Raw genomic sequence first — 94727 nt, forward strand, 5'->3', positions numbered from 1 at the left:
CCTTTAAGGGGCGCGGGGAACTGCGCAATCTTTTGGGGGTTCGGGGGCGAAGCCCCTGAGACAGGGACGGGAATGGGTAGGGGCGGCGGGGGCGAAGAAAGGGTTGGGTCAGCCGAAGAAGACTCCTACCTCCTCGTAGAGGCGGGGGTCCACCGTCTTGAGGCGGGCCGTGGCCTCGGCGATGGGGACGCGGACGATGTCGGTGCCCTGGAGGGCGACCATCTTGCCGAAGTCACCGTCGCGGACGGCATCGATGGCATGCAGACCGAACCGCGTGGCCAGCCAACGGTCGAAGGCGCTGGGGGTCCCGCCACGCTGGACGTGACCGAGAACCGTCGTGCGGGCCTCCTTGCCCGTCCGGCGCTCGATCTCCTTGGACAGCCACTCCCCCACCCCGGAGAGGCGGACGTGACCGAAGGAGTCCAGCGACCCGTCCTTGAGGACCATGTCGCCGTCCTTCGGCATCGCCCCCTCCGCGACGACCACGATCGGCGCGTACGAGGCCTTGAAGCGCGAGGTCACCCACGCACAGACCTGGTCGACGTCGAACCGCTGCTCGGGGATGAGAATGACGTTCGCGCCGCCCGCGAGGCCGGAGTGGAGCGCGATCCAGCCCGCGTGCCGCCCCATGACCTCGCAGACGAGCACCCGCATGTGCGACTCGGCGGTGGTGTGCAGCCGGTCGATCGCCTCGGTCGCGATACCGACGGCGGTGTCGAAGCCGAAGGTGTAGTCCGTGGCCGACAGGTCGTTGTCGATGGTCTTCGGGACGCCGACCACCGGGACGCCGTACTCGTCGGTGAGACGGGCGGCGACGCCCAGCGTGTCCTCGCCGCCGATCGCGATGAGCGCGTCGACCTCCAGCTTGGCGAGGTTCTCCTTGATCCGGCGGATGCCGTTCTCGACCTTGAGGGGGTTGGTGCGCGAGGAGCCGATGATCGTGCCGCCACGGGGCAGGATGCCGCGCACGGCGGGGATGTCGAGCCGGACGGCGTCGCCCTCCAGGGGCCCTCGCCAGCCGTCCCGGAAGCCGGTGAAGTCGTAGCCGTACTCCTGCACGCCCTTGCGGACGATGCCCCGGATGACGGCGTTGAGCCCGGGGCAGTCGCCGCCTCCGGTCAGTACTCCGACCCGCATGGAAAAGTCCCTTCGCCGCGGTTGGCTGATGGGACTCACGCTAATAGTGATCCAGGTCACTTCAGCAGAGGGCGGAAGGTCAATTCCGGTGAATTGTGCGGGGGTTGATCATGCGTCTTCACTCTTTGGTGGGACGCGGACGGTTTACGCGTCGTCGAGGCCCCGCTCTATGGCATAGCGCACCAGCTCCACACGGTTGTGCAGCTGGAGCTTGCCCAGGGTGTTCTGCACATGGTTCTGGACCGTGCGGTGGGAGATCACCAGCCGCTCGGCGATCTGCTTGTAGCTCAGGCCCTTGGCGACCAGCCGGAGCACCTCGGTCTCACGGTCGGTGAGCTGCGGGGCCTTGGGCTCGTCGCCACCCGTGGCGGGCCCGGGGTCGGAGGCGAGCCTGCGGTACTCGCCGAGGACCAGGCCCGCGAGCCCGGGGGTGAAGACGGGGTCACCGACGGCCGTGCGGCGCACCGCGTCGATCAGCTCGTCCGTGGACGCCGACTTGAGCAGATAGCCGGTGGCCCCCGACTTGACCGCCTCCAGGACGTCCGCGTGCTCGCCGCTCGCGGAGAGGACCAGGACACGCAGGGCGGGATTGGCTCCGACCAGCTCCTTGCAGACCTGCACACCGGGCTTGGCCGGCAGGTTCAGGTCGAGGACGAGGACATCGGGGGCGGCGGCCTGCGCACGGCGCACCGCCTGCTCGCCGTCGCCCGCGGTGGCGACCACGTCGAACCCGGACTCGGCCAGGTCGCGCGCGACCGCGTCGCGCCACATGGGGTGGTCGTCCACCACCATGACCCTGATCGGGCCCTGTCCGTCAGTCATCGCCGCCCTGCCTTCGTCGCCATGGCCTCCGTGGTCCTCCTCGGCGGTTTCCCCGTCGTCTGCCCCGTCGCCCTTGTCATCGCTGTTCCGCCTTCCCCCGTGGACCCTTCGGGTCCTTCACATCCGTCACGTCCGTCTTCGGGACCTTCAGTTCGACCTCGGTGCCCTGGCCCGGCACCGAGATCAGCTCGGCCGTGCCGCCGATCTCGCGCAGCCGTCCGCGGATCGACAGGGCCACGCCGAGGCGGCCCTCCCCCTCGGCCTGGGCGAGCCGGCCCTCGGGGATGCCGGGACCGTCGTCGCGTACGGTCACGATCACCTCGTCCGGCTCGTCCTCGACCAGGATCCACGCGCGGGCGTCCGCGCCCACGTGCCGGTGGACGTTGTCCAGGGCGGCCCCGACGGCGGCGGCCAGCTCCTTCGCGGCGGCCGGGTCGAGCGGCACCGGGGTGCCCGGCGCGGAGAAGGTCACCTTCGCGGTGGCGTACGGGGCGAGCAGCGAGCGCAGGTCGCAGGGGCCGCCGTCGTCCGGGTCCGGCTCGTCCACCGCGCGCACCAGGGCGCCCTCGGCCTCGTCCTCGGACACGCGTGAGACCGGTACGAGCCCGCCCGAGACCAGTGTGCGCAGCGCGACCTCCTGTTCGCCCGCGAGGCGGCCCAGCTCCGCGGCCTCGCCGCCGAGCGTGGCACCGCGGCGCTGCACCATGGCCAGCACCTGGAGGACGCCGTCGTGGATGTCGCGGGCGAGCCGCTCCCGCTCGCGCGTCGCGGCCTCGATCTCCAGGGCGCGGGCAAGGGTGCGCTCGGAGGCACGGGCCACCTCGACGACGTATCCGATGGCGATAGAGGCGACCCAGACGAGCAGCACGTTGTGGAGGGTGTCCTGGCTGAGCGCGCCGCGCTGCACGACGTTGGCGACGCCGACGAGCGCCGACGCGAAGGCCGCCCAGCGCCAGCCGCCCTTGATCGCGAACGCCAGCACGGAACCCGCGGTCCATATCGACGGGAGGGTCGGGCCGCCGGCCACGATCCGGTCGTGGGCGTCCGCGACCGGTGTGAGAAGGATGCCGGTGAGGGCGATCGTCAGGTCGGCGGCGAGGAAGCGCTTGGTGCAGCTGGCCGCGTTGGCCACCCTGGGCAGGGTCGCGAAGGTCCACGCGATGAGCACCAGGTAGTAGCCGATGGCCACTTCTGGGCGGACGAAGCTGCCGTAGTGGGTGGCGAAGAGGCCGATCGCGTAGAACATCGTCAGGACCCGGTACCCGGTCAGCGCACGCCACAGGGGCTGCTCGACCGACATCCTCATGACTCTCTCGCGCTTGGCCATGTCCCCCACTACCCCATCCCCCGACGGTCGCGTCTAGGAGTCGGACCGTTCGTTCTCGTCCTTCTCGGCCTGCTTCTCCGCCTGCTTCTCCGCCTGTGCGGCTTCCTTCTGGGCTTGCTCGGCTTCCTTCTGGGCTTCCTTGTGCGCCTGTTTCTGCGCCTTCGCCTCGTCCGCGATCTGCCGTTTGGCGGCCGTCGCGTAGATGTCGACGTACTCCTGACCGGAGAGCTTCATGATCTCGTACATGACCTCGTCGGTCACGGCGCGCAGGACGAAGCGGTCGTGCTCCATGCCGTTGTACCGGCTGAAGTCCAGCGGCCTGCCGATGCGGATGCCCGGGCGCATCAGCTTGGGCATCACCTTCCCCGGCGGCTGGATCTTCTCGGTGTCGATCATGGCGACCGGGATGACGGGAGCGCCGGTGGCGAGTGCCACGCGCGCGAGGCCGCCGGGCTTGCCCCGGTAGAGGCGGCCGTCGGGCGACCGCGTGCCCTCGGGATAGATGCCGAACAGCTCGCCGCGCTCGATGACGTCCACGCCGCTCTTGATCGCCGCCTCGCCCGCGCCGCGCCCTCCGGAGCGGTCCACCGGCAGCTGACCGACGCCCTTGAAGAAGGCGGCCGTCATCCGGCCCTTGACGCCGGGGGTCGTGAAGTACTCGGCCTTCGCGATGAACGTCACCTTGCGGTCCAGGACCGCAGGCAGGAAGAACGAGTCCGAGAACGACAGGTGATTGCTCGCCAGGATGGCCGGGCCCTCGGCGGGAATGTTCTCGAGGCCTTCCACCCAGGGCCTGAAAGCGAGCTTCAGGGGCCCTCCGATGGAAAACTTCATTGCGCCGTAGATCAAGCGAGTGCCTCCTGTGTCTGTCGGTCAGACCTTAACCCGGAGCACTGTCAAAGAGCCCGACGGCCCTGGTCGGTGTCAGTGCGGTCGCGTACGGTGAAGTACGCCTCGAAGCTTCGGGGTGGTCGTCGCGTCGCCCCGGAATGAACAGGGAACCGTTCTCCCGAATGAACAGTTCTCGATGAACAGCCGTCCCTCTTCATGAGTCGTCCTTCTTCCCAGAGCGTCCTTCCTCCATCGTCCAAGAGCTTCCTTCCTCCATGAGTCGTCCCATGAGTCGTCCCTCTTCAATGAACAGGAGACCGAAGGTGCCGGTCCTTCCTGGAGCCGAGCCGTTCCGCCACGAGGGCGGAGAGGTCGGGGTCCTTCTCTGCCACGGGTTCACCGGTTCTCCGCAGTCGCTGCGCCCCTGGGCGGAGTATCTCGCCGAGCGCGGTCTGACCGTCGCGCTGCCGCTGCTGCCCGGGCACGGCACACGCTGGGAGGACATGCAGCTCACCGGCTGGCAGGACTGGTACGCGGAGGTGGACCGCGAGCTGCGCGCCCTGCGCGAGCGCTGCTCCCGGGTCTTCGTCTTCGGCCTCTCCATGGGCGGCGCGCTCACCCTGCGGCTCGCCGCCAGGCACGGCGACGAGATCAGCGGCATCGTGGTCGTCAACCCGGCGAACAAGGTGCACGGCCTGTCGGCGTACGCCCTTCCGGTACTGCGTCATCTCGTCCGTACGACGAAGGGGCTGACCAGCGACATCGCGAAGGAGGGCAGCTTCGAGGTCGGCTACGACCGGGTGCCCCTGCACGCGGCGCACTCGTTGCGGAACTTCTTCCGGCTGGTCGACGGCGAGCTCCCGCAGGTGACGCAGCCGATGCTGCTCCTGCACAGCCCGCAGGACCATGTCGTGCCGCCCGCCGACTCGGCCCGCATCCTCAGCCGGGTGTCGTCGACCGACGTCGCGGAGATACTCCTGGAACAGAGCTACCACGTCGCGACGTTGGACCACGACGCGGACCGGATCTTCGAGGAGAGCTTCGCCTTCGTCTCCCGGCTCGCACCCGGCGCCGGCAAGGAGACCGGCGCGGGCCAGGCGGGTCAGCAGGAAGGGACGGCCACTGGTGGCTGAGCACGACGCGGACCGCGAACCCGAGGAGAAGGACGCGCCGTCCGGTGAGGAACAGGGCCCGTCGTTCGACGAGGCCGCCGCGTGGGAGGCGATCGTCGCGGGGTACGGCGACGAACCGCCGGACCCGCCCGGCGCCAAGCCCTTCAAGTCGATCGAGGACCTGGCGCTCCTGGAGCCCGAGACGAACGACTCGGGCGACACCGACACGAAGAGCGCCAGAAGCACCAAGGCGTCCAAGGACACCAAGGACGCGACGGACACCACCGAGGCCACCGAGGCCACGGAGCCGACGGCGGAGGACGAGCCCTCCGCCGAGAAACCGCTCGGCAGCTCCGTCGCCTTCGCGCCCGGTGTCTCCGGCCCGCGTGACTACTCCATGCCCGAACCGGCCGAGGAGGACCTCGACGAGGACGACGAGGGCCACTTCGTGCCGCCCGAGCCGCCCCCGCTGCCCGCCGCGGACGCGACGGCCAAGTTCGCCTGGCTGGCCGTGATCGGCGGCCCGCTCCTGCTGCTCCTCGCCGTCCTGCTCGGCTGGACCATGACCTGGTGGCTCGCCACCATCGGCATCGGCGGTTTCCTCGGCGGCTTCGCCACGCTGGTGGGCCGCATGCGCGGCGACGACGAGGACGAGGACGACCCGGGGCGCGGCGCGGTCGTCTGACCCTGTCCCTGCCCGTATCGGTACATGCACGAGGGCCCGTCCGGAGACGCTCCGGGCGGGCCCTCGCCTATGGCCGGGGGCCTGTCTATGGCTCCAGGGCCCTGTCTATGGCCGGGGAGAGGCGGGCACCCGGAGGGCCGCCAGGACCGGCAGATGGTCCGTGGCGGCCCGCAGATCGGCCTCCGTCACGCCGGGGTGGCCGAGCGGTACCCCGCAGCCCAGTACCTCCACGCCCTCCGTGGCGAAGAGCGCGTCGATGCGCTGGTGGGGGTCGGTGGGCGTCGAGGTGTACTCCGCGCCCCACGGGGCCACCGCCCAGCCGTCCTGGAGCTCTGTGGCGAGGCGCTTGAAGGTGCGGCCGTTCGGTCGTTCGTTGAGGTCGCCGCCCGCGACGGCGTGCGGGGTGTCCAGGGCTGCGAGGCGGTCGAGGAGCATGCCGCCCTGCTCGTGGCGCTCGTCCTTCTGGAGGGAGAGGTGGCAGCTCAGTACGCCGAGACGGGCACCGCCGAAGCGGACGACCGCGGTGGCGAAGCCGCGTCTGTGCAGTCCCGGGGTGAGCGGGAGCAGTACGTCCTCGGTGTGCTCGACCGTCGCCCGCAGGGAGCAGAGGAGGGCGGGGCCCGATGCCGTACCGCCGCCGGAGAGGATCACCTGACCGGACGCGGCGGCCAGGCGGGCCAGTTTCTTGCGCCACCGGAAGAAGCGGGGGGCTTCCTGGACCAGGACGAGGTCCGGCTCGCAGGCGGTGATCACCCGGGCGAGTGCGGCGGTGTCGTCTCGCATGGAGCGGATGTTGTAGCTGAGGACCCGGATGACGGCCGAGCCGTCGGATTCCGTACGGGACGCTGGTAGCGGACTGGCGGAAGGGCTGGTCGGCATGGTGATCAAGATATAGGGCGGGGGGTGTCGGGTCGTGGTTTTACCGCGGGCCGGTGGGGGCTGGTCGCGCAGTTCCCCGCGCCCCTGGAGACGGGGCGGTAACCCTGGCTTTTAAGGGGCGCGGGGAACTGCGCGGCCAACCCCCACCGGCCCGCAGCCAACCCCACAACCCCACGCCCCCACAAACAGAACCGCCCGCCCCCCCCGGAGGGAAAGGCGGGCGGTCGAAGCGCCACTACATGATCGGATCGGGCTCCCGAGCCAGATCCGCCGCACCCACCAGCCCCGCCTCGTTGCCCAGTTGGGCGGCGATGACATCGGCGACCGGACGCCAGTTGCCACCCACGAGCCAGCGCTTGTACGACTTGCGGATGGGGTCGAGGACCAACTCGCCCTCGTCCGAGAGACCGCCGCCGACGATGAACGCGGAGGGGTCGAAGAGCGAGGCCAGATCGGCAAGACCGGCACCGGCCCAGCGGGCCAGCTCGCGGTACGAGTCCACGGCCACCGCGTCACCCTGGCGGGCGGCCATCGAGATGTGCTTGCCCTCGATGCCGTCGGGGGAGCCGTCGCCGAGCGACAGCAGGATCTCCGCGTTCTCGGGGGTCGCGTTGGCCCGCTGCTTCGCGTACCTGACGAGGGCCCGCCCGGACGCGTACTGCTCCCAGCAGCCCTGGGAGCCGCAGCCGCACAGCAGGCCGTCGGGGACCATCCGGATGTGGCCGAACTCGGCGGCCACGCCGAAGTGCCCGCGGCGCAGCTTGTTGCCGATGATGATGCCGCCGCCGAGGCCGGTGCCCAGCGTGATGCAGATGACGTTGCGGTGGCCTTTGCCCGCGCCGAACTTGTACTCGCCCCACGCCGCCGCGTTCGCGTCGTTCTCGACGACGACCGGCAGGCCCACGCGGGCCTCCACCTCGTCCTTCAGGGGCTCCTGCCGCCAGTCGATGTTCGGCGCGAAGTAGACCGTCGAGCGCTGGCGGTTGACGTATCCGGCGGCACCGATGCCCACGCCGACGATCTCGTGCCCCGCCCGGGCGCCCTCTACGGCCGCGGCGATCGCGTCCACGATGGCCTGCGGCGTCGTCGGAGTCGGCACCTTGAAGGTCGAGAGGATGTTGCCTTCCTCATCGACCACGCCGGCCGCGATCTTCGTGCCGCCGATATCGACGCCGATGGTGAGTCCCATGAATCCCTCAGTTTCGGTCGAGCCCCGCTACGGCCAACCGTACCCGAGCGGCTTCAGTCGAGGTCGATGTGTTCACCGGGACCGGTGCCCTCGTCACGGGGGCCCTGGGCGGTGTCACGGGTGGTCCAGCGCCGCTCCTGCGCCTCGACCGCGGAGCGGTAGGCGGCGAGCAGTTCGGAGCCGGCGGTGGCCAGGTGGTCGAAGACGTCGGGGTTGCGCTCGATGACGGGCTCGACGGCGGCCTTGGCCTGCTGCACGACCTGGTTGACCATCTGCTGGGCGGCGCCGCCCGCGACCGCGCCGAGCAGCGGCGACTGCAGCCCGGAGAGCTTGTCGGCGACGGCGTCGACGAGTTTGCGCAGTTCCTCGGCGGCCGAGCCGGGCGGCTGGCCGTACTGGGTGCGGCGGCGGGCCTTCTCCGCGGCGAGGTCCTCGGCGCACGCCTTCGCCCAGGCATCGGCGTCGGTCGCGCGCACCTCGTCGAACGCGTCCTTGGCGGTGTCGGCGTCGGACGTGGGGCGCTCATCGCTCATGGCGGACTCCAAGCGTGGGATCTGTATCTCTCGACGTTACCCGAACGGGGGTACACCGTTCATCGTGCGCGCGGCCACAGAACGGGACTCGGTCACCTTCCCCGGGGCCACAGGTCCGGGTCCGGTGCGAAGCGGACGGCCAGTTCGCCGTCGCGCAGGGAGGCGCCGTCCACGGTGCAGCGGCGCAGGGCGGACGGGAGGGGCACGATCCGGCGGAACTGCCCTGCCGTGACGACGAGTTCGTCACCACGGCGTACGAGGTCCAGCTCCTCCCGTATCGCACCGGGGAGGGGGATGTGCCAGACGAGCACGCCGTCCTCGGCGAGGCGGTCGGCGACGGGCCACTCGACCGGTCCCGGGGCCTCGCCCGGCGCGGGCACGGGCAGCGCGGCGAGGTCCTCGGTGCCGCGCGGGTCCCGGCCGAGGTGGGGGATCTCGCGTACGTCGAACGTCCGCCCCCACTCGTCACGCCACTCGTCGAGCACCTTGCGCTGCTGTACGGCGAGGGCGGCGAGCCAGGTGTCGGGGGACGCGTCGGGCAGGACGCGGTTCGCGACCAGGGCGTCGGTGCGCAGGCCGCGCAGGGCGAGGCCGGTGGCGGCGGCGCGCACGGCGTCGGTGCCGGCCGGGCCCGGTTCGGCGACCAGCCGTACGGTCGTGGCCGCGTCCTCGACGGCCAGCTGGACGGCGGCCAGCTCGACGTCCCAGCGGGCCGCCGTCTCGTACAGCCACTCCGAGGGCATCGGGACGCCGGCGAGACGGCCGAGTACGGGGCGCAGCGCGCGGGCGGCCTGGCGCTCCGCGGGGAGCAGGCGGCGGAGGTAGCGGCGCAGCTGTTCGGGGAGGGCGAGGAGGGCGAGCGCCTGGGGGGTGGGCGGGAGGTCGACGACCAGGAGGTCGTACGTGTCCGCCGTGGCCGCGTCGCGCAGGGCGCGGAGCAGGGCGAGTTCCTCGGCACCGGGGAGGGGGGTGAGTTCCTCGCCGTCCAGACGGGCTGCGCCCAGGAGGTCGAGGGCCGTGGTGGCGCGGTCCTGGAACGCGAGGAGGTCCGTGCGGAAGGCCTCGGTGGCGTCCGGACGCCACGTGGTGAGGTGGGGGGCGGCCTCGGTGGGGGTGGCGCCGGTGGGGGTGCCGAGGATGGCGCCGAGGGTGTCGGTGCGGTCGGCTGTGAGCACCAGGGTGCGGGTGCCCTGGCGGGCGGCCTCCAGGGCGGTGGCCGCGGCGACGGTGGTGCGGCCGGAGCCGCCGGGGCCGGTGATCAGGATGGTGCGCATGTAGGTCAACGCTACCGGTGCCTGACCGGCGGGCTGAGCAGAGAGGGCTCCGCCCCCACCGCCCCTACCCATTCCCGTCCCTTACCGGGGGCTCCGCCCCCAGACCCCCGGTATCGCGCTGAACACGCTCGTCCTCAAACGCCGGACGGTCTGGGTGGTGCGGGGCTGGCGGGGTGGGTGGGTTGACCGTGGGTGGGTGGGAAGTCGGCCTCAACGGCCTCGTCCTCAAACGCCGGACAGGCTGAAACACACCGGGCGGGCTGAAAGGCAGGGACGCAGCCCCGTCTTTCAGGGGCGCGGGGAACTGCGCGACCAGCCCCCACTCACCCGCACCCGACCAAACAACACCCGACGGAGTCCAGCGCGGAGCCTCGCGACTACTTCTCGCCCGACTCCACCCGCTTCTTCAAGCCCGCCAGCGCGCGGTCGATGATGACCTTTTCCGCCTTGCGCTTGATCATGCCGAGCATGGGGATCTTGACGTCGACGGTGAGCTGGTAGGTGACCTGGGTGGCACCGGTGCCCGCGGGCTTGAGGATGTAGGAGCCGTCGAGGGAGCGGAGCATCTGGGACTTGACCAGGGTCCAGGAGACCTCGTGGTCGCCGGTCCAGGTGTAGCCGAGGGTCTGGTCGTCCTTGATCGCGCCGGCGTCCATGACGAGGCGCACCTGCTCCGCGCGGCCCTTCTCGTCCGTGGCGAGCACCTCCGCCTCCTTCACCTCGCCGGTCCAGTCCGGATAGCGGGCGAAGTCGGCGATCACCGCCATGACATCGGCCGGTGCCGCCTCGATCGTGATGCTCGAGCTGGTGTGTTCCGCCATCGCCGTGGCTCCTCCAGATGCGGTCCGGACATAGGGGTGTTCGTCGGGGTACGAACGCTTCCTACCTGTGTATGCAGCGTGAAGGCTACCGCGCGGCGGACGGCCCGCCGCCCCCGGCCCTGCGCCCGCCGGTGGCCCTCACCACTCCAGCACCCACGGCTTCCCCGTTCCGGCGAAGTGACCCACGTTCACGCACTCCGTGGCGCCGACGCGCATCCGCCGGGCCAGTGGTTGGTGGACGTGGCCGAAGAGCGAGTAACGCGGCCGGGTGCGCCGGATCGCGTCGAGCAGTGCCCGGCTCCCCCGCTCGAAGCGCCGCGCCACCGTGTCGTAGACGAGCTCGGGCACCTCCGGCGGAATGTGCGTGCACAGGACGTCGACCTCTCCGACGGCCTCGATCTTCGCCGCGTACTCCTCGTCGCTGATCTCGTACGGCGTCCGCATGGGCGTACGCAGGCCCCCGCCGACGAAGCCGAAGACGCGGCCGCCGATCTCGACCCGCTCGCCGTCGAGCACGGTGGTGCCGGGCCCGGCGTACTCCGACCACAGGGACGGCACGTCGACGTTGCCGTAAGTGGCGTACGTCGGGGTGGGGAACGCCGCGAACAGTTCGGCGTACTGCTTGCGTACGGCCTTCTCGATGGCGGGTCCGCGGTCGACGCCCGCCCACAGCCGCGCACCGAAGGCCCGGGCCTCCTCGTAGTGGCGGGCGGTGCGCAGCTCGACGATGCGGTCCGTGTTCTCGGTGCCGAACAGGTCGGGGAAGATGCCGCGGGAGTGGTCGGCGTAGTCGATGAAGAGCACGAGGTCGCCGAGACAGATCAGGGCGTCCGCGCCGTCACCCGCCCCGACCAGGTCACGGACGTTTCCGTGCACGTCGCTCACCACGTGGACGCGTGTCTTTCGGGCCTCGCCGCCCGGGCCGCCGATGTCGTCGGCGTCGCCGCCTTGTGTGCCTGCCATGGCGATCAAGGGTAAGCCTGTGGAGCAAACGTGTGTAGACGCGGGCGGACCTGCGGTTACCTCCCGGTCAGTAACGTGGTGGACTACTCTGCGCGGAGAAACACTCAAGAGGAACACCAACGCGTGTGACGCGGGGAACATCTCACCCGACCCCCCTGTCCTAGAGGCAGTACCGGCGGGTAACGTCCGGGCAGTCCAGTCGTGCTCAGGGTTTCAACCACCTGAGTCCCAGAGCACACGCCCGAGCCTTGGACCGCTCCGTCGCATCACACGAAGTCGTGGCGTCGGCGCCCTATGAGGAGCAGCAGTCTTGCGCGAGTTCAGCCTTCCGGCTTTGTACGAGGTCCCCGCGGACGGCAATCTGACCGACATCGTCCGCAGAAACGCCGCGCAGCATCCGGACGTGGCGGTCATCGCCCGTAAGGTCGGCGGCACTTGGACGGATGTCTCGGCCACGACCTTCCTCGCCGAGGTGCAGGCCGCCGCCAAGGGCCTGATCGCCTCGGGCGTGGCGCCGGGCGACCGGGTCGGCCTCATGTCCCGTACGCGCTACGAGTGGACGCTCCTCGACTTCGCGATCTGGAGCGCGGGCGCGGTCACCGTGCCGGTGTACGAGACCAGCTCGGCGGAGCAGGTGCAGTGGATCCTCGGCGACTCGGGCGCGACGGCCGTCGTCGTGGAGCTGGACGCGCACGCGGCCGCCGTGGAGTCGGTGCGTGACGGGCTGCCCCACCTCAAGCACATCTGGCAGATCGAGGGCGGCGGTGTCGAGGAGCTGGGCCGGGCCGGCAAGGACGTCACGGACGCCGCCGTCGAGGAGCGCAGCTCGCTCGCCAAGGCCGACGACCCGGCGACCATCGTCTACACCAGCGGCACGACCGGGCGCCCCAAGGGCTGTGTGCTGACCCACCGCAGCTTCTTCGCCGAGTGCGGCAACATCGTGGAGCGGCTGCGCCCCCTGTTCCGTACGGGTGAGTGTTCGGTTCTGCTCTTCCTGCCGCTCGCGCACGTCTTCGGGCGGCTCGTGCAGGTAGCGCCGATGATGGCGCCGATCAAGCTGGGCATGGTCCCGGACATCAAGAACCTCACCGACGAACTGGCCTCGTTCCGGCCGACGTTGATCCTTGGTGTGCCGCGCGTCTTCGAGAAGGTCTACAACTCGGCGCGGGCCAAGGCGCAGGCCGACGGCAAGGGCAAGATCTTCGACAAGGCGGCGGACACGGCGATCGCGTACAGCCGCGCGCTGGACACCCCGTCGGGCCCGTCGATCGGCCTGCGGATCAAACACAAGACGTTCGACGCACTCGTCTACAGCAAGCTGCGCGCGGTGCTCGGCGGCAAGGGCGAGTACGCGATCTCCGGCGGCGCCCCGCTGGGCGAGCGGCTCGGCCACTTCTTCCGCGGTATCGGCTTCACGGTCCTGGAGGGCTACGGCCTCACCGAGTCCTGCGCGGCCACCGCCTTCAACCCGTGGGACCGGCAGAAGATCGGTACGGTCGGCCAGCCGCTGCCGGGCTCCGTGATCCGCATCGCGGACGACGGCGAGGTGCTGCTGCACGGCGAGCACCTGTTCAAGGGGTACTGGAACAACGAGGCCGCGACCGCCGAGGCGCTCGCCGACGGCTGGTTCCACACCGGTGACATCGGCACGCTCGACGAGGACGGCTATCTGCGGATCACCGGCCGCAAGAAGGAGATCATCGTCACCGCGGGCGGCAAGAACGTCGCCCCGGCCGTGATCGAGGACCGCATCCGCGCGCACGCGCTGGTCGCGGAGTGCATGGTCGTCGGCGACGGGCGTCCGTTCGTGGGCGCGCTGATCACCGTCGACGACGAGTTCCTGGGCCGCTGGGCCGACGAGCACGGCAAGCCGGCGGGTTCCACCGCGGCGTCGCTCGGACAGGATCCGGATTTGCTCGCGGCGATCCAGAGCGCGGTCGACGACGGCAACGCCGCGGTGTCGAAGGCGGAGTCTGTGCGGAAGTTCCGCGTTCTCGCCTCCCAGTTCACCGAGGACTCCGGCCATCTCACGCCGTCCCTCAAGCTCAAGCGCAATGTGGTGGCGAAGGACTACGCGGACGAGATCGAGGCCATCTATCGAGGCTGAGCCTCACTGGATCGTTCTTGTGGCGCGGGTCCGGTGGTTGTGATGGCTGCGGCCCGGTGGGGGCTGATCGCGCAGTTCCCCGCGCCCCTAAAGGGGCTGGGGCTGCACCTGCCGTCTTTTCAGGGGCGCGGGGAACTGCGCGATCAGCCACGACGCACCCGCACCCGCACCCGCCCGGCAACCCTCCCCGCCGAGCTCCAAGAAGCAGCCGTACAGAACCCCTACAGCAGCTCCTTCAGCCTCTCCGCCAGCAGATCCCAGCGCCACCTCTCCTCGACCCACTCCCGCCCCCGCTCCCCCATCCGGCACCGCAGCTCCGGATCGCCCAGCAGCGCGACGATGCGATCGGCCGCGTCCTCCGGGGAGCCGCCCCGGACGACCCAGCCGGTCTCGCCGTCGAGGACGGCATCAGGCGCCCCGCCGGAGTCGCCCGCGACCACGGGAAGCCCGGTCGCGGAGGCCTCCAGGTAGACGATGCCGAGCCCCTCGACGTCGAGGCCCCCGCGGCGGGTGCGGCACGGCATGGCGAAGACGTCACCGGCGCCGTAGTGGGCGGGGAGTTCGGACCAGGGGACGGCCCCGGTGAAGCGGACCGAGTCGGCGACACCGGTCTCGTGCGCGAGCCTGCGCAAGTCCTTCTCGTACGGCCCGCCGCCCACGATCAGCAGCACCGCCTCGGGCTCACGCGCCAGGATCCGCGGCATCGCGAGGATGAGCGTGTCCTGGCCCTTGCGCGGGACCAGCCGGGAGACGCAGACCACGACCGGGCGGTCGGTCAGGCCGAGCCGGGCCCGGACTGCGTCGCCGCCCGAACCGGGGTGGAAGGTCTTCTCGTCGACGCCCGGCGGCAGTTGGGCCATCCGCGCGGCCGCCTCGGGCGTCAGCGCGGCGGCGATCCGCGAGCGCGTGTACTCACCGAGATACGTGATCGTGTCCGTCGACTCGCCGATCCTGCGCAGCAGCCCGCGCGAGCCGGGCAGTTGCGCCCACCCCGCCTCATGACCGTGCGTCGTGGCCACGAGGCGCTCCGCGCCGGCCTTCCTCAGCGCGGGCGCCAGCAGCCCGAGCGGTGCCGCGGCACCGAACCACACCGACGTACAGCCGTGCTCGCGGAGCAGCCCCACGGCCCGCTGGGAGACCCTCGGAGTGGGCAGCAGCATGGTTGTTCGGTCGCGTACGATGGCGAAGGGCTGTTCGGTGTCGAAGGCGGCCGTCGCCTCGGCTCCCTCCCGGCCCCGCTTCCACGTGGAGGCGTAGACGACGAGCCGCTCGGGGTCCAGGCGCAGCGCCATGTTGTGCAGGAAGGCCTGGATGCCGCCCGGTCTCGGCGGAAAGTCGTTGGTCACGATCAGGGTCTTGTGCATCGCCGTCGACAGTACCGAAAGCACGGACGTACCGAACCCGCACCCGGCAGCTCCGCACGGCCGCGCTTCATGGCTCTCGCACAGGCGCGCGGGGAATCATGGCCGCACACAGGATCCGTACCGAAGAGGACAGGTGGGCATGACGGGAGCGAGGGGGGCGGGGTTCCCGTATCCGCTGGTGGGGACCTGGGGCCTGACCAGGCTGATGCTGCTGCTCTTCGTCTTCAAGGTGTGGATCTTCCCCGGCCCCGATGTCACCAGCGACGTCTCGGTGATCTACCAGGGCTGGTACGAGGTCCTGCGCACCGGCACGTTCCCGCTGGACGACGTGACCTGGCAGTACCCGCCGGCCGCGGCCCTCGCGATCCTCTCCCCCGCGCTGCTGCCGTTCCTGGAGTACACCTCGGCGTTCTTCGTCCTCGCCTTCCTCGCCGACCTGGTCGCCTTCGGCCTGCTCCTGTACGCGGGCCGGCGTCCGGGCAAGTCGCCGCGCGGCGCCTGGGCGTGGGTGGTGGGCGTGCCGCTGCTCGGGCCGACGGTGTATTCGCGGTACGACGTGATGGTGACGGCGGTCGTCGTGGCCGCGATCCTCGTGGGCGCCCGGCATCCGCGCGTGATGGGCGTGCTCGTCGCGTTCGGCGCGATGCTGAAGGTGTGGCCGGCGCTGCTGCTCGTGGGCACGCCGAAGCGGAAGGCGTGGGCCTCGGCGGCGGCGACGGCCGCGGGGCTGGCACTGCTGTTCGCGGTGTCGATGCCCGGCGCGTTCGCGTTCATGACCTTCCAGCGCGACCGCGGGACCGAGGTCGAGTCCCTGGGCTCCCTGGTCTTCCACATCGCCCGGCACCACGGCTGGGAGGGCCAGGTCCTGCTCAACTACGGCTCGGTGGAGTTCCTCGGGCCGTACGTGGACCTGGTGAGCACGGCGGCCCTGCTGCTGACGGGGCTCGCGTTCGGCTGGCTGCTGATGTGGCGGCTGCTGGCGACGCGCTTCCTGGCGCACACGCTCGCGGACGCCGCCTTCGTGGCGGTGCTCCTGTTCACGACGACCAGCCGGGTGATCAGCCCGCAGTACATGGTATGGCTGGTCGGTCTGGCCGCCGTGTGCCTGGTCTTCCGCGGCAGCCGGATGGGGCTGCCGGCCGGGATGGTCCTGACGGCGTGCTTCTTCACCGTCCTGGAGTTCCCCGTCTATTTCGCGAACGTCGTCGGCAGCGACGGCCTCGGCATCACGCTGCTCGTCATCCGCAACGGCCTGCTGGTCGCCGCGTCCGTAACCGCCGCCACCCTTCTCTGGCGCGACACGGTGTCGTACGCGACCCCGGCCGAGCTGCCCGCTCGGACGGCCCGCACGGAGGAGCCGCTGAACTCCTGAGCGGCTCTACTGGAGCGGCTCTGCTGGATGGCCGGTGCGGTGCGGTGCTTCGTGTGCGGGTCCGTCGTGGCTGGTCGCGCAGTTCCCCGCGCCCCTAAAAGCACGGGTGCACGCGAGCTTCTAAGGGGCGCGGGGCTGTGACATTTGCGGCTCCGCCGCGGGGCGCGACCAGCCCCCTACCCACCCGCAGCCGACACACATCACCCAAGCCGATCCCGCACATACGCCCGCCAAACCGCCGTGAACTCCTCCAGCGACGTGCCCAGGACCTCCTCCAGCCCCGCCTCCACGGCCCCGGCCCGTTTCTGCCGCTCGCCCACGGCCCGGTAGAACTCCCCCAGCCGCACCTCGCCCCACCGCTCGGCGATCAGTCGGCAGGCCAGCCACCCGCCCTCGTAGGCCCGCGCCAGCGCCCCCGCGTCGCCGCCGAAGCCGAAGTCCTCGTCGCCCGGGAGCGCGGCGGGCACCCGCCCCTCGGCCACCGCCCGCGCCAGCTCCGGCGCGGCCTGTTGCGCCGTGCGCCCGGTGCCGCGGTAGCCGACCCAGTCCGCGTACCCCTCGGAGAGCCACAGCGGGGTGGCCGCCGAGGTCGACGCGCGGGTCGCGACATGGGTCGTCTCGTGCGTGAGGACGACCTGCCGTCCGAAGGCGCCGAGCACCCCGTACGCGTCGGGGTTGACGATGATCCGGTCGGCGGGCGCCTTCGTGGATCCGCCCGCCTCGCCCGTGGTGACCGCGGCGATCCCCCGGTACCCGGACGCGGGCGCCCCGAGCAGCTCCGCCATCCCGTCCAGCGACTTCGGTACGAGGACGACGACCCGCCGCGACCAGTCCTCGCCCCACGCCTCCCGCACCGCGGGCACCGCACGGTCGGCCAGTTCCGCGTAGTGGCGCAGCGCGTCGCGCGGGCGGCCGACGCCCAGGACGAGGCTGTGCTCGCCGCGTACGGCCACGACGGCCCCCTGCTCCCACAGCTGCTGGCTGGAGTCCTTGGCGGGCCGGTCTTCGGTCACGTACCAGCGCCCGTCGGCCCGTGCCAGGCTCAGCGTGCGGGCGGTGACGATGGGGGCCTTGTCGTAGCCCTCTATGCGGTAGTGGAGCTCCGCGTCGGCCGTGGCGCGGTCGCCGGAGCGGTGCAGGCCGGTCACGCGGTACGTCCAGTCGGCCAGCGGGACCGCCCGCAGGTTCCTGAACTCGGTGCGCGCGGCGGCCCGTTCCCCGGCGGCGAGGGAGGCGGGTGCCTGCGTCGCCACGAACTCCCGCTCGCTGCCGTCGCGCACCGCGGCCGCCCGTGTGTCGAGCACGCGCTGGACGTCGCCGGACGCGCTGTCGGTCCCCGAGCCGCCACCGCAGCCGGCCGACGCGGTCAGAGCCGCCAGCAGCACTCCCACGACCCACCTCGGCGCACGCCCACGACCAGCCACGACCCTGATCGTACGGCGCCCGGCCGGTGGGGTCAGGGGCGCGTCACGGTGTTGACGGGCATCATGCCCACCGGGTCGTAGCGCACCGGGGCGCCCGGGTAGGGCGCGTGGATCACCTGGCCGTTGCCCACGTACATCCCGACATGGCTGGCGTCGCCCCGGTAGGTGACGATGTCACCGGGCTGCGCCTGGGAGAGCGACACCTGTCGTCCGGTGTGCGCCTGGGCCTGCGAGGTGCGCGGCAGCCCGACACCGGCCTGCGCGTACGACCACTGGGTGAGGCCCGAACAGTCGAACCCGGTGGGTCCGTTGGCGCCCCAGACGTACGGGCGGCCGACGGCCGAGCGGGCCGCGGCGACGGCGGCTGCCGCGCGGCCGGAGGACGGGACCGCGCCGGTGAGGTCGGGGACACGGCCGCCCGAGCGGGAGGCCCGGTCGTAGGCGGCACGGTCGGCGTCCGGCATGGCGTTGAGCAACTGCCGCGCCTTGGACAGCTTCTGCTCGACGGTGCGTTTGTGCCGGGCGACGGCCTTGCGGCTCTTGTCCAGTTCGGTGAGCTTGCGGGTCGCCTCCTCGCGCTCCTGGGAGAGATCACGCATGGCGCCCTGCAGTTCCTTGAGTTCCCCGGCCTGCCGGGAGCTGATCCGGTCGAGCACGGCGGCCTTGTCGAGGTACTCGTCGGGATCGTCGGAGAACATCAGCGCGAGTGAGGGATCGAGGCCGCCGGAGCGGTACTGCGCCCCGGCGAGCGAACCGAGCGCGTCCCGCATGGTGTTGATGCGGTCCTGCTGTCTGGCGATCCGGTCCTGCGCCCTGTCCACCTGGTCGCGCAGTGTGTCCGAGCGCTCGTCGGCCTTGTTGTACGACTCGGTGGCGTGCTCGGCCTCCTCGTACAGCCGGTCCACCTCTGCACGGGTGTCGTCCTGCGGCGCGGCGCCGGCCGGCAGGACGCCGAGGGCCGCGGCCGCGGCGGTCAGTACGCACAGGGTGGCGCCTCGGGCGCCCCGGTCGAAGCCGGACGGTACAAGGCGGCGATGGGACCCCACAGGAAGCCGCACTCCCTTCCGCTGACGTGCCCCCGGAGTTGGGGGAAACGCGGCAGACAGTAGCCGTGCGACTACGCGGTGGCCAAAGACCCATACGGGTACACAACGTGACGCCCCGCCTCAGACGCAGGTCATCAGCGGGGCGTGGGGTCAGCGCGAGTTACGGGAATTCGCCCGTTCGGGCGGCGTGGCGATCAACCTCCCGGCGGGCCCGGAGAGGCTCCGGGCCGGACGGGGAATCAGATCGCGGACGACCGGAGGAGGGAGCCGGGGATCAGACCCGGACGCCGAACTGGAAGGTGCCGATCGTGCTCATGGACTCGAGACGGACGACGGCACCCGGCTTCGGGGCGTGCACGATGACGCCGTTGCCCGCGTACAGACCGACGTGGCCGAGGCTGTTGAAGAAGACCAGGTCACCGGGCTTGAGCTGATCGCGGCCGATCTTCGTGCCGTCGTTCTGCTGCGTGTAGGTGGTCCGGGATATCGACACACCGGCCTGGCCGTACGCCCACTGCGTCAGACCGGAGCAGTCGTACGAGTTGGGGCCGCTGCCGCCGGAGACGTACGGCTTGCCCATCTGGGTCTTGGCGGCGGCGAGGGCGGCGGCACCGCGCTCGGAGGCGGGCACCTCGTTGCCGAGCTCGATGCGGTCCCCGGCGTCCCGGCTGGCACGCGTGTCCGCGGTCTTCAGGGCCGCCTGCTCCTGCGCGGTCAGGGTGTTGAGGAGCTTGCGCGCGTCGGCGAGCTTGGTCTGGACTTCCTTCTTCTTCTGAGCCAGCGTCTTGCGGGTCTCGGAGAGGTCCTTGAGCTTGCCGGCGGCTTCCTCACGCTGCTGGGCGAGGGTCCGCTGCTTCTCCTGGACCTTCTTCAGCGCCTCGACCTGCTGAGCGCTCAGCTGGTCGATCGTGGACGCCTTGTCGAGGTAGTCGTCCGGGTCGGAGGAGAGGAAGAGCTGGACGGAGGGGTCGATCGCGCCCGTGCGGTACTGGGAGCTGGCCATCAGACCGAGGCTGTCGCGCATGGTGTTGAGCTCGTCCTGGCCTCGCGCGACCTGGTCCTGGATGGTGTCGATCTCTTTTTCGAGCTTCTTCGCCTTCTCCTCGGCCCCGTTGGCCCTGTCCGTGGCCCGCGCCGAGTCTTCGTAGAGCGCGTCGACCTTGGTCTTGACCTCGTCCTTGTTCGGCTTCTCGCTGGGCGCGGCGTTGGCCGCCTGCGAGCTGAGGGCCACGGCTGCAGCGGCGGCGGTGGTGAGCACGGTCACACGGGTGCGGCTCGGCTGCTTCGGTCGACGGTGGGACGCCACGGAGGCGAGCTCCTTCATTACCTCAGCCGCCCACCGAGAACACCGGTTGGCGGTGCCCCTCCACCGTCACTCCCAATGAGTGATCACCCGAGTAGAGGTTCGACGCCCGACCCTAGTGATGTTCTTGTGATCAGTTCAAATCCTCCTCGGAAAAATCTCGGTCACCGACCGCATTCTTTGCACTCAACTCACATGCAGTAATGCTCGTTTGACGCTACGTTGCGTGAAGGTTTCGCCAATTCGGGCAAGATGCACATGTGTTGCACTTGGGGTGCCTGTTACGTAGGTGACGTACACCATCAGAAGGTCGGCCGAGCGAAATTCCCTTGCGGGACCGCTTGAAACCCGCTCGCTCAGCCGCGCGAGAAACGCTTCAGGAGGACCGCGGAGGCCACCGGGCGCGCCCCCGCCTTCGCCACCCCGTCGGCCACCTCGCGGTCGGTCGAGACGACGATGACGGGCCGCCCGGGCGGCTCGGCGCGCACCAGCTGACGGATCAACTCGTCGGCGGTGACGCCCGGTTTGGAGAAGAGCACCCGCACCCCGCGCGGCGGGGCGAGCAGCACCGGGGCGGCCAGCTCGGCCCCGTCGAAGACACAGGTGACCTCCGCGCCGGTCTGCGCGGCGAGCTGCGAGAGCTGCCCGAGGAGCCGCAGCCGCTGCTTTTCCAGGGGCATCTGCGGATAGCCGGTCTTGGTGACGTTGTAGCCGTCGACGACCAGATGCGCCTGCGGCAGCGCGAGCAACTGGTCGAGGATCGCGGGATCGTTCTCGGACAGCGCGCGGGCCGCGATGTCTTTTGGTGTCATCCGTCCCGGTTCGACCGCGTCCACGGTCTCGGCGGGCCGCACCGACACCGGCGGCAGGGCGAGTTCGCGCCGCAGCCCCTGTGCCGCGTCGAGCACGGTGTCCAGCAGCAGCCGTACGCGCATGTCCTCGACGCTGCGTCCCTCGCGGGCCGCGCGGCGGGTGGCCTCCAGGGTGGCCTCGACCTCGCTCAGCCGCGCCTTGAGCCGCCGGGCCTCGCTCTCGGCGGCGGACACCTGGGCCTGCCCCTCGCCGCGGACGGCCTCCATCTCGCCCCGCAGCTTGCGCAGGGCCGCCTCGCCGCGTTTGACGTCACTGAGGGCCCCGCGCAGCTTGCGGTGAAGCGATTCGGCTTCCTTCTTCGCCGACTCCAGCTCCGTCCGCAGCCGCTCCGTCTCGGTGCGGGTCTGGCCGCGCGCCTCGGCGAGCTCCTCGCGCAGCCGGTCGAGCTCGGCGCGGGTCTCCTCGTCGGCGCGCTCGGCGTCCGCCCGCAGGGCCTCCTCGCCCGCGGCGGTCACCAGCTTCACCCAGCCCGGGGGACGCAGCACATAGGCCGCGGCCGCCACATCCAGCGGGTCCGCGGCCGGGGGCGGCGAGCCGGAGTCGAGGGCGCCGGTCAGCTCCGACTGGGCCTCTCTGAGCTTCTCGGCGATGCGCTGTCTGAAAAGCGGGTCCGTCTCCAGGGCCGCCGCCATCGCATTGCCCGCGAACTTGGCACGTCGATTGGGGGCGAACCGGGCGTACTGTCGCAGCTGTACGGGCAGTTCGGCCACGGTCAGCCCGCCGAAACCGTCCGAGACGATCTGTACGACTCTGCGGCGCACGCCGTCGGGCAGCGGACGGTCGAGCACCTCGGCGGCGCCGTCGTCCGGCTCCCCGCCCGTGGTGGTCTCCACCATCCTTCACCCCATCGTCCGTGCGGGGCCCGCTCCTGTCAGGAGCCGGCGCCCGGCCTGTCCACCAGTTCCACCTGATCCACCGCATTGCACCAGCGACAGCGCACCGACTCGATGGTCTCACTGACCACGTCGCGCTCCTCGATCTTCGGTTCCCCGGCCAGGTCCAGATGCACGTACTCGACGACCTTCGACGAACGGGTCACGTCGAAGCGCGTGAGGTTGCCGCAGAGCGTGCAGCGCCACCGGGTCTCGGCGGTCGGCAGGGGTACCGTCATCGTTGCAGTCGCTCTCTTTCCTGAGTCTCCATGCCGCACCAGGTTCCCTGGAGCGTGTGGCTCGTAACCCTAAGGCCTGGCGGGTACTCGACGCGCGTCCACCGGGAGCGGCGAGGCGCTCTGTGCGGTTTGCTCCCGTTACGTCATGCTCTGCTCATGATCGGCAACTGGGGTAGGCCCGTCGACAGGGCAGTCAGGTCGGTCCGGGGTCAGTCCGCTCCGGTGACCTACGGACTGATCGCCCTGTGCTGCCTGGTCTTCGTGATCGGCCCGGGCTCGGGTCTCAGTCCCGCGTACGGCACCGGTGACGAGCTGCTTTCCGCCCAGCGGGCCTATTTCGAGCGCTGGGGCGTGGTGCCCGTCGAACTGTTCGAGGGGACACCGAGGGCCGCCGTCACTCCGGCCACCGCCCTCTTCGTGCACGGCAGCTGGCTGCATCTGCTGGGGAACATGCTCTTCCTCTATGTCTTCGGGGCGATGGCCGAGGAGCGGATGGGCCACTTCGCGTTCGCCCTCTTCTATCTGGGCTGTGGCTACCTCGCCCTGTTCGGCTACGCGGCCGCCCACTCCGACTCCGCGCAGACGTTGGTCGGCGCGTCCGGGGCGATCTCCGCGGTCCTCGGTGCGTTCCTCTACCTGTTCCCCAAAGCCCGGGTGACCAGTCTCTTTCCGTTCCTCTTCTTCCTGCCGCTCCGGTTTCCGGCCTGGGTCGTCCTGCCCTTCTGGGTGTCCCTCCAGTGGATGGCGGCAAGCCGCGCGACCCAGGGGCCGGCGGTGGCGTATCTGGCGCATTTGCTGGGGTTCTCGGCGGGGTTCCTCTACGCGTGGGTCCGCTACGGACGTACAGCTGCTGTGTTCTCCCGGGGGACAACCCCCGGACCCCCGGCCGAAAAGACTCCCGGGCGTGAGGCTGAGTAAGGTGAAAACCCAGCCATGGCCACCAAGGGAGAAAACCAGCCGTGATCACCGCGATCGTGCTCATCAAGACCAGCGTGGACCGGATCCCCGAGATCGCGGAGTCGATCGCCGCGCTGGACTCCGTCAGTGAGGTGTTCTCCGTGACTGGCACGTATGACTTGATCGCCATGGTCCGGGTGAAGGCGCATGACGATCTGGCGGATGTGATTCCCGGGATGATCAGCAAGATTCCGGGGGTGGAGGGGACGGATACGCATGTGGCGTTCCGTACATACTCTCAGCATGATCTTGAGGCCGCGTTCGCCATCGGGCTGGACAATTAGGTAGTTCGTCGGCTGCGGCTTCGTCGTGGCCGGTCGCGCAGTTCCCCGCGTCCCTGAAACGGCGCCCCCTGCCGCGTCGTCGAGCTCGGATGAAGAGTTCTTCATCCGGCGCTCATGCGGGGGCGCCGGTGAGGGCCGCAGCATCGGGGCATGGTTTTCTCTCATCGGATGGCGGCTCTCGCCGCTGTGGTGGTGATTCCTCTGGGGATCGCCGCCACGAGTTACGCCCTGACCGACAGTCCGGAGTCTCCGAAGGTGCCGCCCAAGGTGGAGCTGGAGAGCGGGTCGCCCTCCGCGACGCCCACGTCGACCGCCTCTCCGACGGCGGCTCCGACGCCGAGTGACGAGGTCGTGTCGCGGCCTCCGGTGAGTGACGACGATGACGATGACGACGGACCCGGGGACGACGGCTGAGCCCGTACCCGCACCCATGTCCGATTCCGATCTCGATCACGTTCCCGTGCGCCGGCGGATCTCGGCCCGGGTCCGCATCCTGCTCTGGCTGCTGCTCGTGATGGCCGTCGCGCTCGCCGCCGTGGCCACGACCACGCGTTCGATCCTCCTGCGGGACGTCGACTCCCGCGTCAGCGGTCTGCTCGCCCAGGAGGCGGGCGAGTTCGCGAACTTCGAGGAGCGGGGGGTGGACCCCGCGACCGGGGAGCGGTTCACCGAGCCGGGGCGGCTCCTCAAGGTCTTCCTGGAACGGCAGTACGCCGATCCGGACGAGGAACTGATGGGGCTGCTCGCGGGAAACCCTGACGCGGCCCCGGCGAAGCTCGTCCAGGACCGTGAGATCCCCGCGGGACTGCCCCTGCACCAGGACGAGGCCGGCCGCCGGCAGATCTTCGACTCCGCCGAGTCCACCGGCACGCTGCACCGCGCCGCCGGGGACGTCCGGTGGGCCAAGGTCGCCATCGCCCGCTCCGGCGGTGACCCGGAGGCCGCCTTCGTGGTCGCCTTCCATCCGGGGCGCGAGCACGACCGCGTGGACGAGGTGTTCCGCATCCTGCTCGCCATCTCCGGGGTCGCGCTGCTGATGACGACGGGGATCGGCTGGGTGGTGGCCGGGCGGATCCTCAAGCCGGTACGTCTGGTGCGTACCGCCGCCGCGCAGCTCACCGAGCAGGACCTCACCCGGCGCATCCCGGTCCGTGGCCACGACGACATCGCCGCGCTCGCCGAGACCTTCAACGCGATGCTCGACCGTCTGGAAGGCGCCTTCGCTGCCCAGCGCGAGTTCGTCGACGACGCGGGCCACGAACTGCGCACCCCGATCACCATCGTGCGCGGCCATCTGGAGCTGATGGGCGACGACCCGGCCGAGCGCGAGGAGACCATCCGGCTGGTCACCGACGAACTCGACCGGATGAGCCGCATCGTCGAGGACCTGCTGCTGCTCGCCAAGGCCGAGCGCCCGGACTTCGTCACGCCCGAACCGGTGCAGCTCGCCGAACTCACCGCCGATGTCTTCGTCAAGGCCCGCACCCTCGGCGACCGCCACTGGGAACTGGCCGAAGTCGCCGACGGGGAAGCCCAGTTGGACCCGCAGCGCATCACCCAGGCAATGGTCCAGCTCGCCCAGAACGCCGTGCAGCACACCGTCCCCGGCCAGTCGATCCGGATCGGCTCGCGCGTCATCGGCTCGCGTGTCGCCGGCGACCGCATCGAGTTGTACGTCGCCGACTCGGGCCCCGGTGTGCAGCCGCAGGACGCCGAGGTGATCTTCGAGCGGTTCCGGCGCGGCACCTCCCGGCGCGGCACCCGGGGCAGCGGCGCGGGCCTCGGCCTGTCGATCGTGCGGGCCATCGCGGAGGGGCACCGGGGCGGGAAGGTCCGGCTGCGGCAGACCCCGGGCGGCGGGGCCACCTTCGCCGTCGTGCTCGACTCGGTGCCGGACCCGCTCCTTGAGGCGGACCGCGCATGAACACCCGTACCACCCGTACTGCCTGTACCGGAAAGGCCTGTTGGACATGAAGCGCATCCTGATCGTCGAGGACGAGGAGCGCATCGCCTCCTTCGTCGAGAAGGGCCTGCGCGCGGGCGGCTTCACCACGACCGTCGTCGCGGACGGCGACTCCGCCTACGAGTACGCGCTCACCGGCGGCTTCGACCTGGTGATCCTGGACATCGGGCTGCCCGGCCGGGACGGGTTCACCGTGCTGCGCGAACTGCGTGAAGCCCGGGTGACGGTCCCGGTGATCGTGCTGACCGCCCGGGACTCCGTACGCGACGCGGTGGCCGGTCTGGAGGGCGGCGCCGACGACTGGATGACCAAGCCGTTCCGGTTCGAGGAACTTCTTGCGCGGGTGCGGCTGCGGCTGCGTACGGCGGCGGGGGTTCCCGAGGTCACCGTGCTGCGCGGGGGTGACCTCACGCTGGATCTGCGTACGCGGCGGGCTCGCGCGGGCGAGCGGGTGGTTGACCTGACGGCCCGTGAGTTCGTGTTGCTGGAGCTGTTTCTGCGGCATCCCGGGCAGGTTCTGTCGCGTGAGCAGATCCTGTCGCATGTGTGGGGGTATGACTTCGATCCGGGGTCCAACATCGTTGATGTGTATGTGCGTTCGCTTCGGAAGAAGCTTGGGGTTGAGCGGGTGGAGACCGTGCGGGGGATGGGGTATCGGCTCCCGGTGTGAGTGGGCTGTTGGGTCGGTCGTTGTTCGGCTGCGGGCCGGACCTGGCTGATCGCGCAGTTCCCCGCGCCCCTTACGGGGCTCGCGTGAAGGTTCCCTCATCTGGGGCTCATTGGGGGCTCACGGGGCGGTTGAACTCTTGGTGTCGTGAGTCTGAATCTCCGGCAAGCCGCCGCTCTCTGTGTGGCCCTGAGCCTCTGTGCCCTGCTGATCGTGCCCGGCAACTTTCCCGGGCTCGGTGGTGACGCGCGGCTGACGCTGGCCGTGTTCACGCTGGCGACCTGTGCGTGGATCGGTACGCCCATCGACGACACGTACATCGCCCTCGGTGCGGGACTCGCGCTGACGGTGACCGGTGTGATCAGCAGCGAGACGCTCTTCGGCACGCTCGGGGACTCGACGGTCTGGCTGCTGATCTGTGCGTTCGTGCTGGCGGCGGCCGTGGCCCGGACCGGGCTCGCGGGGCGGGCGGCGGCCTTCCTCGTCGGCGGGGCGCGCAGCGTCAGGCAGTTGGTGCATCTGACGACGGCCGCGCTGGTGGTGACGGCCTTCGCGGTGCCCGCGACCTCCGGACGGGCGGCGCTCGCGCTGCCGGTGTTCCTCGCGCTCGCCAAGGTGCTGGCCGACCGGAAGCGACTGGTCGTGATGCTGGCGCTGCTCTTTCCGACCGTGATCCTGCTGTCGGCGGTGGCGACCCTGATCGGTGCGGGTGCGCATCTGATCACGGTGTCGGTGCTGTGGGAGACGACCGGGGACCGTATCGATTTCACCCAGTGGCTGCTGCTCGGGCTGCCGTTGGCCGTGGCGTCCTCCCATCTGGCCGCCGAGACCGTGCTGTTGACGACGACTCGGCGAGCGGACCGCCGAACTCCCGTACGGATCACGGCCGATGACATCCAGCAGCACAGCGAGCAGCCGGTCACCGGCACCTGGTCGCCCGCCGAGTCGCGGTGCGCGCTGCTGCTCGCCACGGTGGTCGCGCTGTGGTGCAGCGAGCCCCTCCACCAGGTGTCCCCCGCGGTCGTCGCCCTGATCGGCGCGGTCGTCGCGGCCTCGCCCGCCCTCGGGACCGTGGGCCTGAAGGACGCACTGAAGACCGTTCCCTGGTCGCTGCTCCTCTTCATGGCCGCGACGATGGCGATGGGGGTCGCGCTCGCGGACTCGGGAGCGGCGGGATGGCTGGTGTCCGGGCTGCCGGGGGACGTGGCCCCGTGGCTGTTCCTCGCGCTCGTCGTCGCGGTGAGCACGGCCGCGCATCTGGTCCTCCAGTCCCGCTCCGCCCGCTCGTCCGTCCTCGTGCCGCTGGTGGTCGCGGCGGCGGTGGGTACGGGGGTCAACCCGGTCGCCGCCGCGCTGGCGTCCACGGCCGCGGCGGGCTTCTGCCACACGCTCCCGGCCTCGGCCAAACCGGTCACGCTCTTCGCCGAGATACCCGGCACACCGACGTACACCCCGCGCGACCTGCTGCGCCTGTCCGCGGTCCTGGCCCCGCTGACGGCCGCGCTCGTCCTGCTCTTCGCCCTCACCGTGTGGCCGCTGCTCGGCGTACCGGTCCTGAAGCCCTGAAGCCGCCAAGCCCGTAGGCCCGTAGACCCGCACGCCCGCACGCCCCGCAAGCCGTGAAGTCCTCAAGGAGCCCTCTCATGCTGACCCGTTTCGCCGTCGCCCCCAGTGGCTTCAAGGAGTCCCTGTCCGCCCAGGCCGCCGCCGACGCCATCGCGGCGGGCGTACGCCGTGTCGTACCGGACGCCGAGGTCGACCTGATCCCCCTGGTGGACGGCGGCGAGGGGACGGCCCGGGCTCTGGCCTCGGCGACCGGCGGCCGACTGGTCGCCCTGCCCGCAACCGGCCCGCTCGGCGAGCCCGTGGGCACCCACTTCGCACTGCTCGGCTCCGGATCCGGCACGGGCACAGGCACCGGATCCGACCTCGGCTCCGCCGACACGGCCGTCGTGGAGATGGCGGCGGTGGCCGGCCTCTCCCTCGTCCCGCATGGCCTGCGCGATCCGGGCGCCACCACCACGTACGGCGTCGGCGAGCTGATCCGCGCCGCCCTCGACACGGGCGTACGCCGCATCCTCGTCGGCTGCGGCGACTCGGGTACGTCGGACGGGGGCGCCGGGGCCCTGCAGGCGCTCGGCGCCCGCCTGCTCGACGAGGACGGCTTCGAACTCTCCCAAGGCGGCCGGGAGTTGACCCGCCTGCACCACATCGACCCGAAGGGCCTCGACCCCCGCCTGGCCCATACGGAACTGCTGGTCGCCTGCAACCCGTACAACGTGCTCTGCGGTGAGCGCGGCGTCGCCCGGGTCTTCGGTCCGCAGAAGGGCGCGACCCCCGCGCAGGTCGAGGAGCTGTCCGCGGGCCTGGAGAACTGGGCGTACGTCCTCACCCGGGACCTCCCGGTCACCTGCGACCTGTACGGCGGCCCCGGTACGGGTGCCTCCGGCGGCCTGGGCGCGGGGCTCGCCGCTCTCGGCGCCCGCCTCCTCCCCCGCTTCGAGGTGCTCCTCGACCATCTCGACCTGGACGCCCGCCTCGCCCGCGCCGACCTGGTCCTCACCGCCGAGGGTGCCCTGGACCACCAGACACCGCGCGGCAAGGTCCCGGCCGAGGTGGCCCGCCGCGCCAAGCTGAACGGACGCCCGGTCCTCGCCCTGGCGGGCACCCTCGGCGAGGGCGCCCACACGGTCCCGGGCGTGGACGCCTTCACCGGCATCCTGCCCGCCCCGATGGCCCTCGCCGAGGCCCTCGTACGAGCCTCCGAACTCCTCACCGACGCGACCGAGCGAGCCCTGCGGATGATCCTGCTGGGGGCGGGACTGCCACGAGCGGCGGGCGTGTGAGGGCGGCGGGGCGCGAACCTTCGCGCAGCCACCCGCCGGTCACACAGCCGGTCACACAGCCGGTCACACAGCCGGTCACACAGCCGGGACGCAACGCCCTTCCACTGTGCGGTAGTTCCACTTCGCGCCGTCGCTCACGAGTTCCTTGACGGCCCGGACGAACCGCTCGACGTGCTCGTCCGGGGTGCCGGCCCCGAAGCTGACCCGAATGGCGTTCAGGGACTTCTCGCCGGGCGCCGCCTCGGGGGCACCGCACTCGCCCTGGCTCTGCGGGTCACTGCCGAGGAGGGTGCGTACGAGCGGGTGCGCGCAGAACAGACCGTCCCGCACTCCGATGCCGTACTCGGCGGAGAGCGCGGCGGCGAAGTGCGAGCTGTTCCAGCCCTCGACGACGAAGGAGATGACACCGACGCGGGGCGCGTCGTCGCCGAAGAGCGAGAGGACGCGCACCTCGGGCACCTCGGCGAGCCCGGCCCTGACGGTGTCGATGAGGTGCTGCTCCCGGGCGACCAGCGTGTCGAAGCCGGCCTCGGTGAGGGCCTTGCAGGCGGAGGCGATGGAGTAGGCGCCGATGACGTTGGGCGACCCGGCCTCGTGCCGTGCGGCGCTCTCGTGCCACTCGACGTCGACGCCGCCGTCCACCCGCCGTGAGACCTTCCGCGAGGCACCTCCGCCCGCGAGGTACGGCTCGGCCTCGGTCAGCCAGTCGGCGCGTCCGGCGAGGACACCCGACCCGAAGGGCGCGTACAGCTTGTGCCCGGAGAAGGCGACCCAGTCGACGTCCAACTCCCGTACGGACACGGGGTGGTGGGGCGCGAGCTGGGCGGCGTCGAGCACGATCCGGGCGCCGTGCTCGTGGGCGGCGGCGGCCAGTTCCCGTACGGGCCACAGCTCGCCGGTGACGTTCGACGCGCCCGTGACGCACACGAGCGCCGGCCCGCGGGGGTCCCGCTCGGCGAGCGCACGCTCCAGCGTGGCGACGGCCTCGTCCGGGGTGCGCGGGGCGTTGAGGTAGGTGACGCGGGCGTCCCGCCACGGGAGCAGGGACGCGTGGTGCTCGGTCTCGAAGACGAAGACCTGGCAGTCGGCGGGGAGCGCGGCGGCGAGGAGGTTGAGCGAGTCGGTGGTGGACCGGGTGAAGACGACCTGGTCGCCGTCGCGGCAGTCGAGGAACTCCTCGACGGTCCTGCGGGCGTTCTCGAACAGGTCGGTGGACAGCTGGGAGAGGTACCCGGCCCCGCGGTGCACGCTCCCGTAGTACGGGGCGTACGCGGCCACGTCGTCCCACACCCGCTGCAGGGCCGGGGCGCTGGCGGCGTAGTCGAGCGCGGCGTAGGTGACCTCGCCGCCGGTGACGAGCGGGACCGTGACGTCCCGGCCCAGCACAGGCAGCGACGCGGAGGTGTCACGGCAGACGGCCTGGTCGGCGGCAGTGGAGGCAGCGGTGGAAACAGACATGGCGAACTCCTGTGAGGCAGGCGGGAACACCACGCGAGCGGGTGGAGCTCAAGCGTGGGTGAAGGGTGAAAAGGGGTGTGCGGAGGCGGGGCTCTACGCCCTATCGCATTCGCTTGCTCACAGAAGGCTCCCTCGGACGACCAGGACCCCTGGCGATACGAGGGGTCCGCGCTTGCCGTAGACCTCACTGCCTACGGCCTGGTCTTCACCCGGGGCACCCCGCCACGGACGGAGGGTTGCCGGACAGTCGGCCGGGGCCTGATGACTGTCGCTCATGACCTGCCTGCATCTTGCCACACGATGATCCGACCGCAACCCCGACGTCCGAATACCGGGACGGCCGGGGAGCGACGGGGCCTTTTCTCGCCCCCGCCGCCCCTACCCATTCCCGTCACTTACTCAGGGGCTCCGCCCCCGAACCCCCAAAAGACTGCGCAGTTCCCCGCGCCCCTGAAAAGGGGCGCGGGGAACTGCGCGACCAGCCACAACCCACCCGCAGCCGCTACGCGTTCGTCGCCGCCACCCACCGCTCCAGCGTGGCCTTCGCCGCCCCGGAGTCGATCGCGGCCGCCGCCTTCACCATCCCCGCCCGGAGCTGGTCCGCGAGCGGCCCGTCCCCCGGCGACAGAGCGACGAGCGCCGCCGCCGAGTTCAGCAGCACAGCGTCCCGCACAGGCCCGGTCTCCCCGTTCAGCAGCCGTCGGGCCACATCCGCGTTGTACGAGGCGTCGGCCCCCCGCAACGCCTCCACGGGCACCAGCTCGATCCCCACGTCACGCGGATCGAACGACTCCTCGCGCACCTTCCCGTCCCGCACGACCCACACCCGTGAGGTGGCCGTCGTCGTCAGCTCGTCCAGCCCGTCGTCACCGCGGAAGACGAGCGAGGAGTTGCCGCGCTCGGCGAACACCCCGGCCATGATCGGCGCCATCCGGGGATCGGCACACCCGACGGCCTGCGCCTTCACCTTCGCCGGATTGGTCAGCGGTCCGAGCGCGTTGAAGACCGTACGGATCCCCAACTGCCCGCGCGCGGCGCCCGCGTGGCGCATCGCGGGGTGGAACTTCGCCGCGAAGCAGAAGGTGATCCCGGCCGTCTCGGCGACCTGCGCCACCCGGTGTGTCGGCAGCTCCAGGTTGACCCCGAGCTTCTCCAGCACGTCGGACGCCCCGGAGGCCGAGGAGGCAGCCCGGTTGCCGTGCTTGACGACCTTGGCACCCGTCCCGGCGATGACGATCGCCGACATGGTGGAGATGTTGACGGTCTTCGCCCCGTCGCCGCCCGTACCGACGATGTCGACGGTGTCCCCCGGCACCTCGATCACGTTCGCGTGCTCGTACATCGCCTGGACGAATCCGACGATCTCCTCGACGGTCTCGCCCTTGGCCCGCAGCGCCACCACGAACCCGGCGATCTGCGCGTCGGTCGCCTCGCCCCGCATGATCAGGTCCATCGCCCAGGCGGTGTCCGCGGCGCTCAGGTCTCGTCCGTCCAGCAGGCCGTTCAGCAGGGCGGGCCAGGAACGGACCGCCGCGGTGTCGCCTCCTGCGGGGGTCACAGCGCTCATATGCCGCTCCTGGGTCGTCCGTCCCGCGATGGGGACGCCTGTGGGATGTGGGATTTTTCCCGTACTCCGTAGCCCGTAGTCCGTAGCTCGTTACGGGAACGGGTCCACCCTATCCAGCCCCGGGGACGGCAAAGAGCCCCGTCCGGGCAATGGACGGGGCTCCTGCCGTGGCGAACAGGTCGAAGATCAGTGGTGGCCGTGGCCGCTCGTGATCTCCTTGTACTCCTCGGCGGTGGGCTTCGGGATCTGGTTGTCCTCCCCGAAGTACGCGTTGCTGAGCTTGGCGCGCAGCTTCTGCGGGCCCTTCACCTTGCGCTCGACACCGTTCTCGTCGACCGCCGGGCCGATCGCGGCCGGCTCGTACTGCTCGTGCGCCGTGAGGGTGTGCAGAGCCTCCTGGCTGAGGGGCTCGTGGACCTCGATGAACTCACCGTGCGGCAGGCGCTTGATGATGCCCGACTCTCGGCCGTGCAGCACCTTGTCCTTGTCGCGGCGCTGGAGGCCGAGACAGATCCGCTTGGTGACGACGAACGCGATGACCGGTCCGACGAAGAACCCGACCCGGACGAACCAGGTGACCGAGTTGATCGACAGATGGAAGTGGGTCGCGACGATGTCGTTGCCACCGCCGATCAGCATGATCATGTACGCGGTCACCCAGGCGACACCGAAGGCCGTACGGGTCGGCGCGTTGCGCGGCCGGTCCAGGATGTGGTGCTCGCTCTTGTCCCCGGTGATCCAGGACTCGATGAACGGGTAGAGCGCGAGAATGCCGAGGAAGAGACCGAACAGCACCAGCGGGATGAACACACCCAGGACGAGTGTGTGACCCCAGAGGTTGATCTCCCAGCCGGGCATCGCGCGGATCAGACCCTCGGCGAAGCCCATGTACCAGTCCGGCTGGGCGCCCGTGGACACCTGGTCCGGCCGGTACGGTCCCAGCACCCAGATCGGGTTGATGGACGCGACCGCGGCCAGCACGGCGATGAAACCGAAGACCAGGAAGAAGAAGCCTCCGGCCTTGGCCATGTAGACCGGCAGCAGCGGCATGCCGACGACGTTCTTGTTGGTCTTTCCGGGACCCGCGAACTGCGTGTGCTTGTGGTAGAAGACCAGGATCAGGTGGCCGACCACGAGCCCGAGCATGATGCCGGGCAGCAGCAGGATGTGGATCGAGTAGAACCGCGAGACGAAGTCGCCGCCCGGGAACTCCCCGCCGAACAGGAAGAACGAGATGTACGTTCCGACGATCGGCGTGGCGAGGATCGCGCCCTGGGTGAAGCGGACGCCGGTGCCGGAGAGCAGGTCGTCCGGGAGCGAGTAGCCGGTGAACCCGGTGAACATGCCGAGGACGAACAGCAGGAAGCCGAACATCCAGTTGATCTCACGCGGCTTGCGGAACGCGCCGGTGAAGAACACGCGCATCATGTGCACGAACATGCCGGCCAGGAAGACGATGGCCGCCCAGTGGTGGATCTGCCGGATGAGCAGACCGCCGCGGACGTCGAAGCTGATGTCCAGCGTGGAGGCGAAGGCCTCCGACATCAGCTGCCCCTGCAGCGGGACATAGCTTCCGTGGTACTCGATCTCGTTCATCGAGGGGTGGAAGAACAGCGTCAGATACACACCCGTGAGGATGATGATGATGAAGCTGTAGAGGCAGATCTCGCCCAGCATGAAGGACCAGTGGTCCGGGAAGATCTTGCGCATGTTGGCCTTGGCCAGGGAGTAGATCCCCAGCCGGCCGTCGGCCCAGTCGGCGATCTTCTCGCCGGCCGGCGCCTTCTCGCGCGAGCGCGAGTCGGTGGTGGTCGTAGTGCTCATCCGCGCTCCCAGAATGCAGGACCGACAGGCTCGTCGAAGTCGCCGAGCGCCTGAAGGTAGCCCTCGTCGTTCACGCCGATGCGCAGCTGCGGCAGGGCGTGACCGGCCGGGCCGAAGATAACTCGGGCACCGTCGGCGAGGTCGAAGGTGGACTGGTGGCACGGGCAGAGAACGTGGTGCGTCTGCTGCTCGTACAGGGAGATCGGGCAACCGACGTGGGTGCAGATCTTCGAGTACGCCACGATGCCCTCGTGGGACCACTCGAGTTCACGCTTGTCCTTGATGTTGTCCGGCTGCAGCCGGACGATCATCAGGGCCGCCTTGGCGATCTCGGTCTGGAACTCGTGGGAGTGCTCCTCCAGGCCCTCGGGCTTGGCGAAGGTGAGCGAGCCGACGGCGACGTCGGAGGGGCGCAGCGGCTCGTTCGTGTTCATGTTGACGAGCTGCAGTCCCTTGCGCCACATCGTGTGCCGCAGCTTGTCCTCCGGCAGCGGACCGAGGTCGCGCAGCAGGACGATGCCGGACAGCGGGAACAGGGTCAGCGCGCCGAACATCGTGTTGCGGATCAGCTTGCGACGGCCGAGCGCGGACTCCTTGGCGCCCTGCTTGAAGTCGGCCAGCACCTTGGCCTTGACCTCGGGCTCCGCCGCGATGGCGTGGCGCTCGTCGGTCATCTCCTCGTCGGACATCAGGGTGCGGGCCCAGTGGACCGCACCCGCGCCGATGCAGAACAGCGCCAGACCGAGCGTCATGCCCAGGGCGAAGTTCAGTCCGCTGATGTGACCCAGCGGGAAGATGTAGACGATCTTGTCGGCGGGAATCGTGACGAACGCCGCGATGAAGCCGACCGTGGCCAGCATCGAGAGCGTGAACAGCAGGGCGACCGTGCGCTCGGACCGCTTGGCGGCCCGCTCGTCGATGTCCTGGATGCGGTGCTCGTGCGGCGGCAGACCGGGATCCGCGAACGGGTGCTTCTCGTCCGCGACACTCACGGCGCCGTGCGCGTGCTCGTCGTCGGCCCGCTCGGCGGGCAGGTTCTCTTCTGGGGTCTCTTGGCTACTCATGACTTCTTGGCCTTTGCGGTCCGGGCGGCGACCCACACGGCGACGGCGATCAGTCCGCCGAGACCGAAGACCCAGCCGAAGAGTCCTTCACTGACCGGCCCGAGGCCGCCCAGCTCCAGACCACCGGGGCTCTCCGAGTCGTCGCTGTTGACCGCGTCGAGGTACGCGATGATGTCCTGCTTGTTCTTCTCCGTCAGCGTGGTGTCGGGGAAGGACGGCATGTTCTGCGGGCCGGTCTGCATGGCCTCGTAGACGTGCTTCGGGTCGACATCCTCCAGCGTCGGGGCGTACTTGCCGTTCGTCAGCGCGCCGCCCTTGCCGGTGAAGTTGTGGCACTGGGCGCAGTTGGTACGGAAGAGCTCACCACCCTTGGCGATGTCCGCGCCCTCGGGGCTGTACTGGGCCTCGGTGGGCACTGTCGGACCGGCACCCAGCGAGGCGATGAACGCCGCGAGCTGGTCGATCTCGGCCTGCGAGTAGATGACCTTCTTCTTCGGAACCTGCGCGCCAGGCTGCTGGGCCGGCATGCGGCCGGTGCCGACCTGGAAGTCGACGGCCGCGGCGCCCACACCGACGAGACTCGGACCGTCAGTGGTGCCCTGACCGCCGGTGCCGTGGCAGCTGGCGCAGCCGACGGCGTAGAGCTTCTTGCCCTCGTCGATTGCTAGGGACTGGGCGGTTGTACCGGCCTGCGCCTCGTCCGCGGGCGCGAACGCGGTATACAGCCCCCCGGTGCATGCCAGCGCGAGGAGTAGGACGACGAGCGCCGCCAGCGGATGGCGTCGTCGTGCGGAGAGCTTTTTCACGGATTACCCCGGTGTCAGGATCTTCTGCGTCGATGCTTCTGGAATGTGCTCGGGAACGGGCCCGGCTACTTGATCATGTAGATCGTGGCGAAGAGGCCGATCCAGACGACATCGACGAAGTGCCAGTAGTAGGACACGACGATGGCGGCGGTCGCCTGCTCGTGCGTGAACCTGCGGGCGGCGTAGGTGCGCCCGAGGACCAGCAGGAAGGCGATGAGACCACCCGTCACGTGCAGGCCGTGGAAGCCGGTGGTCAGGTAGAACACCGAGCCGTACGGGTCGGAGGAGAGCGAGAGGCCCGCGTCCTTGACCAGTTCGGTGTACTCGAGGACCTGACCGCCGATGAAGATCGCACCCATGATGAAGGTGACGATGAACCACATCCGGAGCTTCTTCACGTCCCCGCGCTCGGCGGCGAAGACGCCGAGCTGGCAGGTGAGGGAGGAGAGCACCAGGATCGTGGTGTTCGTCGCCGAGAACGGGAAGTTGAGATGTTCCGCCATCTCCTTCCAGTGATCCGGCCCGGTCACCGATCGCAGGGTGAAGTACATCGCGAAGAGGGCCGCGAAGAACATCAGCTCGGAACTCAGCCAGATGATGGTTCCGACGCTGGTGAGGTTCGGCCGATTGACCGACGGGTGCGCGTGCCCGGTTTCTACTGTCGTTGCTGTCGCCACGACCGACATTATGTCGGTCGCTTATCTCGCCCTCACTCCCGGGGGTGCCGTTCGGAGTGTCTGTGGGTCGTGTCCAGCCCATATGGCCCATCGAAGCCCTGTCCGAACCGCTGTTGACCATGTGTTCAAGGGAGTAGCATCCGCGCTATCGGACCCTGTCCGTATCTGTCTCTACGACGCTGACGTCCCGGAGGAAGAATGCAGCCGACCGCAACGGTGCTGGTCTACAGCGACGACTCCAACACCCGTGAGCAGGTGCGGCTCGCCACCGGCCGGAGGCCGGCCACGGACGTGCCTCAGGTCGAGTTCATCGAGTGCGCGACGCCTGCCGCCGTCATCAAGGAGCTGGACCGCGGTGGCATCGATGTGTGCGTGCTCGACGGCGAGGCCGTTCCCGCGGGCGGGATGGGGATCTGCCGGCAGATCAAGGACGAGATCTTCAACTGTCCGCCGGTGCTGTTGCTGATCGGGCGGCCTCAGGACGCGTGGCTTGCCACGTGGAGCCGGGCTGACGCCGCGGTGACCTTGCCGGTGGAGCCGGTGGAGTTCGCCTCTGCGCTGGCGGGGTTGCTTCGCAGCCGGCGTGCTCTCAGCGCCTGAGAGCTCGGTCGGACCTGTGGTTCTGCGGGTGCGGGTGCGTTGTGGCTGGTCGCGCAGTTCCCCGCGCCCCTGAAATAGCTGGGCCCTGCCCAAAGGACGCGCCCCTGAAGAGTCGGCCCCCTGCCTAAACAGACTCGGGGCGTAGCCTCAGGCGGGCTTCCGGGCCGGGGCCCTCCGGGGTGTCGGCCACCAGGGCGCTGCCTGTGCGCCATTTTTTCCAGGTCAGGTTCCAGTCGCCGAAGCCGTTGCCGAACGGGGCCATCATCTCGCCGGACGAGTTGACGACCTGGACGATGTCGCCGGCGCGGATGTTCTCGTAGAACCACTGGGCGTTGGCGGTGCTCATGCCGGTGCAGCCGTGGCTGACGTTGGCGTAGCCCTGGGAACCCGTGGACCAGGGGGCGGCGTGAACGTACTCGCCGCTGTTGGTGAGCCTGACCGAGTTGTGGACGATCAGGTCGTAGAAGTCCGAAGAGCCGATGCTGGCGCTGGTCATGCGAACGGTACCCTCCTTCCCCAGTACGACCTTGACGCCGTTGCGGGTGTCGTAGCCCGGCTTGCCGGTGGTGACGGGGATCGACTTGATCGCCTCACCGTTCCGGTAGACCGTCATGGAGTGCGCCGAGGCGTCCGTGACGGCTTCCACGCGGTCGCCCGTGGTCAGGGTCAGGGGCTTGGCCCTGCCGCCCCAGAGGCGCTCGGCGACCTTGATCCCGGCCAGGTTGCTGTGGGCGCTGACGGTGGCCTGGGTGGGCCAGTACTCCTTGGGGCGGTAGTGCAGTTTCTTGTCGTCCACCCAGTGCCAGGCGCCCTCCACGGCGGGCCGGGAGTCGACCTTCAGTGAGCGCTCCACGACGGCGCGGGCGGCCTTGTCCTTGACCGGGAGGCTGAGCTCGGCGGTGACGGGCTGACCGACGCCGTACGTGCCCTTGTCGGGCCCGAACTTCACGTCCAGCCGCTTCTTCGTGGTGGGGGTTCCGGTGTCGAAGTCGACGACCTTGCGGCCGGGAGCGCCGTCCTCGTCCTCGGTGCTCACGTGGACCCTGTAGTGGACGCCGGCGGCCAGCGGGGAGGTGCTGTGCCAGCGGGTTCCGTCGGCCGAGAGTTCGCCCGCCACGTACCGTCCTGTGGCGTCCGTGGCGGTCACGTCGGTGATGCGGCCGTCGGAGTCCTCGGCGGTGATCTCCAGGGGCTTGTCCGGGTCGGCCTTCTTGCCGTCGTCCACGGGGATGCTGAAGGAGATGTCCTCCCCGGCGTCGTAGGGCTTGGCCGACAGCGGGTGGCCGTCGGAGCCGCAGGCCGTGACCCCGGCGCCGAGGGCGACTATGAGTGCCGTACTGACGGCTGTGCGGTATCGCGGTGTGTGGCTCATGACCTCACGCTAGGAAGCGGGGCCGGACCCGGCGCGCCGAGTGGGCCGTGCGAGGGATGAGCGGTGTGGCAAAAGAGGGAAGCCCGGACCTCCTGACGGAGTGTCCGGGCTTCCTGTGCTCTGCGCGTGTTACTGGTTCTGGCTTTCTCCGCGGTAGTACTCGAAGACCCAGCCCCACAGGCCGATCATGATGATCGGGGCCGAGAAGTAGAGCAGCCACCAGCCGAAGATCACGCCCATGAAGGCGAGCGCGCCACCGATGCCGAGGGAGAGCGGCTGCCAGCTGTGCGGGCTGAAGAAACCGACCTCACCGGCGTCGTCGGCGACGTCGGCCTCCTTGTTGTCCTGGGCGCCCACGTCGACACGCCGGGCCGTGAAGGCCAGGTAGTAGCCGATCATGACGCACAGGCCGAAGCCGAGGAAGAGCGCCGTGGTGCCGGCGGGCTCCTTGGACCACACGCCGTAGACGATGGCCATGGCCAGCACGAAGACGGCCAGCCAGAGGAACATCTTGCCTTGGACCTTCACTTGCCGGCCTCCTTGCCACCAGCGAGGGCCTTCTCACCGTGACCGGCGTTCTCGAGCTGGTCGAGAGCGGCGATCTCCGGGTGGTGCAGGTCGAAGGCGGGGGATTCGGAACGGATCCGCGGCAGCGTGAGGAAGTTGTGCCGCGGCGGCGGGCAGGACGTGGCCCACTCCAGCGAACGGCCGTAACCCCACGGGTCGTCGACCTCGACCTTCTTGCCGTACTTGGCCGTCTTCCAGACGTTGTACATGAAGGGAAGCATCGACAGACCGAGTACGAACGAGCTGATCGTCGAGATCGTGTTCAGGGCGGTGAAGCCGTCGGCCGCGAGATAGTCCGCGTAACGACGGGGCATGCCCTCGGCACCCAGCCAGTGCTGGACGAGGAAGGTGCCGTGGAAGCCGATGAACAGCGTCCAGAAGGTGATCTTGCCGAGGCGTTCGTCGAGCATCTTGCCGGTGAACTTCGGCCACCAGAAGTGGAAGCCGGAGAACATCGCGAACACCACCGTGCCGAACACCACGTAGTGGAAGTGCGCCACCACGAAGTACGAGTCCGAGACGTGGAAGTCCATCGGCGGCGAGGCCAGGATGACACCGGTCAGACCACCGAAGGTGAAGGTGATCAGGAAGCCCGTCGCCCAGAGCATCGGGGTCTCGAAACTCAAGGACCCCTTCCACATCGTGCCGATCCAGTTGAAGAACTTCACACCGGTCGGCACGGCGATGAGGAACGTCATGAAGGAGAAGAACGGCAGCAGCACCCCGCCGGTGACGTACATGTGGTGGGCCCACACCGTCACCGACAGGCCCGCGATCGCGATGGTCGCGCCGATCAGGCCCATGTAGCCGAACATCGGCTTGCGGGAGAAGACCGGGATGACCTCGCTGATGATGCCGAAGAACGGCAGCGCGATGATGTACACCTCTGGATGCCCGAAGAACCAGAACAGGTGCTGCCACAGCAACGCTCCGCCGTTGGCGGCGTCGAAGATGTGTGCGCCGAATTTCCGATCCGCCTCCAGCGCGAACAGCGCGGCGGCCAGGACGGGGAAGGCGAGCAGCACGAGGACCGCGGTGAGCAGCACGTTCCACACGAAGATCGGCATGCGGAACATCGTCATGCCGGGGGCGCGCATGCAGATGATGGTGGTGATGAAGTTGACCGCGCCCAGGATGGTGCCGAAGCCGGAGAACGCCAGACCCATGATCCACATGTCGGCGCCGATGCCCGGCGAGCGCACCGCGTCGGAGAGCGGGCTGTAGGCGAACCAGCCGAAGTCGGCCGCGCCCTGCGGGGTGAGGAAACCGCCGACCGCGATCAGCGAGCCGAACAGGTACAGCCAGTAGGCGAACATGTTCAGCCGCGGGAACGCCACATCGGGCGCGCCGATCTGCAGCGGCATGATCCAGTTGGTGAAACCGGCGAACAGCGGCGTCGCGAACATCAGCAGCATGATCGTGCCGTGCATCGTGAACGCCTGGTTGAACTGCTCGTTCGACATGATCTGCGTGCCCGGACGGGCCAGCTCGGCGCGCATGAACAGCGCCATCACGCCACCGATGCAGAAGAACGCGAACGACGTGACCAGGTACAACGTACCGATCGTCTTGTGGTCGGTGGTGGTGAGCCACTTGATCACAACGTTGCCGGGCTGCTTGCGCCGTACCGGTAGCTCGTTCTCGTACGAGTCTTCGGCCGCGGCGGCACCCTGAGGTTCATTGAGGATGCTCACAGGTTGTTCGTCTCCCGGTTCTTCTCGTGGTCCGTCTGCTCGATACCGGCCGGGACGTAACCGGTCTGACCCTTCTCGGCGAGCTCCTTGAGGTGGGCCTCGTAGCGCTCGGGAGAGACGACCTTCACGTTGAACAGCATCCGGGAGTGGTCGACGCCGCAGAGCTCGGCGCACTTGCCCATGAAGGTGCCCTCCTTGTTGGGAGTCACCTGGAAGGAGTTGGTGTGGCCCGGGATGACGTCCTGCTTCATGAGGAACGGCACCACCCAGAAGGAGTGGATGACGTCACGCGAAGTGAGGACGAAGCGGACCGTCTTGCCCTTGGGGAGCCAGAGGGTCGGACCGGGGTTGCCGTTCTGCGGGTTCTTCGTGGCAGGCGTACCGACGTCGTAGACGCCGCCGGCGTTCTCCGGGAACTGCTCCTTGAACCTGTTCGGAATCGCGTCCAGGTTCTCGTCGGTCTTCGCGTCACCGGTCGAGCCGTCGACGTTCTCGATGTAGTTGAAGCCCCAGCTCCACTGGAAGCCGACGACGTTGACCGTCACGTCGGGCTTCTTGTCGAGGCTGAGGAGCTTCGTCTCGTCGCGGGCCGTGAAGTAGAAGAGCACCGAGACGATGATGAGCGGGACCACCGTGTACAGCGCCTCGATGGGCATGTTGTACCGGGTCTGCGGAGGAACTTCGACCTTGGTGCGGCTGCGCCGGTGGAAGAACGCACTCCACAGGATCAGGCCCCAGACCAGCACGCCCGTGACGAGCGCTGCAGCCCACGAGCCCTGCCACAGGGAGAGGATCCGCGGAGCCTCTTCCGTGGTCGGGGTGGGCATACCAAGACGGGGAAAGTCCTTGTATGTGCAACCGGTGGCGGTCGCCAGGACCAGGCCCGCAGTCAGTGCCTGCAGCAGCTTCCGCCGCATCGGGCGCCGCGGCGAGCGGTCGGAGCCGTAGGGACTCACGTAGCGCCTTCCCGAGAGTCTCGCCCGCGCTGTTGGCTGCGGCCTTCTCGCTGGTCGGTCGCCGCCCTGCGTCGGGCAGGGGTTTGGATGTTTATGCGGACCAAACCCTACTGGACGCTTTTTGGGGTCGCGCGGGGAGGGTCCCCAACGCGCCGCGGCTCACCCCGAAGGGGTGGAATGCGGGGCTCCGGGCCGTATGTGACGGCCCGTCGCGGGGCGGCTGTGACCTCGGGGGGTTCGGTTCGTCGGCGGGTGCGGGTGCGATGTGGTTGCTCGCGCAGTTCCCCGCGCCCCTGAAGACGAAAGACGGGGCTGCGCCCACGTTTTTCGTCTTGGGGGCGGTAGCCCCTGCTTTTCAGGGGCGCGGGGAACTGCGCGACCAGCCCCCACCCACCCGCACCCGACGAACAGCCCCATGCACCCATACCCCTCCACACCGCATAGCGTGAGGCCGTGTCCTACTTCGACGCCGCATCCTCCGCCCCCCTCCACCCCGTGGCCCGCCAGGCCCTGCAGGCCTCCCTGGACGAGGGCTGGGCCGACCCGGCCCGCCTCTACCGGGAGGGACGGCGGGCGCGGCTCCTCCTGGACGCCGCCCGCGAGGCCGCCGCGGAGGCGATCGGCTGTCGCCCGGACGAGCTGGTGTTCACCACCTCCGGCACACGGGCGGTCCACACCGCGATCGCCGGCACGCTCGCGGGACGCCACCGCACCGGACGCCACCTGATCGTGTCCGCGGTCGAACATTCTTCGGTGCTCCATTCGGCCGAGACACACCGGGGCCAGGGCGGCACGGTGTCCGAAGTGCCCGTTCTGCGCACGGGCATGGTCTCCCCCGACGCGTACGCCGAGGCCCTGCGCCCCGACACCGCGCTCGCGTGTCTCCAGTCCGCCAACCACGAGGTGGGTACGGAGCAGCCGGTGGCCGCCGTCGCCGAGGCGTGCCGCGCGGCGGGCGTACCCCTTCTGGTGGACGCGGCGCAGTCGCTGGCCTGGGGGCAGGTCGAGGGCGGCTGGTCACTGCTGACGGGCAGCGCCCACAAGTGGGGCGGCCCCGCCGGGGTCGGGCTGCTCGTCGTGCGCAAGGGAGTGCGGTACGCCCCTCAAGGCCCGGCCGACGAACGGGAGTCAGGGCGTGCCCCCGGCTTCGAGAACATCCCCGGGATCGTCGCCGCGGCGGCCTCGCTGCGGGCCGTACGCGCGGAGGCGGCCACCGAGTCGGCCCGGCTGCGGGAGCTGACGGACCGGATCCGTGCGCGGGTGCCGGAACTGGTCCCGGATGTGGAGGTGGTGGGCGACCCGGTGCGTCGGCTCCCCCATCTCCTCACCTTCTCCTGTCTCTATGTCGACGGAGAGACTCTGCTGCACGAGCTGGACCGCGAGGGTTTCTCGGTGTCGTCCGGATCGTCCTGCACGAGCAGCACGCTGACGCCGAGCCATGTCCTCAAGGCCATGGGCATACTGAGCGAGGGCAACGTCCGGGTGTCCCTCCCGCTCGGCACCCCGGCACAGGACGTGGACCGCTTCCTGGACGTCCTGCCCCGCACGGTCGCGGCGGTCCGCGAGAAGCTGGGCGCCCCGGCGAGCGCCCCCGCCGTGACCGTCGTCCAGGACGACTCCCTTGTCGTGGACGCCCTCGGCAAGCGCTGCCCGATCCCGGTGATCGAACTCGCCAAGGTGATCACCGACGTCCCCGTCGGCGGCACGGTCCGCGTCCTCTCCGACGACGAGGCCGCCCGCCTGGACATCCCGGCCTGGTGCGAAATGCGAAACCAGGAGTACGTGGGAGAGGAACCGACAGAGGGCGGAACGGCATACGTGGTCCGCCGGAAGACGCCGTAGTCGCCTCAGGTGCGCGGGGCCGTATCCATTTGCGGCTCCCGCGCACCGGCGTCTTTCAGGGGCGCGGGGAACTGCGCGACCAGCCCCCACGCACCCGCACCCACACCCACACCCACACCCACACCCACACCCACAATCAAACGGACGCGCCCCACGAAAAGGGCACCGGCACTAAGCCAGGTGCCCTTGAACCTCCGCCGCCGCGTCATGCCCGTACGCCTTCGTGAACCGGTCCAGGAAGTGCGACCGCTTCAACTGGTACTCCTGTGTCCCCTTGGTCTCGATGACGAGCGTCGCGAGCATGCAGCCCACCTGCGCAGCCCGCTCGTGCGAGACCCCCCAGGCCAGCCCCGACAGGAACCCGGCCCGGAAGGCGTCCCCGACCCCGGTGGGGTCGACCTTCGCCGTCTCCTCGGGCACACCGACCTCGATCGTGTCCGCCCCGACCCCCTCGATCCGCACACCACGCGCCCCGAGGGTGGTCACCCGGTGGCCGACCCTCGAAAGGATCTCCGCGTCGCTCCAGCCGGTCTTGGACTCGATGAGCCCCTTCTCGTACTCGTTCGAGAAGAGGTACGTCGCTCCGTCGAGCAGCAGCCGGATCTCGTCGCCGTTCATGCGCGCGATCTGCTGGGAGAAGTCGGCGGCGAAGGGGATCGAGCGGGTCCGGCACTCCTCGGTGTGCCGGAGCATGCCCTCGGGGTCGTCCGCGCCGATCAGGACCAGGTCGAGTCCGCCCACCCGGTCGGCGACCGCCTTGAGCTCGATGAGGCGGGCCTCGCTCATGGCGCCGGTGTAGAAGGAGCCGATCTGGTTGTGGTCGGCATCCGTGGTGCAGACGAAGCGCGCGGTGTGCAGCACCTCGGAGATCCGTACGGACGCGGTGTCGACGCCGTGCCGGTCCAGCCAGGCGCGGTACTCGTCGAAGTCGGAGCCCGCCGCCCCGACCAGGATCGGCGAGGTGCCGAGCTGGCCCATGCCGAAGGCGATGTTCGCACCCACACCGCCCCGGCGTACGTCGAGATTGTCGACCAGGAAGGAGAGGGAGACCGTGTGCAGCTGATCCGCGACCAGCTGGTCGGCAAAGCGGCCGGGGAAGGTCATGAGGTGGTCTGTGGCGATGGAGCCCGAGACTGCGATACGCACGGCTAGGACACGCTCCTGCGAGGAGGGAGATTGACATCTAACGCTATCGGGTCCGCGCCGCGGCTTCGAAGCAGGCAAAACTACCCAATAGTAGGGCTTTTGTCGTAGGGCATGCGGTGCTTACGGTTCCGCTATGACGAACCTCAAGATCCATCGCGACGCTCCGCTCGATCTCGACGGCGGTCTGGCCGAGCTGCGGGGCGACTGCGCCCGCATGGTCCCGCACTGGTCGGCTCCCGCCAGGATCACCGCGCTGCCGGTGTCCCCGTCACTCATCCATGGCGTGACGGTGCCGTCGGCTTCCGCCCGGATGCTGGACGCGATGTCGGACTACGGAGACTAAGCGCTCCGCGGGGAGGCCGGATCGGACCTGCGGGCCGGCTGTGGCTGGTCGCGCAGTTCCCCGCGCCCCTAAAAACGTGAGCGGCGCCAATTAGGGAACCGCGCGCTCCCCCGTCGCGTCCCATCGCTGTCCCCCGTAAAGGGGAGGCAGGATACGACCCTGCTGTGTCCTGACCCGGTCAGGGCGGGTCTCATGGGACAGCGGTGCGGCAGAAGGAGCGATGCGGTGGACAGCGAGCGACCCGACAACGACGCGGCCGAGGCCGCCGACGAGGAAAAGCCACGCAGGCGGCATTCGCCGGTGGTCGTCGCCTCGGTCGCGGCCGCCGTGCTGCTCGCCGGGGGCGGCGGGGCGTACTTCGCCACGACCGCGTCCGGCGGCGGCGGAAGCAAGGACAGCTCCGGTACGCCCGGCGAGGACGGCACCCCGCCGCCGCTCGCCCTGGACGGCTACGCCGAGGGCGGCGCGAAGGACACGGGCGGCACGGACGGCATCGCGCCCGGCGAGCCCGACCCGAACGGCGCGGCCTACCGGGCCGAGGGCGAACTCCCCGACGGCCCCTCCTCCGCGGCCGTCCACCGTGCGAAGGGCGAGGTCACTTCGGCCGAGGTGGCGAAGCTGGCCAAGGCCCTGGGCGTGGAGGGCACACCGAAGGCGGAGGGCGACGCCTGGCTGGTCGGCGCCACGAAGGACGGTTCCGGTCCGGGTCTGCGGGTGACCAAGAAGGCACCCGGCACCTGGACGTTCAACCGCTTCGTGCCCGGCACCGACAACTGCAAGAGCACCACGGTGTGCGCGAGCGGGACGGCCAAGGGCACCGAGAGCGGCGCCAAGGGTGCCGGGACCGAACCGGTGAGCGTGGCCGCCGCGAAGAAGGCCGCCGCGCCCGTTCTCAAGGCGGCCGGCCAGGACGACGCCAAGCTCGACGCGAGCCAGCTCATGGACGCCGTACGCGTGGTGAACGCGGACCCGAAGGTGGGCGGACTGCCGACGTACGGCTGGTCGACCGGCCTCCAGATCGGCCCGGACGGGCAAGTGGTGGGCGGCAGCGGCCAGTTGAAAACACCGGCGAAGAGCGACACGTACCCCGTCATCAGTGCCGAGAAGACCCTCGCCCTGCTGAACGGGTCCGGGACGGGCGGCGGGCGCGTGGGCATCGGCGGGTGCGCGAGCCCCGTACCGCTGAAGGACAAGGACGAGAAGCCCTGCGAGACGTCGACCGTGGCGCCGAAGCCCGAGACGGTCGTCGTCGAGGACGCCGTGTTCGGTCTGGCCACGCACTTCGTGGACGGGCGGCAGGCGCTGGTGCCGTCCTGGCTCTTCGAGGTACGGCCCACTGGGGCGGGTGACAGCTTCACCGTCACGCATCCCGCGGTCGACCCGCGGTATCTGACCTCTCCGAAGCCTCCCGGTGTCATCCCGAGCGACGACCCGACAGTGGCTCCGAGCCCGCGGCCGAGCGAGCCGGGCGGCGGGACGACGGGGGCGCCGAAGACCGAGACCCGGGATGTCCGGGTCGAGGGCTACAGCGCGGACGGCAGGGAACTGACCGTGCGCTTCACGGGCGGGGTGTGCAGTGACTACAAGGCCTCGGCGCAGGAGTCCGGCGGCAAGGTGACCGTCCGGGTGACCGAGACGCTGAAGACGGACCAGGTCTGCATCCTGATCGCCAAGGTCTTCCACGAGAAGGTCGAGCTCAAGGAATCGCTCGGAGAGCGGAAGGTCGTCGACACGGACGGCAAGGCCGTACCGCTGGAGAAGGACCTGCCGAACCCGGCCGGGACGAGGTAGGCAGCCGGGGACACCCGGCCACCCGTACGCCAAAGGCGGCGCCCTGTTGGAGGGGGCGCCGCCTTTCGGTGTCGTTCGGGACGACGGACCCGGCCGTCATCCGTCAAACGCAAGCAGCAGGCTTAGCTGAAGGAGTCGCCGCAGGCGCAGGAACCCGTCGCGTTCGGGTTGTCGATCGTGAAGCCCTGCTTCTCGATGGTGTCCACGAAGTCGATGGAGGCGCCGCCCAGGTACGGAGCGCTCATGCGGTCGGTGACGACCTTCACGCTGCCGAACTCCTTGACGACATCGCCGTCGAGGGAGCGCTCGTCGAAGAAGAGCTGGTACCGCAGGCCGGAGCAGCCGCCGGGCTGAACGGCGACACGCAGCGCCAGGTCGTCGCGGCCTTCCTGCTCCAGCAGGCCCTTGACCTTGGCCGCGGCGGCGTCCGACAGGAGGATGCCGTCGCTCACGGTGGTGGTCTCGTCCGATACGGACATCTGCTTCTCTCCCGGGTTGTACGGAGACTGCTTGCCGACGGTTGCAACCGCCGGGGCCGCGGATTCATTCCGCGCCGAGCGTTGAGTCTTTGGCTTCTCTCTTCATGCTCGCACACCCGCCCGGAAGCGGAAAACGTCCTGTGGACAACCACCCCGCATACCACCTCGCGGGATTCACGTCACATGGACGCTATGGGCATCGTCAAAGTGACGTGAAGCGGTTATGATAGATAACGTCATTTCGACGAAAAGGCTTGTTCTGCTTGATCGTTCCAGTCGGTCGATCCAAGCGGGCCGCAGAACAGAAAGGGTGCGTGTCGTGACCACCGCCCAGACCCAGGAGCTCGACGTACAGCCGACGCCCCTCGCCCTGCTGCTCCTCGGCCGTGAGGCCGACCCGAGGAGCGAGCGCGGCGTCGAATGTCCCGGTGACCTGCCCTCGCCGTCCGACCCGGACCTGGTCGAGCGCGCCCGCGCGGCCAAGGAGAAGCTCGGGAGCAAGGTCTTCGTCCTCGGCCACCACTACCAGCGCGACGAGGTCATCCAGTTCGCGGACGTCACGGGTGACTCCTTCAAGCTGGCCAAGGACGCCGCCGCGCGCCCCGAGGCCGAGTACATCGTGTTCTGCGGTGTGCACTTCATGGCCGAGTCTGCGGACATCCTGACCTCCGACGACCAGAAGGTCGTCCTGCCCGACCTGGCCGCCGGCTGCTCGATGGCCGACATGGCCACCGCCGAGCAGGTCGCCGAGTGCTGGGACGTGCTGACCGAGGCCGGGATAGCCGAGCAGGTCGTGCCCGTCTCGTACATGAACTCCTCCGCGGACATCAAGGCGTTCACCGGCAAGCACGGGGGCACGATCTGCACCTCGTCCAACGCCCAGCGGGCCCTGGAGTGGGCCTTCGAGCAGGGCGAGAAGGTGCTCTTCCTGCCCGACCAGCACCTGGGCCGCAACACGGCCGTCCGCGACATGGGGATGACCCTGGAGGACTGCGTCCTCTACAACCCGCACAAGCCGAACGGCGGGCTCACGGCCGAGCAGCTCCGCGACGCCAAGATGATCCTGTGGCGGGGCCACTGCTCGGTGCACGGCCGTTTCTCCGTCGACTCGGTCAACGACGTGCGCGCCCGGATCCCCGGTGTGAACGTGCTGGTGCACCCCGAGTGCAAGCACGAGGTCGTCGAGGCGGCCGACTACGTGGGTTCCACGGAGTACATCATCAAGGCCCTGGAAGCGGCTCCGGCCGGTTCCAAGTGGGCGATCGGCACGGAGCTGAATCTCGTACGACGGCTGGCGAACCGGTTCGCGAGCGAGGACAAGGAGGTCGTCTTCCTCGACAAGACGGTCTGCTTCTGCTCGACCATGAACCGCATCGACCTCCCCCACCTGGTCTGGACCCTGGAGTCCCTGGCCGAGGGCAACCTCGTCAATCGCATCGAGGTGGACCGGGAAACCGAGCAGTTCGCCAAGCTGGCGCTTGAGCGGATGCTGGCGCTGCCGTAAAGCCAAAAAGACTGCGCAGTTCCCCGCGCCCCTTTTCAGGGGCGCGGGGAACTGCGCAATCGGGTACCTACACCCCCACTGGCTCCCGCTCGGCGGCAGCCTCGCGCTTCGCGGACTTCTTCTTCGCGCGGCGCTCCTTGCGGAGTTCGACCATCGCGTAGAGCGTCGGCACCAGGAGCAGCGTCAGCAGGGTCGACGTGATCAGACCGCCGATCACCACCACCGCCAGCGGCTGGGCGATGAAGCCGCCCTCGCCGGTGATGCCCAGGGCCATCGGGAGCAGGGCGAAGATGGTCGCCAGGGCCGTCATGAGGATCGGGCGCAGGCGGTGCCGGCCGCCTTCCACCACGGCCTCGACAACCCCGTAACCCTGCTTGCGGTACTGGTTGATCAGGTCGATCAGCACGATCGCGTTGGTCACGACGATGCCGATGAGCATCAGCATGCCGATCATCGACGGCACACCCATCGGCGTACCGGTGATGACCAGCAGACCGATCGCACCCGTCGCCGCGAACGGGATCGAGACGAGCAGGATCAGCGGCTGGATCAGCGACCGGAAGGTCGCGACCAGCAGCATGAAGACGATCGCGATCGCCGCGAGCATCGCGAGGCCGAGGGACGCGAACGCGTCGTCCTGGTCCTCGGACACACCGCCGATGGCGGCCGTGGCTCCGGCCGGCAGCTTCAGCTTGTCGAGCTTGGCCGTGAGGTCGGCGCTGACCGCGCCCGTGTTGTCACCGGTCGGCTTCGCCGAGATGGTGGCGGCGCGCTGACCGTCGATACGGGTCATCGAGACCGGCCCGTCGACCAGCTTCACCGTCGCGATGTCACCGAGCTTCACGGGCCCGAGGCTGAGGCTCCTCAGCTCGGACAGCGTCTCGGCCGGCTTCGCCGACCTGATGACGACGTCGCGCTCGGTGTCGTCCAGGATCGCCTTGCCGCTGGTGGTGCCGCGCACCGCCTGGGCGACGGCCGCGCCGAGGGTCGTGTCGTTGAACCCGGCCGCGGCGGCCTTGTCGTTGGCCCTGACCGAGATCCGCGGCACGGACTGGGCCAGGTCGCTGGTGACGTCGGTGACGTCGTCGAGCCCGGCGACCGCGTCGCGGACCTCCTCGGCGGCCTCGCGGAGCACGGCGGCGTCGGCCGACTTCACCACGACGCTCAGGTCCTGGCTGCCGAAGCCGTCACCGGCCGCGACCGTCGTCGTACCGATCCCGGAGAGCTTGCCGAGCCCCTCCTCGATACCGTCCTGGACGTCGTCGAAGGAGGCCGAATCGGCGACCTTGACGGTGTAGGAGGCCTGGTTGGTGTCCGTGCCCCCGCCGAACGCGGCCATGAAGCCGGAGGAGCCGACCGTGACCTGGTAGTCCTCGACGCCCTTGACGCCGTCGAGCATCTTCTCGACCTTCTTGGCCTCGGCGTCGGTCGCCGCCAGGCTGGTGCCCGGCTTCAACTCCTGCTTGACCGTGATGACTTCCTGCTCGCCCTGGTCGAAGAAGTTCGTCTTCAGCAGGGGCGTCATGCCGAACGTACCGACGAGGACCACCACCGCGATCGCCACGCTGGTGAGGCGGCGGCGGGTCGCGAAGCGCAGCACCGGCACGTAGAGGCGCTGGAGGCGGCTGCGCGCCTCCTTCTCCTCGGCCTTGCGGCGCGCTTCCTCCGGGTCGATGCCGCGCACGTCCTTGGGGGCGCGCAGGAACCAGTACGAGAGCACCGGTACGACCGTCAGCGAGACGAGCAGCGAGGCCAGCAGGGCCGCCGTGACGGTGAGGGAGAACGAGCCGAACAGCTCGCCGACCATGCCGCCGGTGAGACCGATGGGCAGGAACACCGCGACCGTGGTGAGCGTCGAGGAGGTGACCGCGCCCGCGACCTCGCGTACGGCCTTGAGGATCGCCTCCTGGCGCTCCTCGCCGTAGCCGAGGTGCCGCTTGATGTTCTCCAGGACCACGATCGAGTCGTCGACGACCCGGCCGATGGCGATGGTCAGAGCGCCCAGCGTGAGGATGTTGAGCGACTCGCTGCGGGTCCACAGCACGATCAGCGCGAGGACGACCGACAGCGGGATGGAGACCGCGGTGACCAGCGTCGAGCGGATCGACGCCAGGAAGACCAGGATGACCAGGACCGCGAAGAGCAGACCGAGGGCGCCCTCGGTGGTCAGGCCCTTGATGGACTTGGAGACGGCCGGGCCCTGGTCGCTGACGACGGTCAGCGTCGCGCCGGAGCCGAGGTCCTTGCGCAGGCCGGACAGCTTGTCCTGGACCGCGTCGGAGACCGCGACCGCGCTGCCGTCGTGGTCCATGGTGACGGAGACGGCGAGGCTGGGCCTGCCGTCGGTGCGGGTGATGGAGTCCGCCCTGGCGGGCTCCTCCTCGACGGTGGCGATGTCACCGAGGCGTACGGGCTTCTTGCCGCCCTCGCCGGTGACCATCAGGTCCTGGATCTGCTTCAGCGAGGTGAAGCCGCCGCCGACCTGGACCGTGCGGTTGCTGCCGTCCTCGTCGAAGGAACCGGCCGGGAGGGTCGCGCCGCCCGCCTGGAGTGCCTGGCCGAGCGCGGCCGTGTTCAGCCCCGCCCGCGCCAGCTTCGCGTCGTCGGGCGTGACCGAGACCTGCAGGTCCTGTACGCCGTCGACGGTGACCTGGCCGACGCCGTCGATGTCCTTCAGCGCGGGGACGACCGTGCGGTCGAGCTGGTCGGAGAGGGCCTGCTGGTCCTTGTCGGAGGTGACGGCCAGCACCACGGTCGGGATGTCGTCGGTGGAACCGGCGACGACCTGCGGGTCCACGTCGTCCGGGAGCTGCACCCGGGCGCGGTTCACGGCCTGCTGGACGTCGGCGACGATCCGGGCGGAGTCGTTGCCGTAGTCGAAGGAGGCCATGATCAGGGCGTTGCCCTCGCTGGCCGTGGAGGTGACGCCGGAGATCCCGTCGACCGCTTCGAGGTTGTCCTCGATGGGCTCGACGACCTGCTTCTCGACCACGTCGGGGGACGCGCCCTGGTACGGCGCGATCACCGACACCATGGGCAGTTCGATGGTGGGCAGCAGCTGCTGCTTGAGCTGCGGGATGGCTATCGCCCCGAAGGCCAGGGCGATGATCGACATCAGCCCGATGAGGGCACGTTGGGCGAGGCTGAAGCGGGACAGCCAGGACATGGGTGGCGGGTCTCTCTTCTGTGGCTTGAGTCTTTGGAGCGGCAGAATGGGCTCATGTGAGCGTCCGCCTATCACTCTGAGCCATGGCCGGGGCCCGACCGTCGCCCCCAGGTCTCGTTCCTTATGCGGCGCATACCGCGCCCGCAGTACGTGCGGGTGGAGCTCACTCCACCCTTGGGCGTACCAGTCCGGACTCGTACGCGATGACCACCAGCTGTGCCCGGTCGCGGGCTCCCAGCTTGGCCATGGCCCGGTTGACGTGCGTCTTCACCGTGAGCGGGCTGACGGTGAGGCGTTCGGCGATCTCGTCGTTGGAGTGCCCGCCGGCGACCTGGACGAGGACCTCGCGCTCGCGGACGGTCAGCGCTTCGAGGCGTTCGGCGCGGCCGGGGTCCCGGTCGTCGTCATCGCCGTCGCCCTGGGCGAGGAACTTCGCGATCAGCCCCTTGGTGGCGGCCGGCGACAGCAGCGCCTCGCCGCCCGCCGCGATCCGGATCGCGTTGAGCAGCTCGTCCGGCTCGGAGCCCTTGCCGAGGAACCCGGAGGCTCCGGCGCGCAGCGACTGCACCACGTACTCGTCGACCTCGAAGGTCGTCAGCATCACGACCCGTACGTGGGCGAGGCCCGGGTCCGCGCTGATGAGCCGGGTCGCGGCGAGACCGTCGGTGCCGGGCATACGGATGTCCATGAGCACGACGTCGGCCCGCTCGTCGCGGGCCAGCCGCACGGCCTCCGCCCCGTCCGAGGCCTCTCCGACGACCTCCATGTCGGGCTCGGAGTCGACCAGCACACGGAACGCGCTGCGCAGCAGTGCCTGGTCGTCGGCGAGCAGGACGCGGATGGTCATGCGGGGTCCCCCGTGGGTGCCGTGGTCGAGGCCGCCGGGCTGGATGCCGGTGCGGGTGGAGGTGCGGGTGCGGGTGCCGCCGCGGTGGACGCGGTGCTTCCGGTGCGGCTCTTGACCGGCAGGATCGCATGCACCCGGAAGCCGCCTCCGTATCGGGGTCCGGCGGTGCAGACGCCGTTCAGCGCGGTGACCCGTTCGCGCATGCCGAGCAGTCCGTGGCCGCCGTTCTCCTCCAGACGGGCCTCCGCGTCGTCGCCCGGCCCGTTGTCGAGGACGGTGATCTCCACGTTCGGTCCCACGCGTACGACGCTGACCTCGGCCTTCGCTTCGGCGCCCGCGTGCTTCTGCACGTTGGTGAGGGCTTCCTGGATGATGCGGTACGCGGCCAGGTCGACGGCTGCGGGGAGGGTGGTGCCGTGGTCGGTGCGGGCCACCTCCACGGGCAGGCCCGCGTTGCGGAAGGTGCCGACGAGCTCGTCGAGGCGATGCAGGCCCGGGGCGGGTTCGGTGGGGGCCTCGGGGTCGCCGGACTGTCTCAACAGGCCGACCGTGGCGCGGAGTTCGTTGAGCGCGGAGCGGCTGGCCTCGCGGACGTGGGCGAGGGCTTCCTTGGCCTGGTCGGGGCGCTTGTCCATGACGTGCGCGGCCACTCCGGCCTGCACGTTGACGAGGGCGATGTGGTGGGCGACGACGTCGTGCAGATCGCGGGCGATGCGGAGGCGTTCCTCGGCGACGCGGCGGCGGGCCTCCTCCTCGCGGGTGCGCTCGGCGCGCTCGGCTCTTTCCCGTATGGCGTGCACGAAGGCGCGGCGGCTGCGGACCGCGTCGCCCGCGGCGGCGGCCATGCCGGTCCAGGCGAAGATGCCGAGGTTCTCCTGCGCGTACCAGGGCAGGGGGCCGACGAGCATGGCGATGCCGGTCAGGACCGTCATGGTGAGGAGGCCCACGCGCCAGGTGGTGGGCCGGTCGGTGGCCGACGCGACCGTGTAGAGGGCGACGACGGCGGACATCACCACGGGGGCCCTGGGGTCGCCCGTCACGAACTCCACGACCGACAGGGCGCTCGTCGCGGCGAGGACCCTCAGGGGGTGGCCTCGGCGGAAGACCAGGGCGGTCGCGGCCAGCAGCATGAGGGTGAGGCTGAGGATGTCGGGGGTGCGGGCGCCCCAGTCCGGGCCGCCGTGTCGTCCGTTCGGCTCCGCGAACGAGCCGACGACCATGCAGGCGAGGACTGCTGCCGCGAGGGCGCCGTCCACCACCAGCGGGTATGCCCGCAGGCGGTTCTGGGCGCGCTCCAGTGTGCTCACGATTGTTTACGGTACGGGGCCCTTGCAGGGGGCGGAACCGGTGCCACCTGGAATCGGAGCCGGGGCTCCGCCCCGGACCCCGTGGGGGTGCGTTTTCGGGTGCGGGTCCGGTTGTGGCTTGTCGCGCAGTTCCCCGCGCCCCTAAAGACCCAAAGACCTAGGGGCGCGGGGAACTGCGCAGCGGGGGTTCGGGGGCGAGGAAAGTCAGCCGGGGATCAAGCCGTCGTCGTTCAGCATTTCCCGGACCTCGGAGAGTGTCGCGTCCGGGGACGGGAGGATCAGTTCGGAGGGTTCCAGGGCGTCGTCGGGGAGTGGCGCGCCCAGACGGCGGACCGCGTCGAGGAGCGCCCCCAGCGTGCGCCGGAAGCCCTCCTCGTCACCGGACTCCATCTCCGCCAGGAGCTCGTCGTCCAGCTTGTTCAGTTCGGTGAGGTGGCCGTCGTCCAGCCTCACCTGTCCCTCCCCCATGATCCGTACGATCATGACGCCCTCCTCGGCGTGGGACTACTGCCTGCGGCTACTGCTTGTCGAAGCGCGGAGTGTCCTGCGGCTGCTGCTTGGACTGAGTCTGGTCCTTGCCGCCCTCGATCGCCTGCTGGGAGGAGGAACCGCCGGCCAGCTCGGCCTTCATGCGCTGGAGCTCCAGCTCCACGTCCGTGCCGCCGGAGAGCCGGTCGAGCTCGGTCTGGATGTCGTCCTTGGCGAGCCCGGAGGAGTCGTCGAGGGCGCCGGAGGCGAGCAGCTCGTCGATGGCACCGGCGCGCGCCTGGAGCTGCGCGGTCTTGTCCTCGGCACGCTGGATGGCCATGCCGACGTCGCCCATCTCCTCGGAGATGCCCGAGAAGGCCTCGCCGATCCGGGTCTGCGCCTGGGCGGCCGTGTATGTCGCCTTGATCGTTTCCTTCTTGGTCCGGAAGGCGTCGACCTTGGCCTGGAGCCGCTGCGCCGCGAGGGTGAGCTTCTCCTCCTCGCCCTGGAGGGTCTGGTGCTGCGTCTCCAGGTCGGTGACCTGCTGCTGGAGCGCGGCACGGCGCGAGAGCGCCTCACGGGCCAGGTCCTCACGACCCAGCGCGAGCGCCTTGCGCCCCTGGTCCTCCAGCTTGGAGGACTGGTTCTGAAGCTGGTTCAGCTGCAGCTCCAGGCGCTTTCGGGAGGTCGCCACATCGGCGACTCCCCGGCGCACCTTCTGCAGCAGCTCCAGCTGCTTCTGGTACGAGTAGTCGAGGGTTTCGCGCGGGTCCTCGGCCCGGTCAAGGGCCTTGTTCGCCTTCGCGCGGAAGATCATCCCCATACGCTTCATGACACCGCTCATGGGCTTCGCGCGCCCCCTTCTGACGGACTCCAGCTCCAGCGACTGCAACAGAACCCACAGTACGGGCCCTGCATCCATTACCGCACTGTTCGGGGACGGATGCGCTCATCCCCAAGGACGACTGTGAATGATCTTGCTCCGGCGTAGGGAGTAGGTGTCCCCCTGGGTTCGTCCCGGGGTCGGCCGGGAGAACCGTGGGCAGCCACCCCTTTTCGGGCCCCTCTGTCCCCCTACAGACGACCGGTGTTGCCGGATCGTTCCCCACTCGGCTGACGTCCATGCCTCCGTACCCCTTACCCTTGGGTTTTGTGTTCCGTAGCCGTGCCAAGGATGAGAAGGCCCACGCCGACAAGGCGCCGGTGACCGACTCCACTCAGCCCCGTGACCCGCAGGCCCCCAAGGGTCGGCCCACGCCCAAGCGCAGTGAGGCCCAGACCCAGCGCCGAAGCGTGGCCAATACGCCGACGACGCGCAAGGAGGCCGCCAAGCGGCAGCGTGACGATCGCCGTACCCAGATGGCGAAGCAGCGCGAAGCGCTGGCCAGTGGGGACGAGCGCTATCTGCCCGCCCGTGACAAGGGCCCCGTGCGCAAGTTCGCGCGCGACTTCATCGACTCGCGGTTCTGCATCGCCGAGTTCTTCCTGCCGCTGGCGGTGATCATCCTCGTTCTGAGCATGGTCCAGATCGCCCAGCTGCAGAACGTGGCGCTGCTGCTGTGGCTCTTCGTGATCGTGATGATCGTGGTCGACTCGATCGGTATCGCGATCCGCATGAAGAAGCAGCTGAACGCGCGCTACCCGGACGAGCCCAAGCGCGGCGCGGTCGCCTACGCACTGATGCGCAGCCTCCAGATGCGTCGCCTGCGGCTGCCGAAGCCGCAGGTCAAGCGCGGAGAGCGGCCCTGAGCGCGGCATCCTTCGCGGGGGGCGCGGCCGATGCCTGGCTGAGCAAGCTGGGCGGCCTGCGTGATGTCGTACGGCAGGAACTGGTCGCCCGGCAGCTCGACGAGCAGATAGCCGGGCGGTTCCCCGTCGGGCAGCGGCTGCGTGTGCTCGACGTGGGCATGGGCCAGGGCACGCAGGCGCTGCGGCTGGCCCGGGCCGGGCATCAGGTCACGGGGGTCGAGCAGGACTCCACGATGATCGCCGTCGCGCGTGAGAGCCTCGCGGCCGAGCCGGAGGGGATCCGCGGCCGGGTGCGGCTCGTCGAGAGCGACGGGCGGGACACCGGGGTCCACTTCCTGCCGGGCAGCTTCGACGTGGTGCTCTGCCACGGCGTGCTGATGTACGTCGAGGAGCCCGACCCCCTCCTCGCCGGGCTCGCCCGGATGCTGGCCCCCGGCGGACTGCTCTCCCTGCTCGTGCGGAACGCCGACGCGCTGGCCATGCGGCCGGGGCTGGCCGGCGACTGGGCGGGCACCCTGGCGTCCTTCGACACCAGCGCGTACACGAACCGCCTCGGACTCGACGTACGGGCCGACCGGCTCGACGCGCTCACCGGCACCCTCGCCGGGATCGGGGCACCGCTGCACGCCTGGTACGGCGTGCGGGTCTTCACGGACACGGCCGCGGACGACGCGGCCGTCCCGGACGACGTGGAAACGCTGCTGGCCGCCGAGGAGCGGGCCGGGCGGACGGATCCGTACCGCCAAGTGGCGGCCCTGCTTCACCTGTGCGGCGTACGGGGCTGAGAACCCCCTGTTCGGCCCCGCACCGCAGGCCGGACCCACCGCCCCGGGGCAAGACTCGGGGCATGGATGACGCGTCGCCCGCCCGGCCCCGTGGCCGTGGCTCCACCCGGGTTCTTCCCTTGGTCGTCGGCTGCTGCTGTGTGGTCCTGCTCGGCGGGTGTTCCGGCAGTGCGGCGCCGACCGGCGCCGAAGGGGGCACCGAGGCCGCCCGGGCCGCCGCACCCCGGGCCGCGAACGATCTGCAGGACGACTACCAGAAGGTGATCAAGAACGTCCTGCCGTCGGTCGTGCAGATCCAGGCGACCAGTGATCTGGGCTCCGGGGTCGTGTACGACGACAAGGGGCACATCGTCACGAACGCGCATGTGGTCGGGGACGAGAAGACCTTCAAAGTGACGACGGCCAACAGCGAGGACGAGTTGACCGCGAAGCTCGTCTCCACGTACCCGCAGCAGGATCTCGCGGTCATCAAGCTGGACCGGAAGCCGGAAGGACTGAAGGCGGCCGGGTTCGGGGACTCCTCGAAGGTGGCCGTCGGCCAGATCGTGCTGGCGATGGGCTCGCCGCTCGGGCTGTCGTCCAGCGTCACCCAGGGCATCGTGTCGGCGACCGGACGCACCGTCAGCGAGGGCAGTACGGACGGCGGCACGGGCGCCACCATCGCCAACATGGTGCAGACGTCGGCCGCGATCAACCCGGGCAACAGCGGTGGGGCCCTCGTCGACCTCGACGGGCAGGTCATCGGCATCCCGACGCTCGCCGCGACCGATCCCGGCATGGGCGAGGGCGCTGCGGCGGGCATCGGCTTCGCGATTCCCGCGTCGATGGTGCGCACGGTCGCCGACCAGATCGTCAAGGACGGCAGGGTCACCGATTCGGGGCGGGCCGCGCTCGGCATCACCGCCCGGACCGTGGTGGGCGCCGACTACCGGCCCGCCGGGGTCGCGGTCGTCGAGGTCAAGGACGGCGGTGCGGCCGCGAACGCGGGGATCGAGCGGGGGGACGTCATCATCGGGCTGGGTGACACCGGGATCACCACGGTCACCTCGCTCTCCGAGGCGCTCGCGGACCGGAAGCCGGGCGGGAAGGTGCGGGTGACGTACACACGTGACGGTGACGAGAAGAGCGCCGAGGTGACGCTCGGCGAGCAGTGACCCTGCGGGTGGTCCCCCGCGGGTGGTCCCCCGCGGATGGCCGGCCGTGTCGCCGGCTGTGTCGCGGCCTTCGGCGGGTGGTGCGGGCGGGCGGCGCGGGGGCCGCGGTCGTTCGTACGGCCGCGGCCCTCACGCGTATGGGCTACGGGGGCCTAGGAAGCCTCTGCGTGCAGGCTCATCGGGCCGTAGATCTCCGTGGCGTCCTCGGAGAGCCGGACCTGGTCCGCCCCCGCCTCGGCCAGCGCCTTCCAGTGTTCGCCGAGCCAGGACTCCGCGTCGCCCTGGGTGGTGAACTCCTCGGGCTGGACCGCGGGCTGGACTTCCGTCCCGTCGGCCTTCTCGAACCGCCACGTCCATGCCGCCATGTCAGCCTCCCAAAAGTTCCCAGCAAGATCGGGCTCTTGCCCTGCAGCCTAGGTGTTCTGTTGGTTGTCCGGTGTTCAAGGGTGCAGGTCGAGAAGTGTTGTGTGTTGTCTGCGGGTTGGTGGGGGCTTGTCGCGCAGTTCCCCGCGCCCCTGAAGAAAGGCGGGCCATCGTGCCCCCTGACGCGCAGGACCCGGAGTGACGCGGAAAAATCAGAGTCGTGGAAGTTACTTTGCTTGGTACCGGTGGGCCCTCGGGGCTGCCTCGGCCCGACTGTCCCTGTGCTGCCTGTGCGGTGGCGCTGGGTGTGGATGCCCGGGCGGCTGCCGCTCTGCTGGTTGACGGGGCCCTGTTGCTGGATCTGACGCCGGGGGCCGCCTTTGCCGCGGCTCGGGCCGGGCGGTCGTTGGGCGGGGTGCGGCAGGTGTTGTTGTCGCATCCGCACAACGGGCCCGCGGTGGAGGTGCCGGCGGGACTGCCTCAGCCGGGGCGGGTGCCGGACGGGCGGGAGCTGGCGCTGCTGACGGGGCATCGGGTGCGGGCGCTGCCGATGGACGCACCGGGCACCGGGTACGCGGTGACGGGGCCCGACGGGCAGCGGCTGCTGTATCTGCCGCCGGGCGCGGCCCCCGCGGGTCTTGAGGAGTCGGCCGGGACGTACGACATGGTGGTCGCCGATGTCGTCGGGCGGCCGGACGCGCTGGCCCGGCTGCGGCTGGCGGGGGCCGTCGGACCGGCCACGGACGTGATCGCGGTGCACCTCGACCACGACGTGCCGCCCGGCCGGGAACTGACGCGGCGGCTCGCGGCGGCGGGGGCACGGGCGGTGCCGGACGGTACGACGCTGACCGTGGGGGTCTACGAGGACGTGCCCGACGTGCCCCGGCGGACCCTGGTGCTCGGCGGGGCCCGGTCCGGGAAGTCCGTGGAGGCCGAGCGGCGCCTGGAGGCCTTCCCCGACGTGCTGTACGTGGCGACCGGCGGGACGCGGAACGGGGACGGTGAGTGGGCCGCCCGGGTGCACGCCCATCGTGAGCGGCGGCCCGGCTCCTGGCGTACCGCCGAGACCTGTGACCTCGTACCCCTGTTGAAGGACGACGGGGCGCCGCTGCTCGTCGACTGTCTGTCGTTGTGGCTGACGGACGCGATGGACTCGGTGAACGCGTGGGACGACGACGAGTGGGGCGGTGGCGGTGAGCGTGCGCTGCGGGCCCGGGTGGAGGAGCTGACGGCCGCCGTCCGCGAGACCCGCCGCACGGTGGTCGCCGTCTCCAACGAGGTCGGCTCCGGCATCGTCCCCGCCACCCCCTCCGGCCGCCGCTACCGCGACGAACTCGGCCGCCTCAACGCGGCGTTCGCGACCGAGTGCGAGCACGTGCTGCTGGTGGTGGCGGGCCAGGCACTCACCCTGAAGGGCTAGGCGGCCGAGGGGCTAGGCGGCCGAAGGGCGGGGTGTGTGCCTGCCTGCCGTCTTGCGGGCGATGATGCGGTACGCGTTCGAGAAGCGGGTGCGGCGCAGGAGCGGGGCCAGGACATGGTCCAGGGCGAAGGCGGAGGCCAGCAGCGGGGTGGTGGCCCGGGTCAGGGCCGTACGGAGGGTGCGCTGGAGGTCGCTCGGCGGGCTCGGGCGCCAGGGCTCGTCGCCGCCCGGCAGCCGGTTGCCGATCGCGAGGGCCAGGGCGCCCGTCAGGTCGTACGGGATGTGCGGTTCGCGGCGGTCCGTGGAGACGACCGTGCAGCCGAGCTCGTCGAGTTCGTCGAGCAGGTTGCGCAGCGGCATGAGGTGGAGGTGCTGCGGCTGGCAGTAGGACACCCACCACTTGCCGAGCAGCGCCCCGAACGCGCAGTCCGGGTCCGGGACTTCGACGAGCAGATGCCCGCCGGGACGCAGTACGGCGAGCGCGGCGCGCAGTTCCTCGCGCGGGTCGGGGCTGTGCTCCAGGTGGTGGAACATGCTGACCACGTCGTAGCGGGCGCGCAGCCGGTCGACCAGGTCGGGCAGCCGGCCGTGGTGCGCCTCCTCGACCCGGCCCGCCGTCCGTGCCTGCTCGACGCGCGAGGTGGGGTCGAGCCCGTCGAACGACGTGTACATGTACAACTCCTTGGCCGCCGCCGGGAAGTGGCCGTGGCCGGTGCCGACGTCGAGCCAGCTCTCGGGCTCCGGGTAGGGGAGCATCGCGCGGGCGGCGGCCTCGTGGCGTCTGCGTCCGGCGCGGGTGCGCAGGATCCGCTCGGCGAAGCCCTCGTGGGTGTCGTGGTGCTCGTGGCCCTCGTAGAAGTCCCGGTAGTAGAAGGCCAGGCCCTCGGCGGTGAGGCGGGGGTTCTGGAAGGCGTGGGCGCAGTCCTCGCACTCGTCGACGACGAAGGTGCCGGGCTTGTGCTGGAGCAGGTCCGGGGTGCGCAGGCGGGTCCGCAGCCGCCGGGAGCCGCACCAGGGGCAGTCGGGGCGGCGGGGCTCGTGGAAGTGGTCGGTGCCCTGGGCGAGTTCGCTGAGATACGCGGCGCGGCGCCGGGCGACGGTCTGCTGGGCGGGAGGTGTGGGGGGTGTGGCGGGTGCGGGAAATGTGGCGGGTGTGGGGGGCATGGTCTGTCTGCTCCTGCCGGTCCGACGCGGTACGACCCTGTAGAGGCTGATATGAGCTACTACCGGTCGATACAAACCGGTATGACAATCCACTGCAAACCGGAACGTATGGGATAGCGATCTTCGATGCAACGACCCCGTGCAGCGCACTGACCGACCGTCAGGAGACCGGCCCGATCACTGCCGGTACTGTTCGGCGAATGAGCTCGCTTAATCTCGACGACTTCACCGATCTGATCGAGCGCCCCGACGGCGGTGTGCGCCGTGACGCCGAGGCGCGCCGGGAGCGGCAGGTCGTGCCGCCCGGGGCGCTGGGACGCCTCGACGACCTCGGTGAATGGCTGGCGGCCGCGCAGTCGGCCGTGCCGGTGCGGGCGATCGAGCGTCCGCGTGTGGTGCTGTTCGCGGGTGACCACGGGGTCGCCTCACTGGGGGTGTCGGCGCGGCCCGCGGGGGGCGCGGACGAGCTGGTGCGCGCCGTGCTCGACGGTTCGAGCCCCGTCTCGGTGCTGGCCCGGCGGCTCGGGGTGCCCGTGCGCGTGGTGGACATGGCCCTCGACTGCGATCCGGAGAGCCTGCCCGACGAGGTCGTACGGCATCGGGTGCGGCGCGGCTCCGGGCGCATCGACGTGGAGGACGCGCTGACCCTGGAGGAGGCGGAGGCCGCCTTCCGCGCGGGGGTCGCCGTCGCGGACGCGGAGGCGGACTCCGGGACCGACCTCGTCGTGCTCGGGGACGTGAGCGTCGGGGGGACCACCGCCGCGGCCGTGCTCATCGCGGCGCTGTGCGGTACCGACGCGTCGGTCGTCACCGGGCGTGGGGGGCGGGCGATTGACGACCTCGCCTGGATGCGGAAGTGCGCGGCGGTTCGCGACGCTCTGCGTCGCGCTCGGCCCGTTCTCGGGGATCAGCTGCAGTTGCTCGCGGCGGTGGGCGGGGCCGACCTTGCCGCGATCACCGGGTTCCTGTTGCAGAGTGCCGCGCGGAAGACTCCCGTGATCCTCGACGGGGTTGTGTCCGCGGCCTGTGCGCTGGTGGGGCAGCGGGTTGCCTTCCGGGCGCCGGACTGGTGGCTGGCGGGCCAGACCAGTGGTGAGCCGGCCCAGGCGAAGGCGTTCGACCGGATGGCGCTCGAACCGCTGCTCGATCACGGGGTGACTGTCGGGGAGGGGGCGGGGGCGTTGCTCGCGCTGCCGTTGGTACAGGCTGCGGCCGCATTGGCAGCGGAGCTGCCGGAGAGCCCGGAGGGCTCCGAAGACCCCGAGAAGGAATAGCGGCTTGGGGGTGGTTCGTCGGGTGCGGGCCGGTGGGGGCTGGTCGCGCAGTTCCCCGCGCCCCTAAAGACAAAAGCCGGGCTGCGCCGTGGCTTTTGTCTTTAGGGGGCGGTAGCCCCTGCCTTTAAGGGGCGCGGGGAACTGCGCGAGCAACCCCCACCCACCCGCACCCGCCCCCCAACGCAACCACCCCACCCGCTAGGCGCCCGCGCACAACAACGCCCCATATGATCCCGTTTCATGGGAAGCGCCCGAATCGCTGTCAAGCAAACCCCGGCTCCGGAGCCAGAGCGGGCCCCCGCCCGCACAGGCGACACCGCCCGCCCGACCACCCCCGCCTCCCGGCGGGCAGCCGCGTTCGCCGTCTGGTACCTCCGCCTCGTCGCGTTCCTCAACCTCCTGAGCGCCGTATGGGTCTCCCTCGGCCAGGACGTACGCCGCCACAACACGGAGAACTACTTCACCCCGTACCTCCTGACGGCAGGCTTCGCGTCGGGCGCGTTCACGATGTTCCTGGCGATCACGATGCGCCGCCGCAAACGAGCCGCCTGGATCCTCAACCTCGTACTCAGCGGGCTCTTCCTGTTGCTGTTCGCCTTCGCGATGGTCTTCCCGGAGATCCGCGCGTACCCCCAGAACTGGATCTCCCTCGCCCTGACGGCGACCTTCGTGGCGTCCCTGCTCGTCGGCCGGCGCGAGTTCTACGCGAAGGGCGACCGCTCGAACCCGAAGCTGGCGGCGGCCGTCGCGGTCGGCGGACTGCTGCTCTGCTCGCTGCTCGCCGCGCTCCTGGTGACCGTCACGAACGACGCGCACGACGCCGACCGTTCGACCTTCCCCGACCGCTGGCGCTACGGCACCCTGCGGCTGATCTCGGTCGCCGCCGACGAGTCCCGCTTCCCCGGGATCACCTCTCCCAACTGGGTGAACGTCACCATCAACGTGCTCAGCACCCTGCTGGTCCTGGCCGTCTTCTACGCGGCCTTCCGTTCCCGGCGCGCCGTCGACCCGCTCACCGAGGGCGACGAGGAGCGGCTGCGGGCGCTGCTCGACAGGAACGGTGACCGTGACTCGCTCGGTTACTTCGCGCTGCGCCGCGAGAAGAGCGTGGTGTGGTCGCCGACCGGCAAGGCGGCCGTCGTCTACCGCGTCGTGAGCGGTGTCTCGCTGGCCTCCGGCGACCCGATCGGCGATCCCGAGGCGTGGCCCGGCGCCATCGACCCCTGGCTCGCCGAGGCGCGCGCCCACGGCTGGATCCCGGCGGTGATGGGCGCGAGCGAGGAGGCGGGGACCATCTACGCACGCCACGGCCTCGACGCGCTGGAGCTCGGTGACGAGGCGATTGTCGAGACGGCCGAGTTCACGCTGGAGGGGCGGGCCATGCGGACCGTCCGCCAGGCCTACAACCGCGTCCAGCGCGCCGGCTACCAGGTCCGCGTCCGGCGCCACGAGGACATCCCGGCCGACGAGATGGCGTACCTGCTGAAGCGGGCCGACGACTGGCGGGACGGGGCCACCGAGCGGGGCTTCAGCATGGCGCTCGGGCGGCTCGGGGATCCGGGCGACGGCCGGTGCGTCATGCTCGAATGCACGAACAGCCGCACGGGAGAAGGCGCGGGAGAAGGCACGGACGAGCTGAGAGCGGTGCTCTCCTTCGTGCCCTGGGGGCCGCACGGGCTCTCCCTCGACCTCATGCGGCGGGACCGGGACTCCGAGAACGGACTGATGGAGTTCATGGTCATCGAGCTCCTCCAGCGGGCCCCCGAGATCGGGATCACGCAGGTCTCGCTCAACTTCGCGATGTTCCGTTCCGTCTTCGAACGTGGCGCGCGTCTCGGCGCGGGCCCGGTACTGCGGCTGTGGAGGTCGCTCCTCAGCTTCTTCTCTCGCTGGTGGCAGATCGAGTCGCTGTACCGCGCCAACGCCAAGTACCGGCCCATCTGGGAACCGCGGTTCCTGCTCTTCGAGAAGAGCGGTGACCTGCCGCGCATCGGCATCGCCGCGGCCCGAGCGGAGGGGTTCCTGGAGGCACCGGGACTGCCGAAGTGGCTGCACCGCAAGCACCTGGAGTCGCACAGATGAGTACGCGCAGATGAGGCGGACGAGGCTGATGAGGCAGACGCCGCTGACGAGTACGCACGGACCTGTGGCCGTCCGCCCATGAGCACCCTCGCCCGGCTGGCCCGCGCCGAATGGGGCCCGCTGTACGCGGCCGTACGCGCGGGTCTCGTCGAGCGGCGCCTGCGGGCGATCCCCATGACCGTCGCCGCGGTGTGCCTGACGGCGCTCACGCAGTACGCGCAGAACCAGTCCTGGGGCTACCGATTCGTCCAGAACATCGGTGCCGTCCGCGCCGAGGACCCGCTCTGGCTCGCCCTGCTGCGCACCCCGCTCTCCCTCTTCGTACCGGCCCTCGACCTGCCCGTGTGGGGTGCGCTCGCGCAGATCCTGCTCGTGTTCGGGATCGCCGAGATCTGTCTGGGCTGGTGGCGCACGCTCGTCATCGCGTACGTCGCCACGCTGGCCGGCACCCTCTACGCGCGGGTGGGCATCGCGCTGGGCCCGCACGGCTTTCTTGGGCTGCCCGCCTCGGACTCGCTGGTCGTGGACACCGGGCCGTCGGCGGCCGTGGTCGGGCTCGCGGTCTTCCTCTGCCAGCGGTATCGCGCGTACGTCACCGCGGGGGTCGTCGTCGCGGCCATGGTGGTGGAGGTGCTCCTCAAGGAGAACCTGGCGGGCAAGGAGCATCTGGCCGCGATCGCGGCCGTGCTGGTGCTGTGCGGGATCTCCGAGCTGCGTCACCGGCCGCCGGGCAGTGACCGGACGGGTTCCGGGTCCGGCTTGCCGCCGATCAGGTCCTGAAGCCTGCGGCGGGGGCCTGCCCAGCGGCGGTCGTGGTGGTAGGCCCGCAGCTGGGCCCTGGCCCGGGCCCGGTGCCGTCTGCGGTAGAAGCGCTTGGCCCACGGCGAGCCGGGGCGGGCCAGGCGGACTGCACCCACCAGGGCGACGAGCGGGACGATCACGCCGAAGATCGCCATACGTGCCTTGCCCTTGCTCAGGGCAAGGAGCGAGATGAGGAAGTTCAGCCCGATGCTGACGATGACGCCCGCGCGGTCCTGCAGTTCGTCCTCGGTGAGGTCGTTGACGCCGAACGGCAGAAAGCCGCTGAGCATCAGCCCCACCAGGGCCGCGGTGAGCACCACGACCTCGACGCTCTTGCGGCCCTCCTCGCTCCAGTAGACGTCGTCGAGGTGCAGGATCAGCGCGAACTCGTCGAGTACGAGTCCCGCGCCGATCCCGAACACCACGGCGAACACGGCCGAGCCGAAGCCGTGCCGGCCGCTGCCCACCGCGCCGAAGCCGCCGATCACCGTCAGGACGACACCGGGGACCACGTGGTGGATGTGGACACCGCCGGCCTCCACGTTGCCGAAGGGGCCCTTGCCGGCGCGGATCATCCGGACGACGATCCGGGTGATCAAGAAGGTCAGTACGAAGGAGGACAGCGCCAGCAGCAGCGGCAGCTTTCCCGGTTCGGTGATGTTCCGTGTCCACCAATCACCCATGCGTGCACTTTATCCACTTTGTTCATGTTGTTCATGGCTGCCGTGGGCGGCTCACAGGGGCTCTCGGGCCGCCGGGTAATCTGCGCCGGTGTCCAAGCCCTCACCGGAAACCACCCCGGCCTCCTGGTCCGACGGCCTTCGTTTCGCCTTCGGAACGCTCACCGTGCTGCCCGTCGAGGTGACGCGGTGGGACCGGGAGGCCGCGCGGGCCGGGATGCTGTGCGCGCCCGTCGCCGGGCTGGTCGTGGGTCTCGCCGCCGCGGCAGTCGGGCTGTTCCTGCTGGTCCTCGGCGCGGGGCCGCTGCTCGCGGCCGTGGCCGGGGCGGCCGTGCCCGCCGTGCTGACGCGCGGCCTCCATCTCGACGGGCTCGCCGACACCGCGGACGGGCTGGGCAGTGGCAAGCCGGCTGCGGACGCGCTGCGCATCATGAAGCAGTCGGACATCGGGCCGTTCGGTGTCATCACCCTTGTGTTCGTGCTGTTCGCCCAGGTGGCGGCGCTTGCCGAGGCCTACGGCGTCTCTTGGGGGCGGGGTGCCTTCGCGACCGTGGTGTCGGCGGTCGCGGCCCGGCTCGCGCTCACGCTGGCCGCGCGGGTGGGCGTGCCTGCGGCCCGGCCCGAGGGGTTGGGGGTGGTGGTCGCCGGCACGGTGCCCCTGCGGGGGGCTGTGCTGGTGGGGGTCGGTGTGGCCGTCCTCGTGGGGGTGGCGGGGGTGGGTTTCGGGGCGTACGGGGCCGTCCAGGGGGTGGTTGCCGTGCTGGTCGCGTGCGGGGTCGCCGAGCTTCTGCTTCGGCACTGTGTTCGCCGGTTCGGCGGGGTCACTGGGGACGTGTTCGGAGGTTTGGCCGAAACCGCCGCGACGGGCGCGCTGCTGGTTCTGGCTGTTTGGTGACTGTGCGGGCCGGTGGGGGCTGGTCGCGCAGTTCCCCGCGCCCCTGGGGTGGGTGGGGGTTCGGCGTTGTGTGTTGAGTGCGGGTTCGCTTGGGCTGAGCGCGCAGTTCCCCGCGCCCCTAAAAGCGGGGCTGCGCCCCAGCTTTTGTCTTTTAGGGGCGCGGGGAACTGCGCGGCCAGCCACGGACGACCTGCACGTCGCGAACCACCGAAACTCCCACCCACCCAGGGGCGCGGGGAACTGCGCGAACAGCCCCCACCGGGCCGCACCCAACACACAACGCTCAAGTCGTCGTTCAGCCCGCCTGCAAGGCGTGCGGCAGGGTGCCCCATGGGTGGGGGCCCTCGCCGGGGACCGCGCAGTGGATCGTGGCGCCCCGGGTGCGGGCCAGGTCGCCCACGGGGGCGCCCGGGGGCACGCCGTGGACCAGGTGGCACTGGCGGGTGCGGCCGGCCGTGAAGGGGGCCGGACGGAGGCTGCGGTACGTGTCCCAGGTTCCCTCGAAGGTGACCAGGACATCGGCGAGGCGGGCGTATGCCGGGTGCGGCGGTGCCCCGTGGTTCAGGGCAATCGTCGTGCAGCCCGCGCCCCACGCCGACGTGGCGAGCCGCTGGTAGTGGCCGAAGTCGCCCAGCCCCGACGTGACTTGGTCGAAGAATGCGCCGTCCGTGCCGTACCAGTCCCGGTAGCGCGAGAGGTCCCGGACGACCTCCGTACGCGGCCTGCGGCCGTAGTCGGTGTCGGCGTACCCGAGCACCCGGACGTCCCTCCCCCGCAGCCGCTCGGCGACCTCGGCGAAGGCCGGGTCGGGGCGCTCGCCGGACCCGCTGGCGGGGTTCAGCACGACCCCGTAGAGACGGGGCGCGGCCTCGACGATCGCCTCCCATTCGGCGGGGCGGACGGACGGGTGCTCGTAGTACGGGACGAGGAGGGTGCTCATCTGTGGGCGGTCGCCCTTCCCAGTTGCCAACAGACCAGGGTCGCCAGCACCGCGGCGGCGGCGCCGTACACGACGAGGCCGACCAGGTGCGGGCTCACCCCGTCCGCGAGCAGCGCCCCGGCCTGGGCGAGACCCGCGGCGCAGCAGACCACGGCGGCGCTCAGGACGGCGCCGAACGACTGGAGCAGCAGGCCGGTCCAGAGGACGACGCCGAGGAGCAGCAGGGCGGTGAGCCGTACGCCGCCGAGGCCGGGCGCGTGCGGCCAGAGGGCTGCCGTGGCGAGGCTCAGCAGGAACAGCGCGGCGAGATAGCCGCTGAGGCATTTGACGAGGGTGCCCGCGGTGGTCCGCCAGAACTCGCGTGAGGTGCTGCTGGAGCGCAGTCCGGCAAGGCTGCCGCTGCGGAACCGGTAGAGCAGCCACTCGGCCGGCCCCATGCTCAGTGTGAGCGCCACGGCGGCCGGAGCGGCGACCGCGGCGGTCGACGACCCGTCGGCCAGGACGTCGCCGAGCGCCACGAACACGACGAGGACGCCGCTGCCGAGCCCGAAGAACGCGTACGGCAGGGAGCCGGCGAGCCAGGGCGAGGCGCTGCGCGGCCGTTTGGTCTCCTGGGCGCCGCCGAAGGGCAGCAGGGCCGCGAACCCGGCGGACCAGCCGATCCGTGTCCCGTCCCCCGACTGCCGTACGGCCGGGGCGACTTCGATCGCGGCGAGCGCGCCGACGATACCGAGCGAGCCGAGCAGCAGGGCCAGTCTCGCGGCCTCCGGGACCGACTGGGTCATGGCCAGTACGGCACCGGCCGCCATGGGCAACAGCGCGGCGAGCAGGGCCCGTTCGCGACCCATCACCAGCAGGACAGTGGCCGCCGCGAGGTAGCAGGACTGGCCGGCGGCGAAGGCGACCGCGCCGAGGTGGCCGGGGGCGACGGCGAGTGCGACGAGCGAGCCGAGCAGGGCGCCCATGGGTGCCCCGACCAGGAGCGAGCGGCGGGAGGCCGCCTTGTCGCCCAACCCCAGCCAGGAGTAGGCCCGGTGGGCGAGCCCCTGGTTCCAGGTCCAGCCGCACAGGGCGCCGGCCAGCAGCGGGACCGTACCGGCGGGGAGCCCGAGGCCGTCCTGCGGGCCCGCGAGGAGAGGTGCCCCGAGGACGTAGCCGAGGCCGGGCAGGGCGAAGACGACGCCTCTCAACAGGCAGCCCAGCAGGCCTATTTCCCAGGGGTCGTGGGCCGGTGCCGAGGGTTCGGGATGGCGGCGCTCGACACGCTCGTACAGCTCCTCGGCGAGCGAGAAGGAGTCCTTGCAGCCGTACTTCTCGCGTATCTGGTCGTCCGACATGCCGTCGGACTCCAGGAGGGCGGCTATCTCGTCCGGGTGGACGGCGGCGGCTATGAACTCCTCCAGGCGCTTGGCGAGTTCGTCCACCGGGTCGGGCTCCGCCCAGCTGGGACGGCGTTGGCGCGGCACATAGGGCAGGGTGTCGGGCCGCGAGCCGGGCGGCATCCGGATCGATCCGCTCACCAGCCGGTCCCGTCCGTCGCGACGGCCTGGTACCAGGGGTCGCGCAGTTCGAGGGTCCAGTCGGCGACGGTCTCCAGCGTGGGCTCGTACACCTCGGGCAGGCCCGCGAGTTCCTGGTAGATCGTCCGGAAGGCGTCCACGGAGCGGCGGAGTGTGAAGCGCTCGATGACGCGCTGGCGGGACAACTGGCCCAGTTCCAGGCGTCGTTCGTCGTCCCGCAGCAGGACGAGCGCGGCGGCGGCCATCTTCTCGGGCTCGCGCGGCGGCACCACGAGCCCGGTGTCGCCGACCGCCTCGCTGACGCCGCCCACGTCGGTGGAGACCGTGGTCCGGCCGCAGGACATGGCCTCGATGATCGAGAAGGGGAAGCCCTCGGAGATCGAGGAGAGCATCACGACGTGCCCGGCCGCGTAGGCCCGCCACACCTCGCTGATGCGGCCCTCGAAGGTCAGCCCGTCGGTGGCGCCCAGTTCGGCGGCGAGCTTCTCCAGTTTGGTCTTGTACGCCTCTCCGCCGGGCGGCACCGGGCCGAACAACCGCAGCCTGGTCTCGGGGAGTTCGGCGCGCACCATGGCGTACGCGCGTAGCAGCGTCTCGAGGTCCTTGATCGGGTCGACGCGGCCGCACCAGGTGAGCGTGGGTACGTCCGGCTCGGGTCCTGCGTGCGGGAAGGCGGCGGGGTCGACGCCGTTGTAGACGGTACGGATCTTGTCCGGGTCGGCGCCGCCGCGCTCTTCCCAGCGGCGGTTGTACTGGTTGCACGGGGTGATCAGGTCGGCCGTCTTGTAGCCGAGGGTGTTGAGCTCCCGGTAGAAGCCGAGCATCAGGGCCTTGACGGGCCACCGCTGTGCGTCGCTGCGGTAGCCGAGGTAGCGCTCGCGCAGATAGATGCCGTGTTCGGTGAGCAGGAACGGGATGCCGTCCAACTGCCGTGCGGCCAGGGCGGGAAGGGTGGCAAGACCGCTGCCGGTGGCGTGCGAGACGGAGTTCTCGGGCAGCCGGACGCCCAGCGGGCGCAGCGCGTGCTCCAGCAGGTCGGTGGCGGTCAGCGCGTCGTGCACGGTGGGGCGTGCCTGGGCGATCTGGAGATGCGGCATGGTCCAGATCCACATCAGCGAGCGCAGCGCGGCCTCGGTGCGCAGGGCCGCCGACAGCTTTCCGTCACGGGCGAGTTGGGCGAGTTCGTAGAAGGCCTCGCCGAAGTCGCAGTGTGCCTCGGGGTCCAGGAAGGACAGCAGGAACCGCTCGTAGGTGTCGATGAAGCGGCGGCGGGCGGGACCGCGCGGCGGGCGCCGGGATCCCTGCAGCGTGCCCCACAGCGGCACGGACGTGTGCTGGTAGACGTTGCCCGGCAGCTCCCAGGTCACGGGTTCACGCCCGTTGCCGGAGAGCGAGACGACGTTGAACTCGACTTCGGGCATCCCCTTCACGAGCTGGTCGCACCAGGTGCTGACCCCGCCGTGGACCAGTGGATACGTGCCCTCCGTGAGCATGGTGACATGACGGCCTGTGCTCATCATGCGTGTTCCCCCCTGGAACATTTCTTACGGCTCGGTGGCGCGCCCCGGCCGGTCTTGGCCGGGGCGCGCGTCGTGCTGCGGCGCTGGTCTCCGTTATGCGGGCAGTCTCAGGGTGAGGGCGGTCTGCAGAGCGTCCGGCGTGGTCCAGGCCGAGCGCTCTCCCGCGTACGGCGTCCCGAACGCGGTGGTGCCGAGCAGGAGTTGCTTGAGTGTCCCTTCGGGTGCGGTCACCGGGATCCGGGTCCCGGACGGGGCGGTGACGGTGACGGTCGTGCCGACGCGGTACGCCGTGACCTCACCGTCGGTGACGGCCTGTTGCCAGGCGGCACGATTCTTCAGTTCGGTGCCGATGGCGCTCTGCCGCGGGTTCTCCAGCGGGGCGTTGTCGGCGTAGAGCGCGCGGTAGTCGGCGAGCACCTTGTCCAGGACCGGGTAGAGCAGCCGGTCCTCGGCCAGGTTGGACTGGTGCACGTAGTGCGGGCGCGGGTCGTTGCCCACGGCGTGGCCGAGGGCGGTGCGGGCCTCCTGCGGGAGGATGTACGACTCGAAGCCGGTCGCCGTGTCGAGCGGGTCGTCGAGACAGGTCGACGTGGGGTTGTTCTCGCAGATGCCGCTGCCGCCGTCGGCCTTCGAGGTGTAGATCCAGTTGTACTCGTCGGTGATCTCCTCGGCCGTGCCGACGTTGTAGTACACGTTCATCGGGTAGCGGGGCACGGTCAGCGTGCTGCCCACCGAACGCTGCTGCGGTTCACGGGAGTTGTCGGAGGCGGTCCAGTCGATGCCGTTGTCCGCGAGGGCGCCCGCGAGGTTCGGGTTGTCGTCCGGCTGCTGCGGCAGGGTCTTCAGGCCCGAGTGCTCGCCGGTGACCAACTCGCTGCTGTCGACGGGCAGTCCGTGGCTCGCCGCCCACAGGTTGTTGTCGCGGATCTCCGCCGAGATGTCGGCGCGGCTCACGTACTGGGTCGAGCCGTCGGCGTTCTTCGCACAGCTCCACGGCACGGTGCTGGTGTCCTGGACGCAGCCGAGGAAGGGGTGCGTGTAGGTGTGGTTGACCCAGCGGTACTCGGCCTTGTCGGCGAGGAGCTGGTCGGTCAGCGCGTCGACGTTGCCGTTCTCGCTCTTCCACTCCTCACCGGCCCCGGCGTTGTAGACCATGTCGAGGGTGAAGCCGCTGTCCCGCTGCCACTGGGCGGCGTACACCGCGTCGGCCGCGGTCATCCGGATCGGCGTGGTCCCCTCACCGTCACCGCCCACGCAGTCGAAGTCGCCGGGGGTGCAGTTGCGTTCGGTGTCCCAGCGGCTGTCGGGCGCGAACACATCATCGACATGGACAGAAAAATAGTTCCTGTTCTGACCAAGGTGTACGCCCTGAGTCAGCCATTCGACGATGCCACGCGCAAGAACACGGAACTGCTGCTGGTAGTGGTTGTAGGCGAAGGTCACGACGAGTTCGCGGCGTCCGTCGTGCGCGTACTCGCCGACCAGGCTGCCACGGCCGCTCCCGCCGGGCACGGCGGTGTCTACGTAGCTGGTGAAGCCCGCGCGGGGCCGGGCCACGTAGCCGTAACTCTCCTGGACGGAGGGCGAGTTGTCCTCGAATGTGAGGGGTCCGTCGAGGTAGCCGAAATAGCCCGCCCCGCCCGCCGTGGTGACCGCGGCCTCGCGGCCGTCGAGCGTGCCGGCCCAGCCGCCCGCGTCCGTGTAGTCGAGGCCGACCCCGGGGTGCGCCCAGGTGTAGGCGTCGACCTGGGGGATGCCGAAGGTCCTCTCGTACGTCTCCAGGGCCGTCTGCTCGGCCGAACCCGACCCGAACGGCGCCTCGTTGGGCAGCACGACGCCCTGGTACTTGGCGCGCGGTGTGCCGTCCACCGTGTCGCTCAGGAACGCCTCGGTGATGGCCGGGCGGCCGGAGTCGTTCAGGTCGACGGTCGTATACGGGATGCCGGTGGTCTTCAGCTCCTCGGTGATGGCTTCCACGGGGCTGTCGCCGTTGTCGACGACGAGCACCTTCAGGTCGATGCGCGGCTCTTCCGCCGCCGAGGCTGCGGGTGTTCCGAGCCCCAGGCTCAGCAGACCGGCGGCCGCCATGACAGCGGCCGCGTTTCTCCATCCGTGCGCACTCTGCGCCATGTTCGCCCCTCCCCCCACAAGATCCCCTGATGGTCGTTTCGAGGAGGATCCGTGGAAATCATGCAAAGCGACGAGTGGGTTACTCATCGCAAACAGCAGGAGTGTGTCTCAGGTCACAGAAGTGAGGGGTGATAAGTGGCCAGGCCACCACGCAGGGATGAACGGCCGCTGGAATGAGCGAAACGCGCCACCGCGCGTAGGCTCGTGCCCGGGACTCCACCGCCCCGGCCGACCTCACCCCTGACGGCCACAGCAACTCAACGGAAGCGAGATTTCACCACCGTGACTGCTCTCACTCTCAGCACCGCCGCGGCGCCCGGCCTGAAGGTCGACGCCATCGTCGTCGGTGTCGCCAAGGGCACCGGGCCCAAGTCCGGGGACCTGGTCGTGGCACCGGGCGCCGAGGCCGTGGACAAGGCGTACGACGGCAGGCTCGCCGGCGTTCTGGAGACCCTCGGCGCCTCGGGCGGCGAGGGCGAGGTGACGAAGCTGCCGGCTCCGTCCGGCTTCAAGGCACCCCTCGTGCTGGCGGTCGGTCTCGGTGCTCTGCCGGAGAAGGACGGTTCCTTCTCCGGGGAGACCCTGCGCCGGGCGGCCGGTGTCGCCGCACGTGCCCTCGCCGGTTCGAAGAAGGCCGCTTTCGCCCTGCCGATCGAGGACGCCGCCGACGCGGGCGCCGTCGGCGAGGGCGCACTGCTCGGCGCGTACTCCTTCGACGTCTACAAGGAGACCGCCAAGAGCGACGGCAGCGGGAAGGGCGCCAAGAACGGCAAGGCCCCGCTCGCCGAGGCCACGCTGCTCGGCGGCAAGCCCCGCGACAAGGCGTTCAAGGCCGCCATCGAGCGCGCCACCGCCGTGTCCGAGGAGCTGAACCGCGCCCGTGACCTCATCAACACCCCGCCGAACGACCTGAACCCGGAGGCCTTCGCCGCCGTCGCGCAGGCCGCGGCCAAGGAGCACGGCATCAAGGTGCAGGTGCTCGACGAGAAGGCCCTTGAGAAGGGCGGCTACGGCGGCATCCTCGGCGTCGGCGTCGGTTCCGCGTCCGCGCCCCGCCTGGTGAAGCTGTCGTACACCTCCTCGAAGGCGAAGAAGCACCTCGCCTTCGTCGGCAAGGGCATCACCTACGACTCGGGCGGCATCTCGCTGAAGCCGGCCGGGCACAACGAGACGATGAAGTGCGACATGAGCGGCGCCGCCGCCGTGTTCGCCGCGGTCGTCGCCGCCTCGCGGCTGGGTCTTGAGGTCAACGTGACGGGCTGGCTCGCGCTGGCCGAGAACATGCCCTCCGGTTCCGCGACCCGCCCCGGCGACGTGCTGCGCATGTACAGCGGCAAGACCGTCGAGGTCCTCAACACCGACGCCGAGGGCCGGCTCGTCCTCGCCGACGCGCTCGCCAAGGCCTCCGAGGAGACCCCGGACGCGATCGTCGACGTGGCGACGCTGACCGGCGCGATGATGCTGGCGCTGGGCAACCGGACGTTCGGTGTCATGGCGAACGACGACTCGTTCCGCACGGCGGTGTACGAGGCGGCCGAGGAGGTCGGCGAGGCGGCGTGGCCGATGCCGCTGCCGGACCACCTGCTGAAGGGCATGGACTCCCCCACGGCCGACATCGCCAACATGGGCGAGCGGTACGGCGGCGGACTGGTCGCCGGTCTGTTCTTGAAGGAGTTCGTCGGGGAGGGGATCACGTGGGCGCACCTGGACATCGCGGGGCCCGCCTTCAATGAGCAGGGGCCCTTCGGTTACACGCCCAAGGGCGGGACGGGGTCGGCTGTACGGACCCTGGTTCGGCTGGCGGAGATCACGGCCGCGGGTGATCTGGGCTGAGGCCCGCCCACTGGCCCGGTCCGGTCCGTCGTACGGCGGGTGCGGGCCGTCAGTGGCTGATCGCGCAGTTCCCCGCGCCCCTTGACGGGGCGCGGGGCCCGCAGTAAACGCACTGCCGTGTGATCGATCAGACGTCTCACTGCCCGGCCCGGCGTCCCGCTCGGCGCCGACAGGTGCGAAGATGGGTTCTCGGCAGGACAGGGCCCACCACAGGGCCGAAGAAAGAGCGGCCGGACACCAGCCGCCGCCCGGTCGACGCAGACCGGCGTACGGCGCACATGCATGGAGGACGTGACGTGGCGAACGACGCCAGCACCGTTTTCGACCTAGTGATCCTCGGCGGTGGTAGCGGCGGCTACGCCGCGGCCCTGCGCGGAGCGCAGCTGGGCCTGGACGTCGCCCTGATCGAGAAGAACAAGCTCGGCGGCACCTGCCTGCACAACGGCTGCATTCCCACCAAGGCCCTGCTGCATGCCGGCGAGATCGCCGACCAGGCACGCGAGGCGGACCAGTACGGCGTCCTGACGACGTTCCAGGGCATCGACATCAACGCCGTCCACAAGTACAAGGACGACGTGATCAGCGGCCTCTACAAGGGCCTGCAGGGCCTGGTGGCCTCGCGCAAGGTGACGTACATCGAGGGTGAGGGCCGTCTGTCGTCCCCCACCTCCGTGGACGTCAACGGACAGCGCATCCAGGGCCGTCACGTGCTCCTCGCGACCGGCTCCGTGCCGAAGTCGCTGCCGGGCCTGGAGATCGACGGCAACCGCATCGTCTCCTCGGACCACGCGCTGAAGCTGGACCGCGTCCCGCAGTCCGCGATCGTGCTGGGCGGCGGCGTCATCGGCGTCGAGTTCGCCTCCGCGTGGAAGTCCTTCGGCACCGACGTCACGGTCATCGAGGGTCTCAAGCACCTCGTGCCGGTCGAGGACGAGAACAGCTCCAAGCTTCTTGAGCGCGCCTTCCGCAAGCGCGGCATCAAGTTCAACCTCGGCACGTTCTTCGAGAAGGCCGAGTACACGCAGGACGGCGTCCGCGTGACGCTCGCCGACGGCAAGACCTTCGAGGCCGAGATCCTCCTGGTCGCCATCGGCCGCGGGCCGGTCTCCGCCGGTCTCGGCTACGAGGAGCAGGGCGTCGCGCTGGACCGCGGCTACGTCCTCGTCGACGAGTACATGCGCACGAACGTGCCGACCATCTCGGCCGTCGGTGACCTGGTCCCGACGCTCCAGCTCGCGCACGTCGGCTTCGCCGAGGGCATCCTGGTCGCGGAGCGTCTCGCCGGTCTGAAGACCGTTCCGATCGACTACGACGGCGTGCCGCGGGTGACGTACTGCCACCCCGAGGTCGCCTCCGTCGGCATCACCGAGGCCAAGGCCAAGGAGATCTACGGTGCGGACAAGGTCGTCGCTCTGAAGTACAACCTCGCGGGCAACGGCAAGAGCAAGATCCTCAAGACCGCGGGCGAGATCAAGCTCGTCCAGGTCAAGGACGGTGCCGTGGTCGGCGTCCACATGGTCGGCGACCGCATGGGCGAGCAGGTGGGCGAGGCCCAGCTGATCTACAACTGGGAGGCGCTGCCCGCCGAGGTCGCGCAGCTCATCCACGCCCACCCGACCCAGAACGAGGCCATGGGCGAGGCCCACCTCGCCCTGGCCGGCAAGCCGCTGCACTCGCACGACTGACCGACCCTCGGTCAACTCACGACGCGACGACACAGACTTCCGCAATTCGTAAGGAGCAACCGAAACCATGGCGGTTTCCGTAACCCTTCCGGCGCTCGGCGAGAGCGTCACCGAGGGCACTGTCACCCGCTGGCTGAAGGCCGAGGGCGAGCGCGTCGAGGCCGACGAGCCGCTGCTCGAGGTGTCCACCGACAAGGTCGACACCGAGATCCCCTCCCCTGCCGCCGGCGTGCTCGCCTCCATCAAGGTCGCCGAGGACGAGACGGTCGAGGTCGGCGCCGAGCTGGCCGTCATCGACGACGGCTCCGGCGCGCCCCCCGCCGCCCCGGCCCCCGCTGCCGCCGAGGCTCCGGCCCCGGCGGCCGCTCCCGAGCCGGCTCCGCAGGCCACCCCGTCCACCGAGGCCGCCGCTCCGGCGCCGGCCCCGACCGCCGCTGCCGCCACCGGTGGCGGCAGCGCCGAGGGCACCGACGTGGTCCTCCCCGCGCTGGGCGAGTCGGTCACCGAGGGCACCGTCACCCGGTGGCTCAAGGAGGTCGGCGAGGAGGTCGCGGAGGACGAGCCCCTGCTTGAGGTCTCCACGGACAAGGTCGACACCGAGATCCCCGCGCCGGTCGCCGGCGTGCTGCTGGAGATCGTGGTCGCCGAGGACGAGACCGCCGAGGTCGGCGCGAAGCTCGCCGTCATCGGCGCCCCGGGCGCGGCTCCGGCCGCCGCACCGGCCCCGGCCGCCCCGGCTCCGGCGCCCGCCGCCGCTGCCCCGGCCCCGGCCCCGGCCCCGGCCCCGGCTCCGGCTCCGGCAGCTCCCGCGGCTCCTGCTCCGGCTCCGGTCCAGCCGGCCGCTCCGGCTCCGAAGCCCGCCCCGGCCGCTCCGGCGCCGGTCGCGGCCGCTCCCGTCACCCCGGCCCCGGCTCCCGCCGCGACCTCCGGTGACGACGGCGCGTACGTGACCCCGCTGGTGCGCAAGCTCGCCGCCGAGAACGGCGTCGACCTGGCCGCCGTCAAGGGCACCGGCGTCGGCGGCCGTATCCGCAAGCAGGACGTCCTCGCCGCCGCCGAGGCGGCGAAGGCCGCCGCGGCGGCCCCGGCTCCGGCCGCGGCCGCCCCGAGCACCGCCAAGAAGGCGCCGACCCTGGAGGCCTCTCCCCTCCGCGGCCAGACCGTGAAGATGCCCCGCATCCGCAAGGTCATCGGCGACAACATGGTCAAGGCCCTGCACGAGCAGGCCCAGCTGTCCTCGGTCGTCGAGGTCGACGTCACGCGGCTGATGAGGCTGCGCGCGCAGGCCAAGGACTCCTTCGCGGCCCGCGAGGGCGTCAAGCTCTCTCCGATGCCGTTCTATGTGAAGGCGGCGGCCCAGGCGCTGAAGGCCCACCCGGCCGTCAACGCCCGGATCAACGTCGAAGAGGGCACGATCACCTACTTCGACACCGAGAACGTCGGTATCGCGGTGGACTCCGAGAAGGGCCTGATGACCCCGGTCATCAAGCACGCGGGCGACCTCAACATCGCCGGTATCGCCAAGGCCACCGCCGAGCTCGCGGGCAAGGTCCGGGCGAACAAGATCACCCCGGACGAGCTGTCCGGCGCGACCTTCACGATCTCGAACACCGGCTCGCGCGGCGCGCTCTTCGACACGATCATCGTGCCGCCGAACCAGGTCGCGATCCTGGGCATCGGTGCCACGGTGAAGCGTCCGGCCGTCATCGAGACGGAGGAGGGTACGGTCATCGGCGTCCGCGACATGACGTACCTGACGCTGTCCTACGACCACCGTCTGGTCGACGGCGCGGATGCCGCGCGTTACCTGACGGCGGTCAAGGCGATCCTGGAGGCGGGCGAGTTCGAGGTCGAACTCGGCCTGTAGCTCCGCCGCCGCCACATCGCACGACGAGGTGCCCCTGCCCGGTTCTCCGGGCGGGGGCCCTTTGCGTTCCCGACCGCAGAGACCGTGGCCATCCTGCGGGCCGGTGGGGGCTTGTCGCGCAGTTCCCCGCGCCCCTGAAAGCGGGGCTGCGCCCCTGGCTTTTGTCTTTAAGGGGCGCGGGGAACTGCGCGATCAGCCCCCACCGGCCCGCAGCCTGCGAACAACGAGCAGTCCTACGGCGCAACCCAGCGGAGCGCCACGTGTAAGTCTCATCTCACCTGCGCCAAAGCACACCCGCACACCCTTCCCGGAGGGATCCCCGGCCTTATTGTCTAGAAGTCAACGCCCCCGGGGCCGGAGCGCCCCTACCCAAGGAGCTTCAATGACCGCGCCCGTCGTCCACTCGCTCCGCGAACAGATCCGCGAGCACATCGTGGAGGGGATCGTGAGCGGTCGCTGGAAGCCGGGCGAGCGGATCGTGGAGCGCCGGATCGCCACCGAGCTGGAGGTCAGCCAGACACCCGTACGGGAGGCCCTGCGCGAGCTGGAGTCGCTGCGCCTGATCGAGTCGGCCCCCAACAAGGGCGTACGCGTACGCAATCTCACCGCGGCGGACCTGGAGGAGAGCTACCCCGTGCGGGCCGGTCTGGAGGCCATCGCGGCCGAGCTGGCCGCCGAGCGGCTGGCCGCCGACTGCTCGTCCCTGGAACCGCACGTCACGGCCCTGTACGAGGCCGACCGCAAGGCCGACGGCACCGGCCAGGTCCGCCACACGGTGGCCTTCCACCGCGAGCTGGTGCGCGCCGCGGGCAACTCCGTGCTGCTGCACACCTGGGAAGGCCTCGGCATCGAGGTCTTCACGGCCCTGTCGATCCGCTGGCTGGGCACGGTCCAGCAGTCGTACGCGGAGGAGCACGAGGCCCTGGTGGAGGCGTTCCGCCGCCGGGACCCCCTGATCGCGGAGCTGGTGAAGGCGCATGTACTGGGCTGCGCGCCGAGGACGGGCAGCGAGCCTTCGTAGCCGCGCCTCGGCGGGCCCGGAACACCGGAGCGCGGTCCCGCTCAGAAGTACCCTCACCTGCGAAAACAAGGCACCCGGTGCCTGGCGGCAAGGCACCCCGTGCCTACTTCCTCGTGATCAAGAGGTTTTGCCCTTCAATCCTTTGATCGATCATCGATCAGCGAGTTACAGTCGTCGGCGGGCTCCCACCAGAGCCTGCCGCCCTGTCCTGCCAAAGACCAAGGGCACCCCCGAAAACCCCTTGCCGACGAGGGAACCCCCCTCCGCATCCGGAAGGCGGCGCAATGACCGACCCCACCGCAATCCAGCCGAGCGAGCTCGACCAGCTCCCGGACCGTGACCCGGAGGAGACCGCCGAATGGCAGGCCTCCCTGGACGCCGTCACCAAGGCGGCCGGGCCGCACCGTGCCGCGTACCTGATGCGGCGCACGCTGGAGCGTGCCGAGGGCAACGGACTCGCGCTGCCCAAGCTGCTTGAGACCGACTACGTCAACACCATCCCGACCGCCGCCGAGCCCGTAGTGGACGGCGACGAGGCGATGGAGCGCAGGATCACCGCGTGGAACCGCTGGAACGCGGCCGCGATGGTGACCCGGGGCGCGAAACACGGCGTCGGCGGCCACATCGCCACCTTCGCCTCCGCGGCCTGGCTCTACGAGACGGGCTTCAACCACTTCTTCAAGGGCAAGGAGGCCGACGGGTCCGGCGACCAGCTCTACATCCAGGGCCACGCCTCCCCCGGCATCTACGCCCGTGCCTTCCTCGACGGCCGGCTCAACGAGACGCACCTCGACAACTTCCGCCAGGAGGCGGGCGGCAACGGCCTCCCGTCGTACCCGCACCCGCGGCGTCTGCCGTGGCTCTGGGAGTTCCCGACGGTGTCGATGGGCCTCGGCCCGCTGTCGGCCATCTACCAGGCGCGCTTCAACCGCTATCTGACCAACCGCGGCATCAAGGACGTATCGCAGTCGCACGTCTGGGCGTTCCTCGGTGACGGCGAGATGGACGAGCCGGAGTCGACGGCCGCCCTCGCACTCGCGAGCCGCGAGGGCCTGGACAACCTGACCTTCGTCATCAACTGCAACCTCCAGCGCCTCGACGGTCCGGTCCGCGCGAACTTCAAGATCGTGCAGGAGCTGGAGGCCCAGTTCCGCGGCGCCGGCTGGAACGTCATCAAGTCGCTGTGGGGCAACGCCTGGGACGAGCTGTTCCGGCTGGACACCACCGGCGCCCTGGTCCGCCGCCTCCGTGAGGTCCCGGACGCGCAGGTGCAGACGTACCAGACCCGTGACGCCGCCTACATCCGCCAGGACTTCTTCGGCTCCGACCCGGCGCTCGTCGAGCTGGCGAAGCTGCTGAGCGACGACAAGATCCTGGAGTGTTTCCACCTCTCCCGCGGCGGTCACGAGGCGCGCAAGGTGTACGCCGCGTACAAGGCGGCCGTGGAGTTCAAGGGCGCGCCGACGGTGATCCTGGCGCAGACGGTCAAGGGCCACACCCTGGGCCAGGGCTTCGCGTCGAAGAACGCCAACCACCAGATGAAGAAGCTGTCGACGGACGAGTTCAAGCAGATGCGTGACCTGCTCGAACTCCCCATCAAGGACAGCGACTTCGTCGACGGTGTGGTCCCCTACGGCCACCCGGGCGCCGGCTCCCCCGAGGTCCGCTACCTCCAGGAGCGCCGCGCGGCCCTAGGCGGCCCGGCCCCGGCCCGCCGTACGCACGCGCTGCCTCCTCTCCCCGCCCCCGCCGACAAGGCGTTCGCGGCCTTCGACAAGGGCTCCGGCTCGCAGAACGTGGCGACGACCATGGCCTTCGTACGCCTGGTCAAGGACCTGGTCCGCGACAAGACGTCCGGCAAGCGCTGGGTGCCGATCGTCCCCGACGAGGCGCGCACCTTCGGTATGGAGAGCCTCTTCCCGTCCCTCGGCATCTACTCGCCGAAGGGCCAGACGTACGAGCCGGTCGACCGCGACCAGCTGATGTACTACAAGGAGGCCAAGGACGGCCAGATCCTCAACGAGGGGATCACCGAGGCCGGTTCGATGGCCGACTTCATCGCCGCGTCCACCGCGTACTCCACGCACGGCGAGACGATGATCCCGTTCTACATCTTCTACTCGATGTTCGGCTGGCAGCGCACGGCCGACCAGATGTGGCAGCTCGGCGACCAGCTCGGCCGCGGCTTCCTCGTCGGCGCGACGGCCGGTCGTACGACGCTGACGGGCGAGGGCCTGCAGCACGCGGACGGGCACTCGCCGGTCATCGCGGCCACCAACCCGGCCGCCCTGTCGTACGACCCGGCGTTCGCGTACGAGGTCGCGACGATCGTCAAGGACGGGCTGCGCCGGATGTACGGCGAGGCGGCGCCCGGCGAGGACCAGAACGTCTTCTACTACCTCACCGTCTACAACGAGCCGATCCCGCAGCCCGCGAAGCCGTCGGGGCTCGGTATCGACGAGGGCATCGTCAAGGGCCTCTACCGCTTCAACACGGCGGAGTCGGCCGGCGTCCAGGTCAACGCCGCCAACGCCGCGCGCATCCAGCTGCTCGGTTCCGGTACGGCGATCCACTGGACCCTGGAGGCGCAGAAGCTGCTCGCCGAGGAGTGGGGCGTGGCCGCGGACGTCTGGTCCGCCACGTCCTGGACGGAGCTGCGGCGGGACGCCCTGGAGGCCGACGCGGCGCTGCTGCGCGGCGAGGACCGGGTGCCGTACGTCCGGCAGGCGCTGCAGGGAGCCGAGGGGCCCGTCCTCGCGGTATCCGACTACATGCGGCAGGTGCCCGACCAGATCGCGCAGTGGGTCGAGCAGGACTACTCCTCGCTCGGTGCGGACGGGTTCGGTCTCTCCGACACCCGCGAGGCCGCTCGCCGGCACTTCGGCGTCGACGCGCAGTCGATCGTCGTGGCGGCGTTGGCGCAGCTTGCGCGGCGCGGTGAGGTGCCGGCGTCTGCGGTGAAGGAAGCGCGGGCGCGGTACGGGTTGTAGTTCGGCTGCGGGCCCGGTGGGGGCTGGTCGCGCAGTTCCCCGCGCCCCTAAAAGATGAAAAGCCAGGGGCGCAGCCCCGCTTTTCAGGGGCGCGGGGAACTGCGCGATCGGTCCCCACCGGGCCCGCACTCGCCCACCCGGCATCATGAACGTATGCGTGCTGCTCGCCTCATCAAGATGGTGCTGCTTCTTCAGGCCAGGCCCTCCATGACGGCCGCCGCGCTCGCTCGGGAGCTGGAGGTGTCGGAGCGGACGATCACCCGGGACGCGCAGGCCCTGTCGGAGGCGGGCGTCCCGGTGTACGCGGACCGCGGCCGGGCCGGCGGGTACCGGCTGATCGGCGGGTACCGGACCCGACTCACCGGGCTCGCCAGGAGCGAGGCCGAGGCCCTGTTCCTCTCGGGCGTGCCCGGCGCGCTCCGGGAGATGGGCCTGGAGGACGCCGCGTCCGCCGCCCGGCTGAAGGTGTCCGCGGCCCTCCTCCCCTCCCTCAAGGACGCCTCCCGCACCGCGTCCCAGCGTTTCCACCTGGACGCCCCCGGCTGGTTCGCCGAGCCCAAGACGCCCGAGCTGCTGCCCGAGATCGCCGAGGCGGTCTGGGACGACCGTCGGATCACCGCGCGCTACCGGCGCCAGGAGACCGACGTGGAACGCGAGTTGGAGCCGTACGGGCTCATCCTCAAGGCGGGCGTCTGGTACGTGTGCGCCCGCGTCCCCGATCCCGGGTCCTACCGCGTCTACCGCATCGACCGGTTCACGTCGGTCGAGCCCGGCGACGAGCGCTTCAGCCGCGACGAGGGGTTCGACCTGCCGGGCTTCTGGGCGGAGCGGGCGGCCCAGTTCGCGCGTTCGCTCCTGCGGGCGACGGTCGTGGTGCGGCTCACCGAGGCGGGCGCGCGGGGGCTGAGGCGAACCGTCGATCCGCTCTCCGCGCAGGAGGCCCTGGCGGCGGCCGGCCCGCCCGACGACACGGGCCGGGTGACGCTCACGCTGCCGGTCGAGTCGTACGACGTCGCGTACACCCAGCTTCTCTCCCTCGGCCCCGAGGTGGAGGTCCTGGAACCGTCCGAACTCCGCGGGCGCTTCGCCGAGGCGACGGCCAGGGCGGCGGCGTACTACGACGCGCCGGAGTGAGGACTCGGGGCGCCGCGGCTACCGGTAGCCCGTCACATCCGCCGGCTTGCCCTGTGACTCCACCTCGATCATGTAGCGCCACGCGTCCGGCGCCGAGCCGTCGACGTCCGTGAAGCCGTACTCCTGGGCGAGGCCGCCGCTGGAGAGCGACTGTCCGTTCCAGCGGGCCGCGTCGGGGTCGGCGGCGAGGGCGACCAGGGCCCGTCCCACGAAGGTGGGCGTCTCGGAGATCGCGAAGTGCGGGACGTACGCGCAGGCGTCCCGCCAGTTCTCCTCGGTGACCTTGAAGGCTGTGTCGAGCATCGCCTCCGAGCGCAGCCAGCCCGGGGTGAGGCAGACCGCGGTGCAGCCGTGTTCCCTGAGCTCCTCCCCCAGGTCGTGGGCCATGCGGATGGGGGTCGTCTTGGCGAGGTCGTAGAAGAACGGTTTGCGGTAGCGGCGGTTGTACTCCTCCGTGCCGTCGGTGACCTCGACGAGCAGCCCGCCGGGGTTGCGGACGAGGAGCGGCAGGGCGATGTGGCTGGTGATGATGTGCGACTCGATGCCGAGGCGCATGATCCGCAGCCCCTTGTCCAGATCCATGTCCCACATGTCGGGCTGTTTCTCCGCCGACCAGTCGAGGAGGACGTCGCCGCCCCACATGTCGTTGACGAGGATGTCGAGGCGGCCCTGTTCGCGGTCGACGCGGTCGACGAGGGCCCGGACCTGTTCGGGTTCCAGGTGGTCCGTCGGTACGGCGATGCCCCGGCCGGTGGCGCCCGCGGCCGCGTCGACCAGTTCGGCCGTCTCCTCGATGGTCTCGGTGGTCCGGCCGACCTCGCTGACGTGCTCGCGGGTCGTGCGTCCGGTCACGTACACCGTGGCTCCGGCGCGGCCCAGCTCCACCGCCATGGCCCGTCCGGCGCCGCGTGTGGCGCCCCCGACCAGGGCGACCTTTCCCTCAAGTCGTGGGGTGAGTTGCGGGGCGGACTCCCGCGCTGTGGTCTGTCCTGTCGTCTCCATGGTCCGAGCATCGCGCCGAATGCCGACATCTGCTGTCGGACTTTCCGTCGGCATGTGCGCGCATAACGATCTGCCTGTCCCCGGGTGCGCGGGCCGGGTCGAGGCCCGATGCTTGTCCCGTGATGGACGAGACGGAGTTCTGGGAGCTGGTGGACGCGACCCGCGAGGCCGCGGAGGGCGACCCCGAGGAGCAGGCCGACCTGCTCGTGGAGCGGCTCGTCCAGTTGGACCCCGAGATGGTCCTGGACTTCGCCCGTCACTTCGAGGCCCGCTACAACCGTGCGTACATGTGGGACCTGTGGGGCGCGGCCTGGATCCTGCTCGACGGGGCGAGCGACGACGCCTTCGACTTCTTCCGCTGCTGGCTGATCGGCCAGGGCCGGGAGGTGTACGAGGCCGGCGTGCACGATCCCGACAAGCTCGCCGAGCTCCTCACGGACTTCGACGACGAGGTCGACGGGGACGGTGAGGAGCTCGGCTACGCGGCGGACGAGGCGTACGAGCAGCTCACCGGCACGGTCGCCCCGGACCTCGGTATTCCGGCCGCGCCGCCCGAGCCGCTGGGCACCGCGCTGGACCTGGAGAACCAGGCACAGCTGGCGGAGCGTTTCCCCCAGCTGTGGGACCGGTTCGCGGACTGACGGGCGGGCCCGGCGGCGGACTGACGGGCGGGCCCACCGGAGGACCGGGAGATGGTCCAACCAGGAGAACTCCCCTCACCAGGAAGCGCCGCGCGGCCCTGCCGTCCGGATCTGGTGCGCCGGGGCGACCACGGCGGCGGGCCAGGCGGCGGCCACGGGGGCGCCGTCCTTCCGTGCGCTGTGCGGCGGCGCCGCGTTCGCCCGGTCCAGTGCCGACGCGGTGGCGGCGGACGGCCCCACCACGACGGCGGCCACCACACAGGCCACGGTCCACGGGCTGCGTACGGCCCGCGCCCACAGCGAAGTCCCCCGGGTCTGCTGCTCCTTGCGACTGCTCATGATCCCCACCCTCCGGTCAGTGCGTGCCTCGACGCTAGAAGGCGTGGCTCGGGGTGATCCGTGAACCGGCTGTGGCGTACCTGTGAGGCGTTACGGGGAGTCGCGGGGCGGGCGGAAGGCGGGCGCGACGGTCGCTAGCGCCTGCCCTGGAGGTGGGCCGCGTGTTCCCTGATCTCGGGCAGGCGGGCCATCAGGGCGGCGCCCGGGCAGGCCGTCCAGTAGCCGTCGGTGTGGCCGGAGACGGCGGTGAAGGCCCCGCGGGTGCCGGCCGGGTACTTGCTCAGGCTGTTGGTGGAGACGAGCCGCACATGGGCGCGCGGGTCGATGTCCACGAGGCCGAGTTTCCAGGCGGCGACGGCCGCTATGGCGTCGGTCATGGCCTTCGGGACCGGCACGCCCGCGGTGAAGGTCCCTATCGCGGCGATGCCCGTCGTGCCCACGTTGAAGCCCTGCGTGTGGGCGCCGACGACGGCCCGGTCGATGCCGCCCGCCCGGCCCTCGTAGATCGTGCCGCAGCGGTCGACGAGGAAGTTGTAGCCGATGTCGTCCCAGTGCCGGACCCCGGCCTGTCCCGCGTACAGGTACCGGATGATCTTGGGTGCGTCGGCGCAGTCGTAGCTGTTCGGCGAGTCGGTGTGGTGCACGAACACGGCGGTCACGCGGCCTGCGTACCGGGTCGGCGGCCTCGTGTAGGCGGCGTCGGCCAGCCAGCGTTCCCTCGGCACGATGGGGGGCCGGTCGGCCTGGTGCCCCACGGCGGCCCGCGCCGCGACGGGACGCTCCGCCTCGCCCGGCGTCCGGTCGACCCCCACGGCACACAGCACGAGACCGGTGACGGCGACCAGCCCGGGAACACAGGCGAGGGCGACGCGCGCGGGGCGGGGTATGCGGGCCAGGGCTGACGGACGGAGCCCGGTAGCGGCCGACGGACGGGGCCGGGCATCGGTGGACGGACGCGGCCCGGTGTCGCCGTCGGCCTCGGGCCCGGTCCTCCGGAGCACCCTTCGCCACCAGGCGCGAACCCCCCGCCGCACACCACCGGCGCGGTGTGGCGGAGGGGTTCGTTGGGCGCACATGGGATCCACTCTCCGGGACAGTCGGGCCGTCCGCGATGTGTGCTGTGCCACCCGGTGGAACCAACGTCCCGGTCCGAGACGTTTCTACAGGTCCACGCACGCGTGCCGGATGGCCGGTTTCCACGCGCGCGTACCTGATCACCGGGCCCTCCCGGCACGTACTAGGAGACCCAAGAGAAAGGGAGCTCCGTGGACCTGCTCGACATCCTGCTGTTGCTGGTGATCCTCGGCTATGCGGCGTCCGGTTACCGGCGCGGGCTCGTCGCGGGCTGTGTGTCCCTGGCCGGCTTCGTGGGCGGTGCCGTGATCGGCGTATGGGTGCTGCCCTGGGTGATGGACCTGGTGGAGGCGGGGACCACGGCGGCGACGGTCACCGCGGTGCTCACGGTGCTGGTGCCCGCCGCCGCGGGCCACGAGCTGGCGGGCCGGCTTGCCCTGAAGCTCCGCCGCGAACTGGACAGCGGCCCCTTGCGCGCGGTCGACGGAGTGGGCGGCGCCGCGGCCAACTCGGTCGCCGTGCTGCTGGTGGCGTGGGTCGCGGCGAGCGTCCTCGGCGCGTCCGCCTCGCCGGTGGTCACCTCGTCGATCCGCGACTCCGCGCTGCTCGGCGCGGTGCAGGACGCGATGCCGGAGACCACCCCGACCTGGTTCTCCCGGGCCACCTCGGCGCTCACGGAGGCGGGCTTCCCGCAGGTCTTCAACCCCTTCGAGAACGAGCCGGCGGCCAGCGTCGCCAAGCCCTCGGGGGACAGCGTCACCGCGGCCGCCACGCGCGCCGCCCAGCGCTCCACCGTGAAGGTCGAGGGCGCGGTGGGCACCCAGGGCCGTGAGGGCAGCGGGTTCGTGTACGCGCGGGAGCGCGTCATGACCAACGCGCACGTGGTGGCGGGCATCGACGACCCGACCGTCCGCGTGGGCGGCACGGGCAAGGCGTACGAGGCGAAGGTCGTCCTCTTCGACCCGCAGAAGGACGTGGCCGTGCTCGACGTCCCGGGCCTGGAGGCGCCCGTCCTGGCCTTCGACACCAGCGCGACCCGCGGTGACGCGGCCGTGGTCGCGGGCTACCCGCAGGACGGCGGCCTCGACCTCCAGGCGGCCACCGTCGCCAACAAGATCAATGCCAGGGGACAGAACATCTACGGCTCCGACCAGGTCACCCGCGAGATCTACTCGATCCGCTCCACGGTCCGTCCCGGCAACTCCGGCGGCCCTCTGCTGACCACCACCGGCAAGGTCTACGGCGTCGTCTTCGCCCGCTCCACGAGCGACAACGAGACGGGGTACGTCCTGACCGCCGACGAGGTCGCGGGCGACGCCCAGCGCGCGGCGAAGGCGGAGGCCGCGGTGGACACGGGCGACCTAGTCACCTCCTGAGCCCCGGGCCGCCCGACCCGGACCTGGGCGCCCGACGCGAACCGGGGCGGCTCCACACGGACCCGGGCGGCTCGACGCGGACCGAGCGGCTCAACACGGACCGGAGCGGCTCAACCCTGACCGGGGTGGCTCGACGCGGCCCCGGGGGGCGCGGCATCGGGGCGGCATCGGGGCGGCGCGGCATTGGGCGGCTCGGCGCGCCCCTCGGCGGTCGGCGCGGCACCGGGCGGCCTCGCGGCATCAGGCGGCCGCGCGGCATCGGGCGCAGGTGGACGACCAGCCTGTTGGCACGTTTTGCCACCCAGGCGAAACATGCCCCCGGCCTCCTCCGGGCGTACGCTTCCCCGCGTGAGCACCAAGTCGTCCGCAGCGACCAGAACCCCGTCGCTGACCGAGCGCCGCAAGGCGGCAACCCAGTTCGACATCGCCCGCGCCGCCGCCGAGCTCTTCACCGAGCGCGGCCCCGACGGCACCACAGCCGAGGAGATCGCCGTACGCGCCGGTGTGGCGCTGCGGACCTTCTACCGCTACTTCCGCAACAAGCAGGACGCCGTCGGCCCCCTCCTCGCGATCGGCGGCGACCACTGGCGCGAGCGGCTGGCGGCGGCCGAGCCCGGCACCCCGCTCCCCCGGGCGCTGGAAACGGCCGTCACCGCGTCGCTGACCGTCCCTCACGAGGCCAAGGCGGAGGGGCTGCGCTGGACGCGGGGCCTGCTGCGGGCGTCCGCCGAGGACCCGGCGCTGCGCGCGGTCTGGTACCGCGTGAACCAGGAGTCCGAGGACAAGCTCATCCCCCTGGTGGCGCGGCTGGCGGGCGACGACACCGACCCGCTGGAGATCCGCCTCGCCGCCGCGGCCGCCACGGACGCGATCCGGGTCGCCCTGGAGACCTGGGCCGAGTCGGACGCGGACGTCGAGGGCCCGGGCTCCCCCGCGGAACTCGCCGTGCGCTGCCTGCGGGAACTGACGGGCGGGATGCGGTTGTTGGCGGAGCCGCGGAAGGTCAGAGACTCCGCCCCATGAGTACGTCGTCCACGTACTCCCCGTCCAGGTAGAACTCCCCCGGCTGGATCCCCTCGACGACGAAGCCCTCCGACTCGTACAGCTTGCGGGCCGGGGTGTTGTGGCCGAGGACGCGCAGGGTGATCCGCAGGGCGCCCTGGCGGCGGGACTCGGCGACGACCGCGCGGATCAGGGCCCGGCCCACGCCGTGACCGCGTGCCTCTTCGGCGACGGCGAGGCCCTGGATCTGCCGTACGTGCGCGTTCGAGAGGAGCGGGGTGGGGAAGCCGAGCCGTACATAGCCGAGGACGCGCCCCTCCAGCTCCGCCACCAGGTGGTCGCGGGGGCCGAAGCGCTCGTTGAAGAACGGGTCGTACGGCGGCTGCTCCTGAGGTCTGACCGCATGCTGATAGGACCAGATCGCGCGGTCGAGACGGCCCAGCGCCTCTTCGTCGTCGGGCCGGGCGGTGCGTATGGACGGCTCGGGCATGACGTCACTTTACGACCGGCGCCCGCGACACCGTCCGGTGTGCCGGGCCCCCTCGGCGTACTGCTCCGGGGGTGGTTGGCGGAGGATGGGGGGCATGGAGACTTCCCGAATCGCCGTGGCCGGCGCGTCCGGCCTCATCGGCAGCGCCCTGGTGCGCTCGCTGACCGCCGACGGGCACGAGGTGGTGCGGCTGGTGCGCCGTACGCCACGGGCGAAGGACGAGGTCGAGTGGGACCCCGAACGCCAGTACGTCGACGCGGCGGGGCTCGTCGGCTGCGACGCGGTGGTGAACCTCGCGGGCGCCGGCATCGGGGACCACCGCTGGACGGACGAGTACAAGCGGAAGATCCGGGACAGCCGGCTGCTCGGCACGGCCGCGCTTGCGGAGGCCGTCGCCTCCCTCGACCGGCCGCCGCAGGTCTTCCTCAACGGCAGTGCGATGGGGATCTACGGGGACACCGGCGAGCGGGCCGTGGACGAGAGCGCGCCTCCCGCGATCGGGTTCCTGCCCTCGCTGTGCGTCGAGTGGGAGGAGGCGGCGGCCCCCGCGGAGGAGGCGGGCGTACGGACCGTCTTCGCGCGCACCGGCCTGGTGGTGGCGGCGAAGGGCGGCGCCTGGGGGCGGCTCTTCCCGCTCTTCAAGGCGGGCCTCGGCGGGCGGATGGGCAACGGGCGGCAGTACTGGAGCTACATCGCGCTGCACGACCACGTGGCCGCGCTGCGGTTCCTGATCAACTCCGAGTCGCTGTCCGGCCCCTTCAACCTGACGGCTCCGGAGCCGCTCACCAACCGGGAGATCACTGCCGCGATGGGGCGTGCGCTGCACCGGCCCGCGGTGTTCGCGGTGCCCGCGCCTGTGCTGAGGATTGTGCTCGGGGAGATGGCGCAGGAGGTTCTGGGGAGCCAACGGGTCGTTCCTGCCCGGCTGTTGGAGTCGGGGTTCACCTTTGCGTTTCCGGGGATCGAGGAGGCCATCCGGGCTGTGCGTTAGCGTCCCGCTGGGCTGCGGTGGGTATCTGCGGGCCGGCTGTGGCTGAGCGCGCAGTTCCCCGCGCCCCTTACGGGGCACGGCCCCCTTACGGGGCACGGGGCGCGGGCATAGTCCCCGGCCGGCGGGACCGGCCCATGCGACCCGTGTGCGACCGTGCCCTGTTCATGCGCGAGTTCCACTGACCGGCGGCGGCCCTACTCTCGTGCCGAACTCGGGTATTCCTGGAGCCCGTTGGGGGCATCACGTCCCCAGCAGTCACGCGACCTCGGGGAGGGGCACGTGCTTGAGCCCGCGTATCAGGCGGACGTCGTCATCGTGGGAGCCGGAGTCGCCGGACTCGCGGCCGCCCATCGGCTGAACAGCGCAGGTGTAACGACCGTGGTCCTGGAGGCCGCCCCTTACGTGGGCGGCCGCATGACGACCGAGAAGGTCGACGGCTTCCGTCTCGACCGCATCGGCCAGCTCCTCTCCACCTCGTATCCCGAGCTTCGGCTGACCCCGGGTCTCGACAGGCTCGCCCTGCGGCCGTTCGCCCCCGGCGTGCTCGTCCACGCCGACGGCCGCGTCCACCGGGCCGGCGAGCCCGCAGGTGCCGGGGGCGCACGGGGCGCACTCGACGCGGCGCGCGCCCTGGTGAGCCCCCCTCGCAGGGTCAGGCAGATACCGGCGGTCGCCGTGCCGCCCGTCTCCCGGGCGTTTCCGCCGCTCGGCGGCGCCCTCGACCAGGCCCGGCTCGCCGCGGCCCTCGGACGGATCGCGACCGTCCCCGTGGACCGGCTGCTGGCCCGGCCCGAGCGGCCCGCGGGGCGCGCGCTCGCGGCCCGCGGCATGCCGGCCCGTACGGTCGAGGGTTTTCTGCGCCCGCTCCTTGCCGCGCTGCTCTGCGACCCGGATCTGACGACGTCCAGCCGGTGCGCGGACCTCGCGCTGCGCGCCTTCGCCTCCGGGCGGCTGTGCGTCCCGGAGGGCGGCGCCGACACGCTGCCGGAGCTGCTGGCGTCGGCCCTGCCGCCCGGGACGGTCCGCACCGGGGTGCGGGTCACCTCCGTGTCCACGACCTCCGTGACGACGGCGGACCACGGCGAACTGCGCTGCCGGGCCATCCTGGTGGCGACCGACGCCCACGCCGCCGCCCAGCTGCTGCCGGGCCTGCGGGTACCGCCGTTCCACCAGCTCACCGTGGTGCACCACACGGCCGACGAGGTACCCCTGGCCGAGCCCGCGCTGCTCCTGGACGCGGACCGCCGGGGCCCGGTGGCCCACACCGCGGTCATCAGCCAGGTCGACCCGACCCGCGCCCCCGTGGGCCGCGCCCTGATCTCGTCCACGATCCTCGGCGCACCCCCCGCGGACACGGACCGGGCCGTACGCGCCCACCTGGCCGCCCTCTACGGCACCGCCACGCACCGCTGGGAGCTGCTGGCGGTCCATCACACCCCCGACGCGGTCCCCGCGATGCCGCCCCCGCACGACCTGCGACGCCCGGTCCGCCTCCTCGCCGGCCTGTACGTCTGCGGCGACCACCGCGACACCAGCACGGTCCAGGGCGCCCTGCACTCGGGCCACCGATCGGCCACGGCCCTCCTGACAGACCTGGGCATCAACTCGGCGCCCACAGCAACCCCATTAACGGCCTCGACCGCCGCGTAGGCGTACGAGAGCCAGGGGGTGGAGGTCCCGCCGCGGGGCAGGACCTCCTCCCCATCCACCCCATCCACATCCCCGCGCCCCTGACCGGGGGCGCCCCGTCAGGGGCGCGGGGAACTGCGCGACGAGCCCCCACCGGCCCGCAGCCTCAAGACAACCCTGACCCTTCCTGTGGTGCCGGTCAGCCGAGTGCCGCAACCTTGTCGCGGTACCCCCTGACCGGCGCCGCATCCTTGTACGGCTCCAACCGCCGTTCGAAGTCCCGCACATACTCCACCGCCCGCACCGACCGCATCTCCGAAGCCTGCGTCGCCGCCTCCGCACCCAACTGGCAGGCCTGGTCCAGCTCACCGAGCCCGAGCCGCGCCGAGGCCAGGACGACCCGGCAGAAGAGGCGGCTGCGCGCATACCCGGGCGCCCGCAACTGCAGGGACCGCTCAGCATGCTGCGCGGCCGCCCGGTACTGCTGGAGGTCGCGGTGGCAGTGCCCGAACTCGTCCGCGAGCTGAGCCTCGTCGAAGAACCGCGCCCAGTACGGCACTTCGTCACCCGGCCGGGCGGTCTCCAGGGACCGCTCGGCCCGTACCAGCGAGGCCGTGGCCGCCCGCACCTCGCCGAGCACACCGTGCCCCCGCGCCTCGACCGCGTACAGCAGCGCCTGGACGACGGGCGGGGCCGACGAGCCCACGCCCTGCTGGGCGACCCGGGCCAGCTGCACCGCCTCCCGGCCGTGTCCCAGATAGACGGCTTGTCGACTCATCGTCACGAGCACGTACGAGCCGTACGCCCGGTCCCCCGCCGCCTGCGACAGCCGCAGCGCCTGGACGAAGTACCGCTGGGCCAGGCCGTGCGCGGCGATGTCGTACGAGGTCCAGCCCGCCAGCCGGGTCAGATCGGATGCGGCGGCGAACAGGCGGCGCCCCGTCTGCTCCCCGTAGGTGCCGCGCAGCATCGGCTCCAGCTCGTGCTCCAGGTACCGCACGAGGGCCTGCCGGGCGTGCCCTCCGCCGTACGCGTTGTCGAGCGTGCGGAACAGTTCCCCGACCGAGCGCAGCGCCGCGATGTCGCCCGCGGTCACCCGCTGCCCGGGGCCGCGCTCGGTCTGCGCGCGCTGCCGGGGCACGGCCGGGCGGCCCTGTACGGGGATCCGTACGGCACCGGGGTCGCCGCGGCCCACCCGGTCGTCGGCCCGGCCGATCAGCCAGTCCCGGCTGGGCACGACGAGCCCCGCCGGGGTGAACGCGATCTTGCGAAGCTCCGCATGGCTTCCGGAGTCCTTGCGCCACAGTCCGCCGACGATGTCGACGGCCTCCTCGGGGGTGGCGGCGAATTCGAGCCCGGCGTACACCGGGGCGCACGCGTCGAGTCCGAGGTCCTGGGCGGTGAGACGGCGTCCCAGCCGGCGGGTGAAGACCTCGGCGATCAGCGCGGGTGTGGTGCCTCTTGGCTGCTGGCCGCGCAGCCAGCGGGTCACTGATGTCTTGTCGTATCTGAGATCGAGCCCGTGTTCGAGGCCGAGCTGGTCCACTCGGCGGGCTAGCCCCGCGTTGGAGAACCCCGCTTCTGCGATTAGTGCGGCGAGCTGACGGTTGGGGGTGCGCTGCGCGGGTCGTTCCGTCATCTGCGGTGCGAACTCCTGCCTTCCGGGCTGGGGGCCTGCGGGAACAGGCCCGGGCGAGGTCGGCCGCCATGCCTTGAGCAGCCCTTGAAAGCCTCGTGAACGGCGCGAATGTAGCGGTCCGTAAGCACCCGATCGCACACTTCGACGCGCATTCATCCGATCGTGTGAGGATTGCCCCCAGGGCTGACGAGCTTCGACCGGACGTACAGTGGCGTGAGGCTGTTATGAGCCTTACGACTCTTTCAGGGAGGCGCTTGCCGTGAGTGAGCTGCGGTTCGTCCGCATGGGTTTCGGTGCGGACGCCGTCGAGTACCAGGAGGCCTGGGACGAGCAGCGCCGTGTGCACACGGCCCGTTTCCAGGACGAGATCCCCGACACCTGTCTGCTCCTGGAACACCCGCCGGTCTACACGGCGGGGCGGCGTACGGCGGACAGTGAGCGGCCGCTCGACGGCACGCCCGTCGTCGACGTGGACCGTGGCGGCAAGATCACCTGGCACGGGCCGGGGCAGCTGGTCGGCTACCCGATCCAGAAGCTGCCTCGCCCCGTTGACGTCGTCGCCCACCTCCGCCGCCTGGAGGACGCGATGATCCGGGTCTGCGCGGAGTTCGGTGTCGAGACGAGCCGGGTGGAGGGGCGGGCCGGTGTCTGGGTCCTCGGTGACCCGGTGGCCGAGCGGCCCTCTCTCGGCGGGCTCTCCCTCGACTTCGATCCCCGGCTCGCGGACGAGGAGTTCGATCCCCGGCTCGACGGGCCCGAGTACGCGCCGTCCAATGCGGGGCAGCGGCGTGAGGACCGGAAGATCTGTGCCATGGGTATCCGGGTCGCCAAGGGCGTCACAATGCATGGCTTCGCGCTGAACGTGAACCCCGACACGTCCAGTTTCGACAAGATCATCCCTTGCGGTATCCGTGACGCGGGTGTCACGTCGCTCGCCCATGAGTTGGGCCGCGATCTCACCATCGCGGAGGTCCTGCCGGTGGCTGAGCGGCATCTGCGGGACGTTCTCGGGAACGCGGAGTTGAGGCCGCGGGAGGTTGAGCGGGTGGTGGTATAGGGGCTTTTTTCGCCCCCGCCGCCCCTACCCATTCCCGTCCCTGACTCAGGGGCTTCGCCCCCGAACCCCCAAAAGATTGCGCAGTTCCCCGCGCCCCTAAAGGGTCTTTAGG

General features: G+C 70.6%; 81 protein-coding genes and 1 riboswitch. Of the genes, 36 read left to right on the forward strand and 45 right to left on the reverse strand.

Going from position 1 to position 94727, the window contains the following annotated elements; genetic code table 11:
* Nucleotides 1–108: 108 nt before the first annotated feature.
* From ACFWXQ_RS41565 to ACFWXQ_RS41580, 4 genes are all read right to left on the reverse strand, one after another.
* Nucleotides 109–1137: a 6-phosphofructokinase gene (locus ACFWXQ_RS41565; RefSeq protein WP_200398799.1), complete on the reverse strand. Its 1029-nt coding sequence runs from the start codon at nucleotides 1135–1137 to the stop codon at nucleotides 109–111.
* 144 nt (nucleotides 1138–1281) lie between these two features.
* Nucleotides 1282–1959 carry a response regulator gene (locus ACFWXQ_RS41570; RefSeq protein ID WP_383955825.1) on the reverse strand — a complete coding sequence of 226 codons (678 nt, stop codon included), beginning with the start codon at nucleotides 1957–1959 and terminating at the stop codon, nucleotides 1282–1284.
* 76 nt (nucleotides 1960–2035) lie between these two features.
* On the reverse strand, nucleotides 2036–3286 hold the full coding sequence (gene macS / locus ACFWXQ_RS41575) for a MacS family sensor histidine kinase (RefSeq protein WP_383955822.1): 1251 nt from the start codon (nucleotides 3284–3286) through the stop codon (nucleotides 2036–2038).
* Nucleotides 3287–3319: 33 nt separating this feature from the next.
* Nucleotides 3320–4120 carry a 1-acyl-sn-glycerol-3-phosphate acyltransferase gene (locus ACFWXQ_RS41580; RefSeq protein ID WP_383955819.1) on the reverse strand — a complete coding sequence of 267 codons (801 nt, stop codon included), beginning with the start codon at nucleotides 4118–4120 and terminating at the stop codon, nucleotides 3320–3322.
* Between the two features lie 320 nt (nucleotides 4121–4440).
* Between ACFWXQ_RS41580 and ACFWXQ_RS41585 the strand changes: the two genes are divergently transcribed.
* Both ACFWXQ_RS41585 and ACFWXQ_RS41590 read left to right on the forward strand, forming a co-directional pair.
* On the forward strand, nucleotides 4441–5250 hold the full coding sequence (locus ACFWXQ_RS41585; RefSeq protein WP_383955816.1) for an alpha/beta hydrolase: 810 nt from the start codon (nucleotides 4441–4443) through the stop codon (nucleotides 5248–5250).
* On the forward strand, nucleotides 5243–5914 hold the full coding sequence (locus ACFWXQ_RS41590; RefSeq protein ID WP_383955813.1) for a hypothetical protein: 672 nt from the start codon (nucleotides 5243–5245) through the stop codon (nucleotides 5912–5914). Before ACFWXQ_RS41585 ends, ACFWXQ_RS41590 begins: the two co-directional genes overlap by 8 nt.
* A gap of 105 nt (nucleotides 5915–6019) precedes the next feature.
* Here the strand turns inward: ACFWXQ_RS41590 and ACFWXQ_RS41595 are convergent, their stop codons facing one another.
* The 6 genes from ACFWXQ_RS41595 to ACFWXQ_RS41620 form a co-directional block, all read right to left on the reverse strand.
* Nucleotides 6020–6793 carry an endonuclease/exonuclease/phosphatase family protein gene (locus ACFWXQ_RS41595; RefSeq protein WP_383955810.1) on the reverse strand — a complete coding sequence of 258 codons (774 nt, stop codon included), beginning with the start codon at nucleotides 6791–6793 and terminating at the stop codon, nucleotides 6020–6022.
* 235 nt (nucleotides 6794–7028) lie between these two features.
* Nucleotides 7029–7982, reverse strand: coding sequence for an ROK family glucokinase (locus tag ACFWXQ_RS41600; protein WP_359942809.1), 954 nt, complete (start codon nucleotides 7980–7982; stop codon nucleotides 7029–7031).
* Between the two features lie 53 nt (nucleotides 7983–8035).
* Nucleotides 8036–8515, reverse strand: a complete 480-nt coding sequence (locus ACFWXQ_RS41605) for a DUF5304 domain-containing protein (protein WP_383955684.1) — start codon at nucleotides 8513–8515, stop codon at nucleotides 8036–8038.
* A 92-nt stretch (nucleotides 8516–8607) separates the two neighbouring features.
* The gene (locus tag ACFWXQ_RS41610; protein WP_383955687.1) at nucleotides 8608–9789 is read right to left on the reverse strand and encodes an ArsA family ATPase; all 1182 of its coding nucleotides are present in this window, start codon (nucleotides 9787–9789) and stop codon (nucleotides 8608–8610) included.
* A gap of 377 nt (nucleotides 9790–10166) precedes the next feature.
* Nucleotides 10167–10610, reverse strand: a complete 444-nt coding sequence (locus ACFWXQ_RS41615) for an SRPBCC family protein (RefSeq protein WP_055618724.1) — start codon at nucleotides 10608–10610, stop codon at nucleotides 10167–10169.
* A 138-nt stretch (nucleotides 10611–10748) separates the two neighbouring features.
* The gene (locus ACFWXQ_RS41620; RefSeq protein ID WP_383955690.1) at nucleotides 10749–11573 is read right to left on the reverse strand and encodes a metallophosphoesterase; all 825 of its coding nucleotides are present in this window, start codon (nucleotides 11571–11573) and stop codon (nucleotides 10749–10751) included.
* A gap of 310 nt (nucleotides 11574–11883) precedes the next feature.
* On the opposite strand from ACFWXQ_RS41620, the gene ACFWXQ_RS41625 reads away from it, so the two are divergent.
* On the forward strand, nucleotides 11884–13680 hold the full coding sequence (locus ACFWXQ_RS41625) for an AMP-dependent synthetase/ligase (protein WP_383955693.1): 1797 nt from the start codon (nucleotides 11884–11886) through the stop codon (nucleotides 13678–13680).
* A gap of 221 nt (nucleotides 13681–13901) precedes the next feature.
* Here the strand turns inward: ACFWXQ_RS41625 and ACFWXQ_RS41630 are convergent, their stop codons facing one another.
* Nucleotides 13902–15044 carry a glycosyltransferase family 4 protein gene (locus ACFWXQ_RS41630; protein WP_383952121.1) on the reverse strand — a complete coding sequence of 381 codons (1143 nt, stop codon included), beginning with the start codon at nucleotides 15042–15044 and terminating at the stop codon, nucleotides 13902–13904.
* Nucleotides 15045–15183: 139 nt separating this feature from the next.
* On the opposite strand from ACFWXQ_RS41630, the gene ACFWXQ_RS41635 reads away from it, so the two are divergent.
* Entirely contained in the window at nucleotides 15184–16416 is a 1233-nt protein-coding gene (locus tag ACFWXQ_RS41635; protein WP_383952123.1) for a glycosyltransferase 87 family protein, read from the forward strand.
* A gap of 200 nt (nucleotides 16417–16616) precedes the next feature.
* Here ACFWXQ_RS41635 and ACFWXQ_RS41640 read toward each other — a convergent pair whose 3' ends face one another.
* The 5 genes from ACFWXQ_RS41640 to ACFWXQ_RS41660 form a co-directional block, all read right to left on the reverse strand.
* Nucleotides 16617–17840 carry a hypothetical protein gene (locus tag ACFWXQ_RS41640; protein WP_383952125.1) on the reverse strand — a complete coding sequence of 408 codons (1224 nt, stop codon included), beginning with the start codon at nucleotides 17838–17840 and terminating at the stop codon, nucleotides 16617–16619.
* A gap of 32 nt (nucleotides 17841–17872) precedes the next feature.
* The gene (locus ACFWXQ_RS41645) at nucleotides 17873–18886 is read right to left on the reverse strand and encodes an NlpC/P60 family protein (RefSeq protein ID WP_383952127.1); all 1014 of its coding nucleotides are present in this window, start codon (nucleotides 18884–18886) and stop codon (nucleotides 17873–17875) included.
* A gap of 274 nt (nucleotides 18887–19160) precedes the next feature.
* A complete protein-coding gene (locus ACFWXQ_RS41650) occupies nucleotides 19161–20192 on the reverse strand; it encodes an NlpC/P60 family protein (protein ID WP_383952129.1) in 1032 nt (343 codons plus the stop codon).
* A 353-nt stretch (nucleotides 20193–20545) separates the two neighbouring features.
* Nucleotides 20546–21898 (reverse strand): NYN domain-containing protein, encoded by a 1353-nt coding sequence (locus ACFWXQ_RS41655; protein WP_383952131.1) that lies wholly within the window; start codon nucleotides 21896–21898, stop codon nucleotides 20546–20548.
* A gap of 35 nt (nucleotides 21899–21933) precedes the next feature.
* Nucleotides 21934–22173 carry a hypothetical protein gene (locus tag ACFWXQ_RS41660; RefSeq protein ID WP_383952133.1) on the reverse strand — a complete coding sequence of 80 codons (240 nt, stop codon included), beginning with the start codon at nucleotides 22171–22173 and terminating at the stop codon, nucleotides 21934–21936.
* 156 nt (nucleotides 22174–22329) lie between these two features.
* Here ACFWXQ_RS41660 and ACFWXQ_RS41665 point away from each other — a divergent pair, with 156 nt between their 5' ends.
* The 7 genes from ACFWXQ_RS41665 to ACFWXQ_RS41695 all read left to right on the forward strand — a co-directional run bounded on the left by ACFWXQ_RS41665 (nucleotide 22330) and on the right by ACFWXQ_RS41695 (nucleotide 28890).
* The gene (locus ACFWXQ_RS41665) at nucleotides 22330–23091 is read left to right on the forward strand and encodes a rhomboid family intramembrane serine protease (protein WP_383952135.1); all 762 of its coding nucleotides are present in this window, start codon (nucleotides 22330–22332) and stop codon (nucleotides 23089–23091) included.
* 41 nt (nucleotides 23092–23132) lie between these two features.
* Entirely contained in the window at nucleotides 23133–23414 is a 282-nt protein-coding gene (locus tag ACFWXQ_RS41670; protein ID WP_055615922.1) for an Lrp/AsnC family transcriptional regulator, read from the forward strand.
* Nucleotides 23415–23564: 150 nt separating this feature from the next.
* Nucleotides 23565–23828, forward strand: a complete 264-nt coding sequence (locus tag ACFWXQ_RS41675; protein WP_383952137.1) for a small secreted hydrophilic protein — start codon at nucleotides 23565–23567, stop codon at nucleotides 23826–23828.
* Between the two features lie 16 nt (nucleotides 23829–23844).
* The gene (locus tag ACFWXQ_RS41680) at nucleotides 23845–25338 is read left to right on the forward strand and encodes an ATP-binding protein (RefSeq protein WP_383952139.1); all 1494 of its coding nucleotides are present in this window, start codon (nucleotides 23845–23847) and stop codon (nucleotides 25336–25338) included.
* 46 nt (nucleotides 25339–25384) lie between these two features.
* Entirely contained in the window at nucleotides 25385–26047 is a 663-nt protein-coding gene (locus ACFWXQ_RS41685) for a response regulator transcription factor (protein ID WP_383952141.1), read from the forward strand.
* 144 nt (nucleotides 26048–26191) lie between these two features.
* Nucleotides 26192–27610, forward strand: a complete 1419-nt coding sequence (locus ACFWXQ_RS41690; protein WP_383952143.1) for an SLC13 family permease — start codon at nucleotides 26192–26194, stop codon at nucleotides 27608–27610.
* Nucleotides 27611–27687: 77 nt separating this feature from the next.
* Nucleotides 27688–28890 carry a glycerate kinase gene (locus ACFWXQ_RS41695; protein WP_383952145.1) on the forward strand — a complete coding sequence of 401 codons (1203 nt, stop codon included), beginning with the start codon at nucleotides 27688–27690 and terminating at the stop codon, nucleotides 28888–28890.
* Between the two features lie 75 nt (nucleotides 28891–28965).
* Here the strand turns inward: ACFWXQ_RS41695 and ACFWXQ_RS41700 are convergent, their stop codons facing one another.
* From ACFWXQ_RS41700 to ACFWXQ_RS41725, 6 genes are all read right to left on the reverse strand, one after another.
* A complete protein-coding gene (locus tag ACFWXQ_RS41700; RefSeq protein ID WP_383952147.1) occupies nucleotides 28966–30348 on the reverse strand; it encodes an aminotransferase class V-fold PLP-dependent enzyme in 1383 nt (460 codons plus the stop codon).
* Nucleotides 30349–30511: 163 nt separating this feature from the next.
* A riboswitch (SAM riboswitch) is annotated at nucleotides 30512–30628 on the reverse strand.
* Nucleotides 30629–30850: 222 nt separating this feature from the next.
* Nucleotides 30851–31915: an anthranilate phosphoribosyltransferase gene (trpD, locus tag ACFWXQ_RS41705; protein WP_383955058.1), complete on the reverse strand. Its 1065-nt coding sequence runs from the start codon at nucleotides 31913–31915 to the stop codon at nucleotides 30851–30853.
* Nucleotides 31916–32101: 186 nt separating this feature from the next.
* Nucleotides 32102–33739 (reverse strand): cytochrome bc complex cytochrome b subunit, encoded by a 1638-nt coding sequence (locus tag ACFWXQ_RS41710; protein ID WP_383955060.1) that lies wholly within the window; start codon nucleotides 33737–33739, stop codon nucleotides 32102–32104.
* Nucleotides 33736–34803, reverse strand: a complete 1068-nt coding sequence (locus tag ACFWXQ_RS41715; protein ID WP_383955062.1) for a Rieske 2Fe-2S domain-containing protein — start codon at nucleotides 34801–34803, stop codon at nucleotides 33736–33738. The genes ACFWXQ_RS41710 and ACFWXQ_RS41715 overlap by 4 nt, the downstream gene beginning before the upstream one ends.
* Nucleotides 34800–35609 (reverse strand): c-type cytochrome, encoded by an 810-nt coding sequence (locus ACFWXQ_RS41720; protein ID WP_383955064.1) that lies wholly within the window; start codon nucleotides 35607–35609, stop codon nucleotides 34800–34802. Before ACFWXQ_RS41720 ends, ACFWXQ_RS41715 begins: the two co-directional genes overlap by 4 nt.
* A 65-nt stretch (nucleotides 35610–35674) precedes the next feature.
* Nucleotides 35675–36295 carry a heme-copper oxidase subunit III gene (locus ACFWXQ_RS41725; protein ID WP_143637955.1) on the reverse strand — a complete coding sequence of 207 codons (621 nt, stop codon included), beginning with the start codon at nucleotides 36293–36295 and terminating at the stop codon, nucleotides 35675–35677.
* Between the two features lie 189 nt (nucleotides 36296–36484).
* On the opposite strand from ACFWXQ_RS41725, the gene ACFWXQ_RS41730 reads away from it, so the two are divergent.
* On the forward strand, nucleotides 36485–36886 hold the full coding sequence (locus ACFWXQ_RS41730; protein WP_383955067.1) for a hypothetical protein: 402 nt from the start codon (nucleotides 36485–36487) through the stop codon (nucleotides 36884–36886).
* Nucleotides 36887–37010: 124 nt separating this feature from the next.
* On the opposite strand, the gene ACFWXQ_RS41735 is transcribed toward ACFWXQ_RS41730, so the two are convergent.
* From ACFWXQ_RS41735 to coxB, 4 genes are all read right to left on the reverse strand, one after another.
* Nucleotides 37011–38258, reverse strand: a complete 1248-nt coding sequence (locus ACFWXQ_RS41735; RefSeq protein ID WP_383955068.1) for an Ig-like domain-containing protein — start codon at nucleotides 38256–38258, stop codon at nucleotides 37011–37013.
* A 129-nt stretch (nucleotides 38259–38387) separates the two neighbouring features.
* Nucleotides 38388–38786, reverse strand: coding sequence for a cytochrome c oxidase subunit 4 (locus tag ACFWXQ_RS41740; protein WP_200398769.1), 399 nt, complete (start codon nucleotides 38784–38786; stop codon nucleotides 38388–38390).
* Entirely contained in the window at nucleotides 38783–40519 is a 1737-nt protein-coding gene (gene ctaD, locus ACFWXQ_RS41745) for a cytochrome c oxidase subunit I (RefSeq protein WP_384097024.1), read from the reverse strand. The genes ACFWXQ_RS41740 and ctaD overlap by 4 nt, the downstream gene beginning before the upstream one ends.
* Nucleotides 40516–41475: a cytochrome c oxidase subunit II gene (coxB, locus tag ACFWXQ_RS41750; RefSeq protein ID WP_383955124.1), complete on the reverse strand. Its 960-nt coding sequence runs from the start codon at nucleotides 41473–41475 to the stop codon at nucleotides 40516–40518. The genes ctaD and coxB overlap by 4 nt, the downstream gene beginning before the upstream one ends.
* A 453-nt stretch (nucleotides 41476–41928) precedes the next feature.
* On the opposite strand from coxB, the gene ACFWXQ_RS41755 reads away from it, so the two are divergent.
* Nucleotides 41929–43317 carry a cysteine desulfurase/sulfurtransferase TusA family protein gene (locus ACFWXQ_RS41755; protein WP_383955122.1) on the forward strand — a complete coding sequence of 463 codons (1389 nt, stop codon included), beginning with the start codon at nucleotides 41929–41931 and terminating at the stop codon, nucleotides 43315–43317.
* A gap of 171 nt (nucleotides 43318–43488) precedes the next feature.
* Here the strand turns inward: ACFWXQ_RS41755 and ACFWXQ_RS41760 are convergent, their stop codons facing one another.
* Nucleotides 43489–44463 carry a carbohydrate kinase family protein gene (locus ACFWXQ_RS41760; protein ID WP_143631121.1) on the reverse strand — a complete coding sequence of 325 codons (975 nt, stop codon included), beginning with the start codon at nucleotides 44461–44463 and terminating at the stop codon, nucleotides 43489–43491.
* Between the two features lie 133 nt (nucleotides 44464–44596).
* Between ACFWXQ_RS41760 and ACFWXQ_RS41765 the strand changes: the two genes are divergently transcribed.
* Together ACFWXQ_RS41765 and ACFWXQ_RS41770 are read left to right on the forward strand one after the other, a co-directional pair.
* Entirely contained in the window at nucleotides 44597–44806 is a 210-nt protein-coding gene (locus ACFWXQ_RS41765; protein ID WP_383955119.1) for a hypothetical protein, read from the forward strand.
* Between the two features lie 225 nt (nucleotides 44807–45031).
* Complete coding sequence (locus ACFWXQ_RS41770) at nucleotides 45032–46597, forward strand: hypothetical protein (protein ID WP_383955117.1); 1566 nt, start codon at nucleotides 45032–45034, stop codon at nucleotides 46595–46597.
* 122 nt (nucleotides 46598–46719) lie between these two features.
* Here ACFWXQ_RS41770 and ACFWXQ_RS41775 read toward each other — a convergent pair whose 3' ends face one another.
* Entirely contained in the window at nucleotides 46720–47076 is a 357-nt protein-coding gene (locus tag ACFWXQ_RS41775) for an iron-sulfur cluster assembly accessory protein (RefSeq protein ID WP_200398763.1), read from the reverse strand.
* Between the two features lie 319 nt (nucleotides 47077–47395).
* Between ACFWXQ_RS41775 and nadA the strand changes: the two genes are divergently transcribed.
* Nucleotides 47396–48580 (forward strand): quinolinate synthase NadA, encoded by a 1185-nt coding sequence (nadA, locus tag ACFWXQ_RS41780; RefSeq protein WP_383955115.1) that lies wholly within the window; start codon nucleotides 47396–47398, stop codon nucleotides 48578–48580.
* A gap of 67 nt (nucleotides 48581–48647) precedes the next feature.
* Here the strand turns inward: nadA and ACFWXQ_RS41785 are convergent, their stop codons facing one another.
* From ACFWXQ_RS41785 to ACFWXQ_RS41805, 5 genes are all read right to left on the reverse strand, one after another.
* Nucleotides 48648–51746, reverse strand: coding sequence for an efflux RND transporter permease subunit (locus ACFWXQ_RS41785; RefSeq protein ID WP_383956390.1), 3099 nt, complete (start codon nucleotides 51744–51746; stop codon nucleotides 48648–48650).
* A gap of 163 nt (nucleotides 51747–51909) precedes the next feature.
* Nucleotides 51910–52593 (reverse strand): response regulator transcription factor, encoded by a 684-nt coding sequence (locus tag ACFWXQ_RS41790; RefSeq protein ID WP_189838320.1) that lies wholly within the window; start codon nucleotides 52591–52593, stop codon nucleotides 51910–51912.
* Nucleotides 52590–53900 carry a sensor histidine kinase gene (locus ACFWXQ_RS41795; protein ID WP_383956387.1) on the reverse strand — a complete coding sequence of 437 codons (1311 nt, stop codon included), beginning with the start codon at nucleotides 53898–53900 and terminating at the stop codon, nucleotides 52590–52592. The genes ACFWXQ_RS41790 and ACFWXQ_RS41795 overlap by 4 nt, the downstream gene beginning before the upstream one ends.
* Before the next feature lie 204 nt (nucleotides 53901–54104).
* Nucleotides 54105–54383, reverse strand: coding sequence for a hypothetical protein (locus ACFWXQ_RS41800; protein WP_383955088.1), 279 nt, complete (start codon nucleotides 54381–54383; stop codon nucleotides 54105–54107).
* A gap of 34 nt (nucleotides 54384–54417) precedes the next feature.
* Nucleotides 54418–55212: a PspA/IM30 family protein gene (locus tag ACFWXQ_RS41805; RefSeq protein WP_361060591.1), complete on the reverse strand. Its 795-nt coding sequence runs from the start codon at nucleotides 55210–55212 to the stop codon at nucleotides 54418–54420.
* A 278-nt stretch (nucleotides 55213–55490) separates the two neighbouring features.
* Here ACFWXQ_RS41805 and ACFWXQ_RS41810 point away from each other — a divergent pair, with 278 nt between their 5' ends.
* From ACFWXQ_RS41810 to ACFWXQ_RS41820, 3 genes are all read left to right on the forward strand, one after another.
* Complete coding sequence (locus ACFWXQ_RS41810; RefSeq protein ID WP_383955090.1) at nucleotides 55491–56117, forward strand: DUF3043 domain-containing protein; 627 nt, start codon at nucleotides 55491–55493, stop codon at nucleotides 56115–56117.
* An 80-nt stretch (nucleotides 56118–56197) separates the two neighbouring features.
* The gene (locus ACFWXQ_RS41815) at nucleotides 56198–56902 is read left to right on the forward strand and encodes a class I SAM-dependent methyltransferase (RefSeq protein ID WP_383955101.1); all 705 of its coding nucleotides are present in this window, start codon (nucleotides 56198–56200) and stop codon (nucleotides 56900–56902) included.
* Between the two features lie 62 nt (nucleotides 56903–56964).
* Nucleotides 56965–58056: a S1C family serine protease gene (locus ACFWXQ_RS41820; RefSeq protein ID WP_383955092.1), complete on the forward strand. Its 1092-nt coding sequence runs from the start codon at nucleotides 56965–56967 to the stop codon at nucleotides 58054–58056.
* A 152-nt stretch (nucleotides 58057–58208) separates the two neighbouring features.
* Here the strand turns inward: ACFWXQ_RS41820 and ACFWXQ_RS41825 are convergent, their stop codons facing one another.
* Entirely contained in the window at nucleotides 58209–58421 is a 213-nt protein-coding gene (locus ACFWXQ_RS41825) for a hypothetical protein (RefSeq protein WP_055618417.1), read from the reverse strand.
* Nucleotides 58422–58639: 218 nt separating this feature from the next.
* Between ACFWXQ_RS41825 and ACFWXQ_RS41830 the strand changes: the two genes are divergently transcribed.
* Nucleotides 58640–59839, forward strand: a complete 1200-nt coding sequence (locus tag ACFWXQ_RS41830; protein WP_386270306.1) for a bifunctional adenosylcobinamide kinase/adenosylcobinamide-phosphate guanylyltransferase — start codon at nucleotides 58640–58642, stop codon at nucleotides 59837–59839.
* A 12-nt stretch (nucleotides 59840–59851) separates the two neighbouring features.
* Here the strand turns inward: ACFWXQ_RS41830 and ACFWXQ_RS41835 are convergent, their stop codons facing one another.
* Nucleotides 59852–61003, reverse strand: coding sequence for a class I SAM-dependent methyltransferase (locus tag ACFWXQ_RS41835; RefSeq protein WP_383955097.1), 1152 nt, complete (start codon nucleotides 61001–61003; stop codon nucleotides 59852–59854).
* A 200-nt stretch (nucleotides 61004–61203) separates the two neighbouring features.
* Here ACFWXQ_RS41835 and cobT point away from each other — a divergent pair, with 200 nt between their 5' ends.
* From cobT to ACFWXQ_RS41850, 3 genes are all read left to right on the forward strand, one after another.
* On the forward strand, nucleotides 61204–62277 hold the full coding sequence (gene cobT, locus ACFWXQ_RS41840; RefSeq protein ID WP_383955099.1) for a nicotinate-nucleotide--dimethylbenzimidazole phosphoribosyltransferase: 1074 nt from the start codon (nucleotides 61204–61206) through the stop codon (nucleotides 62275–62277).
* Between the two features lie 240 nt (nucleotides 62278–62517).
* Entirely contained in the window at nucleotides 62518–64359 is a 1842-nt protein-coding gene (locus ACFWXQ_RS41845) for a phosphatidylglycerol lysyltransferase domain-containing protein (protein ID WP_383956823.1), read from the forward strand.
* 78 nt (nucleotides 64360–64437) lie between these two features.
* Nucleotides 64438–65139, forward strand: a complete 702-nt coding sequence (locus ACFWXQ_RS41850; RefSeq protein ID WP_383956826.1) for a hypothetical protein — start codon at nucleotides 64438–64440, stop codon at nucleotides 65137–65139.
* On the opposite strand, the gene ACFWXQ_RS41855 is transcribed toward ACFWXQ_RS41850, so the two are convergent.
* Nucleotides 65076–65843, reverse strand: a complete 768-nt coding sequence (locus tag ACFWXQ_RS41855; protein WP_383956829.1) for a hypothetical protein — start codon at nucleotides 65841–65843, stop codon at nucleotides 65076–65078. The genes ACFWXQ_RS41850 and ACFWXQ_RS41855 overlap by 64 nt on opposite strands.
* A gap of 88 nt (nucleotides 65844–65931) precedes the next feature.
* Here ACFWXQ_RS41855 and ACFWXQ_RS41860 point away from each other — a divergent pair, with 88 nt between their 5' ends.
* Complete coding sequence (locus ACFWXQ_RS41860) at nucleotides 65932–66735, forward strand: adenosylcobinamide-GDP ribazoletransferase (protein WP_383956831.1); 804 nt, start codon at nucleotides 65932–65934, stop codon at nucleotides 66733–66735.
* A 295-nt stretch (nucleotides 66736–67030) separates the two neighbouring features.
* On the opposite strand, the gene ACFWXQ_RS41865 is transcribed toward ACFWXQ_RS41860, so the two are convergent.
* The 4 genes from ACFWXQ_RS41865 to ACFWXQ_RS41880 all read right to left on the reverse strand — a co-directional run bounded on the left by ACFWXQ_RS41865 (nucleotide 67031) and on the right by ACFWXQ_RS41880 (nucleotide 72845).
* A complete protein-coding gene (locus tag ACFWXQ_RS41865; protein ID WP_383956926.1) occupies nucleotides 67031–67675 on the reverse strand; it encodes a spherulation-specific family 4 protein in 645 nt (214 codons plus the stop codon).
* A complete protein-coding gene (locus ACFWXQ_RS41870; protein ID WP_383956929.1) occupies nucleotides 67672–69195 on the reverse strand; it encodes a hypothetical protein in 1524 nt (507 codons plus the stop codon). The genes ACFWXQ_RS41865 and ACFWXQ_RS41870 overlap by 4 nt, the downstream gene beginning before the upstream one ends.
* Nucleotides 69192–70715, reverse strand: coding sequence for a GT4 family glycosyltransferase PelF (pelF, locus tag ACFWXQ_RS41875; protein ID WP_383956932.1), 1524 nt, complete (start codon nucleotides 70713–70715; stop codon nucleotides 69192–69194). The genes ACFWXQ_RS41870 and pelF overlap by 4 nt, the downstream gene beginning before the upstream one ends.
* Before the next feature lie 93 nt (nucleotides 70716–70808).
* Nucleotides 70809–72845 carry a hypothetical protein gene (locus ACFWXQ_RS41880; protein WP_383956859.1) on the reverse strand — a complete coding sequence of 679 codons (2037 nt, stop codon included), beginning with the start codon at nucleotides 72843–72845 and terminating at the stop codon, nucleotides 70809–70811.
* A gap of 282 nt (nucleotides 72846–73127) precedes the next feature.
* Here ACFWXQ_RS41880 and ACFWXQ_RS41885 point away from each other — a divergent pair, with 282 nt between their 5' ends.
* From ACFWXQ_RS41885 to ACFWXQ_RS41910, 6 genes are all read left to right on the forward strand, one after another.
* The gene (locus tag ACFWXQ_RS41885; RefSeq protein WP_383956862.1) at nucleotides 73128–74678 is read left to right on the forward strand and encodes a leucyl aminopeptidase; all 1551 of its coding nucleotides are present in this window, start codon (nucleotides 73128–73130) and stop codon (nucleotides 74676–74678) included.
* Nucleotides 74679–74974: 296 nt separating this feature from the next.
* Nucleotides 74975–76363, forward strand: coding sequence for a dihydrolipoyl dehydrogenase (lpdA, locus tag ACFWXQ_RS41890; RefSeq protein WP_055618698.1), 1389 nt, complete (start codon nucleotides 74975–74977; stop codon nucleotides 76361–76363).
* A gap of 67 nt (nucleotides 76364–76430) precedes the next feature.
* Entirely contained in the window at nucleotides 76431–78230 is a 1800-nt protein-coding gene (gene sucB, locus ACFWXQ_RS41895; RefSeq protein WP_386270307.1) for a 2-oxoglutarate dehydrogenase, E2 component, dihydrolipoamide succinyltransferase, read from the forward strand.
* A gap of 382 nt (nucleotides 78231–78612) precedes the next feature.
* On the forward strand, nucleotides 78613–79251 hold the full coding sequence (locus ACFWXQ_RS41900; protein WP_143631160.1) for a GntR family transcriptional regulator: 639 nt from the start codon (nucleotides 78613–78615) through the stop codon (nucleotides 79249–79251).
* A 284-nt stretch (nucleotides 79252–79535) separates the two neighbouring features.
* Nucleotides 79536–82241 carry a pyruvate dehydrogenase (acetyl-transferring), homodimeric type gene (gene aceE, locus ACFWXQ_RS41905; RefSeq protein WP_383952327.1) on the forward strand — a complete coding sequence of 902 codons (2706 nt, stop codon included), beginning with the start codon at nucleotides 79536–79538 and terminating at the stop codon, nucleotides 82239–82241.
* 153 nt (nucleotides 82242–82394) lie between these two features.
* Entirely contained in the window at nucleotides 82395–83375 is a 981-nt protein-coding gene (locus ACFWXQ_RS41910; protein WP_383952325.1) for a helix-turn-helix transcriptional regulator, read from the forward strand.
* Nucleotides 83376–83393: 18 nt separating this feature from the next.
* Here ACFWXQ_RS41910 and ACFWXQ_RS41915 read toward each other — a convergent pair whose 3' ends face one another.
* Complete coding sequence (locus ACFWXQ_RS41915) at nucleotides 83394–84377, reverse strand: SDR family oxidoreductase (RefSeq protein WP_383952323.1); 984 nt, start codon at nucleotides 84375–84377, stop codon at nucleotides 83394–83396.
* Between the two features lie 122 nt (nucleotides 84378–84499).
* Between ACFWXQ_RS41915 and ACFWXQ_RS41920 the strand changes: the two genes are divergently transcribed.
* Nucleotides 84500–85018: a DUF4240 domain-containing protein gene (locus tag ACFWXQ_RS41920; RefSeq protein ID WP_055616289.1), complete on the forward strand. Its 519-nt coding sequence runs from the start codon at nucleotides 84500–84502 to the stop codon at nucleotides 85016–85018.
* A 75-nt stretch (nucleotides 85019–85093) separates the two neighbouring features.
* Here ACFWXQ_RS41920 and ACFWXQ_RS41925 read toward each other — a convergent pair whose 3' ends face one another.
* Together ACFWXQ_RS41925 and ACFWXQ_RS41930 are read right to left on the reverse strand one after the other, a co-directional pair.
* Nucleotides 85094–85357 carry a hypothetical protein gene (locus tag ACFWXQ_RS41925; protein ID WP_383952321.1) on the reverse strand — a complete coding sequence of 88 codons (264 nt, stop codon included), beginning with the start codon at nucleotides 85355–85357 and terminating at the stop codon, nucleotides 85094–85096.
* Between the two features lie 134 nt (nucleotides 85358–85491).
* Nucleotides 85492–86244, reverse strand: coding sequence for a peptidoglycan recognition protein (locus ACFWXQ_RS41930; protein ID WP_383952329.1), 753 nt, complete (start codon nucleotides 86242–86244; stop codon nucleotides 85492–85494).
* A 378-nt stretch (nucleotides 86245–86622) separates the two neighbouring features.
* Between ACFWXQ_RS41930 and ACFWXQ_RS41935 the strand changes: the two genes are divergently transcribed.
* Complete coding sequence (locus ACFWXQ_RS41935; protein WP_383952318.1) at nucleotides 86623–87807, forward strand: MarP family serine protease; 1185 nt, start codon at nucleotides 86623–86625, stop codon at nucleotides 87805–87807.
* A gap of 348 nt (nucleotides 87808–88155) precedes the next feature.
* Nucleotides 88156–88830: a TetR family transcriptional regulator gene (locus tag ACFWXQ_RS41940; protein ID WP_383952316.1), complete on the forward strand. Its 675-nt coding sequence runs from the start codon at nucleotides 88156–88158 to the stop codon at nucleotides 88828–88830.
* Here ACFWXQ_RS41940 and ACFWXQ_RS41945 read toward each other — a convergent pair.
* Entirely contained in the window at nucleotides 88811–89299 is a 489-nt protein-coding gene (locus ACFWXQ_RS41945) for a GNAT family N-acetyltransferase (protein WP_383952314.1), read from the reverse strand. The two genes, ACFWXQ_RS41940 and ACFWXQ_RS41945, sit on opposite strands and share 20 nt — an antisense overlap.
* Nucleotides 89300–89393: 94 nt before the next feature.
* Between ACFWXQ_RS41945 and ACFWXQ_RS41950 the strand changes: the two genes are divergently transcribed.
* Both ACFWXQ_RS41950 and ACFWXQ_RS41955 read left to right on the forward strand, forming a co-directional pair.
* Entirely contained in the window at nucleotides 89394–90290 is an 897-nt protein-coding gene (locus tag ACFWXQ_RS41950; RefSeq protein WP_383952312.1) for a TIGR01777 family oxidoreductase, read from the forward strand.
* 279 nt (nucleotides 90291–90569) lie between these two features.
* A complete protein-coding gene (locus ACFWXQ_RS41955; protein ID WP_383952310.1) occupies nucleotides 90570–91940 on the forward strand; it encodes an NAD(P)/FAD-dependent oxidoreductase in 1371 nt (456 codons plus the stop codon).
* Nucleotides 91941–92118: 178 nt separating this feature from the next.
* Here ACFWXQ_RS41955 and ACFWXQ_RS41960 read toward each other — a convergent pair whose 3' ends face one another.
* Entirely contained in the window at nucleotides 92119–93558 is a 1440-nt protein-coding gene (locus ACFWXQ_RS41960) for a regulator (protein WP_383952308.1), read from the reverse strand.
* A gap of 259 nt (nucleotides 93559–93817) precedes the next feature.
* On the opposite strand from ACFWXQ_RS41960, the gene lipB reads away from it, so the two are divergent.
* Nucleotides 93818–94615, forward strand: a complete 798-nt coding sequence (gene lipB / locus ACFWXQ_RS41965; protein WP_383952306.1) for a lipoyl(octanoyl) transferase LipB — start codon at nucleotides 93818–93820, stop codon at nucleotides 94613–94615.
* The last annotated feature ends 112 nt before the right edge of the window (nucleotides 94616–94727 follow it).

This window comes from Streptomyces sp. NPDC058697, from assembly GCF_042715345.1.
Lineage (GTDB): Bacteria > Actinomycetota > Actinomycetes > Streptomycetales > Streptomycetaceae > Streptomyces > Streptomyces liliifuscus.

Coding starts and splice junctions, on each gene's coding strand:
- ACFWXQ_RS41565 (WP_200398799.1), bottom strand. CDS start 1,137: ATGCGGGTCGGAGTACTGACCGGAGGCGGCGACTGCCCCGGGCTCAAC.
- ACFWXQ_RS41570 (WP_383955825.1), bottom strand. CDS start 1,959: ATGACTGACGGACAGGGCCCGATCAGGGTCATGGTGGTGGACGACCAC.
- macS (WP_383955822.1), bottom strand. CDS start 3,286: ATGGCCAAGCGCGAGAGAGTCATGAGGATGTCGGTCGAGCAGCCCCTG.
- ACFWXQ_RS41580 (WP_383955819.1), bottom strand. CDS start 4,120: ATGAAGTTTTCCATCGGAGGGCCCCTGAAGCTCGCTTTCAGGCCCTGG.
- ACFWXQ_RS41595 (WP_383955810.1), bottom strand. CDS start 6,793: ATGCCGACCAGCCCTTCCGCCAGTCCGCTACCAGCGTCCCGTACGGAA.
- ACFWXQ_RS41600 (WP_359942809.1), bottom strand. CDS start 7,982: ATGGGACTCACCATCGGCGTCGATATCGGCGGCACGAAGATCGCGGCC.
- ACFWXQ_RS41605 (WP_383955684.1), bottom strand. CDS start 8,515: ATGAGCGATGAGCGCCCCACGTCCGACGCCGACACCGCCAAGGACGCG.
- ACFWXQ_RS41610 (WP_383955687.1), bottom strand. CDS start 9,789: ATGCGCACCATCCTGATCACCGGCCCCGGCGGCTCCGGCCGCACCACC.
- ACFWXQ_RS41615 (WP_055618724.1), bottom strand. CDS start 10,610: ATGGCGGAACACACCAGCTCGAGCATCACGATCGAGGCGGCACCGGCC.
- ACFWXQ_RS41620 (WP_383955690.1), bottom strand. CDS start 11,573: ATGGCAGGCACACAAGGCGGCGACGCCGACGACATCGGCGGCCCGGGC.
- ACFWXQ_RS41630 (WP_383952121.1), bottom strand. CDS start 15,044: ATGCACAAGACCCTGATCGTGACCAACGACTTTCCGCCGAGACCGGGC.
- ACFWXQ_RS41635 (WP_383952123.1), top strand. CDS start 15,184: ATGACGGGAGCGAGGGGGGCGGGGTTCCCGTATCCGCTGGTGGGGACC.
- ACFWXQ_RS41655 (WP_383952131.1), bottom strand. CDS start 21,898: ATGGTGGAGACCACCACGGGCGGGGAGCCGGACGACGGCGCCGCCGAG.
- ACFWXQ_RS41660 (WP_383952133.1), bottom strand. CDS start 22,173: ATGACGGTACCCCTGCCGACCGCCGAGACCCGGTGGCGCTGCACGCTC.
- ACFWXQ_RS41665 (WP_383952135.1), top strand. CDS start 22,330: ATGATCGGCAACTGGGGTAGGCCCGTCGACAGGGCAGTCAGGTCGGTC.
- ACFWXQ_RS41675 (WP_383952137.1), top strand. CDS start 23,565: ATGGTTTTCTCTCATCGGATGGCGGCTCTCGCCGCTGTGGTGGTGATT.
- ACFWXQ_RS41680 (WP_383952139.1), top strand. CDS start 23,845: ATGTCCGATTCCGATCTCGATCACGTTCCCGTGCGCCGGCGGATCTCG.
- ACFWXQ_RS41685 (WP_383952141.1), top strand. CDS start 25,385: ATGAAGCGCATCCTGATCGTCGAGGACGAGGAGCGCATCGCCTCCTTC.
- ACFWXQ_RS41695 (WP_383952145.1), top strand. CDS start 27,688: ATGCTGACCCGTTTCGCCGTCGCCCCCAGTGGCTTCAAGGAGTCCCTG.
- ACFWXQ_RS41700 (WP_383952147.1), bottom strand. CDS start 30,348: ATGTCTGTTTCCACCGCTGCCTCCACTGCCGCCGACCAGGCCGTCTGC.
- trpD (WP_383955058.1), bottom strand. CDS start 31,915: ATGAGCGCTGTGACCCCCGCAGGAGGCGACACCGCGGCGGTCCGTTCC.
- ACFWXQ_RS41710 (WP_383955060.1), bottom strand. CDS start 33,739: ATGAGCACTACGACCACCACCGACTCGCGCTCGCGCGAGAAGGCGCCG.
- ACFWXQ_RS41715 (WP_383955062.1), bottom strand. CDS start 34,803: ATGAGTAGCCAAGAGACCCCAGAAGAGAACCTGCCCGCCGAGCGGGCC.
- ACFWXQ_RS41725 (WP_143637955.1), bottom strand. CDS start 36,295: ATGTCGGTCGTGGCGACAGCAACGACAGTAGAAACCGGGCACGCGCAC.
- ACFWXQ_RS41730 (WP_383955067.1), top strand. CDS start 36,485: ATGCAGCCGACCGCAACGGTGCTGGTCTACAGCGACGACTCCAACACC.
- ACFWXQ_RS41735 (WP_383955068.1), bottom strand. CDS start 38,258: ATGAGCCACACACCGCGATACCGCACAGCCGTCAGTACGGCACTCATA.
- ACFWXQ_RS41765 (WP_383955119.1), top strand. CDS start 44,597: ATGACGAACCTCAAGATCCATCGCGACGCTCCGCTCGATCTCGACGGC.
- ACFWXQ_RS41775 (WP_200398763.1), bottom strand. CDS start 47,076: ATGTCCGTATCGGACGAGACCACCACCGTGAGCGACGGCATCCTCCTG.
- ACFWXQ_RS41785 (WP_383956390.1), bottom strand. CDS start 51,746: ATGTCCTGGCTGTCCCGCTTCAGCCTCGCCCAACGTGCCCTCATCGGG.
- ACFWXQ_RS41790 (WP_189838320.1), bottom strand. CDS start 52,593: ATGACCATCCGCGTCCTGCTCGCCGACGACCAGGCACTGCTGCGCAGC.
- ACFWXQ_RS41800 (WP_383955088.1), bottom strand. CDS start 54,383: ATGATCGTACGGATCATGGGGGAGGGACAGGTGAGGCTGGACGACGGC.
- ACFWXQ_RS41805 (WP_361060591.1), bottom strand. CDS start 55,212: ATGAGCGGTGTCATGAAGCGTATGGGGATGATCTTCCGCGCGAAGGCG.
- ACFWXQ_RS41810 (WP_383955090.1), top strand. CDS start 55,491: ATGCCTCCGTACCCCTTACCCTTGGGTTTTGTGTTCCGTAGCCGTGCC.
- ACFWXQ_RS41820 (WP_383955092.1), top strand. CDS start 56,965: ATGGATGACGCGTCGCCCGCCCGGCCCCGTGGCCGTGGCTCCACCCGG.
- ACFWXQ_RS41825 (WP_055618417.1), bottom strand. CDS start 58,421: ATGGCGGCATGGACGTGGCGGTTCGAGAAGGCCGACGGGACGGAAGTC.
- ACFWXQ_RS41835 (WP_383955097.1), bottom strand. CDS start 61,003: ATGCCCCCCACACCCGCCACATTTCCCGCACCCGCCACACCCCCCACA.
- cobT (WP_383955099.1), top strand. CDS start 61,204: ATGAGCTCGCTTAATCTCGACGACTTCACCGATCTGATCGAGCGCCCC.
- ACFWXQ_RS41845 (WP_383956823.1), top strand. CDS start 62,518: ATGGGAAGCGCCCGAATCGCTGTCAAGCAAACCCCGGCTCCGGAGCCA.
- ACFWXQ_RS41850 (WP_383956826.1), top strand. CDS start 64,438: ATGAGCACCCTCGCCCGGCTGGCCCGCGCCGAATGGGGCCCGCTGTAC.
- ACFWXQ_RS41855 (WP_383956829.1), bottom strand. CDS start 65,843: ATGGGTGATTGGTGGACACGGAACATCACCGAACCGGGAAAGCTGCCG.
- ACFWXQ_RS41865 (WP_383956926.1), bottom strand. CDS start 67,675: ATGAGCACCCTCCTCGTCCCGTACTACGAGCACCCGTCCGTCCGCCCC.
- pelF (WP_383956932.1), bottom strand. CDS start 70,715: ATGATGAGCACAGGCCGTCATGTCACCATGCTCACGGAGGGCACGTAT.
- ACFWXQ_RS41880 (WP_383956859.1), bottom strand. CDS start 72,845: ATGGCGCAGAGTGCGCACGGATGGAGAAACGCGGCCGCTGTCATGGCG.
- sucB (WP_386270307.1), top strand. CDS start 76,431: ATGGCGGTTTCCGTAACCCTTCCGGCGCTCGGCGAGAGCGTCACCGAG.
- ACFWXQ_RS41900 (WP_143631160.1), top strand. CDS start 78,613: ATGACCGCGCCCGTCGTCCACTCGCTCCGCGAACAGATCCGCGAGCAC.
- aceE (WP_383952327.1), top strand. CDS start 79,536: ATGACCGACCCCACCGCAATCCAGCCGAGCGAGCTCGACCAGCTCCCG.
- ACFWXQ_RS41910 (WP_383952325.1), top strand. CDS start 82,395: ATGCGTGCTGCTCGCCTCATCAAGATGGTGCTGCTTCTTCAGGCCAGG.
- ACFWXQ_RS41915 (WP_383952323.1), bottom strand. CDS start 84,377: ATGGAGACGACAGGACAGACCACAGCGCGGGAGTCCGCCCCGCAACTC.
- ACFWXQ_RS41920 (WP_055616289.1), top strand. CDS start 84,500: ATGGACGAGACGGAGTTCTGGGAGCTGGTGGACGCGACCCGCGAGGCC.
- ACFWXQ_RS41925 (WP_383952321.1), bottom strand. CDS start 85,357: ATGAGCAGTCGCAAGGAGCAGCAGACCCGGGGGACTTCGCTGTGGGCG.
- ACFWXQ_RS41945 (WP_383952314.1), bottom strand. CDS start 89,299: ATGCCCGAGCCGTCCATACGCACCGCCCGGCCCGACGACGAAGAGGCG.
- ACFWXQ_RS41950 (WP_383952312.1), top strand. CDS start 89,394: ATGGAGACTTCCCGAATCGCCGTGGCCGGCGCGTCCGGCCTCATCGGC.
- ACFWXQ_RS41960 (WP_383952308.1), bottom strand. CDS start 93,558: ATGACGGAACGACCCGCGCAGCGCACCCCCAACCGTCAGCTCGCCGCA.